Annotated in this window: 89 protein-coding genes and 2 pseudogenes; 34 read left to right on the top strand and 57 right to left on the bottom strand. The window is 70.0% G+C overall.

Features of this window, described 5'->3' with window-relative positions:
* Positions 1-128: 128 nt before the first annotated feature.
* The 7 genes from ABZ796_RS17390 to ABZ796_RS17360 all read right to left on the bottom strand — a co-directional run bounded on the left by ABZ796_RS17390 (position 129) and on the right by ABZ796_RS17360 (position 7,957).
* The gene (locus ABZ796_RS17390; RefSeq protein WP_357338474.1) at positions 129-2,102 is read right to left on the bottom strand and encodes an ExeM/NucH family extracellular endonuclease; all 1,974 of its coding nucleotides are present in this window, start codon (positions 2,100-2,102) and stop codon (positions 129-131) included.
* Between the two features lie 154 nt (positions 2,103-2,256).
* On the bottom strand, positions 2,257-2,895 hold the full coding sequence (pgsA, locus tag ABZ796_RS17385; RefSeq protein WP_357338473.1) for a CDP-diacylglycerol--glycerol-3-phosphate 3-phosphatidyltransferase: 639 nt from the start codon (positions 2,893-2,895) through the stop codon (positions 2,257-2,259).
* Between the two features lie 10 nt (positions 2,896-2,905).
* Positions 2,906-4,309 (bottom strand): 30S ribosomal protein S12 methylthiotransferase RimO, encoded by a 1,404-nt coding sequence (rimO, locus tag ABZ796_RS17380; RefSeq protein WP_357338478.1) that lies wholly within the window; start codon positions 4,307-4,309, stop codon positions 2,906-2,908.
* A 106-nt stretch (positions 4,310-4,415) separates the two neighbouring features.
* Entirely contained in the window at positions 4,416-4,838 is a 423-nt protein-coding gene (locus ABZ796_RS17375) for a universal stress protein (RefSeq protein WP_357338471.1), read from the bottom strand.
* Positions 4,838-6,370, bottom strand: a complete 1,533-nt coding sequence (locus ABZ796_RS17370) for a tripartite tricarboxylate transporter permease (protein WP_357338469.1) — start codon at positions 6,368-6,370, stop codon at positions 4,838-4,840. The genes ABZ796_RS17375 and ABZ796_RS17370 overlap by 1 nt, the downstream gene beginning before the upstream one ends.
* A 10-nt stretch (positions 6,371-6,380) precedes the next feature.
* The gene (locus ABZ796_RS17365) at positions 6,381-6,911 is read right to left on the bottom strand and encodes a tripartite tricarboxylate transporter TctB family protein (RefSeq protein ID WP_357338467.1); all 531 of its coding nucleotides are present in this window, start codon (positions 6,909-6,911) and stop codon (positions 6,381-6,383) included.
* Positions 6,908-7,957, bottom strand: coding sequence for a tripartite tricarboxylate transporter substrate-binding protein (locus ABZ796_RS17360; protein WP_357338465.1), 1,050 nt, complete (start codon positions 7,955-7,957; stop codon positions 6,908-6,910). Before ABZ796_RS17360 ends, ABZ796_RS17365 begins: the two co-directional genes overlap by 4 nt.
* A 101-nt stretch (positions 7,958-8,058) precedes the next feature.
* Between ABZ796_RS17360 and ABZ796_RS17355 the strand changes: the two genes are divergently transcribed.
* Both ABZ796_RS17355 and ABZ796_RS17350 read left to right on the top strand, forming a co-directional pair.
* Positions 8,059-9,732 carry an ATP-binding protein gene (locus tag ABZ796_RS17355; RefSeq protein ID WP_357338463.1) on the top strand — a complete coding sequence of 558 codons (1,674 nt, stop codon included), beginning with the start codon at positions 8,059-8,061 and terminating at the stop codon, positions 9,730-9,732.
* A complete protein-coding gene (locus tag ABZ796_RS17350) occupies positions 9,729-10,445 on the top strand; it encodes a response regulator (RefSeq protein WP_357338462.1) in 717 nt (238 codons plus the stop codon). Before ABZ796_RS17355 ends, ABZ796_RS17350 begins: the two co-directional genes overlap by 4 nt.
* A 10-nt stretch (positions 10,446-10,455) precedes the next feature.
* Here ABZ796_RS17350 and ABZ796_RS17345 read toward each other — a convergent pair whose 3' ends face one another.
* The 4 genes from ABZ796_RS17345 to ABZ796_RS17330 form a co-directional block, all read right to left on the bottom strand.
* Positions 10,456-11,472, bottom strand: coding sequence for a LacI family DNA-binding transcriptional regulator (locus ABZ796_RS17345; protein WP_357338461.1), 1,017 nt, complete (start codon positions 11,470-11,472; stop codon positions 10,456-10,458).
* Between the two features lie 23 nt (positions 11,473-11,495).
* Positions 11,496-12,866: a glycoside hydrolase family 16 protein gene (locus tag ABZ796_RS17340; protein WP_357338460.1), complete on the bottom strand. Its 1,371-nt coding sequence runs from the start codon at positions 12,864-12,866 to the stop codon at positions 11,496-11,498.
* Positions 12,867-13,156: 290 nt separating this feature from the next.
* Positions 13,157-15,127, bottom strand: a complete 1,971-nt coding sequence (locus ABZ796_RS17335) for a helix-turn-helix domain-containing protein (protein WP_357338458.1) — start codon at positions 15,125-15,127, stop codon at positions 13,157-13,159.
* Entirely contained in the window at positions 15,124-17,796 is a 2,673-nt protein-coding gene (locus ABZ796_RS17330; RefSeq protein ID WP_357338456.1) for a DNA translocase FtsK 4TM domain-containing protein, read from the bottom strand. Before ABZ796_RS17330 ends, ABZ796_RS17335 begins: the two co-directional genes overlap by 4 nt.
* A gap of 76 nt (positions 17,797-17,872) precedes the next feature.
* Here ABZ796_RS17330 and ABZ796_RS17325 point away from each other — a divergent pair, with 76 nt between their 5' ends.
* On the top strand, positions 17,873-18,526 hold the full coding sequence (locus ABZ796_RS17325; RefSeq protein ID WP_357338454.1) for a lysoplasmalogenase: 654 nt from the start codon (positions 17,873-17,875) through the stop codon (positions 18,524-18,526).
* Between the two features lie 101 nt (positions 18,527-18,627).
* On the opposite strand, the gene ABZ796_RS17320 is transcribed toward ABZ796_RS17325, so the two are convergent.
* From ABZ796_RS17320 to gcvT, 8 genes are all read right to left on the bottom strand, one after another.
* On the bottom strand, positions 18,628-20,313 hold the full coding sequence (locus ABZ796_RS17320) for a ribonuclease J (protein ID WP_357338453.1): 1,686 nt from the start codon (positions 20,311-20,313) through the stop codon (positions 18,628-18,630).
* Positions 20,314-20,324: 11 nt separating this feature from the next.
* A complete protein-coding gene (gene dapA / locus ABZ796_RS17315; protein WP_357338452.1) occupies positions 20,325-21,212 on the bottom strand; it encodes a 4-hydroxy-tetrahydrodipicolinate synthase in 888 nt (295 codons plus the stop codon).
* A gap of 16 nt (positions 21,213-21,228) precedes the next feature.
* On the bottom strand, positions 21,229-22,167 hold the full coding sequence (locus tag ABZ796_RS17310; protein ID WP_357338451.1) for an LLM class F420-dependent oxidoreductase: 939 nt from the start codon (positions 22,165-22,167) through the stop codon (positions 21,229-21,231).
* A 38-nt stretch (positions 22,168-22,205) separates the two neighbouring features.
* Positions 22,206-22,709: a dihydrofolate reductase gene (locus tag ABZ796_RS17305; RefSeq protein ID WP_357338449.1), complete on the bottom strand. Its 504-nt coding sequence runs from the start codon at positions 22,707-22,709 to the stop codon at positions 22,206-22,208.
* Positions 22,699-23,493, bottom strand: coding sequence for a thymidylate synthase (locus ABZ796_RS17300; protein WP_357338447.1), 795 nt, complete (start codon positions 23,491-23,493; stop codon positions 22,699-22,701). Before ABZ796_RS17300 ends, ABZ796_RS17305 begins: the two co-directional genes overlap by 11 nt.
* Positions 23,494-23,507: 14 nt before the next feature.
* Positions 23,508-24,338 (bottom strand): PhzF family phenazine biosynthesis protein, encoded by an 831-nt coding sequence (locus tag ABZ796_RS17295; protein ID WP_357338446.1) that lies wholly within the window; start codon positions 24,336-24,338, stop codon positions 23,508-23,510.
* Positions 24,339-24,367: 29 nt separating this feature from the next.
* On the bottom strand, positions 24,368-24,625 hold the full coding sequence (locus ABZ796_RS17290; protein ID WP_176883497.1) for a hypothetical protein: 258 nt from the start codon (positions 24,623-24,625) through the stop codon (positions 24,368-24,370).
* An 88-nt stretch (positions 24,626-24,713) separates the two neighbouring features.
* Positions 24,714-25,856: a glycine cleavage system aminomethyltransferase GcvT gene (gene gcvT, locus ABZ796_RS17285; protein WP_357338444.1), complete on the bottom strand. Its 1,143-nt coding sequence runs from the start codon at positions 25,854-25,856 to the stop codon at positions 24,714-24,716.
* 77 nt (positions 25,857-25,933) lie between these two features.
* On the opposite strand from gcvT, the gene ABZ796_RS17280 reads away from it, so the two are divergent.
* Positions 25,934-27,460 (top strand): leucyl aminopeptidase, encoded by a 1,527-nt coding sequence (locus ABZ796_RS17280; protein WP_357338442.1) that lies wholly within the window; start codon positions 25,934-25,936, stop codon positions 27,458-27,460.
* A gap of 216 nt (positions 27,461-27,676) precedes the next feature.
* A complete protein-coding gene (sucB, locus tag ABZ796_RS17275) occupies positions 27,677-29,494 on the top strand; it encodes a 2-oxoglutarate dehydrogenase, E2 component, dihydrolipoamide succinyltransferase (protein WP_357338441.1) in 1,818 nt (605 codons plus the stop codon).
* A 60-nt stretch (positions 29,495-29,554) separates the two neighbouring features.
* Here the strand turns inward: sucB and ABZ796_RS17270 are convergent, their stop codons facing one another.
* Positions 29,555-30,301 (bottom strand): hypothetical protein, encoded by a 747-nt coding sequence (locus tag ABZ796_RS17270; RefSeq protein ID WP_357338440.1) that lies wholly within the window; start codon positions 30,299-30,301, stop codon positions 29,555-29,557.
* A gap of 141 nt (positions 30,302-30,442) precedes the next feature.
* On the opposite strand from ABZ796_RS17270, the gene lipB reads away from it, so the two are divergent.
* The 3 genes from lipB to ABZ796_RS17255 all read left to right on the top strand — a co-directional run bounded on the left by lipB (position 30,443) and on the right by ABZ796_RS17255 (position 32,950).
* Positions 30,443-31,180 carry a lipoyl(octanoyl) transferase LipB gene (gene lipB / locus ABZ796_RS17265; RefSeq protein ID WP_357338439.1) on the top strand — a complete coding sequence of 246 codons (738 nt, stop codon included), beginning with the start codon at positions 30,443-30,445 and terminating at the stop codon, positions 31,178-31,180.
* Between the two features lie 76 nt (positions 31,181-31,256).
* The gene (gene lipA, locus ABZ796_RS17260; protein WP_141805173.1) at positions 31,257-32,204 is read left to right on the top strand and encodes a lipoyl synthase; all 948 of its coding nucleotides are present in this window, start codon (positions 31,257-31,259) and stop codon (positions 32,202-32,204) included.
* A 35-nt stretch (positions 32,205-32,239) separates the two neighbouring features.
* Complete coding sequence (locus ABZ796_RS17255; RefSeq protein ID WP_357338438.1) at positions 32,240-32,950, top strand: DUF4191 domain-containing protein; 711 nt, start codon at positions 32,240-32,242, stop codon at positions 32,948-32,950.
* Positions 32,951-32,953: 3 nt separating this feature from the next.
* Here the strand turns inward: ABZ796_RS17255 and ABZ796_RS17250 are convergent, their stop codons facing one another.
* The 3 genes from ABZ796_RS17250 to ABZ796_RS17240 form a co-directional block, all read right to left on the bottom strand.
* Positions 32,954-33,793, bottom strand: coding sequence for a class I SAM-dependent methyltransferase (locus ABZ796_RS17250; protein ID WP_357338436.1), 840 nt, complete (start codon positions 33,791-33,793; stop codon positions 32,954-32,956).
* Between the two features lie 90 nt (positions 33,794-33,883).
* Positions 33,884-34,663 (bottom strand): DUF6612 family protein, encoded by a 780-nt coding sequence (locus ABZ796_RS17245; protein ID WP_357338435.1) that lies wholly within the window; start codon positions 34,661-34,663, stop codon positions 33,884-33,886.
* Between the two features lie 64 nt (positions 34,664-34,727).
* Complete coding sequence (locus ABZ796_RS17240) at positions 34,728-35,201, bottom strand: RDD family protein (protein WP_357338434.1); 474 nt, start codon at positions 35,199-35,201, stop codon at positions 34,728-34,730.
* 212 nt (positions 35,202-35,413) lie between these two features.
* Here ABZ796_RS17240 and glnA point away from each other — a divergent pair, with 212 nt between their 5' ends.
* Together glnA and ABZ796_RS17230 are read left to right on the top strand one after the other, a co-directional pair.
* The gene (glnA, locus tag ABZ796_RS17235) at positions 35,414-36,835 is read left to right on the top strand and encodes a type I glutamate--ammonia ligase (protein ID WP_357338433.1); all 1,422 of its coding nucleotides are present in this window, start codon (positions 35,414-35,416) and stop codon (positions 36,833-36,835) included.
* Positions 36,836-36,976: 141 nt separating this feature from the next.
* Entirely contained in the window at positions 36,977-37,954 is a 978-nt protein-coding gene (locus ABZ796_RS17230; protein ID WP_357338432.1) for a TAXI family TRAP transporter solute-binding subunit, read from the top strand.
* Here the strand turns inward: ABZ796_RS17230 and ABZ796_RS17225 are convergent.
* On the bottom strand, positions 37,893-39,302 hold the full coding sequence (locus ABZ796_RS17225) for a HAMP domain-containing sensor histidine kinase (RefSeq protein ID WP_357338431.1): 1,410 nt from the start codon (positions 39,300-39,302) through the stop codon (positions 37,893-37,895). The genes ABZ796_RS17230 and ABZ796_RS17225 overlap by 62 nt on opposite strands.
* 3 nt (positions 39,303-39,305) lie before the next feature.
* A complete protein-coding gene (locus ABZ796_RS17220; protein WP_357338430.1) occupies positions 39,306-39,965 on the bottom strand; it encodes a response regulator transcription factor in 660 nt (219 codons plus the stop codon).
* Between the two features lie 118 nt (positions 39,966-40,083).
* On the opposite strand from ABZ796_RS17220, the gene ABZ796_RS17215 reads away from it, so the two are divergent.
* From ABZ796_RS17215 to ABZ796_RS17180, 8 genes are all read left to right on the top strand, one after another.
* Entirely contained in the window at positions 40,084-42,285 is a 2,202-nt protein-coding gene (locus ABZ796_RS17215) for a TRAP transporter fused permease subunit (RefSeq protein WP_357338429.1), read from the top strand.
* Positions 42,286-42,311: 26 nt separating this feature from the next.
* Positions 42,312-43,307, top strand: a complete 996-nt coding sequence (locus tag ABZ796_RS17210; protein WP_357338428.1) for a TAXI family TRAP transporter solute-binding subunit — start codon at positions 42,312-42,314, stop codon at positions 43,305-43,307.
* A gap of 102 nt (positions 43,308-43,409) precedes the next feature.
* Positions 43,410-44,588, top strand: coding sequence for an acyl-CoA dehydrogenase family protein (locus tag ABZ796_RS17205; protein ID WP_357338427.1), 1,179 nt, complete (start codon positions 43,410-43,412; stop codon positions 44,586-44,588).
* Complete coding sequence (locus tag ABZ796_RS17200) at positions 44,585-45,757, top strand: CoA transferase (RefSeq protein WP_357338426.1); 1,173 nt, start codon at positions 44,585-44,587, stop codon at positions 45,755-45,757. Before ABZ796_RS17205 ends, ABZ796_RS17200 begins: the two co-directional genes overlap by 4 nt.
* Complete coding sequence (lhgO, locus tag ABZ796_RS17195; RefSeq protein ID WP_357338425.1) at positions 45,754-46,968, top strand: L-2-hydroxyglutarate oxidase; 1,215 nt, start codon at positions 45,754-45,756, stop codon at positions 46,966-46,968. The genes ABZ796_RS17200 and lhgO overlap by 4 nt, the downstream gene beginning before the upstream one ends.
* Positions 46,965-47,924 carry a dihydrodipicolinate synthase family protein gene (locus ABZ796_RS17190; RefSeq protein WP_357338424.1) on the top strand — a complete coding sequence of 320 codons (960 nt, stop codon included), beginning with the start codon at positions 46,965-46,967 and terminating at the stop codon, positions 47,922-47,924. The genes lhgO and ABZ796_RS17190 overlap by 4 nt, the downstream gene beginning before the upstream one ends.
* 1 nt (position 47,925) lies before the next feature.
* Complete coding sequence (locus tag ABZ796_RS17185; protein ID WP_357338423.1) at positions 47,926-48,711, top strand: SDR family oxidoreductase; 786 nt, start codon at positions 47,926-47,928, stop codon at positions 48,709-48,711.
* A gap of 96 nt (positions 48,712-48,807) precedes the next feature.
* Positions 48,808-49,881 carry a hypothetical protein gene (locus tag ABZ796_RS17180; RefSeq protein ID WP_357338421.1) on the top strand — a complete coding sequence of 358 codons (1,074 nt, stop codon included), beginning with the start codon at positions 48,808-48,810 and terminating at the stop codon, positions 49,879-49,881.
* Positions 49,882-49,909: 28 nt separating this feature from the next.
* Here the strand turns inward: ABZ796_RS17180 and ABZ796_RS17175 are convergent, their stop codons facing one another.
* From ABZ796_RS17175 to ABZ796_RS17120, 12 genes are all read right to left on the bottom strand, one after another.
* Complete coding sequence (locus tag ABZ796_RS17175) at positions 49,910-50,485, bottom strand: NADPH-dependent FMN reductase (protein ID WP_357338420.1); 576 nt, start codon at positions 50,483-50,485, stop codon at positions 49,910-49,912.
* 42 nt (positions 50,486-50,527) lie between these two features.
* Positions 50,528-52,195 carry an FAD-dependent oxidoreductase gene (locus ABZ796_RS17170; protein WP_357338419.1) on the bottom strand — a complete coding sequence of 556 codons (1,668 nt, stop codon included), beginning with the start codon at positions 52,193-52,195 and terminating at the stop codon, positions 50,528-50,530.
* The gene (locus tag ABZ796_RS17165; protein WP_357338418.1) at positions 52,173-52,451 is read right to left on the bottom strand and encodes a UBP-type zinc finger domain-containing protein; all 279 of its coding nucleotides are present in this window, start codon (positions 52,449-52,451) and stop codon (positions 52,173-52,175) included. Before ABZ796_RS17165 ends, ABZ796_RS17170 begins: the two co-directional genes overlap by 23 nt.
* The gene (gene trxC / locus ABZ796_RS17160) at positions 52,451-52,900 is read right to left on the bottom strand and encodes a thioredoxin TrxC (protein ID WP_357338417.1); all 450 of its coding nucleotides are present in this window, start codon (positions 52,898-52,900) and stop codon (positions 52,451-52,453) included. The genes ABZ796_RS17165 and trxC overlap by 1 nt, the downstream gene beginning before the upstream one ends.
* Complete coding sequence (clpB, locus tag ABZ796_RS17155; protein ID WP_357338415.1) at positions 52,897-55,533, bottom strand: ATP-dependent chaperone ClpB; 2,637 nt, start codon at positions 55,531-55,533, stop codon at positions 52,897-52,899. The genes trxC and clpB overlap by 4 nt, the downstream gene beginning before the upstream one ends.
* Positions 55,524-55,844 carry a chaperone modulator CbpM gene (locus ABZ796_RS17150; RefSeq protein WP_357338413.1) on the bottom strand — a complete coding sequence of 107 codons (321 nt, stop codon included), beginning with the start codon at positions 55,842-55,844 and terminating at the stop codon, positions 55,524-55,526. Before ABZ796_RS17150 ends, clpB begins: the two co-directional genes overlap by 10 nt.
* The gene (locus ABZ796_RS17145) at positions 55,841-56,818 is read right to left on the bottom strand and encodes a DnaJ C-terminal domain-containing protein (protein ID WP_357338411.1); all 978 of its coding nucleotides are present in this window, start codon (positions 56,816-56,818) and stop codon (positions 55,841-55,843) included. Before ABZ796_RS17145 ends, ABZ796_RS17150 begins: the two co-directional genes overlap by 4 nt.
* Positions 56,818-57,330 (bottom strand): nucleotide exchange factor GrpE, encoded by a 513-nt coding sequence (locus ABZ796_RS17140; protein ID WP_357338410.1) that lies wholly within the window; start codon positions 57,328-57,330, stop codon positions 56,818-56,820. The genes ABZ796_RS17145 and ABZ796_RS17140 overlap by 1 nt, the downstream gene beginning before the upstream one ends.
* Positions 57,331-57,335: 5 nt before the next feature.
* On the bottom strand, positions 57,336-59,228 hold the full coding sequence (gene dnaK, locus ABZ796_RS17135; protein ID WP_357338408.1) for a molecular chaperone DnaK: 1,893 nt from the start codon (positions 59,226-59,228) through the stop codon (positions 57,336-57,338).
* Positions 59,229-59,334: 106 nt separating this feature from the next.
* The gene (locus tag ABZ796_RS17130; protein ID WP_357338406.1) at positions 59,335-60,210 is read right to left on the bottom strand and encodes an MEDS domain-containing protein; all 876 of its coding nucleotides are present in this window, start codon (positions 60,208-60,210) and stop codon (positions 59,335-59,337) included.
* Between the two features lie 211 nt (positions 60,211-60,421).
* Positions 60,422-60,721: an antibiotic biosynthesis monooxygenase gene (locus ABZ796_RS17125; protein ID WP_357338404.1), complete on the bottom strand. Its 300-nt coding sequence runs from the start codon at positions 60,719-60,721 to the stop codon at positions 60,422-60,424.
* A gap of 194 nt (positions 60,722-60,915) precedes the next feature.
* Entirely contained in the window at positions 60,916-61,131 is a 216-nt protein-coding gene (locus ABZ796_RS17120) for a helix-turn-helix domain-containing protein (RefSeq protein ID WP_357338402.1), read from the bottom strand.
* Between ABZ796_RS17120 and ABZ796_RS17115 the strand changes: the two genes are divergently transcribed.
* The 3 genes from ABZ796_RS17115 (at position 61,130) to ABZ796_RS17105 (ending at position 63,607) form a co-directional block, all read left to right on the top strand.
* Positions 61,130-61,378 carry a zinc-binding dehydrogenase gene (locus tag ABZ796_RS17115; RefSeq protein WP_357338400.1) on the top strand — a complete coding sequence of 83 codons (249 nt, stop codon included), beginning with the start codon at positions 61,130-61,132 and terminating at the stop codon, positions 61,376-61,378. The genes ABZ796_RS17120 and ABZ796_RS17115 overlap by 2 nt on opposite strands.
* A 203-nt stretch (positions 61,379-61,581) precedes the next feature.
* Entirely contained in the window at positions 61,582-62,601 is a 1,020-nt protein-coding gene (locus ABZ796_RS17110) for an AraC family transcriptional regulator (protein WP_357338398.1), read from the top strand.
* Between the two features lie 166 nt (positions 62,602-62,767).
* Complete coding sequence (locus ABZ796_RS17105; protein ID WP_357338397.1) at positions 62,768-63,607, top strand: SDR family oxidoreductase; 840 nt, start codon at positions 62,768-62,770, stop codon at positions 63,605-63,607.
* A 3-nt stretch (positions 63,608-63,610) separates the two neighbouring features.
* On the opposite strand, the gene ABZ796_RS17100 is transcribed toward ABZ796_RS17105, so the two are convergent.
* The 3 genes from ABZ796_RS17100 to ABZ796_RS17090 are packed head-to-tail and all read right to left on the bottom strand — an operon-like array spanning position 63,611 to position 65,656.
* Entirely contained in the window at positions 63,611-64,219 is a 609-nt protein-coding gene (locus tag ABZ796_RS17100) for an NAD(P)H-dependent oxidoreductase (protein ID WP_357338395.1), read from the bottom strand.
* 28 nt (positions 64,220-64,247) lie between these two features.
* Positions 64,248-64,730 (bottom strand): hypothetical protein, encoded by a 483-nt coding sequence (locus ABZ796_RS17095; RefSeq protein ID WP_357338394.1) that lies wholly within the window; start codon positions 64,728-64,730, stop codon positions 64,248-64,250.
* A 20-nt stretch (positions 64,731-64,750) separates the two neighbouring features.
* Complete coding sequence (locus ABZ796_RS17090) at positions 64,751-65,656, bottom strand: NAD-dependent epimerase/dehydratase family protein (RefSeq protein WP_357338476.1); 906 nt, start codon at positions 65,654-65,656, stop codon at positions 64,751-64,753.
* A 148-nt stretch (positions 65,657-65,804) separates the two neighbouring features.
* Here ABZ796_RS17090 and ABZ796_RS17085 point away from each other — a divergent pair, with 148 nt between their 5' ends.
* The 3 genes and pseudogenes from ABZ796_RS17085 to ABZ796_RS17075 form a co-directional block, all read left to right on the top strand.
* Entirely contained in the window at positions 65,805-66,983 is a 1,179-nt protein-coding gene (locus tag ABZ796_RS17085) for an alcohol dehydrogenase catalytic domain-containing protein (protein ID WP_357338393.1), read from the top strand.
* Between the two features lie 213 nt (positions 66,984-67,196).
* Positions 67,197-67,574 carry a diguanylate cyclase gene (locus tag ABZ796_RS17080; protein WP_357338392.1) on the top strand — a complete coding sequence of 126 codons (378 nt, stop codon included), beginning with the start codon at positions 67,197-67,199 and terminating at the stop codon, positions 67,572-67,574.
* A 10-nt stretch (positions 67,575-67,584) separates the two neighbouring features.
* A pseudogene (locus ABZ796_RS17075) lies at positions 67,585-67,791 on the top strand (diguanylate cyclase); the annotation flags it as partial.
* On the opposite strand, the gene ABZ796_RS17070 reads toward ABZ796_RS17075, so the two are convergent.
* Both ABZ796_RS17070 and ABZ796_RS17065 read right to left on the bottom strand, forming a co-directional pair.
* On the bottom strand, positions 67,709-68,443 hold the full coding sequence (locus ABZ796_RS17070; protein WP_357338391.1) for an NmrA family NAD(P)-binding protein: 735 nt from the start codon (positions 68,441-68,443) through the stop codon (positions 67,709-67,711). The pseudogene ABZ796_RS17075 and the gene ABZ796_RS17070 sit on opposite strands and share 83 nt — an antisense overlap.
* The gene (locus tag ABZ796_RS17065; RefSeq protein WP_357338390.1) at positions 68,440-68,907 is read right to left on the bottom strand and encodes a peroxiredoxin; all 468 of its coding nucleotides are present in this window, start codon (positions 68,905-68,907) and stop codon (positions 68,440-68,442) included. Before ABZ796_RS17065 ends, ABZ796_RS17070 begins: the two co-directional genes overlap by 4 nt.
* A 131-nt stretch (positions 68,908-69,038) precedes the next feature.
* Between ABZ796_RS17065 and ABZ796_RS17060 the strand changes: the two genes are divergently transcribed.
* The 3 genes from ABZ796_RS17060 to ABZ796_RS17050 are packed head-to-tail and all read left to right on the top strand — an operon-like array spanning position 69,039 to position 72,081.
* Positions 69,039-69,257 (top strand): hypothetical protein, encoded by a 219-nt coding sequence (locus tag ABZ796_RS17060; protein WP_357338389.1) that lies wholly within the window; start codon positions 69,039-69,041, stop codon positions 69,255-69,257.
* Between the two features lie 50 nt (positions 69,258-69,307).
* On the top strand, positions 69,308-70,651 hold the full coding sequence (locus ABZ796_RS17055; RefSeq protein WP_357338388.1) for an MFS transporter: 1,344 nt from the start codon (positions 69,308-69,310) through the stop codon (positions 70,649-70,651).
* Complete coding sequence (locus tag ABZ796_RS17050; RefSeq protein ID WP_357338387.1) at positions 70,648-72,081, top strand: aminotransferase class V-fold PLP-dependent enzyme; 1,434 nt, start codon at positions 70,648-70,650, stop codon at positions 72,079-72,081. Before ABZ796_RS17055 ends, ABZ796_RS17050 begins: the two co-directional genes overlap by 4 nt.
* Here the strand turns inward: ABZ796_RS17050 and ABZ796_RS17045 are convergent.
* From ABZ796_RS17045 to ABZ796_RS17030, 4 genes are all read right to left on the bottom strand, one after another.
* A complete protein-coding gene (locus tag ABZ796_RS17045) occupies positions 72,065-72,358 on the bottom strand; it encodes a DUF3618 domain-containing protein (RefSeq protein ID WP_357338386.1) in 294 nt (97 codons plus the stop codon). The genes ABZ796_RS17050 and ABZ796_RS17045 overlap by 17 nt on opposite strands.
* Positions 72,355-72,789 carry a phage holin family protein gene (locus ABZ796_RS17040; protein WP_357338385.1) on the bottom strand — a complete coding sequence of 145 codons (435 nt, stop codon included), beginning with the start codon at positions 72,787-72,789 and terminating at the stop codon, positions 72,355-72,357. Before ABZ796_RS17040 ends, ABZ796_RS17045 begins: the two co-directional genes overlap by 4 nt.
* Positions 72,786-73,115 (bottom strand): hypothetical protein, encoded by a 330-nt coding sequence (locus ABZ796_RS17035; protein WP_357338384.1) that lies wholly within the window; start codon positions 73,113-73,115, stop codon positions 72,786-72,788. The genes ABZ796_RS17040 and ABZ796_RS17035 overlap by 4 nt, the downstream gene beginning before the upstream one ends.
* 63 nt (positions 73,116-73,178) lie before the next feature.
* Positions 73,179-73,709: a GNAT family N-acetyltransferase gene (locus ABZ796_RS17030; RefSeq protein WP_357338383.1), complete on the bottom strand. Its 531-nt coding sequence runs from the start codon at positions 73,707-73,709 to the stop codon at positions 73,179-73,181.
* Between the two features lie 64 nt (positions 73,710-73,773).
* Between ABZ796_RS17030 and ABZ796_RS17025 the strand changes: the two genes are divergently transcribed.
* The gene (locus ABZ796_RS17025; protein ID WP_357338382.1) at positions 73,774-74,235 is read left to right on the top strand and encodes a helix-turn-helix domain-containing protein; all 462 of its coding nucleotides are present in this window, start codon (positions 73,774-73,776) and stop codon (positions 74,233-74,235) included.
* Here the strand turns inward: ABZ796_RS17025 and ABZ796_RS17020 are convergent.
* The 5 genes from ABZ796_RS17020 to ABZ796_RS17000 are packed head-to-tail and all read right to left on the bottom strand — an operon-like array spanning position 74,215 to position 80,354.
* Positions 74,215-75,690, bottom strand: a complete 1,476-nt coding sequence (locus ABZ796_RS17020) for a sodium:solute symporter (RefSeq protein WP_357338381.1) — start codon at positions 75,688-75,690, stop codon at positions 74,215-74,217. The two genes, ABZ796_RS17025 and ABZ796_RS17020, sit on opposite strands and share 21 nt — an antisense overlap.
* A 42-nt stretch (positions 75,691-75,732) precedes the next feature.
* Positions 75,733-77,382 (bottom strand): thiamine pyrophosphate-binding protein, encoded by a 1,650-nt coding sequence (locus ABZ796_RS17015; RefSeq protein ID WP_357338380.1) that lies wholly within the window; start codon positions 77,380-77,382, stop codon positions 75,733-75,735.
* On the bottom strand, positions 77,379-78,326 hold the full coding sequence (gene speB, locus ABZ796_RS17010) for an agmatinase (RefSeq protein ID WP_357338379.1): 948 nt from the start codon (positions 78,324-78,326) through the stop codon (positions 77,379-77,381). Before speB ends, ABZ796_RS17015 begins: the two co-directional genes overlap by 4 nt.
* Positions 78,327-78,372: 46 nt before the next feature.
* Positions 78,373-79,932 carry a cytosine permease gene (locus ABZ796_RS17005; protein WP_357338378.1) on the bottom strand — a complete coding sequence of 520 codons (1,560 nt, stop codon included), beginning with the start codon at positions 79,930-79,932 and terminating at the stop codon, positions 78,373-78,375.
* Positions 79,932-80,354, bottom strand: a complete 423-nt coding sequence (locus ABZ796_RS17000; protein WP_357338377.1) for a nuclear transport factor 2 family protein — start codon at positions 80,352-80,354, stop codon at positions 79,932-79,934. The genes ABZ796_RS17005 and ABZ796_RS17000 overlap by 1 nt, the downstream gene beginning before the upstream one ends.
* 193 nt (positions 80,355-80,547) lie before the next feature.
* On the opposite strand from ABZ796_RS17000, the gene ABZ796_RS16995 reads away from it, so the two are divergent.
* Entirely contained in the window at positions 80,548-81,486 is a 939-nt protein-coding gene (locus ABZ796_RS16995) for an Lrp/AsnC family transcriptional regulator (protein WP_357338376.1), read from the top strand.
* A gap of 303 nt (positions 81,487-81,789) precedes the next feature.
* Here ABZ796_RS16995 and ABZ796_RS16990 read toward each other — a convergent pair whose 3' ends face one another.
* The 5 genes from ABZ796_RS16990 to ABZ796_RS16970 are packed head-to-tail and all read right to left on the bottom strand — an operon-like array spanning position 81,790 to position 87,035.
* Positions 81,790-82,599 (bottom strand): MaoC family dehydratase N-terminal domain-containing protein, encoded by an 810-nt coding sequence (locus ABZ796_RS16990; RefSeq protein ID WP_357338375.1) that lies wholly within the window; start codon positions 82,597-82,599, stop codon positions 81,790-81,792.
* Entirely contained in the window at positions 82,596-83,405 is an 810-nt protein-coding gene (locus tag ABZ796_RS16985; protein ID WP_357338475.1) for a CoA ester lyase, read from the bottom strand. Before ABZ796_RS16985 ends, ABZ796_RS16990 begins: the two co-directional genes overlap by 4 nt.
* A 5-nt stretch (positions 83,406-83,410) precedes the next feature.
* Complete coding sequence (locus ABZ796_RS16980) at positions 83,411-84,616, bottom strand: acyl-CoA dehydrogenase family protein (RefSeq protein WP_357338374.1); 1,206 nt, start codon at positions 84,614-84,616, stop codon at positions 83,411-83,413.
* Positions 84,613-85,845, bottom strand: coding sequence for an MmgE/PrpD family protein (locus tag ABZ796_RS16975; RefSeq protein WP_357338373.1), 1,233 nt, complete (start codon positions 85,843-85,845; stop codon positions 84,613-84,615). The genes ABZ796_RS16980 and ABZ796_RS16975 overlap by 4 nt, the downstream gene beginning before the upstream one ends.
* The gene (locus tag ABZ796_RS16970; RefSeq protein WP_357338372.1) at positions 85,842-87,035 is read right to left on the bottom strand and encodes a CaiB/BaiF CoA-transferase family protein; all 1,194 of its coding nucleotides are present in this window, start codon (positions 87,033-87,035) and stop codon (positions 85,842-85,844) included. The genes ABZ796_RS16975 and ABZ796_RS16970 overlap by 4 nt, the downstream gene beginning before the upstream one ends.
* A gap of 275 nt (positions 87,036-87,310) precedes the next feature.
* Between ABZ796_RS16970 and ABZ796_RS16965 the strand changes: the two genes are divergently transcribed.
* From ABZ796_RS16965 to ABZ796_RS16950, 4 genes are all read left to right on the top strand, one after another.
* Complete coding sequence (locus ABZ796_RS16965; protein WP_357338371.1) at positions 87,311-88,069, top strand: GntR family transcriptional regulator; 759 nt, start codon at positions 87,311-87,313, stop codon at positions 88,067-88,069.
* Between the two features lie 66 nt (positions 88,070-88,135).
* The gene (locus ABZ796_RS16960; protein WP_357338370.1) at positions 88,136-89,176 is read left to right on the top strand and encodes a DctP family TRAP transporter solute-binding subunit; all 1,041 of its coding nucleotides are present in this window, start codon (positions 88,136-88,138) and stop codon (positions 89,174-89,176) included.
* A 31-nt stretch (positions 89,177-89,207) separates the two neighbouring features.
* Positions 89,208-89,825 (top strand): TRAP transporter small permease, encoded by a 618-nt coding sequence (locus ABZ796_RS16955; RefSeq protein ID WP_357338369.1) that lies wholly within the window; start codon positions 89,208-89,210, stop codon positions 89,823-89,825.
* A complete protein-coding gene (locus tag ABZ796_RS16950; protein WP_357338368.1) occupies positions 89,822-91,108 on the top strand; it encodes a TRAP transporter large permease subunit in 1,287 nt (428 codons plus the stop codon). The genes ABZ796_RS16955 and ABZ796_RS16950 overlap by 4 nt, the downstream gene beginning before the upstream one ends.
* Positions 91,109-91,329: 221 nt before the next feature.
* Here ABZ796_RS16950 and ABZ796_RS16945 read toward each other — a convergent pair whose 3' ends face one another.
* Complete coding sequence (locus ABZ796_RS16945; RefSeq protein WP_357338367.1) at positions 91,330-92,229, bottom strand: sulfite exporter TauE/SafE family protein; 900 nt, start codon at positions 92,227-92,229, stop codon at positions 91,330-91,332.
* 704 nt (positions 92,230-92,933) lie between these two features.
* Here ABZ796_RS16945 and ABZ796_RS16940 point away from each other — a divergent pair.
* Positions 92,934-93,383 (top strand): annotated as a pseudogene (locus tag ABZ796_RS16940) (HNH endonuclease); the annotation flags it as partial.

The raw sequence follows: 93,383 nt of genomic DNA, 5'->3' as shown, positions 1-93,383 counted from the left end.
CCGCTCTTCGCTCCGGGCCCGCCCTACCCTTGATCCCCGTCCGGCGGCCCTCTAATGCCGAGCCGACTCGACGGGTTGTTCGGTTGATTCGCGCCGACTCGGCATGGGGGGCCGTGTCGGGGTCCGTGCTAACCCGCGTTGCGCTTCAGCCCGACGACGACCGGGTCGTGGTCGGAGGAGCGGTAAGGCGAGTCGGTGTGCAGGTCGGCACCGGTGTAGTTGTAGCGGCTGTACTCCAGCAGCAGCGACTCACCCGAGTTGATCCCCCAGATGTCGGAGCCGGTGAAGCGGCGCTGGGCGTGCCGGTTGAGCAGCACGTGGTCGAGGGAGCCGGCCAGGCCCGAGAAGGAGTAGCTGTACTCCTCGTTGCCGCTGAGCGTCTCGGAGTCGGCGTAGCCCGCCTCGTAGAGGACCTGCATCGGGTCCTCCTGGGTGTAGGAGTTGAAGTCCCCGGCGAGCGCGACGTCGGCGATCCCGGTCTGGGAACGGATCGAGGAGACCCAGGAGACCAGCGCGGTGGCCTGGCGGACCCGCGACTCGTTGGAGGCACCCTGGCCGTCGCCGGTGTCGCCGTCGCCCGGCCACGGGCCGGGCGAGCCCTTCGACTTGAAGTGGTTGACCACGAAGAAGAACGGCGCTCCGCCGTCGGCCGGCTTGAAGATCTGACCGATGGGCTCGCGAGCGTTGCCGAAGGCCTGGTCGTCGCCGCTCTGGTCGCCCAGCGCACGGGCCTCGCCGAGGCGGCGTACGGCCGAGCGCTTGTAGATGATCGCGTTGGTGATCACGTCGGCACCGGAGGCATCGGGCAGCTCGGAGGAGGACGGGTTGGCGGTCCAGATCTTGCGACCGGCGGCGGCGTTGAGCGCCGCGACCAGCGAGTTCGTCGCCTCGTCCGGAGTCTCCCCCAGACGGGCGGAGTTCTCGATCTCCATCAGACCGACGACATCGGCGTCGAGCGCGTTGATCGCGGCGACGATCTTCGCCTGCTGACGGGCGAAGTCGGCCGGGTCCCAGGCGCCGCGCTGGTCGCAGCCGCCGCTGACGTTGTTGCCGTCGCCGGCACGGTCCTTGAAGGCGGTGCAGCCACCGTCACCGACGTTGTCGTCGTCGGCGTCGCCCAGCGTGGTGAAGTAGTTGAGCACGTTGAAGGAGGCGATCTTCACGTCGGCACGGCGGCCGATCTTGCGCTCGTCGGGAGCCTCGGTGCGTACGTCCTCGAAGTCGGCCGGCCACGAGGCCGGGTCGGCGGTGGCGACCTGGGTCGGCTGGAGGCGGTAGGTCGGCGCCGAGGGCGAGCCGCCCTCGGAGAGGATCACCGGGCCACGGAAGTCGACGGAGGCGCCGACCACGACGGGCGAGGTGTTGGAGACGTAGGGGATCGTCCGGCTCGTCGGCGGGCGGAGCGTGGTCGAGGAGCCGTCGTCGAGCACGATCCCGCGGGCGGCGTTGTCGGCCTCGACCGCCGCGGCCTCGGCCGACCCGGGACTGGCGACCTCGGTCGGCTGGAGCAGCGGGTGGTCGCCCTGGGCGAGGCCGAGCTCGCCGAAGTTCTCGACGCCGTAGGTGTTGCTCACCGTGATGTCGCCCTGTGGCGCGAAGAGCATGCCCTCCAGCGACTCCTTCTGTGCGGCGGTCGCCGGCCACTGCGACACGACCGGGTCGATCGAGCCGGTGCCGTCGGTGACGATGTCGGCGGCCGTGGGCACCGACACCTCGGTCAGCCCGGCGTACTCGGTCACCGCTCCGGTCACCGTCACCGCATCGCCCGGCTTGACGGTGACGGCACCCGCCGAGCGAGGCTGGTGGACGAAGACCGCGTCGGAGGCGTCGTGGGACCCGAGGTCGAGCGACCCGCCCGTGCCGGCGGTCTGGAGGTAGAAGCCGAAGAAGCCGCCCGAGGGGTAGGCGGCTGTGACGATGCCGCTGGTCGTGACGGTCTGACCGACCAGCGGGCTGGCGGTGCCGGCGCCCTGGATGTCGGCGATGGCGACGGCCTCGGCCGTCGTGGTGGCGCTTGCGGTCGGGATGGCGACCGCGCCGATGCCCGCGACGGCGGCCGTCAGGCCGACCATCGAACCGAGCACCTGACGTGCTGAGAACATGGATGACTCCCCGCGTGTGGAAGGTAGAGGGCGATGGGCGGTCTGCCCGATTCAGCACCGACCGAAACGCGACAATAACGCCGCGTACGCCTTCTTCGCGGGGATCTTCGATGAACGTCCGGTAACGGAGTTACAACTACCCGAAATTGGAGATCTACGACGAGCGGAGCGAGGCGCGCTGCTTCCACACGCCGTGGAAGAACTGCGCCCCCGACCACATCGTCAGGGCGACCGCGACCGCGAGGCAGACCTGGAAGGCGTAGAAGAGAAGTGAGTAGACCAGGGCGTCGCCGAACGCGCCACCGTGGGCCGAACCGTGCGGGAGCGGCAGCAGCAGGCCGCCGAGGGCGACCGCCTGCACCGTGGTCTTGATCTTGCCGAGCTGGTCGGCCGCGATCACGATCCGCTTGAGCACCGAGAGCCGCAGCAGCGTGACGCTCCACTCGCGCAGCAGCACGATGATGGTCACCCACCACCAGATGTCGCCGACGATCGAGAGACCGATGAAGGCCATCCCGGTGACCGCCTTGTCGGCGATCGGATCGGCGATCTTGCCGAAGTCGGTGATCAGGTTGTGCTTGCGGGCCAGGTCGCCGTCGATCTTGTCGGTGATCATCGCCAGCGCGAAGATCACGAACGAGACCCAGCGCAGGGTCGGGTTGTCGCCGCCGTCGGCGAGCAGCGCCCAGGCGAAGAACGGCACCGCGAGGATCCGCAGCGTGGTCAGCGCGTTGGGTACGTTCCAGTTGCTCGTCTTCTCGACGGTGCCGGCATCGTTGGGCTCAGCGTTCACGGGCTGCACCCTAACCGTTCACCGACGCGACCAGGTCAACGCCTTCGGAGGCGGTGACGGTCGCAGTGACCAGATCGCCCGGACGTACGCCCTCGACATCACCTTCGAGGGAGGTCATCCCGTCGACCTCGGGTCCCTGGTGGGCGGCCCGGCCGAGAATCTCTCCGTCGGCGACCTCCTCGACGAGCACGACGACCTGCTCGCCGATCCGCTCCTCGGCCCGCTGGGCGGTGAGCTCCTCGACGAGCTCGTTGACGTGCTCGACGCGGGCGCGGATCTCGTCGGCGTCCAGCTTGAGCGCCTCGTCGAACCCGGCGGCCTCGGTGCCCTCCTCGTCGGAGTAGCCGAAGACGCCGGTGACGTCCATGCGCGCGGCGACCAGGAAGTCGGTGAGGATCTCGAGGTCCTCCTCGGTCTCGCCGGGGAAGCCGACGATGACGTTGGAGCGGACCCCTGCCTCCGGGGCGTACGCACGGATCTGCTCGAGCAGGCCCAGGAAGCTCTCCGGGTCGCCGAACCGCTTCATCCGCCGCAGGACGGCGTTGGAGGCGTGCTGGAAGCTCAGGTCGAAGTAGGGGGTCACACCCGGCGTGGTGCCGATGACCTTCAGCAGGTCGGGCCGGGTCTCGGCCGGCTGCAGGTAGGAGACGCGCACGCGCTCGATGCCGTCGATGCCGGCCAGCTCCGGTAGCAGCGTCTCGAGGAGCCGGATGTCGCCGAGGTCCTTGCCGTAGGAGGTGGAGTTCTCCGAGACCAGGAACAGCTCCTTGACTCCCTGCTGGGCCAGCCACTGGGCCTCGTGGAGCACGTCGGAGGGACGCCGCGACACGAACGAGCCACGGAACTGCGGGATCGCGCAGAAGGTGCAGCGACGGTCACAGCCCGAGGCGAGCTTCAGCGGCGCCCACGGCGCGTCGTCGAGCCGGGTACGTCCCGCGAAACCGGGCACCTGATCGACGGCGGCCATGCCGGGGACCGAGATGGCGGAGGCGTCGCGCTCGACCGGGGAGATCGGGAGCAGCAGGCGCCGGTCCTGGGGCGTGTGCGGGTGGTGGGCCTCCCCGCTGAGGATGGAGCGGAGCTTGGCGGCGATGTCGGGGTAGTCGTCGAAACCGAGCACCGCGTCGGCCTCGGGGAGCTCGGCGGCCAGGTCCTTGCCGTAGCGCTCGGCCATGCAGCCGACCGCCACCACTGCCTGCGCGCGGCCGGTCTCCTTGAGGTCGGCCGCCTCGAGCAGCGTGTCGACCGAGTCCTTCTTCGCCTGCTCGACGAAGCCGCAGGTGTTGACGACCACGGTGTCGGCCTCGTCCGGGTCGGCGACCAGGCGGAAGCCCCCGGCCGTCAGCCGGCCGGCGAGCTCCTCGGAGTCCACCTCGTTGCGGGTGCACCCGAGGGTCACCATGGCGACCGACAGGAGTGGCTGGGCGGTCTCGGCGGAGGATTCGGTGGCAGTGCTCATCACCGTGAAGTATGACGCGCACACGCCCCGGACACCGAACCCTCGCGCCGTGGAGCCACGATCAGTCGGGCACCGAGCCCGGCTTCACGGAGAGGACCGGGCAGGAGGCCCCGAGCAGGATCCGCTGCGCGACGCTGCCCATGAGCAGCTTGCCGACCGGCGTACGCCGCCGCAGACCGACCACGACCAGCTTGGCGTCGAGCCGCTCGGCGGCATCGAGGACCGCACCGGCGACGTCGGGGTCGATGGACTGCCGGATCTCGTGGGGCCGGCCCGAGTCGGCCAGCCGGCGCTCGAGCTCGGCCACCTGCTCGTCGACGGCGAAGCGGTCATCGACCGGGGCGTCGCCCCGGGAGGCGTTGACGACCACGACCCCACGGTCGCGACGCTCGGCGTCGGCGAGCGCCCAGTCGAGCGCGACCGCGCCGTAGACGTCGGGCGCCCACGCCACGACCACCCAGCCACCTGCGGGAGTCTCACTCATCAGTTCACCAGCTCCTTCTCGTCCTCGAGTTCGTCAGGGTCGGCCGACTGCTCGGCCCGTGCCCGGACCCGGGCGATGAACGGCCGGCCCAGGATGAACAGCGCGATCAGGACGTAGATCGCCACCGCGAGCGGCTCGCTCAGCAACCCACCGTAGTCACCGCCCGAGATCGTCAGCGCCTCACGCAGCTTGCTCTCCATCAGCGGCCCCAGGATGACGCCCAGGATCAGCGGCAGCACGGGCAGGCCGAAACGGCGCATCATCAGCCCGAGCAGACCGAAGGCGACCAGCAGACCGATGTCGAACGGGTCCAGGTTCGTCGCGTACGCACCCAGGCAGGCGAAGAACAGGATGCCTGCGTAGAGCTGCGGTCGCGGGATCCGCAGCAGCCGGGCCCACAGCGGCGCCAGCGGCAGGTTGAGCACCAGCAGCAAGGTGTTGCCGATCAGGAGGCTGGCCAGCAGCGTCCACACCAGGTCGGCGTGGTCGGTCATCAGCTGCGGACCCGGGGTGATGCCGTAGCCCTGGAGCGCCGAGAGCATCACCGCGGCGGTGGCCGTCACCGGCAGGCCGAGGGCCAGCATCGGCACGAACATGCCGGCGGCCGAGGCGTTGTTGGCCGCCTCCGGCCCGGCGACGCCCTCGATCGCGCCGCGGCCGAAGTCGCCGCGCTTGGAGAGCTTCCGCTCGGTCAGGTACGAGAGGAACGTCGGGATCTCGGCGCCGCCGGCCGGGAGGGCACCGAACGGGAACCCGAAGGCGGTGCCGCGCAGCCACGGCTTCCAGGAGCGGGACCAGTCGTCGCGTCCCATCCAGGGGCGGCCGACCGGGACGACGTGCGCCGGACGCCGGCGCAGGTGAGCGGCCACCCACAGGGCCTCGCCGAGGGCGAAGATGCCGACCGCGACGACCACGATGTCGAGCCGGTCGACGAGCTGGGTCACCCCGAAGGTGAGCCGCGGCTGGCCGGTGTTGAGGTCGAGACCGACCAGGCCGATCGTCAGGCCGAGGAACAGCGCCGCGAAGCCGCGCAGGGCCGAGGTGCCGAGCACCGTCGTGGTCATGACCAGGGCCAGGACCATCAGCGCGAAGTACGAGGGCGCCCCCAGCTCGACGGCCACGTCGGCCAGGGCCGGCGAGAAGAAGGCCACCAGGATGGTGCCGATGGTGCCGGCGACGAACGAGCCGACCGCGGCGGTGGCCAGCGCCTGCGCGCCACGCCCCGCCCGGGCCATCCGGTTGCCCTCCAGCGCCGTCATCACCGAGGCGGACTCCCCCGGTGTGTTCAGCAGGATCGAGGTCGTCGAGCCGCCGTACATGCCGCCGTAGTAGAGGCCGGCGAACATGATGAACGCGCTGGTCGGCTCGAGGCGGTACGTCACGGGCAGCAGCAGCGCGATGGCCATCGCAGGCCCGATGCCGGGCAGCACGCCGACGAAGGTGCCCAGCAGCACGCCGATGGCGGCATAGAGCAGGTTCATCGGGGTCAGGGCGGACTCGAGTCCGCCCATGAGCAGTTGGAAGTTCTCCATCAGTCAGTCCTCACAGGATCCCGTCGAGTACGCCAGGGGTGAGCGGGATGCCCAGACCGACGTAGAAGGCGTACCAGCTGGCGACCGCCAGGACGATCCCGACGATCACATCCCGCACGAGCGTGCGGCTGCCGAGCGCCCAGGCGGCGCCGGCGAACAGCGCCGCACCGGAGATCGCCCAGCCGAGCAGGTTCACGGTCGCGACCGTGAACAGCAGGACCGCGACCAGCTTGAGGACCGTCATCCAGTCGGCCGACGAGCTCAGATCGACGTCCTCGCCCTCCTCGGGCTCCGGCTGGGAGCCGCGGGCGGTGGCGACCGCCAGCAGCACACCGACCAGGACGAGGCCGGCGCCGATGACGTACGGGAAGAGGCGGGGGCCGACCGGGTCGGCGAAGCCGACCTCCAGGCCGGTGGCATCGATGACGGTGTAGATCCCGACGACGACCAGGAACAGGGACAGGCCGTACTGGCCGACGTCGACCCGCCGCGCGGGGCTCGTGGGCTCGGGGGGTTGGGTTTCGGTGACGTGGACGCTCACAGCAGATCCAGCTCCTTCAGGGTCGAGGCGACGCGCTGGTCCTGCTCGACCAGCAGGTCGTGGAAGTCGTCGCCGGTCACGAAGGCGTCGGTCCAGCCGTTGTCCTTGAGCGCCTGCTGCCACTGCTTTGAGTCGTGCATCCGGGTGAGCAGGTCGATCAGCTCCTGCCGGCGCTTGTCGCTGATGCCCGGCGGGGCGAGCACGCCGCGCCAGTTGAGGAAGACGAGGTCGATGCCGCTCTCGGTCAGCGTGGGCGCGTCGGCGAACACACCGGCGCCGCGCTCGTCGCCGGAGACGGCCAGGACCCGCAGCTCACCGGCCTCGACCTGGCCCTCGAACTCGGCGAGCCCGGAGAAGCCGACCTCGATCTTGTGACCCAGCAGCGCGCTGGTGAGCGGACCACCGCCGTCGTACGGGACGTAGGTGACGTCCTTCGGGTCGATGCCGGCGGCCTCGGCCAGCTGCATCGGGAAGAGGTGGTCGGGGCCACCGGGCGAGGAGCCGCCGCCGACGACGATGGACTCGGGGTCCTCGGCCCAGGCCTTCACCAGGTCGTCGATGGTCTTGAACGGCGAGTCGGCCGGAACCAGCACGCCCTCCTGCTCCTCGATGAGCTGGGCGATCGGGGTGGCGTCCTGGGGACGGGCGTCCACGCCGAAGGAGTACGTGGAGCCGACCACGCCCAGACCGATGGTCATGAGCAGGTTGCCGTTGCCCTCCTCGCTCATCAGGCGGGACATCGCGACGGACCCGCCGGCGCCCAGGATGTTGGTCACCTGGATGTCGCCGCCGGCCATGTTGTCTCGGTCGAGGACCCCCACAGCCGCCCGGCCGGTCTGGTCATAGCCGCCACCGGGGCTGTTCGGGATCCACATGTCGAGGTCGCGCGACTCCGCGCCACCGGTCACGCCGCAGGCCGATGCCGCGGCGAGCAGGCAGGTCACGAGCACGACGGCGAGGGCACGGGTACGGCGTATGCTCGCTGCCCGGCCCCGCTGCATCAGCAGCGGCGGACGGGGCGGGGACTGCGATGTCGGCGTCGACAACGGCTGGCCTCCAGACTCAGGGGGATGAAACGGTCAGTGGCGATGGTCACAGCCCGAGGTGACCGCCGTCACCATTCGGCAACCAAAGGAGGTTGTGTAACTTGTGGTCACAGCGACCGCGCCGCCATCTGTCGCTGGCCGGGCAGGTGCTGCTGCTGCAGCTCTCGGTGCTGCTGCTCGTCGTCGTGGCGACCAGCATCGTCTCCCTGCGGCAGAGTGACGCCGACTTCCGTGACTCCCGCGAGGACCGGCTGCGAGCCGCCGCGGAGAGCCTGGCCGGGATCGCGGCGATCCAGGACGGGCTGACCAGCACCAGCGCCCCCGACCGGCAGGCCCTGGCCTTCTACCTGCAGACCCGGGCCGCGGACGCCGGCGCCGACACCGCCTACCTCACCGGGCTCGACGGCACGGTCCTGGTCGCCACCGACCCCACCCGGGCCGGCGAGACGCTCGACCTGGGAAGGCGCGAGACGAGCCGGGCCTGGTCCGGCGACATCGACGACGCCGGCCGCCGCGCGATCGCCGCCCAGGTCCCGGTCTACGGCGGTGGTTCGACCGGTGCGGACGCCGAGGCGCCGCGGCCGGTCGGCGTCGTCGTGGTGACCGAGGACTACCCGCCGATGACCGAGCGCCTCGCCCGCACCTGGGCCGACGCCCTCACCGTCCTGCTGGCCGGCCTCGCGCTCGGAGTGCTGGGGTCGTGGCTGCTGGCACGGCTGATCAAGCGGCGTACGCGGGGGCTGGAGCCCCGCGACATCGCCGCCCTCGCCGACCACCGCGAGGGTCTGCTGCGCTCGATCCGCGAGGGGGTGCTGGCCGTCGGCGCCGACGGGCGGGTCAGCCTGATGAGCGACAGCGCCCGAGAGCTGCTCGGGCTGACCTCGGACCCGACCGGGCGCCGGCTCGACGAGCTCGATCTGCCCGCCGAGACGCTCGCACTGCTCAGCGGGGCCGAGGAGGTGCACGACGCGCCGCTGGTCGCCGGCGAGCGCGTGCTGGTGCTCAACCGCAACCGGGTCCACCACGACGGCCGTCCCGCCGGCACTGTCACCACACTGCGCGACCGCACCGAGCTGGTGGCACTGCAGAGCGAGCTCAACGCCCGGGAGAGCGTCACCGAGACCCTGCGCGCGCAGACCCACGAGTTCAGCAACCAGCTGCACACCATCACCGGGCTCCTCGAGCTGGAGGAGTACGCCGAGGTCGGCCACTTCGTCACCGGGCTGACCGCACGCCGGGCGGCCCTGAGCGACCACATCACGTCCCGGATCGACGACCCCGCGGTGGCCGCCCTGCTCATCGCCAAGGCCAGCCTGGCCGCCGAGCGCCGGGTGAGCATCGACCTGGACGCCGCCAGCTCGCTTCCTCGACTCACGCCCGACGGGTCCGCCGACGTGGTCACCGTGCTCGGCAACCTGGTCGACAACGCCGTCGACGCGGCCGCGCTGGTCGGGCCGCTCGACGGTCGGGTCGGCGTACGCCTGACGGCCGAGGGCGAGACCGTGACCGTCCGGGTCTCCGACACCGGCGGCGGTGTACCGGCAGAGCGTCTGCCCGAGATCTTCCGGCGCGGCTTCAGCACCAAGCCGCGCGACGCGAGCGGCCGCGGGGTCGGGCTCGCGCTGGTGCAGCTGGTGTGCCGCGCGCGCGGCGGCGAGGTCGAGGTGGAGAATAGCGGGTCGACGGAGCGCCCCGGAGCGGTCTTCGTCGCGACCCTGCCGGGCGCCGCGCCGCTCGCCCCGCCCACCACCGCTGCCCCCGAGGAGGCCCGATGACGTCCGCACCGGAGCTCACCGTGCTCGTGGTCGAGGACGACTTCATGGTGGCCTCGATCCACACCCGCTTCGTGGAGCGCGTCGAGGGATTCCGCGTCGTCGGCGTGGCCGCCACCGGCTCCCAGGCGCTCGAGGAGACCGCCCGCCTCTCTCCCGACGTGCTGCTGCTCGACGTACACCTTCCCGACTTCAGCGGCATCGAGCTGCTGCGCCGGCTGCGCGGGCGAGGCGACGACGCCGACGTCATCGTCATCACCGCCGCCCGCGAGGCCGACACGGTGCGGGCGGCCGCGGCCGGCGGCGCCGCCCACTACGTGGTCAAGCCGTTCCCGTTCGAGGACCTCGCCGCCCGGCTGGACGACGTACGCCGGTCCCGCGAGGCGCTCGCCCGGATCGAGCAGCGGGCCGAGGGCGCCGAGCACCGCGACGAGGTCCAGGCCGGCATCGACGAGGTCTTCAGCCACCAGGGCGCACGGGAGGCCCGTGAGCGGCTGCCGAAGGGCCTCAGCGCCGAGACCGCCCGGGCCGTGCTGACCGCGCTCCAGACCGCCGGCGAGCTCAGCGCCACCGAGTGCGCCGACGCGATCGGCGTCTCCCGGGTGAGCGCCCGCCGCTACCTGGAGCACTTCGCGAGCACGGGCCGGATCGGCGTACGTCTCAACTACGGCACCGCCGGGCGACCCGAGCGGCGCTACCGCGCGGGAGATGCCTGAGGCTCCAGCCTCAGGCGGACTCGCGGATCACCAGCCTCGTCGGGAGCACGACCGAGGCCGCGACCTCCTCCCCCGCCACCAGGCGCAGGATCTGCTCGGCGAGGCGGGTGCCGATCTCGTGGATCGGCTGTTGCACGGTCGTCAGCGGCGGGTCGGTGAACCGGGCCGCGTCGACGTCGTCGAACCCGATCACCGCCACGTCGTCGGGAACCCGGCGGCCGAGCCGCCGCAGCGTACGCAGGGCACCGTCGGCCATCAGGTCGGAGGCCGCGAAGACGGCGTCGATGCCGGGATCGCGCTGCAACAGCCGCTCCATCGCGTCGATGCCGGACTGGCGCATGAAGTCGCCCTCCTCGACCAGCGGTACCGCCCCCGGCAGCGCCTGGAGACCGGAGAGGTAGCCGGCCAGGCGCTCACGCCCGGCGACCATGTCCTGCGGCCCGGCGATGGTCGCGATCCGGCGCCGGCCGAGGCCGACGAGGTGGTTCATCGCGGCCGCCACGCCGCTGGCGTGCTCGACATCGATGAACGGCACGGTGGCCTCGCCCAGCGGCCGCCCGCTGGTGACGACCGGGACGCCCGCCGCCCGCAGCTCCTCCGGCAGCGTGTCGGCGCCGTGCATCGAGGCGAGCACGACACCGTCGACGGTGCGGCTGTGCACGTAGCGCAGGATCCGGTCGTGGCTCGACCGCGTCGAGGCGAGCAGCAGCACCAGCTGCTTGTCCGCCTTCTCCAGCACCTCCCCGACGCCCCGGATCACGCCCGGGAAGAAGGCGTCGTCGGAGAAGACCCGGGTGGCGGACTCCGGCAGGATCAGCGCGATCGAGTCCGTACGTTGCGTCACCAGGCTCCGCGCCGCCGGGTTCGGCACGTAGCCGAGGTCGGCGATCGCCCGGCGGATGCTCTCGGCGACGTCGGCGCGCACGGTCGTGGAGCCGTTGACGACGCGCGAGACCGTCGCACGCGAGGCCCCGGCCGCCCGGGCCACCGTCTCCAGCGTCGGCCGGCCGGCCGGGGTCTCGTTCATGAGTGGAACCTATCTCGTCCTTCTCACCGGGAGAACGTGAACCAGTTCAGGTTGACGAAGTCGGCCGGCTGGCCGCTGGTGAACCGCAGGTAGACGGTGTGCGTGCCGGTCACCCCGGTGATGCCACCCGGGACCGTACGCCAGCTCTGCCAGCCGCCGGTGTTCGCCACCGAGAAGCTGCCGATCGGGGCGTTGTTCACGTTGTCGAGGCGTACCTCCACGAGACCGCTGACCCCTGCCGGCGCGCCGGAGGCGACCCGCGCGGAGAACGTACGGGCTGGGCTCGATCCGAAGTTCACACCGTCGTAGCGGAGCCAGTCGCCGTTGCTGAGGTAGCCGACGTTCTGGCCGCCGCCGGTGTCGGTGGTCGCCTCGGTCTGGGTGCCGCTCTGGGCGTTGTACGACTCCGCCTGGATGGTCGAGTAGGCGTCCCGGTTGCCCGGGGCGGGCGGGTCGGTCGGCTCGGTGGTGCCACCGCCCTTGGAGTAGACCGCGACGTAGTCGACCAGCATCGGCACGCCGGAGGCGGTCGCCGCCGTCGGGTTGCCCGGCCACCCGCCGCCGATCGCGACGTTGAGGATGATGAAGAAGCCGTGGTTGGTGGCGTTGTTCCAGGTCGTCGCGTCGACCTGGTTCGAGCGCACCGTGTGGTAGAGCGTGTTGTCGACGTAGAACCGGATCTGCTGCGGGCTGGTGCTGCGGTCCCACTCCATCGCGTAGGTGTGGAACGACGACTGACAGGTCGAGCCCGGGCAGCCCTGGAGGGTGCCACCGAGGCCGGTGGTCTCGTTGCACGGACCCCCGGGCGAGGTGCCGCAGTGGAGCGTTCCCCAGACCTGGTTGGCGCCGTTGACGTTCTCCATGATGTCGATCTCGCCGATGCCCGGCCAGTTCCAGTAGTTGCCGCGGAAGGGCTCCCCCAGCATCCAGAACGCCGGCCAGATGCCCTGGGCAGCCGCGCCGGTGACGTTCGGCATCTGGATGCGGCTCTCGACGCGGAGCACGCCTCCCGACGGCGGCTGGAAGTCGGTCCGGGTGGTCTCGATGCGGCCGGAGGTCCAGTTGCCGGCGCCGTCGCGGATCGGCTTGATGGCGAGGTTGCCGTTGCCGTCCTGGTAGACGTTCTGGGTGCTGTCGGTGTGGTAGGCAATCTCTCCGGTGCCCCAGTTGGCGGCGCCGCCGGGGTAGGAGTGGCCGATGTCGTAGATCCAGTTGCTCGTGTTGATCCGCGACCCGGCCGTTCCGGTGAAGTCGTCGCTCCACACCTTCGTCCAGCCGGCCGGGGTTCCCGGCTCCGACGCCTGCGACGCCTGCCCGACCGACGTCAGTGGCACCGCCACCGCGATCACGCCGGCCGCGATGACGGCGGCTCCTAATGCCTTGAGACTTCTCATGATGACTCGCTTTCCGATGAACGAGCGTCGAGTCCTGGCGACTCGTGAGAGCGCTCTCTTGGGTGTCATGGTCGCAGGCTCGATGTGACCGACGTCACCAAATCCCGAACTCTTTAAGATCCCGCCGAGTCGGCCCGTCTTGACCAAGATCAGCGCCGAGTCGGCCCGTCTTGACCAAGATCAGCGCCGAGTCGGCCCGTCATGACGAGCCGACTCGGCCGTGAATGCGGTCAGGATGAGCCGACTCGGCGGAATCTGGTGAGACAGACGCGCCGAGCCGGCGGGCGGAGTCAGTTGGCGGTGTAGGTGCGCTGAGCGGCTTCGCCGGTCTTGCCGAGGGCCTTGGCCTTGCCGTCGCCCACGGCGACCTTGAGGGAACCGTCGGAGGTCTGTACACGCAACGGCGGGGTGACCTGGAGCTGCTTGGACTCGCCGAAGGCGAGGTCACCACTGAAGACCACCTTGCCGCGCGAGTCGCGGACGACCACGTGGGCCCCGCCACCTGCGGCGGAGATGGTCACCGGGACGGGCGAGGACTTCCCGTAGGGGCTGTCGGTGCCGGCGGAGCCGTCGAGCTGGATCGCTCCGGCCTCGGGCTCGTGCTGGGTGCCGTCGATGACCAGGCGCGCGACCGACCAAACCAGGATGACCGCCATCACGGCGGCGACCAGGACCGACCAGGACGGGCCGCCACGCATCCGCCGGACCGGGCGGATCGCCGCGCTGTGGGCGAGTTCGGCCTCGAAGACGGCGCGCGGGCTGACCGGGCCGGAGGCGTACTTCTCGTCGTAGGTGCGCAGCAGCGGCGCGACCTCGATGCCGAGGACACGCGCCAGCGTGCGCAGGTGGCCACGGGCGTAGAAGTCGCCGCCGCAGGGACCGAAGTCGTCGACCTCGATCGCCTCGATGACGTGCGGACGGATCCGCGTCCACTCGGCCAGGCCGTCCATGTCCAGGGCGAGCCGGCGGCGGGCCGCAGCGATCTCGGCACCGATCTCCGGGACCTTGGTCGGCACCACCTCGGTGACCTGGTCGTCGGCGTCGTCGATCCGGGGTCCTGAGCTCGTCGACGGGGAGAGCGCCTTGACCCCCTCCTCGGGCACCGAGACAGGACGTACGCCCTCGAGCTCGGGGTCATCGACGCCCGGCTCGACGAGGACGGCGTCTCCGAGATCGAGGTCGGCATCGAAGTCCGAATCGGTCTCGACCGGAGGCAGCTGCAGCGCGTTCGCGCCGTGGACGGCGATGGTCTCCTGCGGCTCCTCGGGCACGTAGCGTACGTCGACCCGGACCGCCGTCGAGGGCTCGCGCAGCGGCGCGACCGGCTCCGCCTTCGCCTCGCTCTTCACAGCGGGCTCCGGGTCGGCCTTCGGCGTCGTCTCGTCCTGCTCCGTGTCCCGGTCCACCTGGTCCTGCTCCGCCTCGTCCGCCACGTCTGCGGCATTGATATCAGGCTCGTCCAAGACCCGGAGCATCCGGGGGTTGGTGTCGCCGGCATGCTCCGAAAGCGGCGGTCGGATCGCGGTGTCACCGTCGTCAGCGACGGCGCCGACGGCGCCGACGGCGCCGTCGGCGGCCTCGTCGATGTCCTCGGCAGAGCTCTCGTCGACGCTCTTCGCGCCGCTCTCGCCGGTGCTCTCCTCAGCCTCCGCCTCCGGCTCCTCGACGTCGAGCCCGGGGTCGATCTCGACGACCTCGACGCCGTCGGCGGCGACGATGGCGATGGCCTCGGTGACATCGTCACCGGCGCCCAGGACGCGGGTGGAGAGGCCGAGCGGCAGCGAGAACGGGAGGCCGTAGAGGCGTTCGGTCAGCATCGCCTGGCGCCGGGCGGTCGGCGAGAGCTCCTCGAGCACCTCGTCCTCGTCGTGCAGCAGGACGCCGATGCGCCCGTCCTTCCAGAACCGCTCGATGCCGTCCGGACGCGGGGTGTGCTCGACGGACTCGATCTTCGACCACGGGATGCCCTGCCAGGTCTGGCCGAAGCGGAGCCGTACGCCCTGCTCGTCCACGAGCAGCAGCGGCATCCGGGAGTCCCAGGCCGTCCAGCCCTGCACCACCGCGACGGCGAGCAGGATCAGGCCGACCAGATAGCCCTCGATACCGCCGCGCAGCACGAAGGCGAGGCCGACCAGCAGCGACGCGAGCGCCACCACCAGCGCGAGGCGGCCGTTGCGGCGTACCTCGACGACGTCGACATCGTGAGTCTCGACGGCCTCGACAGGGTCGATGGTCTCGACGGCCGGTGAATTCTCGCTCACTTCTCCCCCTGGATCGTTGCGATGACGCCGTCGATCTCGTCGGGCTTGACGAGTACGTCGCGTGCCTTGGAGCCCTCCGAGGGACCGACCACCCCGCGCGACTCCAGGATATCCATCAGGCGGCCGGCCTTGGCGAACCCGACGCGGAGCTTGCGCTGCAGCATCGAGGTCGACCCGAACTGGGTCGAGACGATCAGCTCGATCGCCTGGATGACCAGATCCATGTCGTCGCCGATGTCGTCGTCCAGCACCCGCTTCGACTCCGCCGGGGCGGTCACGTCGTCACGGTAGGACGGCTCGAGCTGGCCCTTGACCGACTTCACGACCGCGTTGATCTCCGACTCGGAGACCCACGAGCCCTGCACACGGAGCGGCTTGGAGGAGCCCATCGGCAGGAACAGCCCGTCGCCCTGGCCGACCAGCTTCTCCGCACCCGGCTGGTCGAGGATGACGCGCGAGTCGGCCAGCGACGAGGTCGCGAAGGCGAGCCGCGAGGGCACGTTGGCCTTGATCAGGCCGGTGACCACGTCGACCGAGGGCCGCTGCGTGGCCAGCACCAGGTGGATGCCGGCGGCACGGGCGAGCTGGGTGATGCGTACGACCGCGTCCTCGACGTCGCGCGGGGCGACCATCATCAGGTCGGCGAGCTCGTCGACGATGACCAGCAGGTAGGGGTAGGGCGACAGCACGCGCTCGGAGTCGGGCGGGACCTGCACCTTCCCGGCGCGCACGGCCTTGTTGAAGTCGTCGACGTGACGAAAGCCGAAGTTGGCCAGGTCGTCGTAGCGCATGTCCATCTCGCGTACGACCCAGGCCAGCGCCTCGGCGGCCTTCTTCGGGTTGGTGATGATGGGCGTGATCAGGTGCGGCACGCCCTCGTAGGAGTTGAGCTCGACCCGCTTGGGGTCGACCATGATCATCCGCACCTCGTCGGGGGTGGCCCGCATCAGCACCGAGGTGATCATCGAGTTGATGAAGGACGACTTACCCGAGCCGGTCGCACCCGCGACCAGCAGGTGGGGCATCTTGGCGAGGTTGGCGACCACGAAGCCGCCCTCGACGTCCTTGCCGACGCCGGTGATCATCGGGTGGTGGTCGCCGCGCGCCGCGTTGGAGCGCAGCACGTCGCCGAGGGTGACGATCTCCTTGTCGGAGTTCGGGATCTCCACACCGACGGCGGACTTGCCGGGGATGGGCGAGAGGATGCGTACGTCGGCGGAGGCCACCGCATAGGCGATGTTCTTCTGGATCCCGGTGATCTTCTCGACCTTCACGCCGGCACCGAGCTCGACGATGTAGCGGGTGACCGTCGGGCCGCGGGTGTAGCCGGTGACCGCGGCGTCGATGCTGAACTCCTCCAGCACCGCCTGGAGCCGGCTGACGATGTCGTCGGAGGCCTTGGAGCGGGCCTTGTGCGGCGAGCCGGGCTTGAGCAGATCGCTGCCCGGGAGCGTGTAGGCGACGTCACCGGCGAGCATCAACTGCTCGACGCGCTGGGGCAGCTCGGCGTGCGGCGGCGGCTCGAGGTCTCGCCTCTTGCCGGCCTTCGGCGCAGCGTCGGAGACCGCGGGCATGAGACCCGCGGCGTCGCTGGGAACGGCCTCATCCGGCTGGGTGTCGGCGTCGGAGTCGTCGTCGAGGGCGAGCGCGATGTCGAGCCCGTCCTTCTTCCGCTTCTTCTTCGGCTTCTCCTCCTCGAGGAGCGGCGTCTCGTAGGGCTCGAAGCCCTCAGGGTCGAAGGTGTCGTCGTCGGCGAAGAGCCTGCCGCCGCGGCGTACACGCCGGATGTTGGTGCCGCTTTCGCTCAGCTCCTCGGGCGGGGTCAGGCCCAGCGCCCGGTCGCGCAGCTCCACCAGGCGGCTCGGCACCTGGTAGAGCGGGGTCCCGGTGATCACCAGGATCCCGAAGACGACGAGAAGCGAGAGGAGTACGACGACCACGGCCGTCGAGCGCAGGACGTCGAGCAGCAGGCTCGCCACGACGTAGCCGATCGCGCCGCCGGCCCACTGCAGCTCGCTGCTGTCGCCAGATGTGGGCTGCGGGTTGCCGTTGGCGATCTGGATGATGCCCAGCGTGGCCATCAGGAACGCGGCCCAGCCGATCGCGAGCCGGCCGACAGGCGCCGCGTTGACCGGGTCGCGCATCAGCCGGGCCCCCGCGACGACCAGCCCAATCGGCACCAGCCAGCCGACCTTGCCGACGACGCCGGCCACGGCGATGCGTACGACGTCGAAGAACTGCCCGCCGAGCTGGAACCAGACGCCGGCGGCGACGAGGACGGAGAGGCCGATCAGGAACAGGCCGACACCGTCGCGCCGGTGCTCCGGCTCGAGGTCGCTGGCCGCCTGCCCACCGACACGGAAGATGGCCGCCACTCCCCCGGCGATCGCCAGCCACAGGCTGGCGATGGTGGAGAAGATGGCGTCGAAGAGGACCGCGATCGGGCTGGGCCCGTTGCGTACGGCACGAGGCGGCGTACGGTTCGTCGTCTTCCGGTTGGCCGACTTTGCGGCGGGACGGCGCTTGTTCTGACCTTTGGAAGGCGCTGCCTTTGAGCGGGCCCGGCTCGTGGCCGTTGCTCGCTTTGTCGTGGTCGTACTCCGGGGACGGGTGCTCTTGGTGGTGGTCGAGCTCCGCGACCCCGGCGGGGAAGACGTACGGGTCGCCATACAAGCAGGGTATTTGACCAAGCGGCCTGGCTCCGGGACCCCATGGGGGTGTGTTGCATCGGTGTAGTTTGCCGCCATGCAAAGCCTCGTGCTCCTCCTCGCCCTCCTCACCGCCGCCGATGCCGTGGCGGACTGGACCTGCGTCTGGTTCGGCTGGCGGCGGGTCCACTACGTCACCAAACCGCTGGTGATGGTGGGGCTGATGGGGCTGACGGTGTTGGTCGGCGACGGTGAGCCGGCAGCGTGGTGGCTGCTCGTCGCGCTCTTCTTCGGGATGCTCGGCGACATCTCGATGATCGGGTCCTCGACGCGGCGCTTCCTCGGCGGCGTGGGGTTCTTCTTCGTCGGCCACCTGGCGTACGCGGTGACCTTCCTCGCGCTCGGGCTGGAGACCCCCGCGTGGTCCTGGGCCGGCTTCGCGGTCGCGGTCGCCCTGGCGATCCCGATGGGCAGGGTGCTTCGGGGCGCTCGGGAGATGGGCGGTACGCCGATGGCGGCGGCCCTGGCTGCGTACTCGCTGGTCATCGCCACCATGCTCGTGCTGGGCTGGCTGACCGGGAGCCCGTGGATCGCCGCGGGTGCGCTGATCTTCGTCGTCAGCGACACCCTGATCGGGCTCAACCTCGCCGAGCACGGCAACGAGCCGCCGCGCCTGACCGACGTGCAGATCATGGTGACCTATCACGTCGGTCAGGCGCTGATCACGGCTGGTGTGTTGCTGGCGCTGTGAATGCCGACCGAGGTAACTCGGTCGAGTGTCGCTTCCCTCGTGGAACTCCACGAAGGGAGCGGATGCTCACCGAGGTACCTCGGTGAGCATCCGGGCCGGGCTCAGGCCTCGATGACGACCGGGACGATCATCGGCCGACGACGGTGGGTGCTGGAGACCCAGCGCCCGAACGTACGCCGGATGGCCTGCTGCAGCTGGTAGGTGTCGGTCGCACCCTCCGAGATGGCCCGGTTGACCGCCTTGACGATCGGCTGCTTGATCGGCTCGAAGGCATTGTCCGGCCACACGTGGCCGCGGGCGTGGATCTCGGGCCCGCTGGCGACGACTCCCTTGACCGAGTCGACCACGACGATGATCGAGACGAAGCCCTCCTCGGACAGGATGCGACGGTCCTTGAGCTCGGACTCGGTGACGTCGCCGACGGTGGTGCCGTCGACGAAGACGTAGCCGCACTCGACCTTGCCCGCGATCTCGGCTTTGCCGTCGATGAGGTCGACGACCACACCGTCCTCGGCGTAGACGACGCTCTCCACGCCGGTCTGGCGGGCCAGGTCGCCGTTGGCGAGCAGGTGGCGCACCTCGCCGTGGACGGGCATCACGTTGCGCGGGCGGACGATGTTGTAGCAGTAGAGCAGCTCGCCGGCGCTGGCGTGGCCGGAGACGTGCACCAGGGCGTTGCCCTTGTGGACCACGTTGGCGCCGAGACGGGCGAGGCCGTTGATCACCCGGTAGACCGAGTTCTCGTTGCCCGGGATCAGCGAGGAGGCGAGCAGAACGGTGTCACCTGGCTCGATGTGGACGAAGTTGTGGGTGCCGTTCGCGATCCGCGACAGCGCCGACATCGGCTCGCCCTGCGAGCCCGTCGAGACCATGACGACCCGCTCCGGCGGCAGCTCGGCGAGCTCCTTGGCGTCGACGATGACGTCCTCGGGCACGTGCAGGTAGCCCAGGTCGGAGGCGATCTGCATGTTGCGGACCATCGAACGACCGACGTACGCCACCTTGCGACCGTGTGCGACCGCGCTGTCGAGCACCTGCTGGACGCGGTGCACGTGGGAGGCGAAGCAGGCCACGATGATGCGCTGGTCCGACTCGCGGAAGACCTGCTCGATCGCGGGCGCGATCTTCTTCTCCGCGGTCGTGAAGCCGGGGACCTCGGCGTTGGTGGAGTCGGTGAGGAACAGGTCCACACCTTCCTCGCCGAGCCGGGCGAACGCGCGCAGGTCGGTGATCCGGCCGTCCAGCGGCAGCTGGTCCATCTTGAAGTCGCCGGTGTGCAGTACGAGGCCGGCCCCGGTGCGGATCGCGACCGCGAGCGCGTCCGGGATCGAGTGGTTGACCGCGACGAACTCGAGCTCGAACGGCCCGAAGGAGATCGTGTCGCCCTCGCGTACCTTGTGCTGGACGGTCTCGCGCAGACGGTGCTCGCGCAGCTTGGAGCCGAGCAGCGCCAAGGTCAGCTCGGAGCCGACCAGCGGGATGTTCTGACGCTCGCGGAGCAGATAGGGCGTCGCGCCGATGTGGTCCTCGTGACCGTGGGTCAGGACCAGCGCCTCGATGTCGCCGAGGCGGTCACGGATCGGGCCGAAGTCGGGCAGGATCAGGTCGACGCCGGGCTGCTGCTCCTCGGGGAAGAGCACGCCGCAGTCGACGATCAGCAGCCGGCCGTCGTACTCGAAGACGGTCATGTTGCGGCCGACCTCGCCGAGGCCGCCGAGAGGGGTGACCCGCAGGCCGCCCTTGGGGAGCTTGCCGGGTTCGGTCAGCTCCGGGTGTGGGTGAGACAAAGGCGTTCCTTCTAGAGAAGGCCAGAGGCCTCCAGCCCGGCTCGCAGCGCCTCGACCTCGTCCTCGTCGAGCGCCACCAGAGGCCCTCGTACGTTGCGGTTGTCGATCACGCCGGTCAGCTCGAGAGCGGCCTTGGCAGTGGTGGCTCCGTAGTTCGGGACGCCCATGATGGCGTCGATCGCGGGGAGCATCCGCGCATAAGTCTTGCGGGCGGTCTCGATGTCGCTCGCCGCGAAGGCGTCGATCATCGTCCGCGTCTGGTCGCCGAGCACGTGGGCGGCGACGCTGATCACGCCGACGGCGCCGTGCGCCAGCCAGGCGAGGGTCAGAGCGTCGTCGCCGGAGTAGATCGAGTAGCCGAGGTCGAGCAGCCGGGTGCCGCGCGGGAAGTCGCCGGCGGCCTCCTTGACGGCGACGACGGTGTCCCAGGTGATCGCCTCGCGGTAGGTGTCGACGGTGATCGGGGAGCCGGTGCGACCGGGGACGTCGTAGAGGATGACCGGGGTGTCGGTCGCAGCGACGACGGTGCGGAAGTGCTCGCGGATGCCGCGCTCGCCCGGCTTGTTGTAGTAGGGCGTCACCAGCAACAGGCCGTCGGCGCCGATCGACGCCGCCTGCTTGGCGAGCTCGACGGTGGTGCGGGTGTCGTTGGTGCCGATGCCGGCCACGATCTTGGCGCGGCCGCCGACAGCGTCCTTGACCGCGGCCAGGATCTCGCCGTCCTCGGCCGGGGTGGTGGTCGGCGACTCGCCGGTGGTGCCGGAGACGACGATGCCGTCGTGGCCGTGGTCGACCAGGTGCTTGGCCACTTTCTGGGTCTGCTCCAGGTCGACCGAGCCGTCGTCGTTGAACATCGTGACGAGTGCGGAGAGCACGGTGCCGAGGGGAGCATCAGTCATGGCGTACAGACTATCGTCAGACGCGCGGCATGACCTCGTCGGCTACGAGTGCGAGATGGTCGAGATCGCTCAGATCGAGCACCTGGAGGTAGATCCGGGTGGCGCCGGCGTCCTCGAACCGCTTGATCTTGGCGACCACCTCGTCCGGGGTGCCGGCCAGACCGTTCTCACGCAGCTCGGCGGGCTCGCGGCCGATCGCCTCCGCACGGCGGGCGATCTCGTCCTCGTCGCGCCCGACGCAGAGCACCTGGGCGGCGGAGTAGATGATCGAGTCGTCGCGGCCGGCTGCCTCGACGAAGCGCCCGACGTTCTCGAACAGCGCCTCGGACTCCGCGACGGAGACGAAGGCGGCGTTGAACTCGTCGGCGAAGGTGGCGGCCAGCGTCGGCGTACGCTTCTTGCCGCCACCGCCCACGATCACCGGGATCGAGCCGGCGTGGCCACGGGTCTGGACCGGCTTCGGCAGGGCCGGGCTCTCCTTGATCGTGTAGTGCTTCCCGTTGAAGTCGAAGGTCTCCCCCGGCTCGGTCGCCCACAGCCCGGTGATGATCTCGAGCTGCTCCTCCAGCCGGTCGAACCGCTCCCCCAGGGCCGGGAACGGGATCCCGTACGCCTGGTGCTCCTCCTCGAACCAGCCCGCTCCCAGGCCGAGCTCGACCCGGCCCTCGGACATGTCGTCGACGTTGGCGGCCTGGATGGCAAGCACGCCCGGGAGACGGAAGGTCGCCGAGGTGACCAGCGTGCCGAGCCGGATGGTGCTGGTGTCGCGAGCCAGGCCGGCGAGCGTCGTCCACGCGTCGCTCGGTCCGGGCAGCCCGTCCACGGAGCCCATCTTCAGGTAGTGGTCGGAGCGGAAGAACGCCCCGAACCCCAGTTCCTCGGCCTTCTGGGCGACGGCGAGGATGTCGGCGTAGGACGCCCCCTGCTGGGGTTCGGTGAAGATGCGCAGCTCCATGACGTTTACCTTAGAGGGGCGGGAGCCCTACTCGCGCGTCAGGTGGCACGGGCGAGGAACACCCGGTCGTACGCCTCGTGGGGCTCGCGCTTCGTCTCGGCCCACTCCGCCGGGTCGAATGCCGGGTAGAGGACGTCGCCCTCCGGAGCCAGATGGACGCGGGTGATGACCTGCTCGGTGGCGTACGGCAGCGCTGCCTCGTAGACCTGCGCTCCGCCGGCGATGATGGTGTCGCCCTGCTCCCCGGCGGCGAGGGCGAGGGCGGTGTCGATGTCGTGGGCGACCAGCACCCCGTCGTACGCCCACTGCTCGTCGGTGGTCAGGACGACCGTCGTGCGACCCGGGAGCGGGCGCCCGATGGACTCGAAGGTGGTGCGGCCCATCACGAGCGTGTGGCCCATCGTGATCGCCTTGAACTCAGCCTGCTCGCCGGGGATCTTCCAGGGGATGTCCGGGCCGTTGCCGATGACCCCGTTGTCGGCGACGGCGGCGACCATGACGACGCGCGCAGGGGCTGCCTCGGGACCGGCCTCAGACGGCAATGGGGGCCTTGATGACGGGGTGCGGGTCGTAGCCCTCCACCGTGATGTCCTCGAGCTCGAAGGCGTCGATGTCCTTGACGTCCGGGTTGAGCCGCAGCCTCGGCAGCGGCCTCGGCTCGCGGGTGAGCTGGAGGCGGGCCTGCTCGAGGTGGTTGCTGTAGAGGTGGGCGTCGCCCAGGGTGTGCACGAACTCCCCCGGCTCGAGGCCGGTCACCTGGGCGACCATGTGGGTGAGCAGGGCGTAGGAGGCGATGTTGAACGGAACCCCCAGGAAGACATCGGCGGAGCGCTGATAGAGCTGCAGGCTCAGCTTGCCGTCGGCGACGTAGAACTGGCACAGCGTGTGGCACGGCGGCAGCGCCATGTCGTCGATGTCGGCCGGGTTCCAGGCGCTGATGACGTGGCGGCGGCTGTCGGGGTCGGTCCGGATCTGGTCGATGATCTTGGCGATCTGGTCGACGTGACGCCCGTCCGGAGCCGGCCACGAGCGCCACTGGTAGCCGTAGACCGGCCCCAGGTCGCCGTTCTCGTCGGCCCACTCGTCCCAGATCGTGATGCCCCGCTCTTGGAGCCAGCGCACGTTGGTGTCGCCGCGCAGGAACCAGAGCAGTTCCCCGAAGACCGATCGGGTGTGGACCTTCTTCGTGGTCAGCAGGGGGAACCCCTCGCTGAGGTCGTAGCGGGTCTGGTGACCGAAGACGCTGATCGTGCCCGTCCCGGTGCGGTCGGACTTCTCCACGCCCTCGTCGAGGATGCGGGTCAACAGATCGAGGTAGGACTGCACGGCCCCAGCCTAGGTCAGAGGTTCACGGTCCCGCGGATGGTGGTCAGTGTGTCTCCGCCCACCCACACCTGGTCCGCAACCCGCTCGACGTGCACACGGCCTCTCCGCTTCATGACGGTCCCTTGCGAGGCGACGTACGCCTCGGGAAGCTGCGAGCCCGCGAGCCATTGCCCCAGCGCGGCGTTGAGCGACCCGGTGACCGGGTCCTCGAAGGCGACCCCGTCGGCCGGGTAGAACGCCCGGACCTCGACCGCGCACTCGCTGCCTTCGGGGTAGGCGCCGACCAGCCCGACCTTGTGATCCCCCAGCGCGGCGTGGTCGGGCGTGACGGCCAGCACGGCGTCCGCGTCGGCGAGCAGCACCCCGACCCAGCCCGGACCGTTGTCGCACCACCGCGCGTCCAGGATGTCGTCGCGACCCAGCCGCAACCCCCTCGCGATGCCTTCCAGGGTCTCCTCGCCGACCTCGCCGCCCCGGATCAGCTCGGGCGCGGCGAAGGCGATCCGCTCGTCACGACGCAGCTCGACCAACCCGACGCCGCACTCCTGCACCAGGCTCGCACCCTGGGGCTCCCCGCCCGCCTCCAGCCACACGTGCGCCGACCCGAGCGTCGGGTGCCCCGCGAACGGCAACTCGCCGCCGACCGTGAAGATCCGCAGCCGGTAGTCCGCGGCCGGGTCGGTGGGAGCGAGCAGAAAAGTGGTCTCGGACAGGTTGGTCCACCGCGCGAACGCAGCCATCTGCTCGTCGGTGAGGCCGTCGGCACCGTGGACGACGGCGACCGGGTTGCCCAGCAGCGGCTCGTCGGTGAAGACGTCGACCTGGCGGAACTCGTAGTCAGTCACGCGCGAGAGCCTAGTCGTGGGCTGAGGTGTCAGGCGGTGAGCTTCATCGGGCCGTAGACCTGGCGGTCGTGCTCGAAGAGCACCACCGCGGCCACGCCCGCGTCCAGGAGGTCCTGCCAGACCTCGCCGACCCACGACTCGGCGTCGCTCTGGTTGGCGAAGCGCTGGCCGGCGAGGTCGCCGTCCACGGAGACCTCGGCGCCCGAGGCGTCGACGAGCTGCCACCACCACGGGCGATCAGCGGCCGACGGCTGCTTGAACACGGAAGGAACGTCGGGGATGCTCATGCCGCCACCTCCGTAGCGCACGCGCCAGAATACGGACGCGGCGGCATGAATGGCTGGATGGTCGCTCGCTGGCGCTCGCTCATACCGCTCAGCCCTCCCGCACGTGCGAGGGGACGAAGGGCGGCTTGGTGAGCTGGAAGATCTCACGGCGGCCGCGTACGTCGATGCCGATCTCGGCCTCGGGGTTGACCGTGGTCGAGATGAGCACGAGGCCGACGCCCTTCTTCAGGGTCGGCGAGAAGGTGCCGGAGGTGACCTCGCCGACCGGTACGTCGGCGGTCAGGGAGGCGGTCATGTGTGGGCGTGGGATGCCGCGGCCGACGGCGACGATGCCGCGCAGGGCTCGCTTGGGGCCGGCCTCCTTCTCGGCGAGCAGCTTCTCGCGGCCCCAGAAGGCGTCCTTCTTCCAGCCGACGGCCCAGCCGAGCCCGGCCTCGTTGGGAGTGACGTCGAGGGCGATGTCCTGGCCGTGGAGCGGGTAGCCCATCTCCGTGCGCAGGGTGTCGCGGGCGCCGAGGCCGCACGGCACCGCGCCGAGCTTCTCGCCCCGGGACAGCAGCGCGTCCCAGAGCGCGCCGGCGGCCTCGTTGGCGACGATCAGCTCGTAGCCGCGCTCACCGGAGTAGCCGGAGCGGCACACGACGACGCCGATCTCCTCACCGAGCACGTCGGGAGCGGCGGCCTCCACGAAGGACATGTATTCGTGACCGGCCGGCAGCCCGACCGTCTCTAGCAGCTCGTCGGACTTGGGACCCTGGACGGCGAGCACCGCGTAGTCGCGGTGATGGTCGGCGAGGGTGATCCCCTCGGGCGCGGCCGCCCGGAGCCGGCGAACGACCTCCGGGGTGTTGGCGGCGTTGGGGACGATCAGGACGTGCTCGTCGTCGCGGTAGTAGGCGATCAGGTCGTCGACGATGCCGCCGGTCTCCTCGTCGCAGCACAAGGTGTACTGGGCCTTGCCGGGCTTGATCCGGTGAAGGTCGTTGGTGAAGGACGCGTTGACGAACTCGGCCGCACCCGGCCCGCTGATCATGACCTTGCCCAGGTGGCTGACGTCGAAGACACCGACAGCCTCACGGACCGCGGTGTGCTCCTTGACGACCCCGGAATACTCCAGGGGCATCGACCAGCCGCCGAACTCGGCGAACTTCGCACCGAGCCCGACGTGGTTTTCGTGCAGGGGGGACTGGAGCAGCTCCGACCCGCCCCCCGTGGAGGTCTCTTCAGCCATACTGCGAACTTATCGCACCAGGGCGACACTCCCCGGTCCGCGCCCCCTCCGGGCGTGCCACACCTAGACTGCACGACGTGACCCTGCCTGACATCACCTACACGCTGCGTACCGCCTCCCCCGCCAAGACCCGTGCCGAGGCGGTCGTCGTCGGCATCGGCCAGGGCGCGAAGGCTGTCGAGGTCACCGCGGGCGCGGAGGACGTCAAGGCCGCCTACGGTCGCCGGTGGCGCGGGATGCTCGCCACCCTCGGCGTCAGCGGCAAGGCCGGCGAGGTCACCCGACTGCCCGCGGGCAACGAGATCGGCGCCCAGCTCCTGGTGCTGGTCGGGCTCGGCAAGCCCGACGCAGACGGCACCTACACCTCCGATGCCGTACGCCGCGCCGCCGGCGCAGCCGCCCGCGCGGTGCCCAACGCGACCTCCGTCGCCGTCTCCCTCCCGGCCGACACCCCTGACCTCGTGCGTGCCGTCACCGAGGGCTACGTCCTCGGCGGCTACACCTACACCGCCTACAAGTCGAGCACGGCCAAGTCGGGCGCGGAGAGCAACGGGCCGAACGACGTCGCGATCCTGAGCTCGATCGCGCGGCGTACGGACGCGGTCACCGCCTTCGAGGAGGCGCAGATCCTCGCGCAGGCGGTCGCCGGCACCCGCGAATGGGTCAACGTCCCGCCCGCCGACCTGACTCCCCCGGCGTTCGCCGACGCCATCGCGCACGTCGCCGGGCTGGTCGAGGGCGTCGAGACCACCGTCTTCGACGAGGAACAGCTCGCCGAGCTCGGCTGCGGCGGCATCCTGGCCGTGGGCATGGGCTCGGCGGCCAAGCCGCGCCTGGTCGAGCTCACCTACTCCCCCGACGACGCTCGCGGCCACATCGCGCTGGTCGGCAAGGGCATCACCTTCGACTCCGGCGGGCTCACCATCAAACCGGGCAGCTCGATGTCCACGATGAAGTCGGACATGGCCGGTGCCGCCGCGGTGGCCCAGGCGACCTTCGCGATCGCCCGCCTCGGGCTGCCGGTGAAGGTCTCCGCGTTCGTGCCGATGGCGGAGAACATGGTCTCCGGCTCGTCCTACCGCCCCGGCGACGTGGTCACCCACTACGGCGGCACCACCGTCGAGGTCTCCAACATGGACGCCGAGGGACGGATGGTCCTCGCCGACGCGCTGGTACGGGCCACCGAGGTCTCGCCCGACCTGATCATCGACGTCGCCACCCTCACCGGTCACATGGTGATGGCGCTGGGTGACAGGGTCAGCGGCGTACTCGGCTCCGAGGACGTCGTCGACCGCGTCCTCGCCGCCGCCGACGTCGCCGGCGAGCAGATGTGGCCGATGCCGATCCCGGAATGGATGGACGAGCGGATCCGTTCCTCCAAGGTGGCCGACCTCAGCCAGCACGACTGGATCCGCTGGGGCGGTGGGCTGTACGCCGCCGCCTTCCTGCGCGAGTTCACCGACGGTCTCCCCTGGGCCCACCTCGACATCGCCGGACCGTCCTTCAACAGTGGGGGCGCCTCCGGCCATCTCACTCCCGGAGGCACGGGTGTGGCGGTGGCAACACTGGTGGACTACGTACGCGAGATGGCTACCGATCAGTAGTGGTCCGGTTGACACAGCGCTGCGTGGGTAGTGACAAGATGGGCCACGTGATCGACGCCCTTGGCCGCCCTTCTGGCGGCATCCTGAGTGCGTCGGGCAGGTGTCGGCCCAGACAGACGCGTCTTTCTGCTCCCCGAGCCATCCGGCTCGGGCGTGCTGGCGCGCGTGTCCGGACATACAAGTAGAGCAACGAACAGACGTAGAACGAAGGAACCCATGGCCACCGAAGTAACTCTCCCGGCACTCGGCGAGTCCGTCACCGAGGGCACCGTCACCCGCTGGCTCAAGCAGGTCGGCGACACGGTTGCGGTCGACGAGGCCCTGCTGGAGGTCTCCACCGACAAGGTCGACACCGAGATCCCCTCGCCGGTCGCCGGCACCCTGCTCGAGATCAAGGCTGCCGAGGACGACACCGTCGAGGTCGGTGGCCTGCTCGCCGTCATCGGCGCCGACGACGAGGCCAGTGCCGCTCCGGCCGCGCCCGCCGCGCCCGCGGACGAGCCCGCCGAGGCTGCCGCTCCTGCCCCGGCCGCCGAGCCCGAGGCACCGGCTGCCCCGGCCGAGCCGGAGGCTCCCGCCGCACCGGCCGAGCCCGCCGCTCCGGCCGCTCCGGCGCCCGCCGCCGGCGGCAACGCCACCGAGGTTGCTCTGCCCGCGCTGGGTGAGTCGGTCACCGAGGGCACCGTCACCCGCTGGCTCAAGCAGGTCGGCGACACGGTCGCCGTCGACGACGCGCTGCTCGAGGTCTCCACCGACAAGGTCGACACCGAGATCCCGTCGCCGGTCGCCGGCACCCTGCTCGAGATCAAGGTCGCCGAGGACGAGACCGTCGAGGTCGGCGCCGTGCTCGCGCTCGTCGGTGACGCCGGCGCCGCTCCGGCTGCCGAGTCCGCGCCCGCCGCCCCGGCCCCGGAGTCCGCACCCGAGCCCGAGCCGACTCCTGCCGCGGAGCCCACCCCGGAGCCCGCTCCCGAGCCCGCTCCGGCCGCCGCGGCACCCGCGCCTGCCGCTCCGGCGGCCCCCGCTGCTGCTCCTGCTGCTCCCGCTCCCGCGGCCCCGGCTCACGCCGCGCCGTCCACCGAGGGCTCCCCCGCGATCCAGCCGGGCGGCTACGTGACCCCGCTCGTACGCAAGCTCGCGGCGCAGCACAACGTCGACCTCGAGACCGTCCAGGGTTCGGGCGTCGGTGGCCGCATCCGCAAGGAGGACATCCTCCAGGCGGCCGCCGCCAAGTCGGCTCCGGCTGCTGCCCCGGCAGCCGCCGCTCCGGCAGCCTCGGCGGCTCCGGCCGCTTCGACCGCCGCCCCCGCGGCCCCCTCGCCGCTGCGTGGCACGACCGAGAAGATCTCGCGTCTGCGCAAGGTGATCGCCGAGCGGATGACCGAGTCGCTGCACACCGCGGCGCAGCTGACCCAGGTCATGGAGGTCGATGTCACCAACATCGCCCGCCTCCGTGAGGCCAACAAGGCCGGGTTCCTGCAGCGCGAGGGCGTCAAGCTGACCTACCTGCCGTTCTTCGCCAAGGCTGCGATCGACGCGCTCAAGGTGCACCCGAAGCTCAACGCCGGGATCGACGTCGAGGCCGGCACGGTGACCTACTACGACCGCGAGAACATCGCCTTCGCCGTCGACACCGAGCGCGGTCTGCTGACCCCGGTCGTCAAGGACGCGGGCGACCTCTCGATCGCGGGCATCGCGAAGAAGATCGCGGACGTGGCCGACCGCACGCGCAACAACAAGATCACCCCGGACGAGCTCTCCGGCGGCACTTTCACGATCACCAACCTGGGTTCGTTCGGTGCGCTCTTCGACACCCCGATCATCAACCAGCCTCAGGTCGCCATCCTCGGCCCGGGTGCGGTCGTGAAGCGCCCGGTCGTCATCGACGACCCGGACCTCGGCGAGACGATCGCGGTGCGCTACATGGTCCACGTCGCGCTGACCTACGACCACCGTCTGGTCGACGGCGCCGACGCCGGCCGCTTCCTCCAGGACGTCAAGAAGCGCCTCGAGGCTGCTCAGTTCGAGCTCTGAGCGAACGGAGACGCCCCGGAGCCACTGGCTCCGGGGCGTCTTTTCATTCGACCGTACGCCTCAGGCGCCGTCCATCAGTTCCTCGGCCGCCGGCTCGGTGATGGTGACCTTCTCGCCGTGCTTGGTGAGATCGACGTTGATCTCGTTCCCCTCGTCCATGGGCAGAGAGAGGCGGGTCAACCGGCCCTTGGCGTCGAACCAGCCCTCGAGGTCGCCCGCGTCCTCGCCGGTGATGTCCTCGCCGACTGCGAAGGTGTAGTGGGCGAGGTCGGCACCGTCGACCTCCTCCTGGCCGACGTAGGTGGTCGAGTCGTCGCCAACCTCGTCGCGCACGGCGTCGACAAGGGTGAACGGGTTCGGCATCAACGCTGCGACCATCCCACTGAGCATGCCGTCGTCCTCCATCCACTCCTTGTCGTCATCCATCCGAAGGTAGGTGGTCTCACCGACGGCGATGATCTCCATGACCGTCTCGGTGCCGTCCTGCTCCGCGGTCAGCTGCGTCTGGTACGCGACCGGCTCGCTCTGGTAGTCGCCTACCGTCGCGGCGTTGACGCTCACTCCGTCCTCGACGGCCTTGACGCCGATCTCCACGTGGACCGTCGGCATCGCGTCGACAGCGCTGTCGATGAGCTTCTCGGCCTCATCCTCGGACAGCTTCGTTCCGGGGTCGATCGCGGGCGCAGCGTCTGAGCCCGTGGGGTCTGACTCTGCTGAGCCCTCACTGCCGCAGGCGACGAAGGTGGACATCGCAGCGAGAGCGATGGCGCCGGCCGCGAGGCGGCGCCGATTCTGGGTGGTACGCACGTCTGTGTGCCTTTCAAGACGGATCCGAAGACCGATCGCTCCCGAGCGCGGCCAGTCGAAACAGCGCATTCTGCGCACAATCTCTTTACCCTCGCGGGGTTGTCGCCAAACCGTTATCCGACCCGGCGTACGATCGCCGGTGTGACTGAGCTGCGCTTCGCTGAGGTCGGGACGATCGACTACCTGGACGCCTGGGAGCTGCAGAAGCAGATCCACCAGCGCGTCGTGGACCGCGAAGAGCCCGACACCGTGCTGCTGCTCGAGCACCCACCGACCTACACCGCGGGGAAGCGTACGAAGCCGGAGGACCGGCCCGCGGATCCCGGCGGCGCCCCGGTGATCGACGTCGACCGCGGCGGCGAGGTGACCTTCCACGGCCCCGGCCAGATCGTCGCCTACCCGATCGTGCGGCTGCCGGAGAAGGTCAAGGTCGTCGACTTCGTACGCCGCCTGGAGCAGGCGATGATCCGCACCTGCGCCGCGTTCGGCGTCACCGCCTACCGCGTCCCGGGCCGCAGCGGTGTGTGGCTGCCCGCGGGCGAGACCCCGGACGGCGTCGGCCGCCTGGAGCGCAAGGTCGGGGCGATCGGGCTGCGGGTCAGCCAGCACGTGACCATGCACGGCATCGCGCTCAACTGCGACGTCGACCTGGGCTGGTACGAGCGGTTCGTGCCGTGCGGGATCTCCGACGCCGGGGTCACCACCCTCTCGATCGAGGCGGGGCGGCAGATCGGCAACGCCGAGGCGATGCCGGTGCTCCACGAGCAGGTCGCCGAGATGCTCTCCTGGCGCGACTACGAGCAGGGCCCGAGCCTGGAGCCGAAGCCCGACCCGGCCAAGACCCCGCGCGTCCCGCTCCTCTCCCCCAGCCTGGGCTGAGCCGGCGGGGACGGTGTGACCGACCAGTAGCCGCCTGCCTTCGAGGTTCCACCACCACGCGGCGTACCCTTGTGGGGTGACTCAAGCTCCTGCCCCAGAAGGTCGCAAGCTCCTCCGTCTCGAGGTCCGCAACGCGCAGACTCCGATCGAACGCAAACCGGAGTGGATCAAGACCAAAGCGAAGATGGGGCCGGAATACAAGGAGCTCACCGCGCTGGTGAAGTCCGAGGGCCTGCACACGGTGTGCCAGGAGGCCGGCTGCCCCAACATCTTCGAGTGCTGGGAGGACCGCGAGGCCACCTTCCTCATCGGCGGCGACCAGTGCACCCGGCGCTGCGACTTCTGCCAGATCGACACCGGCAAGCCGACCGACCTCGACCGCGACGAGCCGCGCCGCGTCGCCGAGTCCGTGCAGACCATGGGCCTGAAGTACGCGACCATCACCGGTGTCGCCCGCGACGACCTCGCCGACGGCGGTGCCTGGCTCTACGCCGAGACGGTCAAGCAGATCCACGAGCTCAACCCCGAGACCGGCGTCGAGAACCTCATCCCCGACTTCAACGGCATCCCCGAGCTGCTCACCGAGGTCTTCGAGTCGCGTCCCGAGGTGCTCGCGCACAACGTCGAGACCGTCCCGCGGATCTTCAAGCGGATCCGTCCGGCGTTCCGCTACGAGCGCAGCCTCGACGTGATCACCCAGGCCCGCGACTTCGGCCTGGTCACCAAGTCCAACCTGATCCTCGGCATGGGTGAGACCCGCGAGGAGGTCTCCGAGGCGCTGCGCGACCTGCACGCGGCCGGCTGCGAGCTGATCACGATCACGCAGTACCTGCGTCCGAGCGTGCGTCACCACCCGGTCGAGCGCTGGGTCAAGCCCGAGGAGTTCATCGAGCTCCAGGCCGAGGCCGAGGAGATCGGCTTCTCCGGCGTCATGTCCGGACCGCTCGTTCGTTCGTCCTACCGCGCCGGTCGGCTGTACCGTCAGGCGATCGAGGCGCGAGACACCGCTGCCGCCACAGCCTGACGCAGCGTACGAAATCTGAAGACTGAAAGAGGAAGATGTCCCAGACCGACCCGAGCACCATGAGTCGCCGCCAGCAGATGGTGGAGACCTACAAGCTCACCAAGCAGTCAGATCCCAAGATCGGCCTCATCCTCGGCTCGATCTTCGTGGTCGTCGCCGCGGTCGCCGGCGTGATCTTCTGGCTCCTGCCCGGCGAGGGCATCTTCTCCTGGATCTTCACGATCGTCGGCGCCCTGCTGGCCGGCCTCCTCGCCGCCATGGTGGTCTTCTCGCGGCGCGCGCAGAAGGTGATGTACTCCCGGCTCGAGGGCCAGGTCGGTGGCGGGTACGCCGCCCTGACCATGCTCCGCCGAGGCTGGACCGTCACCCAGGCCGTGGGTGTCGAGCCGCGCAGCCAGACGTTGGTCCACCGCGTGGTCGGCCCTCCGGGAGTCGTCCTCGTCGGCGAGGGCAACAGCCCGAGCAAGGTCCGCTCGCTGCTGGCCAGCACCAAGCGCACCCACGCCCGGGTCCTGGGTGAGGTGCCGATCACGACCGTCGTCGCCGGCAACGGTGAGGACGAGGTGCCGCTGCCGCAGCTGACCAAGCACGTCACCAAGCTCGGCCGTAACGTCGCCGGCCCCGAGATCACCGACATCCTCAACCGGCTCAAGGCCGTCGACGCCACCCGCGGCGCCATGCCGATCCCGAAGGGCCCCGTCCCGACCTCGATGAAGGGCATGCGCGGCAACCTCCGCGGCCGCTGACGTCTACGGCCGGCGTGCCCGGATCGCGTAGAGCAACGGGATCCGGGGCGCCCGCTCGGGCAGCCTGAACCAGCCGTCCTCGCCTGCCTCCATGGACGGGAAGCGGGGCCACGGCAGCCGCTCGTCCTCGCGGACGACCTCGATCCGCAGGCCCGCGCCCGCGAGGGCGGTGACGACCTCGCCGACCCCGTGCCGCCATTCGTACGCCGTCGTGGCGGTGCTCAGCGCCGGGCCGTCGGTGTAGGTGTGGGTCGAGTCCTTGGCGATCGCGCCCCTGCCCGAGAGGTAGTCGTGGCGCAGCTCGAGGGAGTCCTCCCGCCCCGGCTCAGGCACCTCGCCGAGGGCATCGAGGAGCGGGTGGAACTCGGCGAGGTAGACGAACCCGCCCGGTTTGAGCAGATCGTGCACGACTCGCGCCCACAGGTCGATGTCGGGCAGGTAGCAGACCGCGCCCTTGCCGGTGTAGACGACGTCGAAGCGGCCCGCGCCGAGCACCTCGACGGCGTCGTGGACATCGGCCTCGTGATAGTCGACGTCCAGTCCGCGCTCGACCGCGATCCGGCGCGCCGCGGCCACCGCCTCGGCCGAGATGTCCAGTCCGTACGTCACCGCACCCCGCTGCGCGAAGGCGACCGTCTCGGTGCCGAGGTGACTCTGCAGATGCACGACCTCGAGGCCGACGAGGTCGCCGAGGTCGGTCCACTCGTAGTCGGCGAACCACGACTCGGCCGGCCGGGACCCGTCGATGCCGTAGAACGCGCTGGCGAGATGGATCGGTGTCCGGGCGTCCCAGTTGGCCCGGTTGGCCTCGATCTGGCGAGTGCTTTCGGCATCGAGAGTCATGCGACCACGGTGCCACGAACGCTGTGCCCACGAAACGACACCGGGCCGGTCCCCTTTCGGGGACCGGCCCGGTGCGTGATCAACGGGTCGTCAGCCGGCCATGCTCGGCATGTCGGTGACCTGATCGGCGGGCGGCGCCTTGATCGTCACGTCCTCGCCGTGCTTGGAGAGCACCATCTCGACGGTGCCCATGTCACCCATGCCGACCTCGGCTTTGCGGAGCAGGCCGTCGCCGTCGACCCAGATGTCCTGGTCGATCGTCTCGGGCAGGCCGCTGGTGCTGTCGGACCCGAGGCTCTTGGCGAGCCCTGCGGAGTCGACGGTGAAGCTGTAGTGCTTGGTGTCGATGCCGTCGACCTTCTCCTCGCCCTCGAACTTGGAGGACTTGATCGACTCCTCCATCCCTTCGAAGAAGGCGAGGGGGTTGCTCATCGACTCCAGGCTGTTCCCGCCCATCTTGGCGAGATCCTCGGTGCTCGCGGTCACCCACGAGTCGCCCTTCATGCCCTTGATGTAGATCTTCTCGTCGACAAGGATCGTCTCGAGATCCATGTTCATCGAGCCACCACTCATCTTCATGGTGGAGTGCTGCGCCGGCGGCTCCTTCTGCAGGTCGCCCTCGCCGGTCATCGAGACGGTCTGACCCGAGGCCTTCGCGTCCATCTTGGTGGTGAAATGGGCGGTGTCGATGTCGGTCGCCTTCTTCATCACCTCGGTCATGTCCTCGGCCGAGACCGAGTCACCCTCGCTGGCACCGCCGGCCCCACCACCGCCGCAGGCCACCAGGCCCGAAAGCGATACGGCCAGCACGCCCGCCACAGCGGCGCGACGCCAGAGGCCACGTGGCCCGAGAGTACGGTTGAGCGTCATTGAGCTTCCCTTCGTGTTTGCCGCTGCTTGCGGCTGACCGGTCCAACTTACCCTCGGAAGCGTCTCAACTCACCCCGCGAAACACGTGTCGATAGGTCTCGAGCGTGACAGTCGCGGTGCCGGCCGCCAGGTCGTGCAGACCGCGCCGGTCGGGACGGAAGACCAGCGGCGGTACGACGAGGACGACCAGGATCTGGCGGACGATGCTCCGCAGCGGATCGAGCGGGCGCACGTCGGGCTCACCCGCCGTCACCCGCACCGTACGCAGCCGGGTGACGAGCTTGCCGAAGGAGCCGCCGCCGAGGGTGGTGAAGACCGCCGTCTGCACGATGAAGACGACCAGGATCCACAGATTGTCTGTGGGCCGCGGGTCGACACCGGCGAGCAGCGAGCCGAACGGCAGCGCCCGTACGCCGAGGAAGACCGACGCGACCAGCGACGACGCGAGCCAGTCGACGAAGAGCGCCAGGACGCGCCTGCCCCAGCTCGCGGTGTCATAAGGCAGAGTGGGCGTCACAGGAGTGGCGGAACTGGTCACGTCGTAAGCGTAGGCGGCAACGTCTTGAGGGGTGAGATCCGGGATGGTTGCCGATCAAATCACACAACCTGTTACACGCCTGAAACATTTGCGACACTCCTGTGCAACCGTCCCTTCGTAATTTGCGTGGCACGGTCGGATCCATGAGGGTCCGGCCTCGATCGCGAGAGACCTATCTGGCTCTGCCCGACCGGGTGAGCCAAGGAGGATTGATGTTCAGCACTGACGACGAGCTCTTGAAGTTCATCTCTGACGAGGGGGTCGAGTTCGTCGACATCCGTTTCGTCGACCTGCCTGGCGTCCAGCAGCACTTCACGGTGCCGGTGTCGTCGTTCACCCTGGAGCCGCAGGCCTTCGACGGCTCGTCGATCCGTGGTTTCCAGACGATCAACGAGTCCGACATGGCGCTCTACCCGGACGTAACGACCGCGTTCATCGACCCGTTCCGCACCGCGAAGACCCTCGCGCTGATGTACTTCGTGCACGACCCGATCACCGGCGAGGCCTACTCGCGCGACCCGCGCAACATCGCGCGCAAGGCGCTGGCGTACCTCGCCTCGACCGGCATCGGCGACACCGCGTTCTTCGCGCCCGAGGCCGAGTTCTTCATCTTCGACAACGTCGCCTACAACACCTCCGAGGGCGAGTCGTTCTACAAGATCGACTCCGTCGAGGCCTGGTGGAACTCGGGCGCCGACAAGAACCCCGACGGCTCGAACAACCTGGGCTACAAGACCCGCTACAAGGGCGGCTACTTTCCGGTCTCCCCCACTGACCACTTCGCCGACCTGCGCGACACGATGGTCAAGAACCTCGAGGCTTCCGGCCTGCTCGTCGAGCGCGCCCACCACGAGGTCGGCACCGCCGGCCAGGCCGAGATCAACTACAGGTTCGACACGCTGCTCAAGGCTGCCGACGATGTCATGAAGTTCAAGTACATCGTCAAGAACACCGCCTGGGAGGCCGGTAAGACGGTCACCTTCATGCCGAAGCCCGTCTTCGGTGACAACGGATCGGGCATGCACGTGCACCAGTCGATCTGGAACGCGGGCGAGCCGCTGTTCTACGACGAGACCGGCTACGGCGGGCTCTCCGACATGGCCCGCTGGTACATCGGCGGCATCCTGAAGCACGCCCCCTCGGTGCTGGCGTTCACCAACCCGACCGTGAACTCCTTCCACCGCCTGGTGCCGGGCTTCGAGGCCCCGATCTCGCTGGTCTACTCCTCGCGCAACCGCTCCGCCGCGGTCCGCATCCCGATCACGGGCACCAACCCGAAGGCCAAGCGCGTCGAAGCCCGGTTCCCGGACCCGTCCTCGAACCCGTACCTCGCCTTCTCGGCCCTGCTCCTGGCCGGCATCGATGGTATCCAGAACAAGATCGAGCCGCCGGCTCCGATCGACAAGGACATCTACGAGCTTCCGCCGGACGAGATGGCTGAGATCAACCAGGTGCCGACCTCCCTCGGTGCCGTCCTGTCGGCCCTGGAGAACGACCACGACTTCCTCACCGTGGGCGACGTCTTCACCCCCGACCTGATCGAGACCTGGATCGACTACAAGACCAACGACGAGATCCTCCCGATCCAGCTCCGCCCGCACCCGCACGAGTTCGAGCTCTACTACGACATCTGAGCCGACCGCTCACCTGTCCGACACCGAAGGCCCCGGGGTTTCCCGGGGCCTTCGGCCATTTCGTACGTCGCCACCGGCCCCGCCCGGAATCCCGGCCGTCGGCGTACGTCGGCCCATGGCTCGATGTGAAATGCTGAGGCTGTGATCAGCACCATGCTCACCTCTCGCCGGGGGCTTCTCGCGGGGGCTGTCGGCGTTCCGGTCGCCGCGGCACTGAGTGGCTGCGTCGGGCGGTCCTGGGACGAGCTGCCGGGGACGAGGCTGTCGATCGCCACCGGGAACCGCGGAGGTGTCTTCGACAAGTACGGCAACGCGCTCGCCGCCGTGCTGGAGGAGCGGCTCGACGGCGTCACCGCGACCACCCACCACACCAACGCCTCCCTGATCAATCTACGCGAGGTGGCGCACGGCAGGAGCGACATCGGCTTCGCCCTGGGCGACGCGGCCGCGGACGCCATCCGGGGCACCGGGCCGTTCGCCGATCCGGTTGATCTGGTCGCCCTGACCCGGACCTACGACAGCTTCGTGCACCTGGTGGTGACGGCCGACTCCCCGGTGAAGGAGGTGGCCCATCTCCGCGGACGTCGCGTCGGCCTGGGCGGCCGGGGCTCCGGGACGAGGCTGGTGGCCGGCCGCATCCTCGCGGCCGCCGGTATCGCTTCGGGCGAGGTCACGGGCACCGACCACACCCTGGAGCAGTCGGCCGACGGGCTCCGTCGCGGGCAGCTGGACGCGTTCTTCTTCGTGAGCGGCATCCCCAACACCGCGGTGACCCAGCTCTCCGACAGCGTGCCCATCCGGCTCGTCGATCTGGGGGCGCTGGTCCCCGAGCTGACCGAGACGTACGGCCCGGAGTACACCATGGGCCCGGTGCCGACCTCGAGCTACGGCCTGCCCCGTGCGGTCGACACCGTCAGCGTCAAGAACCACCTCGTGGTCCACCCCGATCTCGACGTGAACCTCGCCTACGCGGTGACGCGCGTGATGTTCGAGGCACAGGACAGGGTCGACCGGATATCGCCTCAGGTGCGGCAACCCAACCTGGGAGCCGCGATCTTCACCTCGCCTCTGCCCCTCCACCCGGGAGCGGAGCGCTATTACCGTGAGCGTCGCCTGTGACCGCCGACAGCACCACCGCCACCTCGAGACCACCGTCGCTCGGCGTCGAGACGACCATGGACCCGCCCAGATCGTCGACGCGGGCCCGTACGATCGCCAGGCCGAGACCGGTGCCGGGCACGTTCTGGTGCTGCCTGCCCCGGAAGAACCGGGCGCCGACCTTGGCGACGTCGTCGGGATGAAGTCCCTGCCCGTGGTCGCGGACCCGCACCTCGACCTTTCCAGCCGGGGCACCACAGGTGACCGTGACCTCGACCGGCGAACCCGGGGCGAACTTGGCGGCGTTGTCCAGCAGCGAGTCGAGGACGACCTCGACGACGTCCGGCGAGCTCAGCGCGAGGGCCCTGTCGGGCAGGTCGACACGGATCCGGGTGAAGACGGGTTCCCACATCGCACACCGCTCACGCACGATCCCGGCCACATCGACCTCGACCGGGGCGACCCGGCGCGCACCGACCTGGCTCAGTCTCAGCAGGGACTCGACGATGCTGCTGAGCCGATCGGTCTCCTCCAGCACGGGTTCGACCGCAGCAGCAGGTGACCCCGTCGCGGCCAGGTTCTCGACGCGCAGCCGCAAGGCGGTGAGCGGGTTGCCGAGCTGGTGGGCCGCGTCGGCGACCAGCTCCCGCTGCTGGCGCTGGGACATCTCGACGTTGTCGACCATCGCGTTGAACGACCGGGCGAGATGACGCAGCTCCGGCGGCCCCAGCTCGTGGGCGCGAGACGACAGGTCACCGTCGGCAAGGTCCTTCGCCGCGTGCTCGAGGTCGTGCACCGGCCGGAGGATCCAGCCCACGAACGGCACCACCGCGCCGAAGACCATCAGCAGCACGACCACGAGTCCGGCTGCCACCAGCCAGGCGAGCCCGAGCGCGATGCTGCCCTGGACGGCGCTCGTCGGGGCGACGACCACGACCGCTCCGAGGACCTGGGCATCCCTGCCGACCGGCGACGCGATCACGACGTCGTCGCCACTCCACGGCCAGACCGTGTCGGGTGGATGCGAGCCCGCGCCGGAGAGAGCACGGTCGATGGTCTCCTGAACCTCGGGGGCGTCGCCGACCGCCTCCGCACCCGCTTGCGCGACGACCTGACGGTCGGCGTCGACGACCAGCACCGACCCGCCGTAGACGTCCACGTAACGCTCCAGGTCGACGTTGAGCTCTTCGGCGAGTCCCGTCTCGAGGGCATCCTCCGCCACGACCGCGAACCGGGTGACGTCGCCGAGCCGACTCACGAACATGGCTTGGGTGCGGTCGGAGGCGTACGTCGCGATCAACGGCACCATGAGCGCGAGGAGCAGCATCCCGATCAGGGACAGGGACACGAGGAGCAGGCGCCGGCGCACGCATCACTCCTGCGTGATGACGCGGTAGCCGACGCCGCGGACCGTCGCCACCAGACCCGGCCGACCCAGCTTGGAGCGCAGCGCCGAGACGTGGACGTCGAGCGTTCGCGAGGCACCTACCCAAGCGGTGTCCCAGATCCCCTCCATCAGGGTCTCCCGGGTGACGGTGTCTCCGGCCGCCTGCACGAGCATGGAGAGCAGGTCGAACTCCTTGCGGGTCAGGGCGACCTCCTCCCCCGCGACGGTGACCCGGCGCGTCCCATGGTCGAGATGTACGTCACCGACCTGCTCCACGAGCTCGGTCGGCCGCTGCCCCACGCGTCGCATGACGGCATCGATCCGGGCGAGGAGCTCGGCGAGCCGGTAGGGCTTGGTGACGTAGTCGTCCACGCCCGAGCGGAGGGCGGAGACGACGGTGAGCTCGTCCCTGCGAGCGGTCACCGCGATGATCGGCACGTCGACCCGGGTCCGGAGCTGGCGGCACAGGGCCAGCCCGTCCTGGTCGGGCAGTCCCATGTCGAGCAGGACCAGATCCACGCCCTCGAGAAGCTCCAGCGCCTCGGCCGCGGTGCCGGCCCGGCGTACGTGGAGGTGCACGCGTTGCAGGGCAGGCATCAGCGCCGCCACCACCCGGTCGTCGTCCTCGACGAGCAGGACTCGCATCTCACCTCACCTGCCCGACACACGTGCCAAGGAGCTCGATCGGGCCAACGTTAGAACTCTGTAAAGTCTCGCGCCCGAACCGGAAGATGTGACGCACGACACTCATAAGTTACGCAGCATGCCAGTCACCCCCTCAACCCGCCAACCGGGTTCTCAGGTCGACGTCGACAGCCTCGTGGCGGACTACGACGAGGAGAAGCCGTCCCGGAGCCTGTCGCCGCGCCTGGAGCTCGTCGTCGGGCTGTGGTGCTTCCTGGTCGCCCTGTTCGTGCTCCGTCAGGTCTTCGACCCCCTCGACCAGGGCAGCCAGTACTACCTGATCCTCTTCCTCGGTGTGACGCTGCCTCTCGTCTTCCTGACCTATCGGATGCGGGGACGTCGCGATTCAGCGAACCCCCACGCTCAGCACGCGGACATCGACCCAGGGCTCGCCACGCCTCACGGCAACACGAACCGACCTGCCGACAACCCCGGTGTCGTCGACTGGCTGTTGGCCGCCACCGCCCTGGTCGTGGGCCTCTACCCGGTGCTTCCGGTCCCGCTGACGGACATCGGCTTCGGCGGGTTCGGGGGGTTCCTCGACCGCCAGGGCTCGCTGCTCACCCTCGACGTCGTGGCCGGGACCGTGTTGCTGGTGCTGGTGCTGGAGGCCACCCGGCGTACGACAGGGCTGGTGCTGCCGGCCGTCTGCGCCGTCTTCTTCGCCTACGCCTACTTCGGCGGCTACCTGCCCATCGGCTGGAGCATCAGCCACATCGGGCTCAACCTCGATCAGATCATCAATGCGCTCTACAACGAGGCCTCCGGCTTCTTCGGCGTGCCTCTCGACGTGGCGGCGACCTACATCGTGCTGTTCACGATCTACGGCGCCGTGCTCGATCGGATGGGGGCGGGCCGGTTCTTCGTGGAGTTCAGCTTCTCCCTGTTCCGCAGGTCCGGGTCGGCCCCTGGTCGCACCGTGGCCACGTCCGGGTTCCTGCTCGGCACCGTCTCCGGTTCGGGGACGGCAACCGCGGTCACCCTCGGCTCGTTCGCCTGGCCGATCCTCAACCGGGCCGGCTATCCGAAGGAGGCGGCCGGAGGCATGCTGGCCGCGTCCGGCATCGGCGCCATCCTGTCGCCACCGACCATGGGAGCAGCGGCGTTCATCATCGCCGAGTATCTCGGGGTCTCCTACGTATCCGTGCTGGTGTGGGCGATCGTTCCCACGCTCCTCTACTACCTCGGCATCTTCCTCGCCGTCGAGATCGATGCCCGCCGGTTCGGGGCGCGTCGCGTCGAGCTCGCGATCGGCAACCCCCTGCGGCTGCTCGCCCGCTCCGGATATCACTTCATCAGCCTCGGCGTGATCGTGTTCTTCCTCGCCATCGACATCCCACCGTTCCGGGCCGTCGTCTACGCCACCTGCGTCGCCGCGCTGTTCGGGCTCCTCGAGGCGGTGCTGTCCCGTCGCCCGGTGGTCAGCGGCTTCGACGACCACGACCTCGAGCAGGAGCGGATGGCGCTCGGGGAGTCCCTCGAGGACTACGCCCGCCGCATGTACGAGGCCCTGAGCACCGGCATCCGCTCTGCGCTACCCGTCATCGCGGTGTGCGCCGCCGCGGGCGTGATCACCTCGGTCATCGCCAAGACCGGCCTGGGACAGGTCCTGTCCAGCATCCTGGTCGACCTGGCCTCGCTGCTGTCGTTCAACGACGCGTCGCTGCTGGTGCTCTCGGCGCTGTTCTCCGCGTTCGCGATCCTGCTGCTCGGTCTCGCGGTGCCCGTGACGGCGTCGTTCATCCTCAGCTGGGTCATCATCGGCCCGGCACTGATCTCGCTCGGCGTGGATGCCCCGCAGGTGGCGATGTTCATCTTCTACTACGCGGTGCTCTCTGAGGTCTCGCCGCCGACGGCGCTCGCCGCGGTGGCCTCCTCCGCCATCACCGGCGGCAAGGTCATCCCGACGATGATGCAGGCCTGCAAGTACACGCTGCCCGCCTTCCTGGCCCCGATCGCCTTCGTGGTCACCGACAACGGCGCGCACCTTCTCTCCCGCGGTGACTTCATCGACATCGTCTGGACCTTCCTGGTGGCCGGGTGCGCGGTCGGCGCCCTCGCCATCTGCACGACCGGATGGATCCTCGGCCCCACGAACCTTCTCGAGCGCGCCCTGTGCCTGCCCGCCGCGCTGCTGCTGCTCTACCTGGTCCCGACCTCCATCGCGCTGGGCTTCGCCCTGCTCGCCATCGCACTGGTGCTCCATCTCATCCGCCGCAGGGCGACCGGCGCTACGGCCGACGAGCAGGACCACACCAGTCCCGACCCGACGTACGCATGACCCCAACCCCCAAGAAAGGCAACCCCATGAAGCGCATCACCCCGCTCGCCGCGATCGCGGTCGCGGCTGCCACGGCTCTCGCTCTGACCGCCTGCGGTGGCCAGCAGAGCCGGCAGCAGGCAGGCTCCGGCGCCGACGAGAGCAGCTGCGACGCCGGCCAGGGCCGCATCTCGATCGCCACCGGAAACTCCACCGGCGTCTACTACGTCGTCGGCGGCGGCATGGCCAAGGTGATCAACGACGAGACCGACCTGAAGGTCACCGCCGCCGAGACCGGCGCCTCGGTCCAGAACATCGAGCAGGTCGTCGCCGGCAACTACAACGTCGGCTTCTCGCTCGCGGACTCCGCCGCCGACGCGGTCAACGGCGAAGCCGACTTCGAGCAGCCGCAAGACATCTCGACCCTGGGCCGCATCTACTCCAACTACACCCACGTGGTCGTCCGCAAGGATGCCGGCATCGACTCCGTCGAGGACTTCGCCGGCAAGGCCATCTCGACCGGTTCTCCCGAGTCGGGCACCGAGGTCATCGCCAACCGACTGATCGAGTCCGCGGGCCTCGGGCTGTCGGACGTGAAGCGCCAGCGACTCGACCTGACCAAGACCGTCGACGGCATGAAGGACGGCTCCATCGACGGACTGGTGTGGTCCGGCGGCCTCCCCACCCCGGCGATCACCGACCTCTTCACCTCGATGGGTGACAAGGTCGAGTTCATCGACGTCACCCCGCTGCTCTCGAAGATGCAGGAGGTCAACGAGGTCTACGAAGAGGCGTCCATTTCGGGCGACACCTACGAGCTGGACGAGGACATCCCGACCATCGTCGTGCCCAACGTGCTGGTCGTGAAGAACGACATGCCCGACAACCTGGCCTGTGCGCTCACCACGCTGCTGGTGGAGCAGAAGGACAAGCTGGTCCAGATCCACCCGGCCGCCACCGAGATCGACCCCGCCACCATGGCCGAGACCGGGCCGATCCCGCTCCACCCCGGTTCCGAGCGCGCGCTGGCCGACCTCGGCTGACCGCCGCCAGGGTGGGTCGGCACAGCCCGTGCTGCGCCGGCCCACCCTCCTCAGACCCGACCGCACCGATTCCAGCCCACCGCATCCCAAGGAGACTGCCCCGTGACCGCCCGCACTTCCCAGACCCCGCTCGAGCTGTTCGCCACCGACTCGCTGATCGGCGAGGAGGAGCGGGCGATCCGCGACACGGTACGGCGATTCGTCGAGGACCGGATCAAGCCGGAGGTCGCCGACTGGTACGAGTCGGGCTCGATCCCGGCCCGTGACCTGGCCAAGGAGCTCGGCGCGCTGGGCGTGCTCGGCATGCACCTGGAGGGCTATGGCTGCGCGGGCACCAGCGCCACGGCGTACGGCCTGGCCTGTCTGGAGCTGGAGGCGGGCGACTCGGGGCTCCGCTCCCTCGTCAGCGTTCAGGGGTCGCTGGCGATGTTCGCGATCTGGAAGCACGGCAGCGACGAGCAGAAGCAGGAATGGCTTCCGCGGATGGCGGCCGGCGAAGCCATCGGCTGCTTCGGCCTGACCGAACCGGACTTCGGCTCCAACCCCGCCGGCATGCGCACGCGCGCGGTCCGGGACGGGTCGGACTGGAGACTGACCGGGAACAAGTTGTGGATCACCAACGGCTCGGTGGCCGACGTCGCGGTGGTGTGGGCACAGACCGAGGACGGCATCCGCGGGTTCGTCGTCCCCACCGACACCCCGGGCTTCTCGGCGCCGGAGATCAAGAAGAAGATGTCGCTGCGCGCCTCGGTCACCTCCGAGCTCGTGCTCGACGACGTCCGGCTCCCCGCCGACGCGGTGCTGCCCGGGGTCACCGGCCTGTCGGGGCCGCTCTCGTGCCTCAACGAGGCCCGCTACGGGATCGTCTTCGGCGCGCTGGGCGCTGCCCGCGACAGCCTCGAGACGGCGATCGCCTACTCGAAGGACCGCGACATCTTCGACAAGCCGCTGGCGGCCTACCAGCTGACCCAGGCGAAGCTCGCCGACATGGCTCTGGAGCTCGGCAAGGGCATGCTGCTCGCGCTGCACCTGGGCCGCCTCAAGGACGCCGGCACGCTGCGGCCCGAGCAGGTCTCGCTCGGCAAGCTCAACAACGTCCGCGAGGCGATCGCCATCGCCCGCGAGTGCCGCACCATCCTCGGCGCCGCCGGCATCACCCTGGAGCACCCCGTCCTGCGCCACGCCAACAACCTGGAGTCCGTGCTCACCTACGAGGGCACGAGCGAGGTCCACCAGCTCGTCATCGGTCGTGCCCTGACCGGAGAGGCGGCCTTCCGGTGACCCGAGGAGCACTCTCCGGCGTACGCATCGCCGACTTCAGCCGGGTCCTGGCGGCGCCGTACGCCACGATGCTGCTGGCCGACCTGGGCGCCGAGGTGGTGAAGGTCGAGCGACCGGGTGACGGCGACGAGACCCGCTCGTGGGGTCCGCCGTGGTCCGAGGACGGCGAGTCGACGTACTTCCTCTCGGTCAACCGCAACAAGGAGTCCCGGGCGATCGACCTGCGCTCCGCGGAGGGGCGACGCGCGGCACGTGACCTCGTCGCGCGGTGCGACGTCCTCGTCGAGAACTTCCGCGACGGCACGATGGAGCGGCTGGGCCTGGGCTACGACGCCCTGTCCGCCGAGCACCCGGGCTTGGTCTACTGCTCGATCACCGGCTTCGGATCGCGCGAGGGCGCCTCGCTCCCCGGTTACGACCTGGTGGCCCAGGCCGTCGGCGGGCTGATGTCGGTGACCGGTACGCCGGAGTCCGGGCCGGTCAAGGCCGGCGTGGCACTGGTCGACGTGATCACCGGGCTGCACGCGACCATCGGGATCCAGGCCGCCCTGCGCCACAAGGAGCGCACCGGGCAGGGGCAGCGCGTCGAGGTCAACCTGCTGTCCTCGCTCCTCTCGGCGCTGTCCAACCAGGCCTCCACCTACGTCACGACCGGCCAGGTGCCCCAGGCGCTCGGCAACGTACACCCGAGCATCGCGCCGTACGAGCTGCTCGCCACCGCGGACCGGCCGCTGGCCGTCGCCGCGGCGAACGACAAGCTCTTCACCCTTCTCGCCGAGGGCCTGGGCCGGCCGAAGCTGGCCGACGACCCGCGCTTCGCGACCAACGCCGACCGGGTGGCCCACCGCGCCGTGCTGGTGGCCGAGCTCGAGGACGTCTTGAAGGAGCACCCGGCCGACCACTGGTTCACCGAGCTGTCGGCGCTGGGGGTCCCGTGCGGCCCGATCAACGACCTGGGCCAGGCGTTCGCCCTCGCCGAGCGACTCGGCCTGGCACCGGTCGCCGACCTCCCCGGCGAGGGTCGGGACCCGGTCCCGACCGTCGCGCACCCGATCACGCTGTCGGCCACGCCGGCGACCTATCGGAGCGCACCCCCACGCCTCCCCGGTCGTACGCCGCCCATGGACGACCCGACGAGCGGCCCCGTGGCCGCTGAGGAGACCCCATGACGGCCCTCAGGGTCGCCGTGGTCGGCGGCGGCATCATCGGCACCGCGGTCGCACGGCACCTGGCACGCCGCCACGACGCCGCGGTCACCCTGCTGGAGAAGGAGAACCACCTGGCCGCGCATCAGACCGGCCACAACAGCGGCGTGGTCCACGCCGGCCTCTACTACGAGCCGGGGAGCCTCAAGGCGACGCTGTGCCGCCGAGGTGTCGCGCTGCTCCAGGAGTTCGTCACCGAGCACGCGATCGCCTACGACGAGTGCGGCAAGGTCGTGGTGGCGCTCTCGGAGAGCGAGGCCGGACGCCTCGACGCACTGCACCGGCGCGCCGTCGCCAACGGTGTGCCGGGCATCAGGATCGTCGAGGCCGACGAGCTGCGGGCGATCGAGCCCCACGCTGCCGGGGTGCGAGCGATCCACTCGCCGCAGACCGCGATCGTCGACTTCCCTGCGGTGACCGAGGCCCTCGCCGGCGAGCTGCGCGACGCGGGCGGATCGGTGCGCCTCGGTCACGAGGTGACCGCCCTGACGGAACGCACCGACGGCGTACGCGTCGAGACGACGAAGGACGAGGGCGAGCACGACCTGGTCATCGTCTGCGGCGGGTTGCAGAGCGACCGGCTCGCCGTCCTGCTGGGTGAGAGCCGCGAGCCGCGGATCGTCCCGTTCTACGGGGACTACTTCGTCGCCGACGCGGGCCAGCGCTCGCTGGTGCGCGGGATGATCTACCCGGTGCCGGACCCTCGCTACCCGTTCCTCGGCGTCCACGTCACCCCGAAGATCGACGGCACCCTGACACTCGGCCCCAACGCGTTCCTCTCGCTCGGGCGCGAGTCCTACGAGCGCGGCAGGGTCGTTCCGCGTGACGTGCTCGAGGCCGTCGGCTTCCCCGGATTCTGGCGCTTCGCCTCCCGGAACGTGGCGGCAGCGGTCCGGGAGTCCCGCACCGCGTTGAGCTCCCGCCGGTTCATCGAGGAGGCCCGCAGGTACGTGCCCGACCTCGACCCCGCCGGGGTTCGGCGCGGCGGCCGCGGGGTCCGCGCCCAGGCGATGGACGACGCCGGCCGCCTCGTCGACGACTTCGTGATCACCGGCACCGACCGGGTGGTGCTGGTCCGCAACGCACCGTCTCCCGGAGCCACCTCCGCCCTCGCCATCGCCGAGCACGTCGTCGACGAGGCGCTGCGGCGCCGTAACGGAAGGACATCTCGATGACTCCCCCACCCCTCTCCCCCGGCCTCTGGGGCATCCTGGCCACGCCGTTCCACGGCGACCGGCTCGCGGTCGACCTCGCCTCGATGCGTACCGAGGTGGACCTCTACCTCGGCGTCCCTGCCCAGGGACTGGTCGCCCTCGGTGTCTTCGGCGAGGGCGCCGCCCTCGACTCGGCGGAGCAGACCGCGGTCGTCGCCACCGTCGCCGAGCAGGCGCCCGGCCTCCCCCTGACCGTGGGGCTGTCGGCGCGGACGACCGCCGTCGCGGTCGAGCAGGCGCGCACGGCAGCAGCCGCGGCCGGGCCCGCGCTCGCCGGGCTGATGGTGCAGGCGAACACGCCGGACCCAGCGGTGCTGGCCCGACATCTGCAAGCGATCCACGACGAGGTCGGTGCCGGCATCGTGCTGCAGGACTACCCGGTGGCCTCCGGCATCCGGATGACCGACGCCCAGGTGCTCGAGACCGTGAACGCATGTCCGTTCATCGTCGCGGTGAAGTCCGAGGCACCGCCCACGGCTCTCGCGATCGCCCGTCTGAGCGCACACACCGACATCCCGATCTTCGGCGGGCTCGGTGGCGTGGGGCTGATCGACGAGCTCGCTGCCGGCGCCGCCGGCGTGATGACGGGCTTCTCCCATCCCGAGGGGTTGCGGGCAGCCCTCGACGCCTGGCACGAAGGCGGGTACGACGCCGCCCGGGCCGCGTTCGCGCCCTGGCTGCCGCTGGTCAACTACGAGGCACAGCCGGGCATCGGACTCTCGTTGCGCAAGGAGATACTGGCCAGGCGCGGCGTCATCGCCGAGGCGGCGGTACGGCCGCCGAGCCCCACCGCACCGGAGGAGCTCCTACGCTTGGTGCCCGACCACCTGGCGGCGGTGCAGGAGCTGCTCCCCACGACGAGCCGAAACCTCCTGGTCGGCGCCTCCCACCACCACCCGACAGAAGAACGGAGCTGACATGGACACCGGACTCACCGGACGCACCGTGCTGATCCCTGGATCCACCTCGGGTCTCGGGCTCGCCAGTGCCCGAGCCTTCGCGGCAGAGGGCGCCCACGTCGTCATCGCCGGGCGCCGGGCCGCGCTCGCCACGGCAGAGGCGGAGGCGCTCGCCTCCTCGCCCGGCTCTGCCGTCGGCCTGGAGTGCGACCTCACCGTCACCGGCGCCGCGGAGCGCCTGGTCGAGCAGGCCACGCACGCCTACGGCCCGATCGACGTGCTCGTCCTCAACAGCGGCGGCCCGCCGGCCGGGTCGGCCGTCGACGCCACCCCGGAGGCGGTGGAGTCGGCGATGCTGACGCTCCTCCAGCAGCAGATCCGACTCGTACGCGCCGTGCTGCCCGGAATGCAGCAGCGGGCCTGGGGCCGGATCGTGGCGATCGGGTCGAGCGGCATCCAGCAGCCGCTCGACAACCTGGCGTTGTCCAACACCGGCCGCGCCGCGCTGGCCGGCTACCTGAAGACGCTGGCCGGCGAGGTGGCGAGCAGCGGCGTCACGGTCAACATGGTGCTGCCCGGCCGGATCGACACCGACCGGGTCGCCGCGCTCGACCAGACTCGCGCCGACAAGACCGGGGCGAGCACGAGCGAGGTGCGGCGTACGGCCGAGGCCGGCATCCCGGTGGGCCGGTACGGCACCCCCGAGGAGTTCGCCGCCGCTGTCGTGTTCCTCGCGTCGGCGCCCGCCTCGTACATCACCGGCGAGCAGCTGCGAGTCGACGGCGGCCTGGTGCGGTCGTTCTGAACGGGCGCGTCCCTTGCTTCACGCCGCACGCTGATCCGACACTGACACCATGACACACGCACGTCGAGACCAACGGCGCAGCCGGGCCGCTACCCGATGAGCGCAGATGAGGTGGTGATCGGAATCATCTCGGCTCCGGGGGCGGCCACCGAGCTCTCGTCGGTGCTCGCCGACGACCTGCACGCCGAGCTGAGCTTCCACGTGCCGACCGTCCGGTGGCGGGAGGCCATCGTGGTCGACGCCCTCGTGCATCCACCGTCCGACGACGCCGCCCTCGTCGACGCGGCGAGGGACCGGCTCCTGAAGGAGGGCTGGGACCTGGTCGTCTGTGTCACCGATCTGCCGCTGCAGGCTCACCGGCGACCGGTGGTGGCTCACGCGAGTCCCCTGCACGGCGTGGCTCTCGTGTGCCTGCCGGCGCTCGGCGCCGTCGGACTGCGCAGACGCACCCGTGACACGGTCGTCGGGCTCGTCCGGACCCTGCTCGGGGACACGGCGGACGGCGACATCTCGGGCCGTGTCGCCGGGCTCGGACGCCGCGCCAGCCAGCTCGGCAGGAACCAGCAGCCGGGCGAGGACGGCGGCGTGATGTTCACCGCGAGAGTCCTCAGCGGGAACCTGCGGCTCCTGACCGGAATGATCCGGGCCAACCAGCCCTGGAGACTCGCGATCGGACTGTCGAGAGCGCTGACCGCCGCCTTGGCGACAGCGGTGTTGGCCCTCGTCACCCCCGACATCTGGCAGCTGAGCGCCGCGCTCGGCTGGATCCGACTCTCGGCGATCGGGCTCGGGTCGCTCGCGGGGATCACGATCGCGCTCATCGCGGGGGCCGGTCTGTGGGAGCGCACGTCGCATCCGGCCGGTCGCAAACAGGTGACCCTCTTCAACCTGGCTACGACGGCGACGGTCGTCCTCGGTGTGCTCTTCCTCTACGTCGCACTGCTCCTGCTCGCGCTCGCGACCTCACCGATTCTGGTGCCTGCACAGCTCCTCGAGGAGGGCATCGGCCATGCCGTGCGAGCCGGCGACTACGTGAAGCTGGCGTGGCTCACCAGCTCTCTGGCAACGCTGGGTGGCGCTCTCGGGGCGGGTCTGGAGAGCGACGACGTGGTCAGGGCGGCCGCCTACACGTACCGACAGGAATCGCCGCAGAGCAGACCGCAGGAGTGACCAGGCCCCGTCAGGCCCATCAGCCCCATCAACCTCGTCGGCGCGGTAGGACGGTGAGGACCATGTCGATGTAGGTGCGGAACTCGGCCATGTACGTGCGGAGGAACTCTCGGGTGGAGTCGGCGGTGATCTCGCCGTCGTCCCGGAAGACGTCGGGAGAGTACTGGATGTACGCCTCGGGCGAGGTCATCTGGCGAGCGTTGCAGAAGCTGAGCACACCGCGCAGGGTCTGTTGGCCCATGGCGGTGCCGATCTGGCCGATGGAGGCTCCGATCACCGCGGCCGGGACGTGGTCGAAGGAGTTCTGTCCCCAGGGTCGGGACGCCCAGTCGATCGCGTTCTTCAACGCTCCGGGGATGGAACGGTTGTACTCGGGGGTGACGAAGAGCACCGCGTCGGCGGCGGCGATCGACTCCTTGAGCGCTCGGGCCGCGGGCGGGTAGTCGCTGTCGAAGTCCGGGCTGTACAGCGGCAGGTTGCCGATGGCGATCTCGCCGAACTCCAGGTCGTCCGGGGCCACCCGGATGAGGGCCCGGGACAGGACGCGGTTGATCGACGTCGACGACAGGCTTCCGACGAAGTAGCCGACCTTGTAGGTGCTCATCTGTTCCTCCTGCTCTCGTACTTCTCGGCGGGCGGCGTGCCCTCACCGACGTCCCGCGGCTTCCAGGAACTCATGGACGTGGCGGATCGCGACCGAGCCCTCGCCGACGGCAGAGGCGACGCGCTTGACCGAGCCACTGCGTACGTCACCCACGGCGAACACGCCCTGACGCCGGGTCTCGAACATGCCGTCGGGGCCGTCGGCCGCGGGCCCGGTGAGGACGAACCCCTTCGTGTCCAGCGGGATCGCTCCCTGGAGCCAACCCGTGTGTGGGGCCGCACCGATCATCACGAACAGGGCTGTCGTCGCGACGCGCTGCTCCTCACCCGAGTCGAGGTGGCGAATCAGGACCTGTTCGAGCGCGTTCTCCCCGATGAGCTCGCCCACCTCGCTGTTGCGCCAGACCTTGATGCGTGGCGACTGCTCGACGCGGTCGGCCAGATAGCGGGACATGTCCCTGCCCAGGTCGTCGTGGCGGATGACCAGGTTGACCACCGGCGACTGACGGGCCAGGAAGCAGGCCGCCTGGCCGGCCGAGTTCCCGCCGCCCACGACGGTGACGGGGTCCTGCCGGCACAGCCGGGCCTCGAACTCGGTGGCCGCGTAGTAGACGCTGCCGCGCTCGAGGCGGTCCGTCCCCGGCACGTCGAGACGCCGGTAGCGGACACCGGTGGCGACGAGCACGGCGTGGGCGATGAGGGGGTCCCCCTCCGCCAGCCCGACCACGTGATAGCCGTCGGCCCGGGTGAGCGAGGTGGCCTCACCCGGGATGCTGAAGACGGCGCCGAACTTGCGGGCCTGCACCACGGCGCGGTCGGCCAGCTCGGCCCCGCTGATACCGGCCGGGAAGCCCAGGTAGTTCTCTATCTGGGACGACGTGGCCGCCTGGCCTCCGGTGGCGAGTGCGTCCAGGACGACCGTCGAGAGTCCCTCGGAGGCGGCGTAGACCGCCGCGGCCAGCCCACCGGGGCCGGCGCCGACCACGACGAGGTCGTACGCCGCCCTGCTCGGCGCCGCTCGTAGCCCGATGAGGTCGGCCAGCTCGGAGGGGCTGGGGTTTCGCAGAACCGTCCGCCCCTTCCAGATCACGACGGGGGTCTGATCGGGCGGGATGTCGAACGCCCGCAGGGTCGCCTCTGCCTCCGGGTCCTCCTCCACGTCCTCCCAGCGGCAAGGGATGCGGTTGCGACTCGCGAAGTCCCTCAGCAGGCGGGTGCTGGCTGAGTAGCGGGAACCGATGATCCGGAGGCCGGCGCCTATGTCGGCATAGATGGTGCGTCGCAGGAGGAAGGCCCGCAGGATCAGATCTCCGAGCGCCTGATCCTGGGTGACCGCCTCCTTGAGCCGGCCATAGGGCACCTCGAGGACCTCGACGTCGGTCTGGGCGACGGCGGTGACGTAGACCGCTTGCCCGGTCAGGATCGACAGGTCACCCACGAAGCGACCCCGGCCGTGAACGGCGATCACCCGCGGCTCTTCATCCGGACCGTCCTCCTGGACGACCCGGACTCTGCCGTCCAGCACGACGAACAGGCCGCAGTCGCGGTCCCCCTCGCAGAACAGCGTGGTGCCCTTGGTCAGCGCCTTCCGCTCGCCGTACTGCGAGAGCAGCATGATCTGTTCATCGCTGAGCCGGGGGTAGGCGCCGGTGGTGTCAGGGGTCTCGGGCAGGTCGGCGAGCTCGGCCTCAGACGAACTGCTCGTCGACATAGCACCATCTCCAGTTCTCCCCGGGCTCGATCGAACGCACGATGACGTGGCCCGTCCCGGCGGCGTGAGCGCGCGCGTGTCGCATGGGTGAGGAGTCGCAGCAGCCGACCTGGCCGCAGGTCAGGCACTGGCGCAGGTGCACCCAGGGGGTGCCGAGCCGCACACACTCCGCACAGGCGCGCTGGGCGGGTGGCGGCACGGGCTGGATGATCCCGAGGTGCGGGTCGGCGCCGACGCGCGTCGGGCTGGCGGTCATCACGACCTCCTGGGGAGCTTGGACTCGAGCCAGGAACGCAGCTGGTGCACCGGGAGGGCGCCGATCTGCGTGTCGACGACCTTGCCGTGGTCGAGGAGGACCAGCGTCGGGATCGACCGGACCTCGAACCTCGCGCTCACCGCAGGGTTGTCATCGGCGTTGACCTTGACCAGCTTGAGGTTGCCGGCCAGCTCGCCGGCCAGCTTCTCCAGCGCCGGGCTCACCATCCGGCAGGGGCCGCACCACGGCGCCCACACGTCGACCAGCACGGGCAGGCTCGACTCCTCGACGACGGCGTGGAACTCCTCGTCGCCGGCGTCCACCACCCAGGGCAGCGGAGTGCCGCACCTCCCGCACCGGGGCGTACCTTCGGCGACCGCCGGAACCCGGTTCTTGGCTCCGCAGTTGCCGCACTCGACCTTCGTCGACTTCTCGGTCGTCGCGTTCATGCCACGGCCCGCTCTTCTGACCGGTCGCCGACCGCGGTCACCGCGATCTTCCCGTCGACGACGTCGACCGAGATCGCGCCTCCGTCGGCCGCGTCCCCGCGCAGCAACGCTCGCCCGACCTGGGTCTCCACCTCGCGGGAGATGAGCCGTCGCAGCGGGCGGGCGCCGTACGCCGGGTCGAATCCCTGGTCGGCGATGAAGCGTCGCGCCGCGGGCGTGACGTCGAGAGTGATCCGCATGCCGGCCAGCCGCTCGTGCAGCTCCTCGAGCTGGAGGTCGACGATGCGCTCGATCTCGGCGAGCGTCAGCGGCTTGAACATCACGATCTCGTCGACGCGGTTGAGGAACTCCGGGCGGAAGTGCGACTGCAACGTTCGCATCACCATCGAGCGCGCCTCGTCCTTGACCTCACCGTCGGCGGTGACCCCCTCGAGCAGATGTTCCGAGCCGATGTTGGAGGTCATGATCAGGACGGTGTTGCGGAAGTCGACGGTCCGGCCCTGGGAGTCGGTCAGCCGGCCGTCGTCGAGCACCTGGAGCAGCGTGTTGAAGACGTCGACGTGAGCCTTCTCGATCTCGTCGAGCAGGACCACCGAGTAGGGCTTGCGACGTACGGCCTCGGTGAGCTGACCGCCCTCCTCGTAGCCGACGTAGCCGGGAGGTGCGCCGACCAGCCGGCTGACGGTGTGCCGCTCCTGGTACTCGCTCATGTCGATCCGGACCATGTTCTCCTCGGTGTCGAACAGCGCGGCCGCCAGCGTCTTGGCCAGCTCCGTCTTGCCGACGCCGGTGGGGCCCAGGAAGATGAACGACCCGATGGGCCGCTGGGGGTTCTTGATGCCGGAGCGGGCCCGGACGACGGCGTCGGCGACCACCTGGACGGCCTCGTCCTGGCCGATGACACGCTCGTGGAGCACCTCGTCGAGGCGGAGCAGCTTGTCGCGCTCGCCTTCCTGCAGACGCGTGACCGGGATACCGGTCCAGCGCGAGACGATGTCGGCGATCTCGTCGGCGGTCACGACCTCGCGCAGCAGCCGGCGGCCGCCCTGCTTGCCGGCGAGCCGGGACTCGGCCGCCTCCAGCCGCCGCTGGATCTCCGGCAGCCGGCCGTGCCGCAGGGATGCCGCTCGGTTGAGGTCGTACTCACGCTCGGCCCGCTCGCTCTCCAGCCGCACCTGCTCCAGCTCCTGGCGAAGGGACTGCACCTCGCGCAGGGCCGACCGTTCGGCCTCCCACTGCGCGCGCAGGGCATCGGCCTCGGCCCGCGCATCGGCCAGCTCCTTGCGCAGCTCCTCGAGGCGGGCCCTGCTCGGGGCGTCCTCCTCCTCCGAGAGCGCCGCCTCCTCGATCTCCATCCGGGTCACGCGCCTGGTGAGCTCGTCGAGCTCGGCAGGCATCGAGTCGATCTCGGTGCGCAGCATCGCGCAGGCCTCGTCGACGAGGTCGATGGCCTTGTCGGGCAGGAAGCGGTCCGAGATGTAGCGGTGACTCAGGGTCACCGCTGCCACCAGGGCGCCGTCGTGGATCTTCACGCCGTGGAAGACCTCGAGGCGCTCGCGGAGCCCACGCAGGATCGAGACGGCGTCCTCCTCGTCGGGCTCGTCGACGATGACCGGCTGGAACCGGCGCTCGAGGGCCGCGTCCTTCTCGATGTGCGTGCGGTACTCGTCGAGGGTGGTCGCGCCGATCATGTGGAGCTCGCCGCGGGCGAGCAGCGGCTTGAGCATGTTGCCGGCGTCCATCGCGCCCTCGCCGCCGCCCGCACCGACCACCGTGTGCAGCTCGTCGACGAACAGCAGGATGTGCCCCTCGGCGGACTGCACCTCGTTGAGCACGGCCTTCAGCCGTTCCTCGAACTCGCCGCGGTACTTCGCCCCGGCGACGAGAGCCCCCATGTCCAGGGCGAAGACCGTCTTGTCCCGCAGGCCCTCGGGTACGTCGCCGTCGGCGATCCGCTGAGCCAGGCCCTCGACGATCGCCGTCTTGCCCACGCCGGGCTCGCCGATGAGCACCGGGTTGTTCTTGCTCTTGCGCGACAGGATCTGGACGGTCCGGCGGATCTCGGAATCGCGGCCGATCACCGGCTCGAGCTTGCCCGACGCCGCCGCCGCGACGAGGTCGCGGCCGTACTTCTCCAGCGCCTCGTAGGTCCCCTCGGGGGTTGCCGACGTCACCCGCTGGTGACCGCGCACCTCGGTCAGGGCGCTCAGGAACCTGTCCCGGTTCAGGCCCTGAGCGTGGAGGAGCCGCCCGGCGGCTGCCCCTGAGCCTTCCTCCACCAGCGCGATCACGAGGTGCTCGACCGAGACGTACTCGTCCTTGAGCCTGCGGGCCTCTCGGTCGGCCGTGTCGAGCAGCCGCGAGAGGCGCTGGGTGATGTGCACCTGCCCGGGAGTCACGCCCGGCCCGCTGACCCGCGGGCGGCGGCCGAGCTCGGCTTCGAGCTCCTCGCGCAGCCGGTCCGGATCAGCCCCCGCCCGGGCGAGCAGCGGCGCGACCAGGCCCTCGGCCTGATCGAGCAGGGCGAGCAGCAGATGCTCGCCGTCCACCTCGACGTGGCCGAAGCGCAGCGCCTTGGTCTGGGCGTCGTGCAGAGCCTCCTGCGACTTCTGGGTCAGTCTGTTCATGTCCATGGGGCGTCTCCTCGTCGTGCCGTGCGTTGTTGTGCCTTCTCCAGCTCGGCGATCCTGTCGAGCAGCTCGACGACCAGCCCGATGGCGCAGTAGCTGAGGTTCAGACTCATCCGCAGCCGCTGGATCCTGGCCATCTCCTTCACCTGGGACGGGTGGAACCACAACCGGCCCTGCGCATCGCGGGTGATGTCGAGCAGGCCGAGGGCGACCAGGCGCCGGACAAGCTCTGGATGTACGCCGGTGACCTGTGCGTAGCTCTCGAGGCTGAGCCGGTAGGGCCGGGCGAGAGCGAAGTGCGTGATCGCTGTCATCGTCTACTCCTCGCGTCGAAACGGGACACCTTCGCGAGCTCTTCGAAGAGGCGTTGCTCCTCGTCGGTGAGGGTCTTGGGCAGGCGTACCTGCAGCTCGGCGTAGAAGTTCCCCGGCTCGCCTCGTCGGTGCGGAAGCCCGCGGCCCTTGAGCCGCAGCCGGCGGTGGCTGGAGGAGCCCGCCGGGACCTTCACCGTGGCGGTTCCTCCGGGAGTGTCGATGGACACAGACGCCCCCAGGGCGGCCTCCCAGGGAGTGATCGGTAGGAGTGCGTGCAGGTCGCGACCCTCGACCCGGTAGCGCGGGTGGTCGGCGATCCGGACCACCAGGTAGAGGTCGCCGGCCGGCGCCGAGCCGCTGCCGGGGCCGCCCTGGCCGCGCAACCGGATCCGCTGGCCCTCGACCACGCCCGCCGGAATGGTGACGTCGAGCGTGCGAGGGCCGTCGGGACCGGTGATCGTGAGGCTGCGCTCGGTGCCGTGGTAGGCCTCCTCGACCGAGACCTCCACCTCGGCCTCGTGGTCGGAGCCCGGGACCGGGCCCGGTCCCCAGCCGCCGCGGGTGCGACCGCCCCCTCCTCGCCCGCCGAAGATGCCCCCGAGCAGGTCCTCGATGTCGATCTCGTCACCGAAGTCGACGGCTCCGAAACCTCCCGACGTGCCGGTCGCGGACGACCAGCGGCCGCGTGCCCCTGCACCGGCGTCGGCGTAGGTTCGGGCTTGCCGCCAAGCGGCCGGATCCGTGTCAGGCGGGACGCGCCGGAAGTCCTCGCCGAAGGCGTCGTATCGCCGACGCAGCTCGGGATCCGAGAGCACGTCGTAGGCCTCGGCGATGTCCTTGAACCGTTCCTCGGCCTCGGAGCTCTTGTTGACGTCCGGATGGTTCTGGCGCGCCAGCTTGCGATAGGCGCGTTGGATGTCGGCCGGTTCGGCGTCGCGGGAGACCCCGAGGATCTCGTAGAAGTCCTTGGCCATCAGGATGCCCTGGTTGCGACCACGACCGCGGCCGGACGTAGGAGCCTGTCGTCGGGCCCGTAGCCGGGGCGCACGACCTGCGCCACGGTCCCGGGCACCAGCCCCTCACCGGAGACGGTGCCCACCGCCTCGTGCACGGCAGGGTCGAAGGCCCGGCCGTCGTCGTCGCGACGTGGGTAGCCGAGGTCGGCCAAGACGGCGAGCGCCTGCGCGAGCACGGCTCGGACCCCCTCGACCACCGAGTCGGGTTCGGACGATGCGTGCTCGAGCGCGCGCTCCAGGTTGTCCAGGACGGGCAACCAGCTGGTGGCCACGGCCGCCCGTTCCTGCTCGCGGCCACGGGCCACGTCGCGTGCGCAACGCTTGCGGAAGTTGTCCAGCTCGGCAGCCGTACGCCGCCAGGAGTCCTCCAGCTCGGCGATCTGGCGCGCCTGGTCGACAGGCTCGGGCGCGTCGTCCGCCGGGGCCTCGTCGCCCAGGGCCTCGGTCGTCGGTGCCTCGTGATCAGACATGGCAGTCAGTTGGAGGTGAACTCGGCGTCGATGACGTCGTCGTCATCGCTGTCAGCCGCCTCGCCGGAGGCGCTCGCCGACCCGGTCGACGGTCCGCCGCCACCGCGGGCCACGGAACTCAGCACCTGGCCCAGCTGGTGGAGTTCCCCCGTCAGGGCACGGAGACGGTCCACGGGCTCGTCACCCTCGACCGCCTGCCTGGCCTCCTCGACCAGCATCTCGGCACGAGCGCGGTCGTGCTCGGCCACCGACCCGCCGGCCTCCTCGAGGGACTTGCGCACCTGGTAGGCCACGGAGTCGAGCTCGTTGCGGGCATCGACCCGCTCGCGCAGGGCGGCATCCTCACCACGGTGGGTCTCGGCGTCCTTGATCATCCGGTCGACCTCCTCCTGGCTGAGGGTGGAGGTCTCGCTGATGGTCACCTGCTGCTCGGCACCGGTGTCCTTGTCGCGCGCCGAGACGTGCAGGATGCCGTTGGCGTCGATGTCGAAGGTCACCTCGATCTGGGGCACGCCGCGCGGCGCGGGACGGATGTCCTCGAGCCGGAACCGGGCCAGCACCCGGTTGTCGGCCGCTCTCTCCCGCTCCCCCTGCAGCACGACGACGTCGACGGCGGACTGGTTGTCCTCAGCGGTGCTGAAGACCTCGGTCCGCCGGGCCGGGATGGTGGTGTTGCGGTCGATGACCCTGGTCATCACCCCGCCCATCGTCTCCAGACCCAGCGACAGGGGCGTCACGTCGAGCAGCAGCACGTCCTTGACGTCGCCCTTGATGATCGCCGCCTGGACGGCCGCGCCGATGGCCACGACCTCGTCCGGGTTGACGGTCATGTTGGGATCCTTGCCGCCGGTCAGGCGACGTACGAGTGCCTGCACGGCCGGGATCCTCGTGGACCCACCCACGAGGATGACCTCGTCGATGTCGTCGGCGGTGACCTTGGCGTCTTCCATGGCCTGCTTGACCGGGCCGAGGCAGCGCTCTACGAGGTCTGCGGTGAGCTGCTCGAAGGTCGACCTCATCAGGTTGACGTTGAGGTGCTTCGGCCCGGAGGCGTCGGCGGTGACGAAGGGCAGGTTGACAGCGGTCTGGGTGACCGCCGACAGCTCCACCTTGGCCTTCTCGGCGGCCTCGAAGAGGCGCTGGAGAGCCTGGGAGTCGTCGCGGAGATCGATGCCGTTGGACTTCTTGAACTCGTCGGCCAGGTAGTCGACGATTCGTCGATCGAAGTCGTCGCCGCCGAGGTGCGTGTCTCCGGCGGTGGATCGGACCTCGACCACGCCGTCTCCGACGGTCAGGATGCTCACGTCGAACGTGCCGCCCCCGAGGTCGAAGACCAGCACGGTCTCGTTCTCGAGCTTGTCCATCCCGTAGGCGAGGGCGGCGGCCGTGGGCTCGTTGATGATCCGGAGGACTTCGAGCCCGGCGATCTTGCCGGCGTCCTTCGTGGCCTGACGCTGCGCGTCGTTGAAGTGCGCCGGGACGGTGATGACCGCCTCGGTGACCCGCTCGCCGAGGAACTTCCCGGCGTCGTCGACCAGCTTGCGGAGCACCTGCGCCGAGATCTCCTCGGGCGCGTAGAGCTTGCCGTCGACCTGGAATCGGGCCGTGCCCTCGGGGCCTTCGACGACGTCGAAGGAGACCGTGTTCATCTCGCTGCTGACCTCGTCGTACTTGTGGCCGATGAAGCGCTTCGCGGAGTAGATCGTCCCTTTCGGGTTGAGGATCGCCTGTCGCCGGGCCATCTGGCCGACCAGGCGCTCGCCGTTCTCCAAGAAGGCGACCACGGACGGCGTCGTCCGATTGCCCTCTGCGTTCGGGATGACCTGCGGCTGCCCATTTTCGGTCGCCGCGATCACCGAGTTCGTCGTTCCCAGATCGATGCCGACTGCCCTGCCCATGACCACTCCATTCGCCGGAAGCATGTGTTACGGCCATGCTTCTCGCGGGCGAGGTCTCCTGCATCCCGTGAACGGGTGATTCTTGACCGGCCGGGGTCGCCTCTGGCTAGCCCTTGGGGAAGCGGTGCCGCAGCGCCAGCACTGTCAGCTCGACTCGCGAGTGGACGTCGAGCTTGAGGTAGATGTGCTTGAGGTGCGCGTCCACGGTATGGCGGGAGACGTAGAGCTCCTCGGCGACGCTGCGGTTCGACTTGCCCTCGGAGACGCGAGCGACGACCCGCAGCTCGGCGTCGGTGAGCGAGGCCCACCCGTGGTCTGCCTCGTCCTCATCACTCGCGTCTACCCTGACCAGGGGATACCGGGGTGGCGCGGCCGCGCTGGCAGCCCCCTGGTACGCCGTCGGATCCACGTAGTGGGGGTTGTCGATCACCGTGCCGTCCAGCAGGACCAAGGGGTGGGTGTGGAGAACCTCGACGAGCATCTCGGCCCCGAACTTCTTCAGGTCGTACAGACACATGAGGATGGCGGGCACCTCCTCGACGACGTGGTTCAGGGACGACTCGTAGACGAACAGCTCGTCCCAGCCCGGGGCGCCTGGCAGCACCCACGACATCTCGCCGGCGGCTCTGAGCAGGTCGAAGTCGTCTGCGACCGCCGCGTCCACGCACTCGGCGAGGAAGGTCACCATGCCATCGACACTGAACTCCCCCGACCTCTGGTAGACGTCCGATGATCGTTCGACGTCGAGCTGAGCCGATCGTCGCGAGAAGCCCGGGCCGGGCTGCCCCACGGCCAGGTCCCTGACCAGCGCCGGCTCAACATCATCGATCAGGCACAGACACTTGTCGCCCCGCCGCAGCCCCTCCTCGAGGAAGGGGTACAGCAGCCGGTCGCGCTCGGCCGGGCCCGAGTAGAGCGCGCAGAAGTGCGTGCCTGGGCTGACAACGCCGACCCCAGGGATTCCAAGGCTCAGACCGTTCATTATGGCCACCGTTCACCGTTCCGAGGAGAGATCCCCACACTACGCGCACTCGCCACGGGTAGCCATACCGCTTCGCGCGGTCGATGTCCAGGACGAGCCGAGTCTGTGCAGGGCGCCGGGAAAACGGCCCCTGAACTGCGAAGACATCGTCCAACTTCTTCCAGCGTCAGGGGTCGTTGCCCAGTCGCCTACGGGACTGCTGTCTCGGCGTCTACTCCGGGACCTTGTCGGCGAGGAGGTCGATCTTCTCGACCTGCGGCTCGGAGAAGAGGACGCCGGTGTTCGGCCCGAGCGCCTGACCGACACCGCCGGCGAGATGGGCGTCCCGGGCTTCATCGTCGGGGAACACGTCGAACACGCCGAAGCTCGAGGGGCCGAACTGGATGGCGAACCAGGCGATGGTGCCGGGCTCCGCCATCACGATCGTCCGCGCTTTCGTGAGGAAATCTGCGAGTTCTGCTTCCTTCCCCGGTAGCGCCTCGAGGCGCACCAGGAGAGCTTTGGTCAACATCGATCGGACTCCTTCGCTGGGAGGGTGCACCGCTGCGGCACGGACGGCCGCGAGCGGCTCCACACCCGAGGATGCTTGTCACCGGCCATGATCCTCAGGAGCGAAGCCGACCAGCATCCCGTGAACGGGTGCTTTCCCGGCTGCCGTCGAGCGACGCCGGCTCCTGGTCCGCGCCGAGCTCGCCCGGAGCTCGGTCATCCGCGCGCGCCGCCGGCCTCATCGAAGCGGACGCGATTGTCCTGGATCTCATCGTGGTGGGTGCCTGCCCAGTCGATCAGACCGGTGACGGCGTCGAGCAGCGTGGCGCCCAGATCGGTCAGCGCGTACTCGACGCGCGGGGGCACCTCGGGATAGGCGGTCCTGGTCACCAGGGCGTCACGCTGCAGCTGACGCAGCGTGTGCGTCAGCATGCGCTGGGAGATCCCCGTGATGGCCGGTCTGTGGCCCGGGAGCGAGCCGGCGTCCGAGCGCGGTATCCGCGTCGAGGCCCTCAGCGTGCAGTCCGACGGCGCCCAGCTGACCGAGCTGTCCAGGCCGGCCGATCAGGGTGTGTTGGTCCCCCGGGTCGCGCAGACCTTCCCGCTGCACGCCGCCGCGAAGGCTCACGCTCGGCTGGCCGACGGTGGCCTGTCGGGACGTATCGTGCTCGTCCCCTGACGCCCGGCAGCAGTCCATGACTGCGGCGAGGTGTTAGCCTCCGACCGCCGACGAGGAGGAGCACACGATGTCTGAATCTGCGGCCGCGGCCCGCACGTGCGGTGAGCGACCGATGACCCGGAATGCGCCGGACCCGGTCGGCAATGCCGGCTGACCCGGCGAACCGACTCCGGGACCGCCGGGGCGATCTTGCTTCTGGGCCGATGATCCGCACGGCGAGCCTCCGAGGGTTCGCGTCGTTGGTCGAGGAGCTCGGCGGACAGCCCGGTCAGCTGCTGCGCCGCTTCGGGATCTCGCCGCGTACCCTGGCCTCCGACGACGGCCTGATCCCGATCACCGCTCACGACCTGATGCTCGACGCGGCCGCGGCCGCGCTCGACTGCCCGGACCTCGGTCTGCGCCTGGCCGAGCGACAGGACCTGAGCATCCTGGGCCCGCTGGCGATCGCCGTCGAGTCCTCCGCGACCGTCGCGGACGCGCTGGAGTGCGCGTCGAGGTTCATGTTCGTGCACAGTCCGGCGCTCCGGATCGGCGTCGAGCCGGACCCCCGCGGAGTGCGCGGCGTCGTGGCTGCCACCTATCGCAAGGACCTGCGCGAGTCGCCGTACTCTCCGCAGGCGATGGAGCTCGGTCTCGGTCTGTTCCATCACGTGGCCGATCTCCTCCTCGGCGGCGTGACCGGTCTTCGTTCCGTCGAGATCCCCCACGCTCCGTTGTCGCCCGTCCACCGCTACCTCGACTTCTTCCGGGTCGACGTGAAGTTCGGGGCCGCGTCCGGAGCGCTGCGCCTCGACCGGTCCGCGCTCGGCCGGGGCTTCAGCAGCGCCGACGAGACGATCCGGCGGATCGCGCTCGAGCACCTCGCCACCCACTACCCGGACCCAGGATCAGCGACCGCCCCACGCGTACGCGGTGTGATCGCGGAGCTGTTGGCGTACGGAGCGCCCGGGACCGCACAGGTCTCGCGCATCCTCGGGCTGCACCCACGCACTCTTCAACGTCGCCTTGCGCGCGAGGACACGACCTTCGAGGCGCTGCTGGACGTGGTCCGGCGTGAAGCCGCACACCGCTACATCACCACGACCGAGATGTCGCTGACCCAGGTGGCGGCGCTGTCGGGATTCAGCGAGCAGTCCTCGCTCAGCCGCGCGGTGCGGCGCTGGTACGGCACCAGCCCCCGCGACCTACGCCGCGGCGGCGCGACGACGGTGGAGAGCGGCTGATCTCCACCGCTGTCGCGCTGGGACAAGTTCTTGCCTCGTGTGAGCGTCACACTCGTCGGGTCAGCGACGAGAAGGAGAGCATCATGACCGGCACGGAGACGCGACCCGACAGCGGTGGCCTCGTCCACGGCGGGATCGAGTACGGCACGCTGAAGGGCGGCCGGTCGTGAACCGCTCCGGGGCCGTCGTCACCGGGGCGGGCCGGGGGCTGGGACGGCAGATCGCCGCACTGCTCGTCGAGCGCGGCCACACCGTGCTGGTCACCGACCTCGACGAGGCGGCCGCCCGGGCCGCCGCCGAGGAGCTGGGGCCGAACGCGGTCCCCCGGGCGCTCGACGTACGTGACGCCGCAGCCGTCGACTCCGCGTGCGAGGCGCTGCTCAGCCACGCCGACAGCCTCGACGTATGGGTGAACAACGCCGGCGTGCTCGTGAGCGGGCCGGCCTGGACGCAGACCCCGGACACGCGCCGGCTGATGCTCGAGGTCAACGCGCTCGGCACGATCAACGGCACCGTGAGCGCCATCGACGCCATGCGTGCCGGGTCCGGTGGTCACATCGTCAACATCGTCTCCCTGGCCGGCATCACCGCCGTCCCCGGCGAAGCCGTCTACGCCGCCTCCAAGCACGCAGCCATCGGCTTCAGCCTCAGCACCCTCGCGGACCTGCGGCTCGCCGGCGTCGAGGACATCGACATCTCGTGCATCTGCCCGGACGGCATCTGGACCCCGATGCTCTACGACAAGCTCGAGGACCCCGCCGCCGCCCTGTCCTTCTCCGGCAAGCTGCTCCAGCCCGAGGAGGTCGTGGCGGCGGTCGGCACGGTGCTCGACAGGCCACGACCGGTCAAGACGGTGCCCGGCTGGCGCGGGATCCAGGCGCGGCTGGCCGACGCGATCCCCCGGCTCGGGCTGAGCGCGGCGCCCGTCGTCGTGGCCCAGGGACGCCGCACCCAGAGACGGCTCCTCGCTGAGGCGCGGCGTGACCAGGACGTGAGCCGCGGGTAGGTCCTACCCCGCGGGGTACGGCGACTCGGCGAGCAGCCCGGCGAGGTGGGCCAGGTGCCGGGCCATGGTCCTGGTCGTTCCCGCGGTCGCCTCCGGGGTCGGCTCCTTGTCCTTGTAGTCCACGCCCTGCATCGCCTCGCCGACCCAGTACGTCGCCCCGCCGGCGGGAATGGTGAAGCCGACATCGCTGAGCGCCTGACAGAGCTCGGCGGTGACGTGGTGGGCGCCGTCCTCGTTGCCGACGACGCCGATGCCGGCGACCTTGTCGTAGGTCAGCAGCCGGCCGTCGTCGTCGGTCTCACCGAGCTCGGCGTCGAGTCGCTCGAGCACCATCTTGCACACCGAGGAAGGCTGGCCCAGCCAGATCGGGGTGACCAGCACGAGCACGTCCGCGGCGAGCATCCGCTCGCGCAACTGCGGCCACGCGTCGCCGTCACCCTCGTCGATACTCACTCCGAAGCGGACGTCGTGGTCGACGACCCGGACCATCTCGCCCTTCACCCCGTGGTCCAGGAGCGCCGAGAGGATCTGGGATCCGAGCAGCTCCGAGCTGGACTCGCCGGGTGAAAATTTGAGGGTGCAGTTCAGGATCAGGCAGGTCGGTGACGTCATGGCATCAGGTAACCCATGGGCGCCACCGTCATGCGCTGATCACGGTACGGCCCACCCGCAGGTGCAGGTCCTCGAGCCGGGCGAGCTGGTCGTCGGCGCGGCGGATCAGCTCATCGAGCTGCAGCGCGTCGACACGGGCGTCGTCCTCGGTGGCCGTACGCAGCAGCTGCCACCCGGCCCGCTTGGCAGCCACCGCGTCCCGCAGCGCCTCCAGCTCGAACAGGTCCGAGAGCGGCGAGCGCCGCACCAGCCGGCCGTTCGGCTTGAACCGGCCGGCGAGCTCCACCGCCCGCCCGGTCGTGGCGGCGATGCGCGAGGGAGCCGCGCCGGTCGCCACGATGATCTGCCGCAGCTGCTCCCGGTCCTCGTTCACCTCGGTCGCCAGCTGACGTACCCGGGCGGCCACATCGGTGTCGGAGTGCGAGCGGCCGACGCGCTCGAACATCGCGAGTCCGGCGCTGGAGCCGGCCCAATGGTGCTGCAGGTAGGCGTGCAACAGGTCGTCGTTCATGGCTGCTCCTTCTCTGGAGGTCAGGGTCGTAGCGGCGGGAGCTCGCTGCCCGCCTTCTCCGGGAGCCCGGAGAGGACGGCCTCGAGCGCGTCCATGGCCGAGTGCCGCGGTTGCCAACCGAGCTCAAGCTCGGCGCGGGCCGTCGACATCAGCGGCAGCTGCATGACCGCGTCCAGCAGGCTGCCGGGGACGGGCACCAGCCGCGCGCGCCAGGCACCATCGAGGCCATGGCTGGCCAGGCGGGGCGAGACCTCGACCGTTCGAGCACCCATCAGCTCGCCGAGCTCGTCGCGGCCGATCGTGCCGTCACCGGCCAGGTTGAACGCGCCCGCCACCTCGGTGGTCGCCGCCGTGGCCAGGGCCAGGGCACCACCGAAGATGCGCCGTTGCTCGCTGGCCGCCGAGCGCTGGAAGACGAAGGCGGGCCGAACTCTGACCACACGGACCTCGGGGTGGTTGCAGGCGAACGCGTCCAGGGTCCGTTCGACGTACGCCTTCTCCCGGCAGTACGCAGCAGCCGAGGCTCCGTCGGTCTCCCAGGTCTCGTCAACGGGATCGTTGTGATGCACCGGGGAGTAGGCCGCCACCGACGAGGCACACACGAGCGCCGGGACACCCGCGCGGGCCACGGCCTCGAGGACCCGGCGCGTGCCGACGGCGTTGGTCGCCCAGGTCTCCTCGGGGCGGTGCGTGGGCTGGAACTTCCAGGCGAGGTGCACGACCGCGTCGGCACCTTCCACCACCGGCTCCAGGTTGGCCGTCGACACATCGGCCACCCGCCACTCGACGGAGGCCTGGGCATAGGCGCGAGGACCGTCCGGAGCACGGCGCGCGACGGCGACGACCTCGGCCGCGCCGTCTGCGGTGAGTGCCCGGACGGCGGCGCTGCCGAGGTTTCCCGACGCACCGATGACGACCACCTTCATGTTGTCCACGCCCTCCCTGCGGCCGCTCTGGTCTGCGGTATGAGTCTCACCGGTACCCACCACGACCGGGTTCAGCACTGCCGCTCGCCCGGGTCGGATCCCCGGATCGGGGTACCGCAGGGGTGACTCGATCCAAGGAGGAACACCCATGAAGGCAGTCACCTGGCAAGGACGACGCGACATCCGGGTGGACGAGGTCCCCGATCCGCGCATCGTCGAGGACGACGACATCGTCGTCGAGATCACCTCGACGGGGCTGTGTGGTTCCGACCTGCACCTCTACGAGGTGCTCACCGGCTTCATGACCCCAGGCGACGTGGTCGGGCACGAGCCGATGGGGATCGTGACCGAGGTCGGTCCCGGGGTCCGCGAGGTGAGCGTCGGCGACCGCGTGGTGGTGCCGTTCAACATCAGCTGCGGCACCTGCTGGATGTGCCGGCGCGGCCTGCACTCGCAGTGCGAGACCACCCAGAACCGCGACCAGGGCACCGGCGCCAGCCTCTTCGGCTACAGCTCCCTCTACGGCCAGATCCCGGGTGGCCAGGCCGAGTACCTGCGTGTCCCCTTCGGCAACGAGCTGCCGATCAAGGTCCCGCACGGCCCGCCCGACGACCGCTTCCTCTTCCTCTCCGACGTCCTGCCGACCGCCTGGCAGGCGCTGCAGTACGCCGACCCCGACCCGGAGAGCACCCTGCTGGTCCTCGGCGCCGGTCCCATCGGCGACATGGTGAGCCGCTTCGCGCTCGACGCGGGCCACCGGGTCATCAGCGTGGACCGGGAGCGCGAGCGGCTCGCCCGGGTCCGGCAGCGTGGAGCCGAGACGATCGGCCTCGACTCCGGTGACATCGCCGAGCAGGTGCGCGACCGGACCGACGGACGCGGGGCGGACGCCGTGGTCGACGCCGTGGGGATGGAGGCCCACGGCTCGCCGATCGCGGAGGGGATGACCAAGCTCGTCTCCCGGATGCCGCGAGCTGCCAGCCGCCCGGTGATGCAGGCGGCCGGAATCGACCGGATGGCCGCGCTCCACACCGCCTTCGACGCCGTGCGCCGCGGCGGCACCGTCTCGATCGCCGGGGTATACGGCGGCGCGCTCGACCCGTTCCCGATGATGCAGCTCTTCGACAAGCAGGTCGGCATCCGTATGGGCCAGGCCAACGTACGCGCCTGGACCGACGACCTGATGCCGTTCCTCGAAGGCGACGACGACCCGCTCGGCGTCAACTCGTTCGCCACCCACCACCTGCCCCTGAGCGAGGCGCCGGAGGCCTACAAGTCCTTCCAGGAGAAGGCCGACGAGATGGTGAAGGTCGTCTTCAAGCCCTGAGGGAACCGCGTGCCCAGGCAACGTCGACCCGTCGACTCCAACGCGACTGCAACGGCATAGAAACCATGCTTCAACGCGGTCGTAACCATTGCGGCCGTCTTTCCTCAACCGCCCCGAAGTCAGCGTTCTCATCGGTACGCTCCGATGTCGGCTGGCGGGTAGTGGAGTGTCCGTTCCGGTCGGTCCTGACAACGGCGCGAGGGATGATATCCAGTGGCAAGGCTCGCGACCGCCTTGCTCGCAGCAACCGCCAGCGGCGCGTTCGGCTACGGATTCTGGCAGCGGCACCGTCGACATCTCGAGACGCGCAAGCTGGGCGAGGTGCGAGAGCGGACTCAAGAGCTCCAAGCCGAGGTCAGCAAACTCGTCGCGCAGGTCGAGGCATTGCACCGTGACAGTCTTACCGGCCTCCTGACGCGCGATCAGTGGGAGTCAGAAGCCGCCGTGCTGCTGGCCAGAGGACAGGCGCGAGCGATGCTGTGGATCGACCTCGATCGATTCAAGGATGTGAACTCGTCGTTCGGACATCTAGCCGGAAACGCAGTTCTCGCGGAGATCGGCAAGCGACTGCGAACGACGGATGACGGATGACGGATGACGGATGACGGATGACGGAAGCCTCGCAGGTCGATTCGGAGGCGACGAGTTCGTCATCGCTCTCCCGTACGAGCCGGCAGCAGCAGAGCTCGACCGCATCTCGGCGCAGCTGTCCACACCGATCACCATCACGACGCCCCTTGACCCGACTCCGAGGACGGTGAGCCCGACTGCATCGATCGGCGTCGCGGTGTGGTCCTCCGCGGCACCCCCTGGGGTGCGTTTCCTGTTGGACCTCGCAGACCGTGCCATGCGTGAGGCCAAAAAGACGCGCGGCTGGGTGACCATGACACACGGAGCCTGATTAGTCGTGAGTCCCGCCGTTCGGGTCGGGGGTCCAGACACCGCCGGACGCCTCCGGGCCGGTGAGGTCGTAGGTGAGCCCTCGGTGACGCTGCGGCGCCGTCCTCACCGACCAAGGAGGGCAGGAAGTCGAGGTAGAAGTTGTCGCGCAGCAGGGTGTAGCCCATCCCGCTCGCCTTGATCCGCTCCTCGGTCGCGAAGTGGTCGCGCGCGAGCGTGAATACGGCATCCGGCGCGGCGCCGAAGAAGGACGTGTAGACGACATGCTCGACCCCGGCCGCCGCGGCCGCGTCGACAAAGGTGAGGTGCTGTTCGAGGCGGTCCGCCGACTCGGAGGCCGAAACCATGAGCACGGTCTGAACGCCGTCGAGAGCCCTCACCGCGGCCTCCCTGTCGCCGTAGGTGACCGCGAACGCATCGACCCCGGGGATCTCGGGAGCCCTGGCGGTGTCACGTACGAGCAGACGGAAAGCGGCGTCGGAGCCGCCCATCGCGCGGGCGACGGCGCCACCGACGAAACCGGTGGCGCCGGTGACCGCGACGATGGGGCGGCTGGTCATCCCACTTCGTCCCGGAGCGCGGCGAGGGCCTCGTCGGCGTGGATCTCGGCCTTGAGCATCCCCTCGACGACGGCCTTGATCCGGCCGTCGGTGCCGATCGCGAAGGTCGTACGCTGCAGCGGCCCGAGCTTGCCAAGGAGGCTGGGCTTCACGCCGTAGAGCGCGGCCACCGAGCCGGCGGGGTCGGAGAGCACCGGATAGTCGAGGTCGTGGTTGGCGGCGAAGCCGGCCTGCTTCTCCACGCTGTCCTTGCTGATCCCGAGCCGGTGGGCGCCGATCGCCTCGAACTCGCCCGCGAGGTCGCGGAAGTGGCAGGCCTCCTTGGTGCACACCGGCGTCTCGGCGGCCGGGTAGAAGAAGAGCACCACGGGACCCTTCTCGATCAGTGACGAGAGGGTGACGGACGTACCGTCCTGGGCGGGGAGCGTGAAGTCGGGCGCGACGGCACCGGTCTCGAGCGGCATGGCGACAACCTACTCCGAGAGTCCATACGCCTGATCGGAATACTGGGTGCCGTCGACCTACCGCCCACTCCACGAGCCCAGATGTCTTCGAGGAGCAGGGGCTCGACGCCGCCGCGGGGGTGCGTCAGCGGATGGAGGAGTACGTCGCCGCGACCGGCCGCCGGATCCTGGAGCCGGCATTCATGGAGATCCGCCAGTCCGTCGGCCTCCCCCGCGGCCTCGACACGGAGGCCGTCGCCGCCGTCGCGGCGTACGTCGAGGAGCTCAAGGTCTCCGGGTTCGTCCGCGACGAGCTGCTCGCCAGCGGAGTGGCAGCCACGGTCGCCCCCGCGGAACCCGCGACCGCCTGAAATCCGGCGTTCCCCGACGCCGAGGACTCACCCACGGCACTATGGCGGGCATGCCAGCCAGCCCCACCCTTCCGCTCGGGGTGCGCATCGGCTACGGCTCCGGGTCCGTGGCCACCGGAACGTTCGGCACGATCCCGGGCCTGATGCTGCTCCCCTACCTGACCGACACCCTCGGGATCGCCGCCCTGGCGGCCGGGTTCATCGTGTTCGCGCCGAAGGCGTGGGATGTCGTGCTGAACCCGATCGCGGGCAGGATCAGTGACCGGACGGTGGACCCGCGGGGGCCACGGCGGCCGTGGCTGCGCCGGGCCGGGATCGCGCTGGCGCTGACGTTCGCGCTGCTCTTCGCGGCGCCGTCGATGGCGACCGGGCTCGAGGCGGTGTGGGTGCTGATCCTGTTCCTGGCCTGCGCGACGGCGTACGCGTTCTTCCAGGTCCCCTACGTCGCCGTGCCCACCGAGCTGACCGAGTCCTATGACGAGCGCACCCGGCTGATGACGTGGCGGGTCGCGATCCTGGCGCTCACCATCCTGCTCGCCGGCGCGACCGCGCCGATGATCCGTGACGCCGTCGGAGGCCGCGACGGCTACCGGGTGATGGGCGTGGTGATGGCGGTCCTCATCCTGGCCGGCGTTCTCAGTGCGTACGCCGGCACCCGCCCGGCGCCGGTCCACACCGTCCAGCCGGGGGCGGGCAGCCTGCGCGACCAGCTGCGGATCGTCGCGGCCGCGCCCGACTTCCGCGGGCTGCTCATCACGTTCGTGATCCAGGCCGTCGCGTTCGGGGCGATGCTGGCCGGCGTCGACTACCTGGCCGGCGACGTGATCGGCCGCGACGGTGCGGCGACCGTCCTGTTCGTCTGCTTCGTCGGCCCGGCGCTGCTGCTCACCCCGGCATGGGCGGCGCTCGGTGCCAGGATCGGCAAGAAGAACGGGTACGTCGCCGCCTCGGTCGTCCTCGCCGTCGGCGCGCTCCTCGCCGCCACCGCCCAGACCGCGCCGGTGGCCCTGGTCTATGCCGCGGTGGTGCTCGTCGGCGTCGGTTACGCCGGGTGCCAGGTCTTCCCGATGGCGATGCTCCCCGACGCCGCAGCGGTCGACGCCCGGCGCAGCGGGTCGAGCCGGATCGGCGTCTACACCGGCGTCTGGACCGCCGGCGAGACCCTCGGGCTCGCGCTCGGGCCCGGCGTCTACGCCGCGGTGCTGGCGATCGGCGGCTACCGCTCCTCGACCGGCGCCGACGTCGCCCAGCCCGACTCGGCCCTGACCGCGATCGCGCTCGGCTTCTCGCTTCTGCCCGCGCTCCTGGTCCTCCTCAGCCTGTTGTGGCTGAGGAGCTACTCACTCACCGCCGACGACGTGGACGGCGACGTGGAAGGAACCGTGCCCGCATGACCGACGCCCTGACCCGGCTCCGCGAGATGCAGACCGCCGACCTGCCGGTGCACGGTGGCCGCACGCTCGCCTACGTCTACGACTCCGGCCTGCCCGACATCGACCGGATCGGCCGCGAGGCGGTGGCGGCCTACGCCGGCTCGAACGGCCTGGACCCGACCGCGTTCCCCAGCCTGCTCAAGATGGAGACGGAGGTCGTCGGCATGGCCGCCGACCTCCTCGATGCACCCGAGACGGTGGTCGGCACGGTCACCTCCGGCGGCACCGAGTCGGTGCTGCTCGCGGTGCAGGCCGCGCGCGACGCCCATCCCGGGATCGACCGGCCGCGGATGGTGCTCCCCACGACGGCGCACGCCGCGTTCCACAAGGCCGCGCACTACTTCGGCGTCGAGCCGGTGCTGGTGCCGGTCGGAGCCGACTTCAGGGCGGACCCGGCGGCGATGGCCGCGGCGATCGACGAGCGCACCGTGCTGGTCGTCGCCTCGGCGCCGTCCTACGCGCACGGGGTCGTCGACCCGGTCACCGCGATCGCGGCGGCCGCGGCAGAGCGCGGGATCCGCTGCCACGTCGACGCCTGCATCGGTGGCTGGGTGCTGCCCTACGCCGCGCGGCTGGGGCGGGACGTACCGGCCTGGACGTTCGCGGTCGAGGGCGTCACCTCGATCTCCGTCGACCTGCACAAGTACGCCTACGCCCCCAAGGGCACCTCGGTGCTGCTGCACCGCGCCCCGGAGCTGCGGCGCCCCCAGTTCTTCGCCTCGGCGGCCTGGCCGGGCTACACCATGCTCAACTCCACGATGCAGTCGACGAAGTCGGGCGGGCCGCTCGCCGGCGCCTGGGCGGTGTTGAGCTCGTTGGGCGACGACGGCTACGAGCGGCTCGCCCGCGACGTCTTCGCGGCGGTGGAAGGGATCCGCGCCGGCGTCGGCGAGATGAAGGAGCTCGAGGTGGTCGGCACCCCCGACTCCACGCTGATCGCGCTCGCCACCGACGCGAGCTGCGACCCGTTCACGGTCTGCGACGAGATGGCCGCCCGCGGCTGGTACGTCCAGCCGCAGATGTCCTACGCCGGCTCCCCCACCACGATCCACCTGTCGGTGAGCGCCGCGACGCTTCCGCACGTGGCGGAGCTGCTCGAGGCGCTCGCCGAGGCGGTCGCGGCGGCGGTCGCCGCGGGCCCGGTCGCCGTGGATCCCGCCGTCGCGGCGTTCATCGCGGACCTCGACCCGCTCGCCCTCTCCGACGACGACTTCGACGGGCTACTGCTCGCCGCCGGGCTCATCGGCACCGGCGGCGAGCAGGACGAGCTGGCACTCCCGCAGCGGATGGCCGAGGTCAATGCGATGCTCGACCTGGCCTCCGCCGCGATGCGCGAAGCGCTGCTCGTCGCCTTCCTCGACCGGTTGACCCGGCCTAGGCGGCGGCGTTGAGGCGGCGCTTCCTCCGGGCGAGCAACAGGAAAACGCTGAGCACGACCGCGGCGATGATGCCGCTGCGGACCTGAACGTCCCGGGACCGGGCCGCCACCTGCGTACGCTCCTTCACCTCGTGGACCTTCTCCTTCCCGCGCGTCTTCACATCCAGGCGCGCGGCGAGCTCGTCGAGGGTGTCGGCCATCTCGTGTCGGGTGGCGTCCAGCTGGGCCTCGACGGCGGTGATGTCGTCGGCGTCGCCGGTCTCGGCGGGCCGGGGCACGTGGTTCGTCATGGCATCGTCCTCCTCGCGGTGCGGTCCTCGGGGCGGCTGTGGTGCCGGACGGCCTCCACGTCCCGCTTGAGGTTCTCGGTGGCGCGTTCGGGCTTCATCGGGACTCCCTCGGAGACCTGCTTCTTCCCGAACAGGGCGACGCCGCCGGCGATGATCAGGAGCACGACTCCGACCAGCAGCGCGGCCAGCCAGGCGTCCATGACCAGTGCCAGGGCGAGGATCGCGGTGGCGATCAGGACACCGAGGCCGTACAGCGCCACCAGGCCGGCGGCGCCGAACGCCCCGGCCCCCTTACCGGTGTGCTTGGCCTTCTCCGTCAGCTCGATGCGGGCGAGCTCGAGCTCACCCCGCACGAGGGTGGACATCTCCGTGGAGAGTCGCGAGACCAGCTCACCCATCGAGGCATCGGTCTGCTGATGATGAACCGTCACGACTCCCACCCCCGCGGCACGTCGGTCACCGGGTCCGAAGCGGGGCTCGGGCCGCCCGGCACCGTCTGCGGGTTTGGGGCCGACGTCGAGGTAGAGGCCGAGGACGACGTGGTGTCGCCGGGCATCTTGTCCTGGATGGTCTGCCGAGCGGTCTCGGCCTTCTCCTTGGCCACGTAGCCCGCGCGGTGTGCCTTCTCCTGTACCCGCGGGTCGTGCCACAGCTCCTGCGCCTTGGCGGCGATGGCGTCGTAACGCTCGCGGCCGGCGCGAGCGCCGAGGACATAGCCGAGACCGAAGGCGGCCAGCAACGCTGGTTTCTTGAACATGTGATCCTCCTCCATCGCTGTACACCTGGCCGGTACCCAGGTGGCGGGAAGATAAACAGGCCCTCAGCGACACGGGCTGAAGGCTCGCTCCTTCCCCGCCGCGTCATTGCTCCCGCGCACGTGGACGACGGTGCCCCGAGGTTGCAGCGCCGCCGCGTCCAGGAGGGACCGCACGAGGCCGAGCATCCGGAGGTTGTCGGACTGCACGTCTCCGGTGAGGACGTCGATGCCGCGGCGGCTCGCCAGGCACGCCAGCTCGCGCAGCATCCGCGCCCCGAGACCACGGCCCTGCCAGGCGTCCTCCACGAGCACCGCCACCTCCGCGGCGGCCGGCTCCTCGGCGCAGCGGTGGTAGCGGGCCACCGCGATCACCTCCCCGCCCGAGATCGCGACCAGGGCGTCGTGGTCGCGGTGGTCGACGTCGACCAGATAGCGCCGGAGCTTGAGCGAGAGCCGCCGGACCGGGGCATGGAAGCGGCGGTAGATCGTCTCCTCCGACAGACGCGACCACATCCGCTCGAAGGCGACCAGATCGTCGGGCCGCACCGGTCGGGTGGCGACCGCAGGAGAAGCGACAAGGAGTTCTGAGTTCATATTTCGAACTCTCCGCCCGGAATGCTGAGTTCGTCAAATGAATTCAGCGTCGTACGCTGGTCCAGTGATCACGGATGAGATCGACCGCACCCGATGCTCGGTGGCCGGCACCCTTGCGGTGGTCGGCGAGAAGTGGAGCCTGCTCGTGCTCCGCGAGGCCTTCCTGGGCGTACGCCGCTTCGCCAACCTCCAGCAGAACCTGGACGTCTCACGCGCGGTGCTCACCGACCGGCTGAACACCTTGGTCGACCAGGGCGTTCTCTCCCGCGTGCCCTACCACGCCGAGGGCAAGCGCCAGCGGCACGAGTACCGGCTGACCCAGAAGGGTCTCGACCTCTACCCGACGCTGGTCGCCATGATGGAGTGGGGGGACCGCTACGTCGCCGACGCCCGCGGGTCCGCCCTCACCCTCGAGCACCGCGACTGCGGCGGCGAGGTGCACCTGTCCCTGACCTGCGAGGACGGGCACCGGCTCGGCGGCGCGCGGGAGGTACGACCCGTCCCGCTACCGGAGGCTTCCCGCTAGCGCGGACTCGTCGGCGGGCTCGCCCGCGAGCCGGTCGGTCCACTCCCGCATCACCGCGGGGTCGGTCGGGCGGGTGAGCAGGCTGACCAGGACGTACGCCACGGCGCTGACGACCAGGCCCGCGTAGACGGGATCGTTGGCGAGCACGTCGCCGACGATCGCCATCGTGCCCAGCGTCGCGACGGTGCCGGACGCCATCGCCGCCACCGCCCCCGCACCCGTTCCGCGACGCCACAGGAAGCCACCCAGGATCGGCACCAGCAGCCCGCCGACGAGGATGTCGTAGGCGATGGTCAGCGCGGAGACGACGTCGGTGAGCAGCGTCGAGATGACGACGACGGCGATGCCGATCGCGACGACGTAGATCCGGTTGGAGCGGACGTCGTGCTCGGGGTTCTCGGCCTCGTCCTGGACCTGCGCCAGAGTACGTCCGACCAGGCGGGCGAGCAGCGGCTGCACATCGGTGCGGGCCACCGTCGCGGTGGCGATCAGGGCGCCCGAGGCGGTCGACATCATCGCGGCGACCGCCGCGGCGAGCACCAGGCCGCTGACGCCGATCGGGAGGATCGACTCGGCGATGGTGGCGTAGACGTCGTTGCGGTCATCGACGGTCATGAAGGTGGAGGCCGCGGTGCCGATCAGCGCGCCGGCCACACCGTAGAGCAGGCAGTAGACACCGGCCGCGGTGCCGCCCCAGCGGGCCACCTGCGGGGAGCGGGCGGTGAAGACCCGCTGCCAGATGTCCTGCCCGATCAGCATGCCGAAGGTGTAGACGACGATGTAGGTGATGATCGTCCCGGTGCCGATGGCGCCGAGGTCGAAGACGGAGTCGCCGGCACGCTCCTTGATCCCGTCGAAGCCGCCGGCGTGGTTCCAGGTGAAGGGCAGGAGCAGGAAGAAGACGCCGATGGTCTTGAGCGCGAACTGCACCATGTCGGTCAGGGTGATCGACCACATCCCGCCGATGGCGGAGTAGATCACCACGATGGCGCCGCCGATCAGCACCGAGACGGCGCGGTCGGTGCCGAAGAGGACGTTGAACACGGTCGCGTACGCCATCGTGGAGGTGACCGCGAGCATCAGCGTGTAGGCCACCATGACCAGCCCCGAGGCGGCGGTCGCACCGACGCCGTAGCGCAGCTCGAGCATCTGGGCCACGGTGTAGATCCGCAGCCGCTGGATCCTGCCGGCGAAGAAGAGGCTCAGCGCGAGCACGCCGAAGGCGATCGCCGCCACCAGCCATGCTCCGGAGAGGCCGTACTCGTAGCCGAGCGCGACCCCGCCGACGGTCGAGGCGCCGCCGAGGACGAGCGCGGACATGGTGCCGGTGTAGAGCACCGGGCCGAGGCGGCGGCCGGCGACGAGGAAGTCGGAGCTGTCCTTCGTCCGGGACTTGCCCCACCAGCCGAAGGCGACCATGGCGGCGAGGTAGATGACGATGATGGCGAGATCCATGTGGGGGCTCCCAGTCGGGTAGGCGGAGTCAGCAGGGTGGGGTCAGGTGGCGGAGAACATGCGGAGGGTTGTCGGAAGGACCACCACGGCGGGTCCACTCGTGGTGAAGGTGCTCGCGACGATCTCGCCGACGGTCTCGGGGGTCGCGGCGTGCACGGGGATGCCGAACGCCTCGGCAAGACGGACGAAGTCGGGCCTGGCGAGCTCGGTGGCGGTGGCCGCGCCGAACGCGCCGGTCATGTACTCGCGCAGGATCCCGTAGCCGCCGTCGTCGATCACCAGCCAGGTGACCTCCGCGTCGTGCTGGCGGGCGGTGGCGAGCTCGGCGATGGAGTACATCGCGCCGCCGTCGCCGGTGACCGCGAACGTACGCCGCCCGGTCCCGAGCGCGGCGCCGATCGCTGCCGGGAACCCGAACCCGAGGCCACCGGAGGCCTGCGCGGTGTGGAAGCCGCCGCTGCGGGGGTCCCAGGCCGACCAGGCCCAGTACGCCGCGATGGTCATGTCCCAGAAGGTCTCGGCGCCGTCGGGCACGGCCGCACGCAGGTCGGCGAGAAGCCGCTGCTCGGCGGCGAGGTCCTGGGCGTCGAGCCGGTCCTGGACCCGGGTACGAAGGTCGGCGGCGACGCTCGCTCCGGACCTCCTCGGGCCCGGCGGGGAGCCCTGCACGGAGCCCTGCACGGAGCCCTGCACGGGAAGCGCCGCGGCGAGGTCGGTCAGAGCCGCCCCGGCGTCGGCGTGGACGCCGAGCACGTCGTGGTTGGAGCCGAGCACCCTCGCCTCGGCGTCGACCTGGATCACCCGGCCGCGTGGGGCGAAGGTGCCGTAGTTGCTGGTCACCTCGCCGAAGGAGGTGCCGATCGCGAGCAGGACGTCGGCGTCCTCGAGCAGGTCGGTGGTGTACCGGTCCTCGATCCACGCGCCGGCGCTCAGCGGGTGCGCGAGCGGGATCGAGCCGTTGCCGCCGGCGGTCGAGACAACCGGCGCGTCGAGGATCTCGGCGAGGGCGACCAGCGCCGCCGGGGCGCCGGCGGAGCGGCGTACGCCTCCCCCGGCGAGGATCACCGGCCGCTCGGCCGCGGCGAGCAGACGGGCCGCCTCCGCGGTGATCTCCGGCCGGGGCCGCCGGGGCGCGCGCACCCCGGCCTCCAGGCCCGTCACGGGCGGCACGGTGACCTCATCGAGGAGCACGTCCTGCGGGATCTCGACCCAGACCGGTCCGGCCGGGGCCGCCTGGGCGGTGGCCCAGGCGTCGGCGAGGACGCCCGGGATCGCGGCCGCGTCGCGGACCACGGCGGTCGACCTGGTGACGTTGCGGGCGCTGGCCTGCTGGTCGTCGAGCTGGTGCAGGTAGCCCTTGCGGGCGCCGCCGAGCCCGTCCCGCGGGATCTGGCTGGTGATCATCAGGATCGGAACGCAAGCGGCGTACGCCTCCTGGAGGGCGCCCAGCGCCGTGAGCGCCCCGGGTCCGGTGGAGCAGAACACGACCCCGACCTCGCCGGTGGTCCGGGCATAGCCGTCGGCCGCGAAGACCGAGTTGTTCTCGACCCGCGAGGAGACGAAGCTGAGGTCGCTGCGCCGGATGGCGTCGAAGAGACCGAGCGCGTGCTGCCCCGGGATGCCGAACACATGGGTCGCGCCGAGCGCGGTCAGGCTCTCGACGGTGACGTCACCGCCGTTGCGTCCCGTCATGCCTGACCCGAGTGGCGCATCGCGAGCAGCGAGACCAGGTCGTAGGCCACATGCGAGGCCGCGACACCGGTCAGCTCGGCGTGGTCGTACGCCGGGGCCACCTCGACCACGTCGGCGCCGATCAGGTTCAGGCCCACGAAGCCGCGCAGGATCTCCAGCAGCTCCCGCGAGGTGAGCCCGCCTGCCTCGGGGGTGCCGGTGCCGGGAGCATGCGCCGGGTCGAGGACGTCGATGTCGACCGAGACGTAGACGGGCCGGTCGCCGACCCGCTTCCGGATCTTCTCGACCACCTCGTCGACGCCCTGGCGGAAGACGTCGGAGGAGGTGACGATCCCGAAGCCGAAGCGACGGTCGTCCTCGAGGTCCTTCTTGCCGTAGAGGGGGCCGCGGGTGCCGACGTGGCACAGCGCCTCGGTGTCGAGGATGCCCTCCTCCACCGCCCGCCGGAACGGGGTGCCGTGGGTGTACTCGGCACCGAAGTAGGTGTCCCAGGTGTCCAGGTGGGCGTCGAAGTGGACCAGCGCGACCGGCCCGTGCCGCTCAGCGGCGGCGCGGAGCAGCGGCAGCGCGATGGTGTGGTCGCCACCGATCGTGACCAGGCGGGTCCCGCCGGCCGTGAGCTCGAGCGCCGAAGCCTGCACCGTGTCCAGCGCCTCGTTGATGTGGAACGGGTTGGCCGCGATGTCCCCCGCGTCGACCACCTGGGCCGAGGCGAACGGCGAGACGTCGAGCGCCGGGTTGTAGGGACGCAGCAGGCGCGAGGACTCCCGCACGTGCGACGGGCCGAAGCGGGCACCGGGCCGATAGGAGACGCCGGTGTCGAACGGGACTCCGACGACCGCGATGTCGGCGTGCTCCACCTCGTCGAGGCGGGGCAGCCGCGCGAACGTCGCGAAGCCGGCGTAGCGGGGGTTCTTGGAGGCGTCGAGGGGCCCGATGGGCATGGGTGGTTCTCCTAGCGGTGTGGCAGGTGTGGCGGGGTGGATCAGGTCAGCCGATGGCGGGGGCGGCGGTCGCGGGACCGTCGTCGACCGAGGTGACCGGGGTGTTCGCGGCTGCCGCGGTCGGCACCAGCCGGGGCCCGTCGGGGCCGTAGGCGTCGAGCGGCTCGGGGAAGGCGAAGAGCAGGCCCAGGTAGAGCAGCGTGCCGAGCCCCATCCCGAGCGGGATGGAGATGTCGACCCCGCCGGGGACCAGCGAGGCGAGCGGGCCGACGAACTGGCCAGGCAGGTTGACGAAGGTGAGCGTGACGGCCGCCGCGATCAGCCAGGCGGCCAGACCGCGCCAGTTCCAGCCGTGGGCGAACCAGTAGCGGCCGCCGCGCTGGCGGCGATTGAAGACCTGCAGCGAGTCGGAGTCGTACCAGCCGCGCCGGACGTACCAGCCGATCATCATCACCATCATCCAGGGGACGGTGCAGCTGATGATGAGGACGGCGAAGGCGGAGATGCTGGAGACGACGTCGAAGACGAACCGGCCGATGAAGATGACGCCGATCGCGAAGACCCCGATCAGCACCGTGGACTGGACGCGGTTGAAGCGCGGGAAGACGCTGGAGAAGTCCAGGCCGGTGCCGTAGAGCGCGGTGGTCCCGGTCGACATGCCGCCGATCAGGGCGATCAGCGCGACCGGGGCGAAGTACCAGCCCGGCGCGATCGCGAGCAGGCCGGAGGCGTACGCGCCGGTCTCGAAGATCTCCGGCTCCCGGGTGGCGATGATCGTCATCGTGACCAGGCCGAAGCAGAACGGTACGAGGGTGGCGATCTGTGCCAGGAAGGCGGCGGCCATCGAGGACCGACCCGGCGTCTCGCGCGGGATGTAGCGGGCCCAGTCGCCCAGGAAGGCACCGAAGCTGACCGGGTTGGACATCACGATCAGGGCGGAGCCGACGAAGGCCGCCCAGAAGCCGGGCTGGCCGAACGCCTCCGAGCCGGAGCCGAACGCGCCGGCGTAGCCGGGGTCGAAGTCTCCCGCGAAGGCCATGATGCCGAGCAGGAAGAGCAGGGTCGCGGCGACGACGGCGATCTTGTTGACCAGCAGCATGAACCGGAACCCGTAGATGCACACGATCAGGACGAGCACGGCGAAGAGGCCGTAGGCCAGCGCCAGGGTCAGATCGTTCTCCGGCAGCCCGACCGCGCGGTGGGCACCGCCGACGAGTACGTCACCCGAGCTCCACACCGAGATCGAGAAGAACGCGAGCGCGGTGAGCAGGGAGAGGAACGAGCCGACGATCCGGCCGTGCACACCGAGGTGGGCCGAGGAGCTGACCGAGTTGCTGGTGCCGTTGCGCGGGCCGAACAGGGCCATCGGGGCGAGGACCACGGCGCCGAGCAGCAGCCCGAGGAGCGTGGCCATCAGGCCGTGGGCGAAGGAGAGCCCGAACAGGATCGGGAAGCTGCCCAGCACCACGGTGGCGATGGTGTTGGCGCCACCGAAGGTGAGCCGGAACAGGTCGAGCGGCCGGGCGCTGCGCTCGGGGTCGGGGATCGGCTCGACGCCGTGCTGCTCGACCTCGGTGACCTTCGGCGGCTGCGGCTGAGCGCTCATCAGGCGCCCTGGCCCGGCTGGGCGGAGAGGTGCTCGTGCACGGCGAGGAGCTCGCCGTCGATGAGACGGAAGACGATCGTCTCGCGCTCGCGGGTGGTCTCGGCCGGTCCGGTCGTCGAGGTCGTGGTGAGGACGTCGTGGCTGAAGACCGCGGTGTCACCGTGGACCTGGACGAGACGGGCGCTGCTCCGGCAGGACTCGACCCGCCAGCCCTCGGCGACCCAGGCGGCCCAGAGGCGCTGGTAGGCGGCGCGGTCGTCGAGGCGTCGAGGCTCGGTGTGGAAGACGAAGCTGGCCTCGGGGGCGAAGCAGGCGAAGTAGGCCGCGGTGTCGGTCGCGGCGAAGGCGGCGACGAGCCGGTCGGCCGCCTCGAGGACGTTCGACTCGGTCAGCGTGGCTGATGGGGCGGTGATCGTGGACACCGGGCCTCCTGGATCTGTGGGTCGGCCGAGATCTGCGTCACCTTAGGAGCATCCGGAGCACCCCCGCAATCGTTTCGTTCTTAACCTGGCCGTAATAGCTGTCGATATGTCGGCGATGCCTGGAAGATCCGTCATAATCGGATCAGATCCCCACCCCAGAGGATCGTTTCGACCCTGGAGACGCGCCCAAAAAATGTCGAACGAAATCACGCCCGGTGTCCTCGACGGCACCGACGAGGCGATCCTCGTCCTGCTCGAGCAGGACGGCCGCCTCACTCACCGCGAGATCGCCGCCCAGGTCGGTCTCTCCCGATCAGCGGCGGCCACCCGGGTCCAGCGGCTGCTGAGCGAGGGGCACATCGACGTCCGGGGCGTCGTCCACCCGGCCGTCCTCGGGCACGACGTGCTCGCCCACGTCTCGGTCACCGTGAACGACTCCGCGACCCAGGTCGCCCATGCGGCCGCGGCGCGCGAGGACACCACCCTGGTCTCGATGACCAGCGGCCACCACGCCCTGGTGCTGGAGCTCCGCGCGAAGGACATCGGTCGGATCGACGACGCCCTCGCCGAGGTGCGCACGATCGACGGCATCGTCACCACCGAGACCCTGCTCTACACCGAGGTGATCCGCGACGTGGCCGCCCCGGTGGGCCCCGCGCCCGCCGTCGGCTCGCTCGACGAGACCGACTACGCCCTGCTGCGCGCGTTGCAGACCAACGGCCGCGCCTCCTACGTCGACCTCGCCGCGAGCATCGGCCTCTCCCCCGCCGGCACGCGCCGGCGCGTGGTCCGCCTGCTCGACGGCAACGTGGTCCGGGTCGGCGCTGTCGTACGCCACTCGGGTCAGGAGCGGCGTACGGCGACCGGGATCGGGCTCCGCCTCGACGGCGCCGCCCACCGCCCGATCGCCGAGCAGCTCGCCCAGCTCCCGGCGGTCACCTTCGTGGCCCGGACGCTGGGACGCTTCGACGCCCTGCTCACCGTCACCACCGCCACCTCCGGCGACCTCGTCGGCGTCCTCGACCACATCCGTGAGCTGGACGGCGTCCGTGAGGCCGAGACCTGGAGCCACCTCCGGTTCGTCAAGGAGACGTACGCCTCGCTGCGTCTGGGGGCCGGCCTCGAATCGTGAGGCTCGCCGCCCCGCCGACGCGGTCGTCTGCCAGGGCGTGGTCCGGCTGGGTATCCCCGAGACCCTGGTCAGCTCCGGCATCGAGGACCGGGGCGTCGACGGCCGCCGCTGCCTCTCCGAGCAGTTCGCCGAGGACCACGCCTGGCACTCCCCCGGGAAGTTCCGTGCGTACGTCGCGAAGCAGACCAAGGCACTGCTGAGGGCGGGCCTGATCACCGAGCCCGAGAAGGAGGCGCTGCAGGAGCCGCCGCCCGGACCGACATCGGTCGGCCAGCACCTACATCGGGCCGACCGCTGGTCTGATCAGCGGTCGGCCAAGGTGCTGATGGCGGTGACCACCCCGCGGGCATCTCGCACCTGTGCCCCACCGCGGAGACCGCCCTCCTCGGCCACAACGGTGAGGGTCTGTGGCCCGACCATCGGGGCAACGAGGCGATAGGAAAAGGTCCGTCCGACCAGGCCCGTCCCGGCGCGCCGCTGCAGCTCCCCCATCATCAGCGCCTGCAGCGGACCGTGCACGACCAGATCGTCGTAACCCTCTTCGCGCACCCAGTTGTGGTCGTAGTGGATCCGGTGGGCGTTGTAGGTGAGGGCGGAGAAGCGGAAGAGGAAGACCTCATCGACGGCCAGGTCGAGGCGGGCCTCACGCTCGGGCATCTCCTCACCCTCCCGCTCCGGGAGCGATCCGGACCCGGCGCCGCGGTAGACGATGTCGTTCTCGTCGACGATCAGCACCTCCCCGGACTGGGAGATCTCGTGACGCACGGTGACGAAGGTGAGCGGGCCGGTGCTGCCCTGCTTCTGCTTCGAGGCCACGACTCGGGTGACCCGGGTGGCGGATTCACCCAGGCGCAGCAGCCCATGGGTCGTGACCCGACCGCCGGCGAACATCCGGCGTCGGCCCGGACCGGGCGGCGCCGGGATCCCGCTGGTGGGGTGCCCGTCAGGACCCAGGTCGCTCTGCCGGCGCCGCTCGAGCAGATGGATCCAGTGCCACAGCGGCGGCAAGGTCTCGGTCGGAATGTCGGTCTCGAGGAGGTTGGCGAGCGCCTCGGCAGGCTGTGGGGCGATCACCTCGGTGAGGGTCACGCTCTCCGCGGTTCGGTCGGTCATCGGTGGTCTCCTGCTCTGCTCATGATGCGCTGGGCGCGGGCGATGACCGGTGCGTCGACCATCTGACCGTCAACGCGGGCGGCCCCGGTGGTGCCCGCCTCCAGGACTCGCCGTGCCCAGGCGACGTCGTCGCGGCTGGGGCCCATCGCCGCGTTGACGGCGGCGACCTGGCGGGGGTGGATGCACAGCTTGCCGGTGAACCCGAGTGCGCGCGCCTGCGTGGCGTCGTCGCGGGTGATCTCGTCGTCGTCGAGGTCGGTGGTCACGCTGTCGACCGGACCCGCGACCCTGGCGGCGCGGGAGGCGACCACGATGGCGGAACGGGCGTGAAGCAGCGCCTGCGGCTGCGGCGCCGCGTCGATGTCGACGGCGAAGTCCAGGTGCCCGAAGGCAAGTCGCCGTACGCCGGGCGCAGCCGCGAGATCCACGGCCCGGAGCAGTCCGAGTGCGGTCTCCAGCTGCGGGACCAGGGCGACGTCGGGCCCCAGCCGCTCGCGCAGGCCGGCAATCGCCTCGACCGACTCTGCCATGGGCAGCAGCACCGCGCGCAGACCGGGCAGGCCGGCGATCGCGGCGACGTCGTCGTCATGGTGGTCGCTGTCGGCGGCGTTGACCCGCACCGCGGCGGCCCCGTCACCGACCATCCAGGTCGCGGCAGCTCGACGGGCCGCGTCCTTCTCCTCGGCCGGCACCGCGTCCTCGAGATCGAGGATCACCATGTCGGCGCCGCTGGCCACGGCCTTGGCGAAGCGCTCGGGCCGGGTCGCGGGCACGAAGAGCCACGACCGTGCCACGTTCGGGTCCATCGGGCTCACCGGTACCAGTCCTTCCCACGCTTGACCAGCTGCTTGGCGATCACGTTGCGCTGGATCTCGTTGGTGCCCTCACCGACGATCATCAGCGGCGCATCACGGAAGTAGCGCTCGACGTCGAACTCTGTGGAATAGCCGTAGCCGCCGTGGATCCGGACCGCGTCCAGGGCGATCTCCATCGCGGTCTCCGACGCCAGCAGCTTGGCCATGCCGGCTTCCATGTCGGCGCGCTCGCCGGCGTCGTACTTGCGGGCAGCGTGCAGGGTCAGTTGGCGGGCAGCGGCCAGCTTGGTCGCCATCTCGGCGAGGTAGTTGCCGATCGACTGATGCTTCCAGATCGGCACTCCGAAGCTCTCGCGCACCTGCGAGTAGGCCAACGCGTCCTCGAGAGCGGCGCGGCCGACACCGAGCGCTCGGCCGGCCACCTGGAGGCGGCCGATCTCGAGGCCGCGCATCATCTGAGCGAACCCCTGGCCCTCCCGATCCCCGAGCAGCTGCTCCTCGGGCACTCTCAGGTCCTCGAAGACCAGCTCGCAGCTCTCGACACCCTTGTAGCCCAGCTTGGGCAGGTCACGGCTCACCGTCAGGCCGCCGCTGTCGTCGGCGTCGGTGTCCTTCTCCACCAAGAGGATGGAGACGCCCTTGTGCCGGGGCTCGGCATGCGGGTTGGTCTTGCACAGGAGCGCAACCAGGCCGGACTTGCGGGCGTTGGAGATCCAGGTCTTCGACCCGTTGACGACGAACTCCGAGCCCTCGCGACGGGCCACGGTACGCATCGCCTGCAGGTCCGATCCGCCGCCGGGTTCGGTGAGCGCCATCGTCGCACGGAGCTCACCTGTGGCCATCCGGGGCAGATACTTCTCCTGCTGGGCGGGTGTGCCGTAGTCCTGCAGCAGCTTGGCGACGACCGAGTGGCCCCCCATGGCACCGGCGAGGCTCATCCACCCCCGGGAGAGCTCCTCGGTCACCCGCACGTAACAGGGGGCGCTGACCCGGGCATCGCCCCAGGGCTCGCCGATCGCCAGACCGTAGATTCCCATCTGCTTCATCGACTCGATGAGCTTCTCGGGGTAGGTGTTGGTGTGCTCGAGCTCCTGCACGACGGGTTTGACCTCACGGTCGACGAACTCGCGCACGAGCTCGACGATCTCGAGCTCCTCCTCACTCATCCCGTCGGCACCTGCGGTGCTCAGCTGGTCGCTCATGGAGTCTCCTCGAGTTCTTCGTGGTGGTGGTCTTGATCGGTAGTCAAGTTGCGCCTCAGGATCTCGGCGGCGCCGTCCCAGGTGATGTCGGTGGCGCTCACGTCGCTGCCGGCCAGGCAGATGGCCAGCTTCTCCCCCATCTCCTCCGGCGTCGGTGGACGCTGCGGAGACCCGGGCGGATACTGCAACCGCGCCTCGTGGCGTTCGTCGCCGACGTGGACGACGACGCGCACCTCGCCGGCCAGCAGCCAGTCACCGGAGTCGTCCACGATGGTGTCGACCAGCTCGACGAGGCGGCGGGCCTCGGGGCGGCGGACCGCCGCGTCGGAGAACTCGGCGAAGCCGTGCTGTTGGTCGAGCACCGCTGTGGCGACGGCGTACTCCAGGGAGAACTTGCCCTGCAGTCCGGTCTCGGGTCGGTGATGGATGAGCGGGTGGACGGTGGCCGCGGGGGTGTGCACCTCGACCCGGCGTACGTCGGCAGGGTCCAGGTCGACACCGGACAGGGCCTGACGCAGAGCGGTGATCGGTCGCTGCAGCGCATAGCAGGCCGGGTAGATCTTGATCGCCAGGCCGCCCGGCACGGCGGGCCCCGAGCAGTCGACGGCGGTCGCATCACCCCCGAGCAGCTCGATCCAGGCGTCGACGGCGGAGGGGTCGGCACTGGCGCCTGCCGCAGCGAGCTCGGCCGCGCGGATCCCGGCGTCGGCGGCGAGTCCCACCTGGAGCGACTTGCCGTCGGTGCCGAAGGCCCGCTGCACACCGCCCGCCGCGGGGACGGCCAGCGCCATCGCTCGAGCCAGCCCCTGGGCGTCCAGCCCACGAGCCGTGCCGGCGACCACGGCCGCGGCGAGGGCACCGGAGGTCGTGGTCGCGTGCCAGCCGGAGGAGTAGTGACCCCATCCCAGCGCGACGCCCAGCCGGGCCATCACCCCGGCGCCCGCGAGGTAGGCGCGGGCGTTTCCGCCGGTGGCCAGTGCGACCGGCACGCAGACCGTGCTGATGTGGGTGGTCGACTCCATGTGGAGGTCGTCGTAGTCGATGACATGGCTGGCCGTTGCCCACTGGCCGGCCTCTCCCAGCACGTTGCAGATCGAGAGGATCTGCTCGTCGCGAGCCGCGAGCGCTACTGCGACGGTGTCCTGCAGCGCCCGTTCGGCGAGGGCGAGGTCGTCGGTGGTCGGCTGTAGGCCGGCGGCCCACTCGGCGAGGCGTTCTGCGGTGGTCACGGCTGGCGCTCCTGTTCGTGGGTGAGGGCATGCTCGGCGCTCGAGCCCGTCTCGGATAGACCGAACTCGGCGAGGATGGCATCGGTGTGCTCGCCGACCGTCGGGATCGGGTCGAACCGCGGCTCCACCCCGTCGGGCATGGCCGGTGGCAGCAGCTGGCGCAGAGGGCCGGCCGGAGAGTCGACCGTGCGCCAACGATCACGAGCGGCGAGCTGAGGGTGCTCGGCGAGCTCGGCCACACCACGCAGCCGAGCGTTGGCGATCCGTGCCTCATCGAGCCGGGCGACCACCTCCTCGGCAGCCAGGTTCGCGAAGGCCGCCTCCACCGTCTCGGTCAGCTCTGAGCGATGGGCCACGCGAAGCGAGTTATTGGCGAAGCGGTCCGCTCCGGCCAGGTCCGGCTGCTCCAGCACCGAGGAACAGAAGGTCGCCCACTCACGCTCGTTCTGGATACCGAGGAACACGAACTCACCCCCGGCGCAGGCGAACGGCCCGTACGGCGCGATCGCCGCGTGCGAGGCACCCGAGCGGGCCGGAGCCGAGCCTCCGTAGGTCGCGAAGTTGAGCGGGAATCCCATCCACTCCGCCAGGGCCTCCAACATCGAGACCTCGATGGTGGCACCTTCGCCGGTGCGCAGCCGCCGGATGAGCGAGGAGAGCACTCCGGTGTAGGCATACATACCCGCGGCGATGTCGGCCACTGAGATCCCCACCTTGCTGGGGGTCTCCGGGGTGCCTGTGATCGAGACCAGACCGGCCTCGCACTGCACCAACAGGTCATAGGCCTTCTTGGACATGTAGGGGCCGACGTCGCCGTAGCCGGAGATCGACACATGCACCAGCTCCGGACGCCGGGCCCGCCAGGTCGCCGCGTCCATGCCCAACCGGGCTGCCGCCCCGGGAGCCAGATTCTGGACGAACACGTCAGCCCGGTCGACCAGCGCACGCAGCGCGGTGATGCCGGCCTCGCTCTTGAGGTCCAGCGTGACCGACTCCTTGGAACGGTTGAGCCACACGAAGTGGCTCGAGAGCCCCTTGACGGTCTCGTCGTAGCCACGCGCGAAGTCGCCCGGCCCCGGTCGCTCCACCTTGATGACGCGAGCCCCGAGATCGGCCAGCTGACGTGTGGCGAAGGGGGCCGCCACCGCCTGCTCGAGCGAGACGACGGTGATCCCTGCGAGAGGTAGCACGTGAACACTCCTGTGAGGGTCGAGGAAATGTACGGCCATTGTTAGATCTGGCCGTACATAAAGTCAATAGGCGTTTCCGGTCACCTCTCTCGCGTCACCATCCCCTCGCCCCGAGTGCTTAGCCCCGCTCAACAACGCGAAGATAAGTGACCATTGACACATCCGGACATGCGTTTCTAATATGGCCGCACCAATGATTCAAATGGCCGGTCATTGTCGACGAGGCGACGGACCAATGTCGTCGTCGGTCCGGCCCCGATCCGACCCGAGGTGCCATGTCAGACCCCGCACGTCGCCCCACGAAGGGCGAGACCGCCTATCGGGTCCTTGCCGACAAGCTCCGGGACGGCATCGCGAGCGAGTCCTTCGCCGAAGGTCGCCTGCCGACCGAGGCCGAGCTGGCCCAGACGCACGGACTGAGCCGCCAGACCGTACGCCGGGCGATGCAGGAGCTGGTCAGCGATGGCGTCGTCTATCGCGTCCCCGGACGCGGCACCTTCGTGAACGAGAACGGCGGCCAGTACACCCGGAGGTTCGGGTCCGTGGAGGACCTGATGGGCCTCTCCCTGGACACAGAGTTCGATCTGGTCCGTCCGCTGCGACGCCAGGTCGACGTCGCGGCCGCCAGTCGGCTACGACTGGAGAACGACATCGTCTGGACGGTGGTCTTCCGACGGCTGCACGACAACGTCCCTTTCTGCCTGACCACGGTGCACCTCTCACCGGAGGCCGGCCGCCTCCTGGTCGACCTTCCGGAGGTCACCGAACCGGGCACGCGCAGCCGCGCCACCGTGATCGGGCTGCTCGACAGCCGTCTGGACTCGCCGATCGCCGACGCCGAGCAGAGCATCACCGTCGCCCCCGCCACCGAGCTCGCCGAGGAACAGCTCGGCTGTCCGCCGGGGCAGCCGCTGCTGCGCATTGAGCGCACCTATGCCGACACCGAAGGGACACCCGTCGAGCTCGCACTCAGCCAGTTCCTGCCGGAGCACTACTCCTACCGGACCAAGCTGCGGCGCAGCCTCCCCCGCTGACGCCACCCACTCTCTCCAGTCACGGAGCGCCGTCGTCCGACGGCATGACCGTGGAAAGGACTCTTCATGCTCTCCAACCGACCCGTTCGCGCTGCCCTCGGCGCGGTCGCAATCATGACCCTCGTCCTGAGCACGACGTCGTGCGCCCTTCGGGGCGCCGGCGCCCGTGACGGCGACGGCTACGTACTGAAGTTCTCCCACGTCACGACCACCGAGACCCCGAAGGGTCAGGCAGCAGAGAAGTTCAAGGAGCTCGCCGAGGCCGAGTGCGGCGACCAGCTCACGGTGGAGATCTATCCCAACTCCGAGCTCTACGGCGACGAGGACGAGATGCAGGCGATCCAGTCCGGAGCAGTTCAGATGGCAGCCCCCGCCAGCGCGAAATTCACTACGATCGCCCCCCAGCTGCAGGTGCTCGACCTGCCCTTCCTCTTCGACACGCTCGAGGACGTCCCGGCCATCACCGCACCCGGCACCCCTGTCGGAGACGCGATCTATGACAACGAGGACCTCGCCATCCGCGACATCAAGGTGCTGGGCCTGTGGGACAACGGGCTCAAGGTCCTCTCGAGCAACACCCCGATGGCCACACCCGACGACCTCGACGGCGTGAAGTTCCGGATCCAGCCCTCCGACGTGCTTCGCGGCCAGTTCACCACCTGGGGCGCCGAGGCGACCCCGATGGCCTTCGCCGAGGTCTACAGCGCTCTGCAGCAGGGCGTCATCGATGGCCAGGAGAACCCCTACTCCAACATCGACTCCCAGAAGATGAACCAGGTGCAGAAGTACGTCACCGAGTCGAACCACGGCTACATCGGCTATGTGAACGTCATCAACCAGGAGTTCTTCGACCTGCTTCCCCCCGACGTCCAGACCTGCGTCACCGACGCTGCCGCCGGCGCCGCGGACTTCAACCGCCGAAGCGCCGCGCAGGTCAACGAGGAGGCCAGGGAGGCGATCCGGGCGTCCGGCACCACGGAGATCACCGAGCTCACCGACCCCCAGCGCCAGGCATTCAAGGACGCCGTCGTCCCCCGCGTGTGGAAGAAGAACGCCGACGTGATCGGCCAGGACCTGATCGACGACCTGCTCGCCGAGCAGCGCTGAGCGCCGACCCCCTCTGGAGGAAACGATGTCCATGCTGAACTCTGTCCTGAGCAAGCTGGAGAACGTGCTCGCCGCCGGCTCCCTGGCCGCGGCCGCCGCCTTGGCAATCTTGCAAGTGCTGCTTCGCACGCTCTTCGGCCAGGTCCTGTTCTGGTCCGAGGAAGCGATCATCTACCTGGTCATCTCGGCGACCTTCTTCGGCGCCGTGATCGCGCTGCGACACAACGAGCACGTGAGCGTCGACATCCTCTCGACGCTCCTGAAGGAGCGCGGCCGCCGCGTGCTGGGCTACGTCGCCGTCCTGCTCACCCTGTTCTACTTCGGCGTCATCGGGTGGTTCGCCTGGGTGCTGATGTTCGAGCCGAGCTCGAGGCTGACCAACACCCCCGCGCTGGATCTCCCCTTGTGGGTGGTCATGCTTCCGGTGCCGATCGGCTTCACGCTGCTCTTCCTGCGCACGGCGGAGATCCTCGGACGCATGCTCCGAGGCCGAGATCCCTATCCCGAAGCGGCCGAAACCCTGCTGCAGGCAGAGGGCGGTGCGCCTCTGGACAAGAGCCAGCTCGAACCTGACGAACCTGACGATCCCGACGGCGAGCGGCTCGCGACCGACCAGCCCGGTGAGGGCAACAAGGAGAACGACCGATGACTGCTGCCGCGATCACCCTGTTCGTCACCCTGTTCATCCTGCTGTTCTCCAGGATACCGGTCGCAGCAGCGCTGGGACTGACCTCGTTCGTCTACATCTTCTACTTCACCACGATCCCGCTCACCCAGATCCCCGAGACGCTCTTCAACGCGCTCAACAGCTTCCCGATGGCCGCGATCCCGTTGTTCGTGCTGGCAGCGACGGTCATGTCGCACGGGGGCATCAGCAACCGGTTGATCAAAGCCGGCCTGGCCGCCGTCGGCCAGTTCCGCGGTGGACTGGCGATCACGACGGTGATCTCCTGCATCTTCTTCGCGGCGATCTCCGGCTCGAGCCCCGCGACCGTGGTCGCCGTCGGCACACTGATGATCCCCGCGATGATCAACAGCGGCTACGGCAAAGACTTCTCGACCGGTCTGGTGGCCACCTCCGGCTCCCTGGGCATCCTGATTCCGCCGTCGATTCCGCTCATCGTTTACGGCATCGCCACCGAGCAGTCCATCGGTGACCTGTTCCTCGCCGGGCTCGTCCCTGGGCTGCTCGCCGGCGTGATGCTGCTGCTGATGGTTCTGGTGGTCTCCCGGCGCCGCGGCTACGGCACCGGCGAGGGGGCCATCACCATGACCCGCGAGGAGAAGATCCAGGCCATGCGGGACTCGATCCTGAGCCTCCTGCTCCCGGCGATCGTCCTCGGCGGAATCTACGGTGGCTTCTTCACCCCGACCGAGGCCGCAGCGATGGCGGTCTTCTACTCCCTGATCGTGTCGGTCTTCGTCTATCGCGAACTGTCCGTCAAATCGCTCGGAGAGGTGCTTCTCAAGTCCTCGCGTATGTCCGCGATGATCATGTTCATCATCGCCAACGGCATCCTGTTCTCCTTCGTGCTCACCGCCGAGCGCATCCCCGGACAGGTGACCGAGGCGATGATGGCCATGGACCTGGAGCCCTGGACCTTTCTGCTACTGGTCACCGCCATCCTGCTCATCGCCGGCTGCTTCATGGAAACCTCCAGCGCCATCTTGATCTTCGCGCCGATCTTCTTCCCGATCGCCATCGAACTGGGGATCAACCCTGTCCACCTCGGCATCATCATGGTGATGAACCTCGAGATCGGCATGCTCACGCCGCCGCTGGGCTTCAACCTCTTCGTCGCCAGCGGGCTGTCCGGGATGAGCGTCCTTCGAGTCGCCAAGGCGGTGATCCCCAGCGCAGCCGTGCTCTTGGTGGCACTGCTCCTGGTCACCTTCATCCCCGAGATCAGCCTGCTACTCGTGGACGGCTGAGATGGGTGACCGTGCCGCCGGGCGTCTGCCTCTCCCGCAGGCACCCGGCGGCGCATGGTCCGGCTGGCCGATGGCAACGTGTGCCGCCCGAGCGTCTGCTCGGCGAACCGATCGACGTCGACCGCATGAGGCAGTCGCCCTGAAGCTACCCGCTCCCGCCGATACCCTGGCGGCTCGTAGCGCCCGCCCCGCTCCCTGGGCGCCGCGGTGACGGCTCGCCGTCAAGCGTTGGCAGGTTCGGAGGCAGGCTCCTGCTCCTGCTCCTGGGTGTCGGTGAGCCTGCCGGCCTTGCGCACCGCGATGGTGACGATGACGGCGGCGACGGCGAAGAGCACGCCGTAGGCGACCACCGACTCGGCGTCGAAGTTCTGCAGCAGCGTACGTCCGTTGGTGACCAGGATGATGCTGCCGACCAGGCCGCCGAGGATCGGCAGCGAGAGGTGCTTGACCAGGTAGGCGGCGAACGGGGCCGCGATCACGCCGCCGACGAGGAGGCCGCCGATGATGCGCCAGTCGAGCGCCTCCCCGGCCAGGCCGACCAGGAATCCGACGCTTGCCGAGAGGGTCGTGACGAACTCGGCCGTGGAGACCGATCCGATCACCTTGCGCGGGTGCAGGGTGCCGCTGGAGATCAGCGTGGGCGTGGTCACCGGGCCCCAGCCGCCGCCACCGGTGGCATCGATGAAGCCACCGAAGAGACCCAGCGGCGCCAACAGACCGAGCCCCGGGCGGCGTCCCGGGATGAAGACCGGCGGCTTGCCGAAGACGAAGCGGGCGATGATGTAGACGCCCAGGACCAGCAGGAGGCCGGCCACCCACGGCGTAGCGCTCTCGGTGGAGAGGTTGGAGAGCACCGTCGCGCCGGTGAAGGCGCCGATGCCACCCGGGATCGCGATCTTCGCCACGACCTTCCAGTCGACGTTGCCGAGCCGCCAGTGGGACACGCCCGAGACGAGCGTCGTGCCGACCTCGGCCAGGTGCACCGACGCTGAGGCGACCGCGGGTGCGACGCCGGTGGCGACCAGCAGGGTGCTCGAGGTGACGCCGTAGGCCATCCCCAGCGACCCGTCGACAGCCTGGGCAGCGAGCCCGACGAGGGCGAAAATGATCAGGCGCTCCACGCGAACCTCCTGTGTGGGATCGAAGACCATGGGATAGTAATGTAACTCGATTTACTATATATGATCGAATCAACGGGTCTGGGATCGTCTCGTCGGGCAGAACACACCGGACCGCTCCTGCGCTGCCGGGCCGATCAGTCGCATGCCTGCCTCGCTGGTCGAGCCGACCGACCCCACTGCCCGAGCCGACCGACCCCGCTGGTCGAGCCGCCTTCCCCCGCTGGTCGAGCCCCTTTCCTCCACTGGTCGAGCCCCCTTTCCCCCGCTGGTCGAGCCCCTTTCCCCCGCTGGTCGAGCCCCTTTCCCCCGCTGGTCGAGCCCCTTTCCCCCGCTGGTCGAGCCGCTTCCCCTGCTGGTCGAGCCGCCGGAGCCGCTAGGCGGAGGCGTGTCGAGACCAACACGGTCGCTTCTTGGGATACCTCGCTTAGCGACTGTGTTTTCGTTTCGGGGTTCGCCGCCGACCCGTGCTTTGAGTGTTTCTCGATCGCGCGCCGCGTCAAGGACGGGCTTCGCCCGCCGGCTTCGCCGGTGGCCTGCGGCCATCCTGGACTCGGCACCCGATCGAGAAAAGAATTTCGCCTGTATCGGGGCGGCGGCGAGAGAGTGGCGCAGCACTCACGTGTCTTGTTCGCTGACTGCGTAACTGTCATCTGACCAGCATTAATGAGTCGCGCGCTCGTGTTCGAACGCATATAATAAGGCGTATGAACGAGTCCATCGACCGCCTCCTCGCCGGGCCACCACAGGATGCGTCCGAAGGGGAGCTGGTCGACTGGATCGGCCGTCTCGAAGAGGTCAAGTGCACCGCCGAGGCGATCCAAACACAAGCAGCCGTACGCCTCGACGAAGCCGTGCGGGCACGCCAAGCCGAGGCCGGGGTGCCCGCCCGGAAGCTCGGCGAAGGAGTCGCTTCGCAGGTCGCGCTCGCGCGCCGGGTCTCGCCCGAGAAGGGCGCGAAACTGCTCGGGCTGGCGAAGGTCCTGCTCGGCGAGATGCCGCACACCTTCGCGTTGATGAAGGCCGGGCTGTTCTCCCAGTGGCAGGCCACCATCTTGGCCAGGGAGACCGCCTGCCTGTCGCTGGAGGACCGTCGGGTCATCGATGAGAACCTCTGCGCCACCGGTCCGAGCGGCGAGGTACCGACGGTGGTGTCG

Source organism: Nocardioides sp. NPDC047086 (assembly GCF_040643685.1).
Classification (GTDB): Bacteria; Actinomycetota; Actinomycetes; order Propionibacteriales; family Nocardioidaceae; genus Nocardioides.
Note: the sequence above shows the minus strand (reverse complement) of the source record. Positions and strands in the feature narration are given on the sequence as shown.

Bases quoted from the DNA above. Each gene is read 5' to 3' on its own strand.
- ABZ796_RS16995 (WP_357338376.1), top strand. From the start codon at position 80,548: ATGTCGAACGAAATCACGCCCGGTGTCCTCGACGGCACCGACGAGGCG.
- ABZ796_RS17175 (WP_357338420.1), bottom strand. From the start codon at position 50,485: ATGAGCACCTACAAGGTCGGCTACTTCGTCGGAAGCCTGTCGTCGACG.
- ABZ796_RS17090 (WP_357338476.1), bottom strand. From the start codon at position 65,656: ATGAAGGTGGTCGTCATCGGTGCGTCGGGAAACCTCGGCAGCGCCGCC.
- ABZ796_RS17015 (WP_357338380.1), bottom strand. From the start codon at position 77,382: ATGACGGGACGCAACGGCGGTGACGTCACCGTCGAGAGCCTGACCGCG.
- speB (WP_357338379.1), bottom strand. From the start codon at position 78,326: ATGCCCATCGGGCCCCTCGACGCCTCCAAGAACCCCCGCTACGCCGGC.
- ABZ796_RS17130 (WP_357338406.1), bottom strand. From the start codon at position 60,210: ATGAACGGTCTGAGCCTTGGAATCCCTGGGGTCGGCGTTGTCAGCCCA.
- ABZ796_RS17165 (WP_357338418.1), bottom strand. From the start codon at position 52,451: ATGACCGCCAGCCCGACGCGCGTCGGCGCCGACCCGCACCTCGGGATC.
- gcvT (WP_357338444.1), bottom strand. From the start codon at position 25,856: ATGGCTGAAGAGACCTCCACGGGGGGCGGGTCGGAGCTGCTCCAGTCC.
- ABZ796_RS17005 (WP_357338378.1), bottom strand. From the start codon at position 79,932: ATGAGCGCTCAGCCGCAGCCGCCGAAGGTCACCGAGGTCGAGCAGCAC.
- ABZ796_RS17190 (WP_357338424.1), top strand. From the start codon at position 46,965: ATGACTCCCCCACCCCTCTCCCCCGGCCTCTGGGGCATCCTGGCCACG.
- ABZ796_RS17045 (WP_357338386.1), bottom strand. From the start codon at position 72,358: ATGACGAACCACGTGCCCCGGCCCGCCGAGACCGGCGACGCCGACGAC.
- ABZ796_RS17145 (WP_357338411.1), bottom strand. From the start codon at position 56,818: ATGGCCAAGGACTTCTACGAGATCCTCGGGGTCTCCCGCGACGCCGAA.
- ABZ796_RS17150 (WP_357338413.1), bottom strand. From the start codon at position 55,844: ATGACAGCGATCACGCACTTCGCTCTCGCCCGGCCCTACCGGCTCAGC.
- ABZ796_RS17250 (WP_357338436.1), bottom strand. From the start codon at position 33,793: ATGACTCTCGATGCCGAAAGCACTCGCCAGATCGAGGCCAACCGGGCC.
- sucB (WP_357338441.1), top strand. From the start codon at position 27,677: ATGGCCACCGAAGTAACTCTCCCGGCACTCGGCGAGTCCGTCACCGAG.
- ABZ796_RS17180 (WP_357338421.1), top strand. From the start codon at position 48,808: ATGAGCGCAGATGAGGTGGTGATCGGAATCATCTCGGCTCCGGGGGCG.
- ABZ796_RS17125 (WP_357338404.1), bottom strand. From the start codon at position 60,721: ATGTTGACCAAAGCTCTCCTGGTGCGCCTCGAGGCGCTACCGGGGAAG.
- ABZ796_RS17185 (WP_357338423.1), top strand. From the start codon at position 47,926: ATGGACACCGGACTCACCGGACGCACCGTGCTGATCCCTGGATCCACC.
- ABZ796_RS16955 (WP_357338369.1), top strand. From the start codon at position 89,208: ATGCTGAACTCTGTCCTGAGCAAGCTGGAGAACGTGCTCGCCGCCGGC.
- ABZ796_RS16980 (WP_357338374.1), bottom strand. From the start codon at position 84,616: ATGAGCGACCAGCTGAGCACCGCAGGTGCCGACGGGATGAGTGAGGAG.
- ABZ796_RS17210 (WP_357338428.1), top strand. From the start codon at position 42,312: ATGAAGCGCATCACCCCGCTCGCCGCGATCGCGGTCGCGGCTGCCACG.
- ABZ796_RS17310 (WP_357338451.1), bottom strand. From the start codon at position 22,167: ATGGAGCTGCGCATCTTCACCGAACCCCAGCAGGGGGCGTCCTACGCC.
- ABZ796_RS17100 (WP_357338395.1), bottom strand. From the start codon at position 64,219: ATGACGTCACCGACCTGCCTGATCCTGAACTGCACCCTCAAATTTTCA.
- ABZ796_RS17020 (WP_357338381.1), bottom strand. From the start codon at position 75,690: ATGGATCTCGCCATCATCGTCATCTACCTCGCCGCCATGGTCGCCTTC.
- ABZ796_RS16960 (WP_357338370.1), top strand. From the start codon at position 88,136: ATGCTCTCCAACCGACCCGTTCGCGCTGCCCTCGGCGCGGTCGCAATC.
- ABZ796_RS17055 (WP_357338388.1), top strand. From the start codon at position 69,308: ATGCCAGCCAGCCCCACCCTTCCGCTCGGGGTGCGCATCGGCTACGGC.
- dnaK (WP_357338408.1), bottom strand. From the start codon at position 59,228: ATGGGCAGGGCAGTCGGCATCGATCTGGGAACGACGAACTCGGTGATC.
- ABZ796_RS16985 (WP_357338475.1), bottom strand. From the start codon at position 83,405: ATGGACCCGAACGTGGCACGGTCGTGGCTCTTCGTGCCCGCGACCCGG.
- ABZ796_RS17340 (WP_357338460.1), bottom strand. From the start codon at position 12,866: ATGAGAAGTCTCAAGGCATTAGGAGCCGCCGTCATCGCGGCCGGCGTG.
- ABZ796_RS17330 (WP_357338456.1), bottom strand. From the start codon at position 17,796: ATGGCGACCCGTACGTCTTCCCCGCCGGGGTCGCGGAGCTCGACCACC.
- ABZ796_RS17120 (WP_357338402.1), bottom strand. From the start codon at position 61,131: ATGCTGACGCACACGCTGCGTCAGCTGCAGCGTGACGCCCTGGTGACC.
- clpB (WP_357338415.1), bottom strand. From the start codon at position 55,533: ATGGACATGAACAGACTGACCCAGAAGTCGCAGGAGGCTCTGCACGAC.
- ABZ796_RS17375 (WP_357338471.1), bottom strand. From the start codon at position 4,838: ATGAGTGAGACTCCCGCAGGTGGCTGGGTGGTCGTGGCGTGGGCGCCC.
- ABZ796_RS17065 (WP_357338390.1), bottom strand. From the start codon at position 68,907: ATGCCGCTCGAGACCGGTGCCGTCGCGCCCGACTTCACGCTCCCCGCC.
- ABZ796_RS16990 (WP_357338375.1), bottom strand. From the start codon at position 82,599: ATGACCGACCGAACCGCGGAGAGCGTGACCCTCACCGAGGTGATCGCC.
- ABZ796_RS17110 (WP_357338398.1), top strand. From the start codon at position 61,582: ATGATCCGCACGGCGAGCCTCCGAGGGTTCGCGTCGTTGGTCGAGGAG.
- ABZ796_RS17170 (WP_357338419.1), bottom strand. From the start codon at position 52,195: ATGTCGACGAGCAGTTCGTCTGAGGCCGAGCTCGCCGACCTGCCCGAG.
- trxC (WP_357338417.1), bottom strand. From the start codon at position 52,900: ATGAACGCGACGACCGAGAAGTCGACGAAGGTCGAGTGCGGCAACTGC.
- ABZ796_RS17070 (WP_357338391.1), bottom strand. From the start codon at position 68,443: ATGACCAGCCGCCCCATCGTCGCGGTCACCGGCGCCACCGGTTTCGTC.
- ABZ796_RS17220 (WP_357338430.1), bottom strand. From the start codon at position 39,965: ATGCGAGTCCTGCTCGTCGAGGACGACGACCGGGTGGTGGCGGCGCTG.
- ABZ796_RS17215 (WP_357338429.1), top strand. From the start codon at position 40,084: ATGCCAGTCACCCCCTCAACCCGCCAACCGGGTTCTCAGGTCGACGTC.
- dapA (WP_357338452.1), bottom strand. From the start codon at position 21,212: ATGACTGATGCTCCCCTCGGCACCGTGCTCTCCGCACTCGTCACGATG.
- ABZ796_RS17030 (WP_357338383.1), bottom strand. From the start codon at position 73,709: ATGAACTCAGAACTCCTTGTCGCTTCTCCTGCGGTCGCCACCCGACCG.
- ABZ796_RS17370 (WP_357338469.1), bottom strand. From the start codon at position 6,370: ATGGAGAACTTCCAACTGCTCATGGGCGGACTCGAGTCCGCCCTGACC.
- ABZ796_RS17245 (WP_357338435.1), bottom strand. From the start codon at position 34,663: ATGACGCTCAACCGTACTCTCGGGCCACGTGGCCTCTGGCGTCGCGCC.
- ABZ796_RS17390 (WP_357338474.1), bottom strand. From the start codon at position 2,102: ATGTTCTCAGCACGTCAGGTGCTCGGTTCGATGGTCGGCCTGACGGCC.
- ABZ796_RS17255 (WP_357338438.1), top strand. From the start codon at position 32,240: ATGTCCCAGACCGACCCGAGCACCATGAGTCGCCGCCAGCAGATGGTG.
- ABZ796_RS17095 (WP_357338394.1), bottom strand. From the start codon at position 64,730: ATGAACGACGACCTGTTGCACGCCTACCTGCAGCACCATTGGGCCGGC.
- ABZ796_RS17050 (WP_357338387.1), top strand. From the start codon at position 70,648: ATGACCGACGCCCTGACCCGGCTCCGCGAGATGCAGACCGCCGACCTG.
- ABZ796_RS17350 (WP_357338462.1), top strand. From the start codon at position 9,729: ATGACGTCCGCACCGGAGCTCACCGTGCTCGTGGTCGAGGACGACTTC.
- glnA (WP_357338433.1), top strand. From the start codon at position 35,414: ATGTTCAGCACTGACGACGAGCTCTTGAAGTTCATCTCTGACGAGGGG.
- ABZ796_RS17140 (WP_357338410.1), bottom strand. From the start codon at position 57,330: ATGTCTGATCACGAGGCACCGACGACCGAGGCCCTGGGCGACGAGGCC.
- ABZ796_RS17345 (WP_357338461.1), bottom strand. From the start codon at position 11,472: ATGAACGAGACCCCGGCCGGCCGGCCGACGCTGGAGACGGTGGCCCGG.
- ABZ796_RS16950 (WP_357338368.1), top strand. From the start codon at position 89,822: ATGACTGCTGCCGCGATCACCCTGTTCGTCACCCTGTTCATCCTGCTG.
- ABZ796_RS17060 (WP_357338389.1), top strand. From the start codon at position 69,039: ATGGAGGAGTACGTCGCCGCGACCGGCCGCCGGATCCTGGAGCCGGCA.
- ABZ796_RS17085 (WP_357338393.1), top strand. From the start codon at position 65,805: ATGAAGGCAGTCACCTGGCAAGGACGACGCGACATCCGGGTGGACGAG.
- ABZ796_RS16965 (WP_357338371.1), top strand. From the start codon at position 87,311: ATGTCAGACCCCGCACGTCGCCCCACGAAGGGCGAGACCGCCTATCGG.
- lhgO (WP_357338425.1), top strand. From the start codon at position 45,754: ATGACGGCCCTCAGGGTCGCCGTGGTCGGCGGCGGCATCATCGGCACC.
- ABZ796_RS17035 (WP_357338384.1), bottom strand. From the start codon at position 73,115: ATGTTCAAGAAACCAGCGTTGCTGGCCGCCTTCGGTCTCGGCTATGTC.
- ABZ796_RS17290 (WP_176883497.1), bottom strand. From the start codon at position 24,625: ATGAGCATCCCCGACGTTCCTTCCGTGTTCAAGCAGCCGTCGGCCGCT.
- ABZ796_RS17115 (WP_357338400.1), top strand. From the start codon at position 61,130: ATGCGCTGGGAGATCCCCGTGATGGCCGGTCTGTGGCCCGGGAGCGAG.
- ABZ796_RS17325 (WP_357338454.1), top strand. From the start codon at position 17,873: ATGCAAAGCCTCGTGCTCCTCCTCGCCCTCCTCACCGCCGCCGATGCC.